The 114,873-nt window shown below is 65.3% G+C and carries 99 protein-coding genes and 4 tRNA genes (1 of these 103 running past the window's edge); 41 read left to right on the forward strand and 62 right to left on the reverse strand.

The features are described 5' to 3' along the window. Positions 1 to 328: the start of an ABC transporter ATP-binding protein gene (locus tag CAL12_RS17100; RefSeq protein ID WP_086065735.1), read on the reverse strand. The gene continues 347 nt to the left of window position 1, outside the view; 328 of the gene's 675 nt are visible here — the first part of the coding sequence; it begins with the start codon at positions 326 to 328; its stop codon lies off the left edge, out of view. After that, complete coding sequence (locus CAL12_RS17105) at positions 321 to 1,553, reverse strand: lipoprotein-releasing ABC transporter permease subunit (protein WP_232464912.1); 1,233 nt, start codon at positions 1,551 to 1,553, stop codon at positions 321 to 323. Before CAL12_RS17105 ends, CAL12_RS17100 begins: the two co-directional genes overlap by 8 nt. 101 nt (positions 1,554 to 1,654) lie before the next feature. Between CAL12_RS17105 and CAL12_RS17110 the strand changes: the two genes are divergently transcribed. Both CAL12_RS17110 and recJ read left to right on the forward strand, forming a co-directional pair. Continuing rightward, positions 1,655 to 2,680 (forward strand): hypothetical protein, encoded by a 1,026-nt coding sequence (locus CAL12_RS17110; protein ID WP_086065737.1) that lies wholly within the window; start codon positions 1,655 to 1,657, stop codon positions 2,678 to 2,680. Further along, positions 2,662 to 4,362 carry a single-stranded-DNA-specific exonuclease RecJ gene (gene recJ / locus CAL12_RS17115; protein WP_086065738.1) on the forward strand — a complete coding sequence of 567 codons (1,701 nt, stop codon included), beginning with the start codon at positions 2,662 to 2,664 and terminating at the stop codon, positions 4,360 to 4,362. The genes CAL12_RS17110 and recJ overlap by 19 nt, the downstream gene beginning before the upstream one ends. A 10-nt stretch (positions 4,363 to 4,372) precedes the next feature. Here recJ and CAL12_RS17120 read toward each other — a convergent pair whose 3' ends face one another. After that, entirely contained in the window at positions 4,373 to 5,680 is a 1,308-nt protein-coding gene (locus tag CAL12_RS17120) for an MFS transporter (protein ID WP_086065739.1), read from the reverse strand. Positions 5,681 to 5,906: 226 nt separating this feature from the next. Between CAL12_RS17120 and prfB the strand changes: the two genes are divergently transcribed. The 3 genes from prfB to lysS all read left to right on the forward strand — a co-directional run bounded on the left by prfB (position 5,907) and on the right by lysS (position 9,395). Further along, positions 5,907 to 7,011 (forward strand): peptide chain release factor 2 gene (gene prfB / locus CAL12_RS17125; RefSeq protein ID WP_157793021.1). Its coding sequence is split into 2 segments (ribosomal slippage): positions 5,907 to 5,987 and positions 5,989 to 7,011, totalling 1,104 coding nucleotides; the frame shifts between segments, so codons are not numbered across the junction. Positions 7,012 to 7,095: 84 nt separating this feature from the next. Then, positions 7,096 to 7,851: an SDR family oxidoreductase gene (locus CAL12_RS17130; RefSeq protein ID WP_086065740.1), complete on the forward strand. Its 756-nt coding sequence runs from the start codon at positions 7,096 to 7,098 to the stop codon at positions 7,849 to 7,851. Positions 7,852 to 7,859: 8 nt separating this feature from the next. Next, positions 7,860 to 9,395, forward strand: a complete 1,536-nt coding sequence (gene lysS, locus CAL12_RS17135) for a lysine--tRNA ligase (protein WP_086065741.1) — start codon at positions 7,860 to 7,862, stop codon at positions 9,393 to 9,395. Positions 9,396 to 9,471: 76 nt separating this feature from the next. On the opposite strand, the gene CAL12_RS17140 is transcribed toward lysS, so the two are convergent. The 11 genes from CAL12_RS17140 to uvrB form a co-directional block, all read right to left on the reverse strand. Beyond that, positions 9,472 to 10,371: a methylglyoxal synthase gene (locus tag CAL12_RS17140; protein ID WP_086065742.1), complete on the reverse strand. Its 900-nt coding sequence runs from the start codon at positions 10,369 to 10,371 to the stop codon at positions 9,472 to 9,474. 90 nt (positions 10,372 to 10,461) lie between these two features. Continuing rightward, positions 10,462 to 10,656 (reverse strand): Fe-S cluster assembly protein IscX, encoded by a 195-nt coding sequence (gene iscX / locus CAL12_RS17145; protein ID WP_086065743.1) that lies wholly within the window; start codon positions 10,654 to 10,656, stop codon positions 10,462 to 10,464. Next, the gene (gene fdx, locus CAL12_RS17150) at positions 10,656 to 10,997 is read right to left on the reverse strand and encodes an ISC system 2Fe-2S type ferredoxin (RefSeq protein WP_086067951.1); all 342 of its coding nucleotides are present in this window, start codon (positions 10,995 to 10,997) and stop codon (positions 10,656 to 10,658) included. The genes iscX and fdx overlap by 1 nt, the downstream gene beginning before the upstream one ends. 65 nt (positions 10,998 to 11,062) lie before the next feature. Next, on the reverse strand, positions 11,063 to 12,973 hold the full coding sequence (gene hscA / locus CAL12_RS17155; RefSeq protein ID WP_086065744.1) for a Fe-S protein assembly chaperone HscA: 1,911 nt from the start codon (positions 12,971 to 12,973) through the stop codon (positions 11,063 to 11,065). A gap of 162 nt (positions 12,974 to 13,135) precedes the next feature. Beyond that, positions 13,136 to 13,660, reverse strand: a complete 525-nt coding sequence (gene hscB, locus CAL12_RS17160; protein ID WP_232464554.1) for a Fe-S protein assembly co-chaperone HscB — start codon at positions 13,658 to 13,660, stop codon at positions 13,136 to 13,138. Next, positions 13,657 to 13,980, reverse strand: a complete 324-nt coding sequence (gene iscA, locus CAL12_RS17165; RefSeq protein ID WP_086065745.1) for an iron-sulfur cluster assembly protein IscA — start codon at positions 13,978 to 13,980, stop codon at positions 13,657 to 13,659. Before iscA ends, hscB begins: the two co-directional genes overlap by 4 nt. A 1-nt stretch (position 13,981) precedes the next feature. Then, entirely contained in the window at positions 13,982 to 14,368 is a 387-nt protein-coding gene (iscU, locus tag CAL12_RS17170; protein WP_086065746.1) for a Fe-S cluster assembly scaffold IscU, read from the reverse strand. 78 nt (positions 14,369 to 14,446) lie between these two features. After that, positions 14,447 to 15,658: an IscS subfamily cysteine desulfurase gene (locus CAL12_RS17175; RefSeq protein WP_086065747.1), complete on the reverse strand. Its 1,212-nt coding sequence runs from the start codon at positions 15,656 to 15,658 to the stop codon at positions 14,447 to 14,449. A gap of 21 nt (positions 15,659 to 15,679) precedes the next feature. After that, positions 15,680 to 16,234: a Fe-S cluster assembly transcriptional regulator IscR gene (gene iscR / locus CAL12_RS17180; RefSeq protein ID WP_086065748.1), complete on the reverse strand. Its 555-nt coding sequence runs from the start codon at positions 16,232 to 16,234 to the stop codon at positions 15,680 to 15,682. 291 nt (positions 16,235 to 16,525) lie between these two features. Beyond that, a complete protein-coding gene (locus CAL12_RS17185) occupies positions 16,526 to 17,017 on the reverse strand; it encodes a low molecular weight protein-tyrosine-phosphatase (RefSeq protein WP_066351875.1) in 492 nt (163 codons plus the stop codon). Between the two features lie 260 nt (positions 17,018 to 17,277). Further along, positions 17,278 to 19,305 carry an excinuclease ABC subunit UvrB gene (gene uvrB / locus CAL12_RS17190; RefSeq protein WP_086065749.1) on the reverse strand — a complete coding sequence of 676 codons (2,028 nt, stop codon included), beginning with the start codon at positions 19,303 to 19,305 and terminating at the stop codon, positions 17,278 to 17,280. A gap of 86 nt (positions 19,306 to 19,391) precedes the next feature. Between uvrB and CAL12_RS17195 the strand changes: the two genes are divergently transcribed. Then, a complete protein-coding gene (locus CAL12_RS17195) occupies positions 19,392 to 20,597 on the forward strand; it encodes an amino acid aminotransferase (protein ID WP_086065750.1) in 1,206 nt (401 codons plus the stop codon). A 196-nt stretch (positions 20,598 to 20,793) separates the two neighbouring features. Then, a complete protein-coding gene (gene lexA / locus CAL12_RS17200; RefSeq protein ID WP_086065751.1) occupies positions 20,794 to 21,444 on the forward strand; it encodes a transcriptional repressor LexA in 651 nt (216 codons plus the stop codon). A 95-nt stretch (positions 21,445 to 21,539) separates the two neighbouring features. On the opposite strand, the gene lon is transcribed toward lexA, so the two are convergent. The 4 genes from lon to tig form a co-directional block, all read right to left on the reverse strand. Next, entirely contained in the window at positions 21,540 to 23,993 is a 2,454-nt protein-coding gene (lon, locus tag CAL12_RS17205; protein ID WP_086065752.1) for an endopeptidase La, read from the reverse strand. A 165-nt stretch (positions 23,994 to 24,158) separates the two neighbouring features. Next, complete coding sequence (clpX, locus tag CAL12_RS17210) at positions 24,159 to 25,457, reverse strand: ATP-dependent Clp protease ATP-binding subunit ClpX (protein WP_086065753.1); 1,299 nt, start codon at positions 25,455 to 25,457, stop codon at positions 24,159 to 24,161. 97 nt (positions 25,458 to 25,554) lie between these two features. Next, positions 25,555 to 26,211, reverse strand: a complete 657-nt coding sequence (gene clpP / locus CAL12_RS17215) for an ATP-dependent Clp endopeptidase proteolytic subunit ClpP (RefSeq protein WP_086065754.1) — start codon at positions 26,209 to 26,211, stop codon at positions 25,555 to 25,557. Further along, entirely contained in the window at positions 26,211 to 27,521 is a 1,311-nt protein-coding gene (gene tig / locus CAL12_RS17220; protein WP_086065755.1) for a trigger factor, read from the reverse strand. The genes clpP and tig overlap by 1 nt, the downstream gene beginning before the upstream one ends. Before the next feature lie 230 nt (positions 27,522 to 27,751). Here tig and CAL12_RS17225 point away from each other — a divergent pair, with 230 nt between their 5' ends. Further along, positions 27,752 to 28,327: a TIGR00645 family protein gene (locus CAL12_RS17225; protein WP_086065756.1), complete on the forward strand. Its 576-nt coding sequence runs from the start codon at positions 27,752 to 27,754 to the stop codon at positions 28,325 to 28,327. 84 nt (positions 28,328 to 28,411) lie between these two features. Here the strand turns inward: CAL12_RS17225 and CAL12_RS17230 are convergent, their stop codons facing one another. Next, the gene (locus CAL12_RS17230; protein WP_086065757.1) at positions 28,412 to 28,618 is read right to left on the reverse strand and encodes a cold-shock protein; all 207 of its coding nucleotides are present in this window, start codon (positions 28,616 to 28,618) and stop codon (positions 28,412 to 28,414) included. A 273-nt stretch (positions 28,619 to 28,891) separates the two neighbouring features. Next, positions 28,892 to 28,978: transfer RNA gene (locus CAL12_RS17235), tRNA-Leu, on the reverse strand. Positions 28,979 to 29,022: 44 nt separating this feature from the next. On the opposite strand from CAL12_RS17235, the gene dapC reads away from it, so the two are divergent. From dapC to CAL12_RS17260, 5 genes are read left to right on the forward strand one after another with little or no spacing between them, the layout of a single operon-like run. After that, positions 29,023 to 30,222, forward strand: coding sequence for a succinyldiaminopimelate transaminase (gene dapC / locus CAL12_RS17240; RefSeq protein ID WP_086065758.1), 1,200 nt, complete (start codon positions 29,023 to 29,025; stop codon positions 30,220 to 30,222). Positions 30,223 to 30,242: 20 nt separating this feature from the next. Then, positions 30,243 to 31,064 carry a 2,3,4,5-tetrahydropyridine-2,6-dicarboxylate N-succinyltransferase gene (gene dapD / locus CAL12_RS17245; RefSeq protein WP_086065759.1) on the forward strand — a complete coding sequence of 274 codons (822 nt, stop codon included), beginning with the start codon at positions 30,243 to 30,245 and terminating at the stop codon, positions 31,062 to 31,064. After that, on the forward strand, positions 31,064 to 32,203 hold the full coding sequence (gene dapE, locus CAL12_RS17250) for a succinyl-diaminopimelate desuccinylase (RefSeq protein WP_086065760.1): 1,140 nt from the start codon (positions 31,064 to 31,066) through the stop codon (positions 32,201 to 32,203). Before dapD ends, dapE begins: the two co-directional genes overlap by 1 nt. Before the next feature lie 8 nt (positions 32,204 to 32,211). Beyond that, the gene (gene prmB, locus CAL12_RS17255) at positions 32,212 to 33,108 is read left to right on the forward strand and encodes a 50S ribosomal protein L3 N(5)-glutamine methyltransferase (RefSeq protein WP_086065761.1); all 897 of its coding nucleotides are present in this window, start codon (positions 32,212 to 32,214) and stop codon (positions 33,106 to 33,108) included. Next, a complete protein-coding gene (locus CAL12_RS17260) occupies positions 33,105 to 35,033 on the forward strand; it encodes an ATP-binding cassette domain-containing protein (RefSeq protein ID WP_086065762.1) in 1,929 nt (642 codons plus the stop codon). Before prmB ends, CAL12_RS17260 begins: the two co-directional genes overlap by 4 nt. Positions 35,034 to 35,082: 49 nt before the next feature. Here the strand turns inward: CAL12_RS17260 and CAL12_RS17265 are convergent, their stop codons facing one another. Continuing rightward, complete coding sequence (locus CAL12_RS17265; protein ID WP_086065763.1) at positions 35,083 to 37,380, reverse strand: UvrD-helicase domain-containing protein; 2,298 nt, start codon at positions 37,378 to 37,380, stop codon at positions 35,083 to 35,085. Next, a complete protein-coding gene (locus CAL12_RS17270) occupies positions 37,377 to 38,585 on the reverse strand; it encodes a DesA family fatty acid desaturase (RefSeq protein ID WP_086065764.1) in 1,209 nt (402 codons plus the stop codon). The genes CAL12_RS17265 and CAL12_RS17270 overlap by 4 nt, the downstream gene beginning before the upstream one ends. A gap of 90 nt (positions 38,586 to 38,675) precedes the next feature. Between CAL12_RS17270 and CAL12_RS17275 the strand changes: the two genes are divergently transcribed. Then, positions 38,676 to 39,245, forward strand: coding sequence for a hypothetical protein (locus CAL12_RS17275; RefSeq protein WP_157793022.1), 570 nt, complete (start codon positions 38,676 to 38,678; stop codon positions 39,243 to 39,245). Here CAL12_RS17275 and CAL12_RS17280 read toward each other — a convergent pair. Continuing rightward, a complete protein-coding gene (locus tag CAL12_RS17280) occupies positions 39,217 to 40,611 on the reverse strand; it encodes an RsmB/NOP family class I SAM-dependent RNA methyltransferase (RefSeq protein WP_086067953.1) in 1,395 nt (464 codons plus the stop codon). The two genes, CAL12_RS17275 and CAL12_RS17280, sit on opposite strands and share 29 nt — an antisense overlap. A 151-nt stretch (positions 40,612 to 40,762) precedes the next feature. Continuing rightward, positions 40,763 to 41,377 carry a phosphoribosylglycinamide formyltransferase gene (gene purN / locus CAL12_RS17285; RefSeq protein WP_232464914.1) on the reverse strand — a complete coding sequence of 205 codons (615 nt, stop codon included), beginning with the start codon at positions 41,375 to 41,377 and terminating at the stop codon, positions 40,763 to 40,765. A 119-nt stretch (positions 41,378 to 41,496) separates the two neighbouring features. Here purN and CAL12_RS17290 point away from each other — a divergent pair, with 119 nt between their 5' ends. The 4 genes from CAL12_RS17290 (at position 41,497) to coaBC (ending at position 47,156) form a co-directional block, all read left to right on the forward strand. Then, entirely contained in the window at positions 41,497 to 42,465 is a 969-nt protein-coding gene (locus tag CAL12_RS17290) for a bifunctional riboflavin kinase/FAD synthetase (RefSeq protein ID WP_086065767.1), read from the forward strand. Beyond that, positions 42,455 to 45,316 carry an isoleucine--tRNA ligase gene (ileS, locus tag CAL12_RS17295; protein WP_086065768.1) on the forward strand — a complete coding sequence of 954 codons (2,862 nt, stop codon included), beginning with the start codon at positions 42,455 to 42,457 and terminating at the stop codon, positions 45,314 to 45,316. The genes CAL12_RS17290 and ileS overlap by 11 nt, the downstream gene beginning before the upstream one ends. After that, entirely contained in the window at positions 45,309 to 45,842 is a 534-nt protein-coding gene (gene lspA, locus CAL12_RS17300; RefSeq protein ID WP_086065769.1) for a signal peptidase II, read from the forward strand. Before ileS ends, lspA begins: the two co-directional genes overlap by 8 nt. A 117-nt stretch (positions 45,843 to 45,959) precedes the next feature. Continuing rightward, the gene (coaBC, locus tag CAL12_RS17305) at positions 45,960 to 47,156 is read left to right on the forward strand and encodes a bifunctional phosphopantothenoylcysteine decarboxylase/phosphopantothenate--cysteine ligase CoaBC (RefSeq protein ID WP_086065770.1); all 1,197 of its coding nucleotides are present in this window, start codon (positions 45,960 to 45,962) and stop codon (positions 47,154 to 47,156) included. Between the two features lie 12 nt (positions 47,157 to 47,168). Here coaBC and CAL12_RS17310 read toward each other — a convergent pair whose 3' ends face one another. Then, positions 47,169 to 48,209: a metal-dependent hydrolase gene (locus tag CAL12_RS17310; RefSeq protein WP_086065771.1), complete on the reverse strand. Its 1,041-nt coding sequence runs from the start codon at positions 48,207 to 48,209 to the stop codon at positions 47,169 to 47,171. Between the two features lie 94 nt (positions 48,210 to 48,303). Between CAL12_RS17310 and CAL12_RS17315 the strand changes: the two genes are divergently transcribed. From CAL12_RS17315 to dut, 3 genes are read left to right on the forward strand one after another with little or no spacing between them, the layout of a single operon-like run. Next, entirely contained in the window at positions 48,304 to 48,945 is a 642-nt protein-coding gene (locus CAL12_RS17315) for a DedA family protein (RefSeq protein WP_086067954.1), read from the forward strand. Between the two features lie 8 nt (positions 48,946 to 48,953). Then, positions 48,954 to 49,445: a hypothetical protein gene (locus CAL12_RS17320; protein WP_086065772.1), complete on the forward strand. Its 492-nt coding sequence runs from the start codon at positions 48,954 to 48,956 to the stop codon at positions 49,443 to 49,445. 52 nt (positions 49,446 to 49,497) lie between these two features. Next, positions 49,498 to 49,947: a dUTP diphosphatase gene (gene dut, locus CAL12_RS17325; protein ID WP_086065773.1), complete on the forward strand. Its 450-nt coding sequence runs from the start codon at positions 49,498 to 49,500 to the stop codon at positions 49,945 to 49,947. 14 nt (positions 49,948 to 49,961) lie between these two features. Here dut and CAL12_RS17330 read toward each other — a convergent pair whose 3' ends face one another. Next, positions 49,962 to 51,074: an NADH:flavin oxidoreductase/NADH oxidase gene (locus CAL12_RS17330; RefSeq protein ID WP_086065774.1), complete on the reverse strand. Its 1,113-nt coding sequence runs from the start codon at positions 51,072 to 51,074 to the stop codon at positions 49,962 to 49,964. 224 nt (positions 51,075 to 51,298) lie between these two features. On the opposite strand from CAL12_RS17330, the gene CAL12_RS17335 reads away from it, so the two are divergent. Beyond that, positions 51,299 to 52,591 (forward strand): Nramp family divalent metal transporter, encoded by a 1,293-nt coding sequence (locus CAL12_RS17335; protein ID WP_086065775.1) that lies wholly within the window; start codon positions 51,299 to 51,301, stop codon positions 52,589 to 52,591. Positions 52,592 to 52,621: 30 nt separating this feature from the next. Here the strand turns inward: CAL12_RS17335 and CAL12_RS17340 are convergent, their stop codons facing one another. The 13 genes from CAL12_RS17340 to clpS all read right to left on the reverse strand — a co-directional run bounded on the left by CAL12_RS17340 (position 52,622) and on the right by clpS (position 75,787). Beyond that, a complete protein-coding gene (locus tag CAL12_RS17340; protein WP_086065776.1) occupies positions 52,622 to 53,353 on the reverse strand; it encodes an ABC transporter ATP-binding protein in 732 nt (243 codons plus the stop codon). After that, complete coding sequence (locus CAL12_RS17345) at positions 53,350 to 54,135, reverse strand: ABC transporter ATP-binding protein (RefSeq protein ID WP_086065777.1); 786 nt, start codon at positions 54,133 to 54,135, stop codon at positions 53,350 to 53,352. Before CAL12_RS17345 ends, CAL12_RS17340 begins: the two co-directional genes overlap by 4 nt. Continuing rightward, positions 54,132 to 55,175: an ABC transporter permease subunit gene (locus CAL12_RS17350; protein ID WP_420042793.1), complete on the reverse strand. Its 1,044-nt coding sequence runs from the start codon at positions 55,173 to 55,175 to the stop codon at positions 54,132 to 54,134. The genes CAL12_RS17345 and CAL12_RS17350 overlap by 4 nt, the downstream gene beginning before the upstream one ends. Positions 55,176 to 55,216: 41 nt before the next feature. After that, a complete protein-coding gene (locus CAL12_RS17355) occupies positions 55,217 to 56,146 on the reverse strand; it encodes a branched-chain amino acid ABC transporter permease (protein WP_086065779.1) in 930 nt (309 codons plus the stop codon). 102 nt (positions 56,147 to 56,248) lie between these two features. Continuing rightward, positions 56,249 to 57,403 carry a branched-chain amino acid ABC transporter substrate-binding protein gene (locus CAL12_RS17360; RefSeq protein WP_086065780.1) on the reverse strand — a complete coding sequence of 385 codons (1,155 nt, stop codon included), beginning with the start codon at positions 57,401 to 57,403 and terminating at the stop codon, positions 56,249 to 56,251. Between the two features lie 311 nt (positions 57,404 to 57,714). Further along, a complete protein-coding gene (gene putA, locus CAL12_RS17365; protein ID WP_086065781.1) occupies positions 57,715 to 61,527 on the reverse strand; it encodes a trifunctional transcriptional regulator/proline dehydrogenase/L-glutamate gamma-semialdehyde dehydrogenase in 3,813 nt (1,270 codons plus the stop codon). Positions 61,528 to 61,774: 247 nt separating this feature from the next. After that, positions 61,775 to 62,425, reverse strand: a complete 651-nt coding sequence (locus CAL12_RS17370) for a PqiC family protein (protein ID WP_086065782.1) — start codon at positions 62,423 to 62,425, stop codon at positions 61,775 to 61,777. After that, complete coding sequence (locus tag CAL12_RS17375) at positions 62,422 to 64,122, reverse strand: PqiB family protein (RefSeq protein ID WP_086065783.1); 1,701 nt, start codon at positions 64,120 to 64,122, stop codon at positions 62,422 to 62,424. Before CAL12_RS17375 ends, CAL12_RS17370 begins: the two co-directional genes overlap by 4 nt. Positions 64,123 to 64,134: 12 nt before the next feature. Beyond that, positions 64,135 to 65,487, reverse strand: a complete 1,353-nt coding sequence (locus CAL12_RS17380) for a paraquat-inducible protein A (RefSeq protein ID WP_086065784.1) — start codon at positions 65,485 to 65,487, stop codon at positions 64,135 to 64,137. Further along, the gene (gene clpA / locus CAL12_RS17385; RefSeq protein WP_179283382.1) at positions 65,487 to 67,790 is read right to left on the reverse strand and encodes an ATP-dependent Clp protease ATP-binding subunit ClpA; all 2,304 of its coding nucleotides are present in this window, start codon (positions 67,788 to 67,790) and stop codon (positions 65,487 to 65,489) included. The genes CAL12_RS17380 and clpA overlap by 1 nt, the downstream gene beginning before the upstream one ends. A 52-nt stretch (positions 67,791 to 67,842) precedes the next feature. Beyond that, positions 67,843 to 70,104 carry a penicillin-binding protein 1C gene (gene pbpC, locus CAL12_RS17390; RefSeq protein ID WP_232464916.1) on the reverse strand — a complete coding sequence of 754 codons (2,262 nt, stop codon included), beginning with the start codon at positions 70,102 to 70,104 and terminating at the stop codon, positions 67,843 to 67,845. A gap of 2 nt (positions 70,105 to 70,106) precedes the next feature. After that, complete coding sequence (locus CAL12_RS17395) at positions 70,107 to 75,332, reverse strand: alpha-2-macroglobulin family protein (protein ID WP_086065787.1); 5,226 nt, start codon at positions 75,330 to 75,332, stop codon at positions 70,107 to 70,109. 140 nt (positions 75,333 to 75,472) lie between these two features. Next, complete coding sequence (clpS, locus tag CAL12_RS17400) at positions 75,473 to 75,787, reverse strand: ATP-dependent Clp protease adapter ClpS (protein WP_066352023.1); 315 nt, start codon at positions 75,785 to 75,787, stop codon at positions 75,473 to 75,475. Between the two features lie 221 nt (positions 75,788 to 76,008). On the opposite strand from clpS, the gene CAL12_RS17405 reads away from it, so the two are divergent. Continuing rightward, a complete protein-coding gene (locus CAL12_RS17405; RefSeq protein WP_006220277.1) occupies positions 76,009 to 76,254 on the forward strand; it encodes a cold-shock protein in 246 nt (81 codons plus the stop codon). Between the two features lie 134 nt (positions 76,255 to 76,388). Then, the gene (locus CAL12_RS17410) at positions 76,389 to 76,856 is read left to right on the forward strand and encodes a DUF192 domain-containing protein (protein WP_086065788.1); all 468 of its coding nucleotides are present in this window, start codon (positions 76,389 to 76,391) and stop codon (positions 76,854 to 76,856) included. 136 nt (positions 76,857 to 76,992) lie between these two features. Here the strand turns inward: CAL12_RS17410 and pcaF are convergent, their stop codons facing one another. The 4 genes from pcaF to xseA form a co-directional block, all read right to left on the reverse strand. Then, positions 76,993 to 78,198 carry a 3-oxoadipyl-CoA thiolase gene (pcaF, locus tag CAL12_RS17415; protein WP_086065789.1) on the reverse strand — a complete coding sequence of 402 codons (1,206 nt, stop codon included), beginning with the start codon at positions 78,196 to 78,198 and terminating at the stop codon, positions 76,993 to 76,995. 94 nt (positions 78,199 to 78,292) lie between these two features. Beyond that, positions 78,293 to 79,642, reverse strand: a complete 1,350-nt coding sequence (locus CAL12_RS17420; RefSeq protein WP_232464556.1) for a chloride channel protein — start codon at positions 79,640 to 79,642, stop codon at positions 78,293 to 78,295. A gap of 222 nt (positions 79,643 to 79,864) precedes the next feature. Further along, entirely contained in the window at positions 79,865 to 80,443 is a 579-nt protein-coding gene (gene sodB / locus CAL12_RS17425; RefSeq protein WP_086065790.1) for a superoxide dismutase [Fe], read from the reverse strand. 142 nt (positions 80,444 to 80,585) lie between these two features. Further along, a complete protein-coding gene (xseA, locus tag CAL12_RS17430) occupies positions 80,586 to 81,947 on the reverse strand; it encodes an exodeoxyribonuclease VII large subunit (RefSeq protein ID WP_086065791.1) in 1,362 nt (453 codons plus the stop codon). 365 nt (positions 81,948 to 82,312) lie between these two features. Here xseA and CAL12_RS17435 point away from each other — a divergent pair, with 365 nt between their 5' ends. The 10 genes from CAL12_RS17435 to rpsT all read left to right on the forward strand — a co-directional run bounded on the left by CAL12_RS17435 (position 82,313) and on the right by rpsT (position 90,264). Beyond that, a complete protein-coding gene (locus tag CAL12_RS17435) occupies positions 82,313 to 82,996 on the forward strand; it encodes a MotA/TolQ/ExbB proton channel family protein (RefSeq protein WP_086065792.1) in 684 nt (227 codons plus the stop codon). Beyond that, entirely contained in the window at positions 82,993 to 83,403 is a 411-nt protein-coding gene (locus tag CAL12_RS17440; RefSeq protein WP_086065793.1) for an ExbD/TolR family protein, read from the forward strand. The genes CAL12_RS17435 and CAL12_RS17440 overlap by 4 nt, the downstream gene beginning before the upstream one ends. Then, on the forward strand, positions 83,400 to 84,464 hold the full coding sequence (gene lpxK / locus CAL12_RS17445; RefSeq protein WP_086065794.1) for a tetraacyldisaccharide 4'-kinase: 1,065 nt from the start codon (positions 83,400 to 83,402) through the stop codon (positions 84,462 to 84,464). The genes CAL12_RS17440 and lpxK overlap by 4 nt, the downstream gene beginning before the upstream one ends. A gap of 42 nt (positions 84,465 to 84,506) precedes the next feature. Continuing rightward, positions 84,507 to 84,695, forward strand: coding sequence for a Trm112 family protein (locus CAL12_RS17450; protein ID WP_086065795.1), 189 nt, complete (start codon positions 84,507 to 84,509; stop codon positions 84,693 to 84,695). 7 nt (positions 84,696 to 84,702) lie between these two features. Next, positions 84,703 to 85,467, forward strand: a complete 765-nt coding sequence (gene kdsB / locus CAL12_RS17455) for a 3-deoxy-manno-octulosonate cytidylyltransferase (protein WP_086065796.1) — start codon at positions 84,703 to 84,705, stop codon at positions 85,465 to 85,467. 92 nt (positions 85,468 to 85,559) lie between these two features. Then, complete coding sequence (adk, locus tag CAL12_RS17460) at positions 85,560 to 86,213, forward strand: adenylate kinase (RefSeq protein ID WP_086065797.1); 654 nt, start codon at positions 85,560 to 85,562, stop codon at positions 86,211 to 86,213. A gap of 24 nt (positions 86,214 to 86,237) precedes the next feature. Beyond that, complete coding sequence (locus tag CAL12_RS17465) at positions 86,238 to 86,996, forward strand: 3-hydroxyacyl-CoA dehydrogenase (RefSeq protein WP_086065798.1); 759 nt, start codon at positions 86,238 to 86,240, stop codon at positions 86,994 to 86,996. A 46-nt stretch (positions 86,997 to 87,042) separates the two neighbouring features. Further along, a complete protein-coding gene (gene murJ, locus CAL12_RS17470; RefSeq protein ID WP_086065799.1) occupies positions 87,043 to 88,620 on the forward strand; it encodes a murein biosynthesis integral membrane protein MurJ in 1,578 nt (525 codons plus the stop codon). A gap of 254 nt (positions 88,621 to 88,874) precedes the next feature. Beyond that, positions 88,875 to 89,912 (forward strand): FecR family protein, encoded by a 1,038-nt coding sequence (locus CAL12_RS17475; protein ID WP_086065800.1) that lies wholly within the window; start codon positions 88,875 to 88,877, stop codon positions 89,910 to 89,912. A gap of 88 nt (positions 89,913 to 90,000) precedes the next feature. Then, complete coding sequence (gene rpsT / locus CAL12_RS17480; protein ID WP_086065801.1) at positions 90,001 to 90,264, forward strand: 30S ribosomal protein S20; 264 nt, start codon at positions 90,001 to 90,003, stop codon at positions 90,262 to 90,264. Between the two features lie 140 nt (positions 90,265 to 90,404). Here rpsT and garL read toward each other — a convergent pair whose 3' ends face one another. The 4 genes from garL to CAL12_RS17500 all read right to left on the reverse strand — a co-directional run bounded on the left by garL (position 90,405) and on the right by CAL12_RS17500 (position 94,249). Further along, on the reverse strand, positions 90,405 to 91,169 hold the full coding sequence (gene garL / locus CAL12_RS17485; protein ID WP_086065802.1) for a 2-dehydro-3-deoxyglucarate aldolase: 765 nt from the start codon (positions 91,167 to 91,169) through the stop codon (positions 90,405 to 90,407). Between the two features lie 84 nt (positions 91,170 to 91,253). After that, complete coding sequence (locus tag CAL12_RS17490; protein WP_269768399.1) at positions 91,254 to 92,375, reverse strand: Ldh family oxidoreductase; 1,122 nt, start codon at positions 92,373 to 92,375, stop codon at positions 91,254 to 91,256. A gap of 88 nt (positions 92,376 to 92,463) precedes the next feature. Further along, on the reverse strand, positions 92,464 to 93,165 hold the full coding sequence (locus CAL12_RS17495; protein WP_086067957.1) for a FadR/GntR family transcriptional regulator: 702 nt from the start codon (positions 93,163 to 93,165) through the stop codon (positions 92,464 to 92,466). 154 nt (positions 93,166 to 93,319) lie between these two features. Continuing rightward, positions 93,320 to 94,249, reverse strand: coding sequence for a dihydrodipicolinate synthase family protein (locus tag CAL12_RS17500; protein WP_086065803.1), 930 nt, complete (start codon positions 94,247 to 94,249; stop codon positions 93,320 to 93,322). A gap of 204 nt (positions 94,250 to 94,453) precedes the next feature. Here CAL12_RS17500 and CAL12_RS17505 point away from each other — a divergent pair, with 204 nt between their 5' ends. Then, a complete protein-coding gene (locus CAL12_RS17505) occupies positions 94,454 to 95,425 on the forward strand; it encodes a Bug family tripartite tricarboxylate transporter substrate binding protein (protein ID WP_086065804.1) in 972 nt (323 codons plus the stop codon). A 66-nt stretch (positions 95,426 to 95,491) separates the two neighbouring features. Continuing rightward, positions 95,492 to 96,451 carry a 2-hydroxyacid dehydrogenase gene (locus CAL12_RS17510; RefSeq protein WP_086065805.1) on the forward strand — a complete coding sequence of 320 codons (960 nt, stop codon included), beginning with the start codon at positions 95,492 to 95,494 and terminating at the stop codon, positions 96,449 to 96,451. 23 nt (positions 96,452 to 96,474) lie between these two features. Here CAL12_RS17510 and CAL12_RS17515 read toward each other — a convergent pair whose 3' ends face one another. Continuing rightward, the gene (locus CAL12_RS17515) at positions 96,475 to 96,768 is read right to left on the reverse strand and encodes a DUF3579 domain-containing protein (protein ID WP_232464557.1); all 294 of its coding nucleotides are present in this window, start codon (positions 96,766 to 96,768) and stop codon (positions 96,475 to 96,477) included. Between the two features lie 271 nt (positions 96,769 to 97,039). On the opposite strand from CAL12_RS17515, the gene argF reads away from it, so the two are divergent. Beyond that, the gene (gene argF, locus CAL12_RS17520) at positions 97,040 to 97,981 is read left to right on the forward strand and encodes an ornithine carbamoyltransferase (RefSeq protein WP_086065807.1); all 942 of its coding nucleotides are present in this window, start codon (positions 97,040 to 97,042) and stop codon (positions 97,979 to 97,981) included. A gap of 31 nt (positions 97,982 to 98,012) precedes the next feature. Here the strand turns inward: argF and CAL12_RS17525 are convergent, their stop codons facing one another. Beyond that, positions 98,013 to 98,648 (reverse strand): DUF4286 family protein, encoded by a 636-nt coding sequence (locus CAL12_RS17525; RefSeq protein ID WP_232464558.1) that lies wholly within the window; start codon positions 98,646 to 98,648, stop codon positions 98,013 to 98,015. Between the two features lie 116 nt (positions 98,649 to 98,764). Between CAL12_RS17525 and argG the strand changes: the two genes are divergently transcribed. Next, positions 98,765 to 100,099 (forward strand): argininosuccinate synthase, encoded by a 1,335-nt coding sequence (argG, locus tag CAL12_RS17530; protein WP_086065808.1) that lies wholly within the window; start codon positions 98,765 to 98,767, stop codon positions 100,097 to 100,099. Between the two features lie 122 nt (positions 100,100 to 100,221). Here the strand turns inward: argG and CAL12_RS17535 are convergent, their stop codons facing one another. The 6 genes from CAL12_RS17535 to CAL12_RS17560 all read right to left on the reverse strand — a co-directional run bounded on the left by CAL12_RS17535 (position 100,222) and on the right by CAL12_RS17560 (position 106,254). After that, positions 100,222 to 102,132, reverse strand: a complete 1,911-nt coding sequence (locus CAL12_RS17535; RefSeq protein WP_086065809.1) for a potassium transporter Kup — start codon at positions 102,130 to 102,132, stop codon at positions 100,222 to 100,224. Beyond that, positions 102,129 to 103,154: a sensor histidine kinase gene (locus CAL12_RS17540; RefSeq protein ID WP_232464918.1), complete on the reverse strand. Its 1,026-nt coding sequence runs from the start codon at positions 103,152 to 103,154 to the stop codon at positions 102,129 to 102,131. Before CAL12_RS17540 ends, CAL12_RS17535 begins: the two co-directional genes overlap by 4 nt. 183 nt (positions 103,155 to 103,337) lie before the next feature. After that, a complete protein-coding gene (locus tag CAL12_RS17545; RefSeq protein ID WP_066637933.1) occupies positions 103,338 to 104,009 on the reverse strand; it encodes a response regulator transcription factor in 672 nt (223 codons plus the stop codon). A 72-nt stretch (positions 104,010 to 104,081) separates the two neighbouring features. Then, a complete protein-coding gene (locus tag CAL12_RS17550; protein ID WP_086065811.1) occupies positions 104,082 to 104,552 on the reverse strand; it encodes an ExbD/TolR family protein in 471 nt (156 codons plus the stop codon). Further along, a complete protein-coding gene (locus CAL12_RS17555) occupies positions 104,553 to 105,431 on the reverse strand; it encodes a MotA/TolQ/ExbB proton channel family protein (RefSeq protein ID WP_086065812.1) in 879 nt (292 codons plus the stop codon). Between the two features lies 1 nt (position 105,432). After that, positions 105,433 to 106,254 (reverse strand): energy transducer TonB, encoded by an 822-nt coding sequence (locus CAL12_RS17560; protein WP_086065813.1) that lies wholly within the window; start codon positions 106,252 to 106,254, stop codon positions 105,433 to 105,435. A 250-nt stretch (positions 106,255 to 106,504) separates the two neighbouring features. Here CAL12_RS17560 and CAL12_RS17565 point away from each other — a divergent pair, with 250 nt between their 5' ends. After that, a complete protein-coding gene (locus CAL12_RS17565; RefSeq protein WP_086065814.1) occupies positions 106,505 to 107,683 on the forward strand; it encodes an iron-containing alcohol dehydrogenase in 1,179 nt (392 codons plus the stop codon). A 16-nt stretch (positions 107,684 to 107,699) separates the two neighbouring features. On the opposite strand, the gene CAL12_RS17570 is transcribed toward CAL12_RS17565, so the two are convergent. The 6 genes from CAL12_RS17570 to rnr all read right to left on the reverse strand — a co-directional run bounded on the left by CAL12_RS17570 (position 107,700) and on the right by rnr (position 113,649). Beyond that, a tRNA-Val gene (locus CAL12_RS17570) sits at positions 107,700 to 107,775 on the reverse strand. Positions 107,776 to 107,947: 172 nt separating this feature from the next. Further along, complete coding sequence (locus CAL12_RS17575; RefSeq protein ID WP_066637942.1) at positions 107,948 to 108,220, reverse strand: HU family DNA-binding protein; 273 nt, start codon at positions 108,218 to 108,220, stop codon at positions 107,948 to 107,950. 251 nt (positions 108,221 to 108,471) lie between these two features. Further along, the gene (locus CAL12_RS17580) at positions 108,472 to 109,152 is read right to left on the reverse strand and encodes a Fe2+-dependent dioxygenase (protein ID WP_086065815.1); all 681 of its coding nucleotides are present in this window, start codon (positions 109,150 to 109,152) and stop codon (positions 108,472 to 108,474) included. Positions 109,153 to 109,167: 15 nt separating this feature from the next. Further along, positions 109,168 to 110,412 carry a cystathionine gamma-synthase family protein gene (locus tag CAL12_RS17585; protein WP_086065816.1) on the reverse strand — a complete coding sequence of 415 codons (1,245 nt, stop codon included), beginning with the start codon at positions 110,410 to 110,412 and terminating at the stop codon, positions 109,168 to 109,170. 36 nt (positions 110,413 to 110,448) lie between these two features. Continuing rightward, positions 110,449 to 111,186, reverse strand: coding sequence for a 23S rRNA (guanosine(2251)-2'-O)-methyltransferase RlmB (gene rlmB / locus CAL12_RS17590; protein WP_086065817.1), 738 nt, complete (start codon positions 111,184 to 111,186; stop codon positions 110,449 to 110,451). A 48-nt stretch (positions 111,187 to 111,234) separates the two neighbouring features. After that, entirely contained in the window at positions 111,235 to 113,649 is a 2,415-nt protein-coding gene (gene rnr, locus CAL12_RS17595) for a ribonuclease R (RefSeq protein ID WP_420042794.1), read from the reverse strand. A gap of 168 nt (positions 113,650 to 113,817) precedes the next feature. On the opposite strand from rnr, the gene CAL12_RS17600 reads away from it, so the two are divergent. Continuing rightward, positions 113,818 to 113,902 (forward strand) — tRNA-Leu (locus tag CAL12_RS17600). A gap of 147 nt (positions 113,903 to 114,049) precedes the next feature. Continuing rightward, positions 114,050 to 114,134: transfer RNA gene (locus CAL12_RS17605), tRNA-Leu, on the forward strand. Between the two features lie 190 nt (positions 114,135 to 114,324). Here the strand turns inward: CAL12_RS17605 and CAL12_RS17610 are convergent. After that, positions 114,325 to 114,762, reverse strand: coding sequence for a GNAT family N-acetyltransferase (locus tag CAL12_RS17610; RefSeq protein ID WP_086065819.1), 438 nt, complete (start codon positions 114,760 to 114,762; stop codon positions 114,325 to 114,327). Between the last annotated feature and the right edge of the window lie 111 nt (positions 114,763 to 114,873).

The raw sequence follows: 114,873 nt of genomic DNA on the forward strand, positions 1-114,873 counted from the left end.
TCGCCACGTTGTCGAGCGCGGAGAACTCCGCCAGCAGATGATGGAATTGATAGACGAAGCCGAGCGCGCGGTTGCGCAGCGCGCTCTTGGCGCCCTCCGCCAGCCCGGCGGCATCGACGCCGTCGACCATCACGGTGCCGTGGCTCGGCACGTCCAGCAGCCCGAGTATGTGCAGCAGCGTGCTCTTGCCCGAGCCCGACGCGCCGACGATGGCCAGCATTTCACCCCGCCGGATCGACACGCTGACGTCGCGCAGGACCTCGATGCGCGCGGGACCTTCGTCGTACACCTTGGTCAGGTTTTCGGCATGCAGCGCGTAATCAGTCATGGCGCAGCACCTGGGCAGGTTGCAGGCGCGACGCGCGCCAGCTCGGGTATAGCGTGGCCAGCAGGGACAGCACCAGCGATGTCACGCCGATGGTGACGATGTCGGCCATCTCGGGATCCGACGGCAGTTCGCTGATGAAGTAGATCTGCCGCGGCAGGAAATGGATGCCCAGCAGGCGTTCGATGAACGGCACGATGGTCTCGATGTTGTAGGCGATCAGCATGCCGCCGACCACGCCCAGCAGCGTGCCCACGATGCCGATCAGCGCCCCCTGCACCAGGAAGATACGCGCGACCTCGCCGGGACTGGCCCCGAGGGTACGCAGGATGGCGATATCCGATTGCTTGTCCTTCACCGCCATGACCAGCGACGACAGCAGGTTGAAGGCGGCCACCGCGACGATCAGCGCCAGGATCAGGAACATCATGCGCTTTTCGGTCTGCACCGCGGCGAACCACGTCCGGTTGTTGCGCGTCCAGTCGCTGGCGGTGACGTAGGGCGGCAACTGCCTGGCCAGCTCGGCGGCGACCTGCGGCGCGCGCTGCATATCGTCGATGCGCAGGCGCACGCCGGCGGTGCCGCTGTCGCGGAACACCTTGGCCGCATCCTGATCGTCGACGAAGGCCAGCGAGGAATCGTATTCGTAATGCCCGGAGGAAAACACCCCCACCACCGTGAACTGGCGCATGCGCGGCGCGAATCCGGCGGGACTGATGGAGGCCTGCGGCGCCAGCAGCAGCACCGTGTCGCCCACCTGCAGGCCCAGGTCGGAGGCCAGGTCGCGGCCCAACACCACGCCGAACGACCCCGGCTTGAGGTCATCGAGCTTGCCGGCCACCATCTGCCGCGGGATATCCGACACGTGGCCTTCGGTTTGCGGATCGATACCGCGCACCTGCACGCCGCGCAGCGCCTGCCCACGCACCAGCATGCCCTGGGCCGCGACGAAAGGCGCCGCCGCACGGACTTCCTTGTTGCTCTCGGCCGCCTTGGCCAGGGCCTGCCACTGGTTCAGGATGTTCTCGGGATTGCCGCCCGGCACGTACAGCTCGATGTGCGGCAGCACCGAAAGCATGCGGTCGCGCACGTCTTTCTGGAAGCCGTTCATCACCGAAAGCACGATGATCAGCGCGGCTACGCCCAGGGCGATGCCCGCCATCGAACTGGCGGCGATGAACGATATGAAGCGGTCGCGACGCCCGCGACGCTGACGGATGCGGGCCATGCCCGCATAGCGGGCGCCTATCCACAATTCGTAAGGTATTTTCAGCACCCGCGCATTATGGCATTAACGGCCCCGCGACCGGGCGCACTACAATCCCGGCCATGCAAATCGTCCTTCCCGGCGTGCTGCCCCCCAGCGCGCCCATCGCCGCGGAGCTGGCCAAGCGGCTGCCCACGGTGGCCCCGACCCTGTACGCCTGGATGCGCCTTGGCGCCGGCCGGCAGGCTTCCTTCGATCCCCACGACCACGGCTGCACTCCTTATGAAGCATGGCGGCTGGAGCAGGCGGGTTTCCGCCCGGCCGCCGGACAGCCCATGGGCGCCGGCCTGGGGCCGTTGCTGGCGACCGAAGGCGACGACCATCCGGCGTCGGGCGACGAAGGCGTGGGCGCTCCCGCATCCGCGACGGCTGCCGGATCTTCCGCCGGCGAGCCGGTCTGGATTGCCGACCTTGCCCACATCGCCCTGGGCACCGACCGCGCCAGCCTGGTGCCCGCGCAGGCGCTGGAAGTGACCGCCGCCGAAGGCGCGGCCCTGTTCGAGTCCGCGCGCCCGCTATTCGACGGCACGCCATTCGACGCCATCCCACTGCGCCCATATCGCTGGCGCGTCGCCATTCCGGCCGGCATGGCGCTGCCCAGCGCCAGCCCGGACGTCGTGGCGGGCCAGCCGCTCAATACCTGGTGGACCCAGGACGCCTCGGCCCGCCCCTGGCGCCGCCTGCTCAATGAAATACAGATGGCCTGGTACGACCATCCCGTCAACGAGCAGCGCATGGCGCGCGGCCAACTGCCGGTCAACGGCATCTGGCTCTACGGCGGCGCCCTGCCCTGGCCGGCAACGCCGGCGGCTTCGGCCCCCGCCGCCGTGCCACCCGCCGCGCGGACCCTGCTCGCGGCGTCCCAGGCCGAGGATTGGGCGGCGTGGTTGCAGGCCATCGAACGCCTGGATGCCGAAACACTGAAGCCGCTGGCCGACGCCCAGGGCCATCCGCTGGAAGCGTTGAACCTGACGCTGCTGGGACGCGACCGCCGCGCCACCCTGGCGCTGCGGCCACGCCATCCGCTGCTGCGCTGGCTGCCGGCGCGCGAACAATCCTGGAGGGCCTGGTGGTCTCCCCCCGTCTGACCGTACGCTCCGGCGATCCATCCATCTGCCGCATGCTGGAAGCCGCCGGCATCCATCCCTTGCTGGCGCGCCTGTGGGCCGCGCGCGGCGTCGCGCATCCCGACCAGACCCGCCTGGCCTGGCCCGCGCTGGTGCCGCCCGCCCACCTGACCTGTGCGGACCAGGCGGCGGTGATCCTGGCCGATGCGATCCAGCGGCGGCTGCGCCTGCTTATCGTGGCCGACTACGACTGCGACGGCGCCACTGCCTGCGCCGTGGGGCTGCGGGCGTTGCGCGCCATGGGCGCCATCGTCGACTTCCTGGTCCCGAACCGCTTCGAAACCGGCTATGGCCTGTCGCCCGCCGTGGTGGAGCTAGCCTGCCATCATCACGCCGGCAAGCCCGACCTCATCGTCACCGTGGACAACGGCATCGCCAGCGTGGACGGCGTGGCCAGCGCCAATGCCGCCGGCATAGGCGTGCTGATCACCGATCACCACCTGCCGGGCGAGCGGCTACCCGACGCGCTGGCCATCGTCAATCCCAACCAGCCGGGCTGCGGTTTCCCATCCAAGAACCTGGCCGGCGTGGGGGTCATCTTCTACCTGATGCTGGCGCTGCGCGCGGAACTGCGCCGCCGCGGCGTCTATCCGCCCGACGGCGGCCCACGCCTGGATGCCCTGTCCGACCTGGTGGCGCTGGGCACGGTGGCCGACGTGGTCAAGCTCGATGCCAACAACCGCCTGCTCGTGACGCAGGGCCTGCAGCGCATACGCAGCGGCCGCATGCAGGCGGGGCTGCGCGCCTTGTATGCCGTGGCCGGCCGTGAGCCGCGCGCGGCCAACGCCTTCGACATGGGCTTCGCGCTGGGGCCGCGCATCAACGCCGCAGGCCGCCTGTCCGACATGAGCCTGGGCATCGAATGCCTGACGACGGACGATGAAGCGCGCGCGCTGGAAATCGCCCGCGAACTGGATATCATCAACCGCGATCGGCGCACGATCGAAGCAACGATGCGCGAACAGGCGATGGCCGCCATGCAGGATGCGCAAGCGGCCGCCGGCGCCACGGTTTGCGTCTATGACGACAGCTGGCACCAGGGCGTGGTCGGCCTGGTGGCCTCACGCCTCAAGGAGCAATTCTGGCGCCCCACCCTGGCGTTCGCGCCCGCGGGCGAGGATGAACTGCGCGGTTCGGGCCGCTCCATCCCGGACGTCCATCTGCGCGACGTGCTGGATCTGGTGTCCAAGCGCGACCCCACGCTGATCCGCAAGTTCGGCGGCCATGCCATGGCGGCGGGGCTGACCGTGGGCCGGAGCGACTTCCCCCGCTTCGCGCCGGCCTTCGAAGCCGCGGTGCGCGAACTGACGGGGCGGGACAATTTCGAGCCGGTGCTGGAGACCGATGGTTCGCTGGAATCGGGCTATGCCAACGCCGACGTTGCCGGCTTGCTGCAACAGCAGGTCTGGGGCTCGGGCTTCGCCGCGCCGCTGTTCCTGGACACGTTCCAGATCCGCGCGCAGCGGCTGCTGGGCGACAAGCACCTGAAGCTGACGCTGGAACGCGGCCACCAGCGCTTCGACGCCATCTGGTTCGGCCAGACGCGCCTGTTGCCGGAAACGGTGGATGTGGCCTACCGGCTGGAACAGAACGTCTGGAACGGCCGCGTGTCCGTGCAACTGGTGGTCGAACACGCGGCTTGATGAAGGCCGCCTAACGGTTCACCAGCTTGGCGGGTTGGGCCAGGGCGATCAGCGCGCCCGCGCACAGGCAGGCGGCCAAAACGTAGATACCGCTGTTGGTCGAACCCGTCGTGTCCTTCAGCCAGCCCACCAGATACGGGCTGATGAAGCCCGCCAGGTTGCTCACCGAATTGATCAGCGCGATCCCCGCGGCGGCCGCCGTCCCGCCCAGCACGGCGGTGGGCAGGCTCCAGAACAGCGGCAACACCGTGCAGATGCCCACGTTCGCCACGGTCAGCGCCAGGATGGCGATCCAGGTATTGCCGCTATACATGGCGGATACCACCAGCCCCACCGCCCCGATCAGCGAAGGAATCGCCAGGTGCCAGCGGCGCTCGTGCTGGCGGTCCGAACTGCGTGCGATCAGGATCATGCCGATGACCGCGAACAGGTTAGGCACCGCGGTCAGCAGCCCGATCATCAGCGGGTCCTGCACGCCGGTATTGCGGATCAGCGTAGGCATCCAGAAACCCACGCCGTACAGCCCCATGACGAAGGAAAAGTAAATGCTGGCCATGGCCCAGACGCGCGGCTTGGTCATCGCTTCGCGGATCGGCGGATCCTGCTTGGTTTTCTCTTCCGCCTCGATATTGCGGGCCAGCGTCGCGCGCTCGCTCTCGGTCAGCCATTTCGCCTGGCTGATGCGGTCGTCCAGGTACCACAGCACGACCAGGCCGATGACGATCGACGGCAGCCCTTCCAGGATGAACAGCCATTGCCAGCCGGCCATGCCATGGTCGCCGTGGAAGGTATGCATGATCCAGCCGGAAATGGGACCGCCGATCAATCCCGACAAAGGCACCGCGGTCATGAAAAACGTGGTGATGCGGCCGCGGCGCGCGTGCGGGAACCAGTAGGTCAGGTACAGGATGATGCCCGGGAAGAATCCGGCTTCCGCCAGGCCGAGCAGGAAGCGCAGCAGATAGAACATGCCGGGCGTCGTCACGAAGATCATCGCGGACGAAATGATGCCCCAGGTGATCATGATGCGCGCGATCCAACGGCGCGCGCCGACGCGATGCAGGATGATGTTGCTGGGCACTTCGAAGAGGAAATAGCCCAGGAAGAAAATCCCCGCGCCCAGTCCGTAGACCGTATCGCTGAATTGCAGGTCCTGCAGCATCTGCAGCTTGGCGAAACCCACGTTCACGCGGTCCAGGTAGGCGACCACGTAGCAGAGCACCAGGAAAGGCACCAGCCGCAAGGTCACCTTACGGTAGAGCGGATCTTCTGCGCTGGTCGCGGGCGCCGAAGCGCCGGGTGTCATGACGGTTTCCATGTCTCCTCCATTGCGGATGGTTATGTAAAGGCCAGCTCGCTGATCGCCCGGGCGCGCGCGTCGCGTCGCGCCGGGCGTGGCCGGCTTGTAAACCCCCGCAGGCTAGTCGGCCTTGCTGACTAAAACCTGAATAAAACCGCTGCGCCCGGCCCCCAAGGCAGGCTAAAATGTTCGGTTTTCGAAATTCAGCCAGACTCTGTGTCCAGAGTCGCAGCCAGGACCCATCATGGAAGCCGAACGCCAGAACCAGATCGCCGCCCGCCTCGCCGACTACGCGGAGCGCGAAAAGGCGCTACGGAGGTATCTTTGACTACGATGCCAAGTCCGAACGCCTGCAAGTCGTAAACGCCGAACTCGAAAACCCCGACGTCTGGAACGATCCCAAGCACGCCCAGGATCTGGGCCGTGAAAAGAAAAGCCTGGAAGATGTCGTCCAGACGCTGTCCGCGCTGGGCAGCGGGCTGGCGGACGCCGCCGAACTGTTCGAACTGGCCGCCTCCGACGAAGACGACGCCACGCTGCTGTCCATCGAAACGGACGCCGACGCCTTCCAGGAAAAACTCGAAGGCCTGGAATTCCGCCGCATGTTCGCCAATCCGGCGGATCCGCTGAACTGCTTCCTGGACATCCAGGCCGGCGCCGGCGGCACCGAAGCCCAGGATTGGGCGTCGATGCTGCTGCGCCAGTACCTGAAGTACTGCGAACGCAAAGGCTTCAAGGCCGAAGTCCTGGAAGAATCGGAAGGCGAAGTCGCCGGCATCAAGTCGGCCACCATCAAGGTGGAAGGCGAATACGCCTTCGGCTACCTGCGCACCGAGACCGGCGTGCATCGCCTCGTGCGCAAAAGCCCCTTCGACTCCTCCGGCGGACGCCATACCTCCTTCGCCAGCGTTTTCGTCTATCCGGAGATCGACGATTCCTTCGAAATCGAGATCAATCCGGCCGACCTGCGCGTGGACACCTACCGCGCCAGCGGCGCCGGCGGCCAGCACATCAACAAGACCGACTCCGCGGTCCGCATCACGCACATGCCCACCGGCATCGTGGTGCAATGCCAGAATGACCGGTCGCAGCACCGCAACCGCGCGGAAGCCATGCAGATGCTGAAGTCGCGCCTGTACGAACTGGAAATGCGCAACCGGATGGCCGAACAGCAGAAGCTGGAAGACTCCAAGACGGACGTCGGCTGGGGCCACCAGATCCGCTCCTACGTGCTGGACCAGAGCCGCATCAAGGATCTGCGCACCAACGTGGAAATCTCCAATACGCAGAAAGTCCTGGACGGCGACCTGGATCCTTTCATCCAGGCCAGCCTGAAACAGGGCGTCTGACGTTTCTTCCGACGTTTCTTCCGATTTACCGTTTGACGATCAGCAAGCCCCCCAACATCGACGTTCGCGCATAAAGGCCATTCCATGACCCAATCCGTAGTCGTTCTGACCGGCGCTTCCCGCGGCATCGGCGCCGCACTGGCGCGTCAGCTGGCCCAGCCGGGCACGCGCCTGATCACCCTGGCGCGGCGCCAGGATCCCGAACTGGCGGCCCATGCCTCGGCCCAGGGCGTGGAATTGGAACAGATCGCCGTCGACCTCGCGGATACGGCTGCCGCGACCGCGGTCGCGGCACGCGTGGCCGCTGGCTTGCCGCGCGACGCCAAGCGCTATGCGCTGATCAACAACGCCGGTACCGTGAACCCCGTCGCCTCGGTGGATACCCTGGACGACGCGGCAGCCATCAACCAGGCCCTGAACCTGAACGTCGTGGCGGTCATGCTGCTGACCTCGCGCTTCCTGGCAGCGACGCGCGACCTGCAAGCCGACCGCCGCGTGCTGAACATTTCCTCCGGCGCCGGCCGCAATCCGACCGCCGGCTGGGGCGTCTACTGCGCCACCAAGGCCGCACTGGACATGTACACGCGCGTCGCCAAGCAGGAACACGACGCCCATGGCGCCCGCTTCGTCTCGCTGGCGCCGGGCGTGGTCGATACCGACATGCAGGGCGTCATCCGCGGCAGCAACCCAGGCGCCTTCCCTGCCCTGCCGCGCTTCCAGGACCTGCACGCCAGCGGCAAGCTAGCCGCCCCGGCCGACGTCGCCGCGCGCATTGCCGCCTATCTGGAACGCGACGATTTCGGCAACACCGAAATCGACGACATCCGCAATTACAACTGATCCGTACCATGACCGACTCTTCGACCGCTCCCACCGCGCAGGACCTGGCTGGCCGCGATGAAAACCGCCTGATCGCCGAACGGCGAGCCAAACTGGCCAAACTGCGCGAAAGCGGCCCCGCCTTTCCGAACGACTTCACGCCCGACGCCCGCGCCGCTGACCTGCACGCGGCCTACGACGACACCGACCAGGAAGCCCTGGCCGCGATGGGCAAGGTGGTCAAGGTCGCTGGCCGCATGATGCTCAAGCGCGTCATGGGCAAGGCCAGCTTCGCCACGGTGCAGGACGCCAGCGGCCGCATCCAGATCTACCTGGACCGCGGCGTACTGGGCGACGACAGCTACGCGGCCTTCAAGCAGTGGGATATCGGCGACGTCATCGCGGTCGAAGGCTCGGTCTTCAAGACGAACAAGGGCGAACTTTCCATCCACGCGTCGCAGGCCCGCCTGCTTTCCAAGTCGCTGCGCCCCCTGCCCGACAAGTTCCACGGCGTGGCCGACCAGGAGCTGCGCTATCGCCAGCGCTACGTCGATCTGATCATGACCGACGCCACGCGACGCACCTTCGAGGCGCGTAGCAAGACGATAGGCGCGATACGCCAGTACATGCTGAATGCCGGCTTCCACGAAGTCGAAACGCCCATGCTGCATCCCATTCCGGGCGGGGCGTCGGCCAAGCCCTTCGTCACGCATCACAACGCGCTGGACATGGAAATGTTCCTGCGCATCGCGCCCGAGCTCTACCTGAAGCGCCTGATCGTCGGCGGCTTCGACCGCGTGTTCGAGGTCAACCGCAACTTCCGCAACGAAGGGGTCAGCCCGCGCCACAACCCCGAGTTCACCATGATGGAGTTCTACGCGGCCTACACCGATTACCGGTGGTTGATGGACTTCACGGAACAACTGATCCGCCAGGCGGCGATTGCCGCCACCGGCAGCGCCGTGCTGACCTACCAGGATCGCGAACTGGACCTGTCCCGGCCCTTCGACCGGCTGACGATCTGCGAAGCCATCCTGAAGTACGCGCCGGGGTACACCCAGGCCCAGTTGGACGACGCGGACTTCGTACGCGCCGAACTCAGGAAACTGAAGGTCGACGTCGACGCGCCGCCGCTGGCGCGCGCCGGCCTGGGCGCAATGCAGTTGGCGCTGTTCGAGGAAACCGCCGAGTCCTTGCTGTGGAATCCGACCTACATCATCGACTACCCGGTGGAAGTTTCGCCGCTGGCGCGCGCCTCGGATACGCGTCCGGGCATCACCGAACGCTTCGAGCTGTTCATCACCGGGCGCGAGATCGCCAACGGCTTTTCGGAGCTGAACGATCCGGAAGACCAGGCGGAGCGCTTCCGCGCCCAGGTGGAAGCCAAGGATGCCGGCGATGAAGAAGCCATGTACTACGACGCGGACTACATTCGCGCCCTGGAATACGGCATGCCGCCCACCGGCGGCTGCGGCATCGGCATCGACCGCCTGGTCATGCTGCTGACCGACAGTCCCAGCATTCGCGACGTCATCCTGTTCCCGCACCTGCGCCGCGAGGATTAAGCGCGAGGATTAAGCGCGAGGATTAAGCGCGACGATCAGGCGCGAGGACCAGCCACGATGGCGCCGGGCCTCGCCGCTACGCGGCGCCGGCTGCGGCGTCGCGCACCAGCACCGCCTGCGCCCAGCGGCGCGCCACCGCTGGCGACGTGGCGCAGGACGCCACCCGCGAAACCACCCGCACCGCGCGTTCCAGCAGTTGGATATCGGCCTCGTGCTGCCGCGCCACGTGCGGGTCTTCAAAAAAGATGACCCGTTGGCATTGCCGCTCCAGGACCAGCTCGGCGATCTGGGCGTCGCCCCCCAGCGGGCCGCTCAGGTAGCGATGCGTCCAGGGTTTGTCCCGGGGCCAGCCCCGCGACCACGCCAGATCGTTCAGGCGTCCCCCGGTCGTGCCGGTGGCGACCCGCCGCCTGAAGCGTGACAGCAGGTCGAAGTGCTGGTCCGCGAAGGCCACCATTTCGTCCTTCAACGCGTCATGGGCGACCAGCGCCAGCGTCTGCGCCGAAAAATCGAACAGCTCCGCCGCCGCCGGATCTGGGGCCAGGCCCGCGTGCAGGCGCTCCACTTCCATCCATTCGCGCGCCCCGGCCAGGGTGGAAATGAAAGGTTTGCCGTGCGTCACGCACTGGCGTTTAAGCGCCTGCGCTTCCGGAAACACGGATGATGGATCCACCGGATCGATGAAGTAGATGGCGCCGTCGAAAGGCACCGTGCCATCGCGCCCTTCCGTCACGCGCGCCACCAGCTTCATCAGGCCGCCTTCGCGGCCGTAGGGATAACGTATCAATCCCGCATAGCCCTGCAGCATCCCTTCGCGCGTGATTGCGTCGTGGGTGCGGCCCACGGTGTAGAGATGCACGCCCATCTCCCGGATGCTGGCCGAACAGGCCCTCAGCCAATCGAACAGCACGGCATCGGGAGTCTCGTGATGCAGCCGGTTCGCGGCCAGGCCGAAGTGCAGGATGGGAGCGGTCATGGGCGGGTGGAGGCGAACGAACGCACAATGTAAACGGGGCAGCTACGGATCATACCGCCGCTGCCCCGCGATCGACGTGACGCCGTTCCGTCAGTCCTGCTCTTCGATCCAGGCCTGCTGGATGGCTTCCAGGATCTTCTCGCCGCAACGTCCCGGATCGTCGTTGAATCCCGGCAGCGCCATTACCATGTCGCGCAGCGCCGTGAACCGTACCTGATTGGGGTCGACGTCAGGATGCGCGTCGGCCAGCGCCGCGGCGATATCGAACACATCGGTCCACTTCATCAGTGGTTCTCCTTGGCGTGATTGATCGTGTAGCGTGGGATTTCCACGGTCAGATCCTGGTCCGCGATCCTGGCCTGGCAGGACAGGCGCGAGGTCGACGTCAGGCCCCAGGCCTTGTCGAGCAGGTCCTCTTCCGAGTCGCTCGCCTCTTCCAGCGATTGATAGCCCTGGCGGACGACGACGTGGCAGGTCGTGCATGCGCAGGACAGCTCGCAGGCGTGCTCGATTTCGACGTCATGATCCAGCAGGACCCGACAGATCGAAACCCCACTGGGCGCGTCCTCGATGACTTTTCCTTCGGGACAGACATCGGGATGCGGCAATACGGTCAGTTTCGGCATGATGGGATAGGAAAGGTGTCTTGCTGGGTCCGCCCCGCCGCCCGAAGGCCGCGGGTCGCGGACCATCAGCTCAGTTCATCCAGTTTGCGGCCCGACAAGGCCTTGCGGATACTGCGATCCATGCGGCGGGCGGCGAAGGCGTCTGTCGCTTCGGACAGCGCGCTGACGGCGGCGCGCACCTGCTCCAGGTCATCCCCGTCGCGCACCGAGTCGGCGCGCGCCAGGGCTTCGTCCACGTGTGCGCGTTCGCCATCGTCCAGCAAGTCGCCGTCGACGGCCAGGGCCGCGCGCACCGATTCCACCAGTTGGCGTGCTTCGACCTGCTGCTCGCGCAGCATGCGCGCGCGCGCATCCGCGTCGGCCTGGTCGATGCTGTCGGCCAGCATGCGGGTAATGTCGTCGTCGGACAGCCCGTACGACGGCTTCACCGTCACGGAGGCTTCGACCCCCGTGGTCTGCTCGCGGGCGGTGACGCCCAGCAGCCCGTCCGCATCGACCTGGAAGGTCACGCGGATGCGCGCGGCGCCCGCCACCATGGGAGGAATCCCGCGCAATTCGAACCGCGCCAGCGAACGGCATGCGGATACCAGTTCCCGCTCGCCCTGCACCACGTGGATGCTCATGGCGCCCTGACCGTCCTTGAACGTCGTGAACTCCTGGGCCCGCGCCACCGGTATCGTGCTGTTGCGGGGAATGATGCGCTCCACCAGCCCACCCATGGTTTCCAGGCCCAGCGACAGCGGAATGACGTCCAGCAGCAGCCAGTCTTCTCCCGCCATGCGGTTGCCCGCCAGCAGGTTGGCTTGCAAGGCAGCGCCCAGGGCCACGACCTGGTCAGGATCCAGATCGGTCAGCGGCGGCTGGCCGAACAGCTCGCCGACCGCGCGGCGCACGACCGGCGTGCGGGTGGCGCCGCCCACCATCACCACGCCCCGCACGTCCGCCGGCTGCAGGTTGGCGTCCCGCAAGGCGCGGCGCGCGCAATCCAGCGTGCGCTCGATCAGGGGCGCGGCCATGGTTTCGAACTGCCCGCGGGTGAGCGGCACATCCACGGCGGTGCCGTCCTGCAGCTGGAAGCTGACCAGCGTTTCATCGGCATCGGACAAGCGCTCGCGCGCCGCGCGCGCGGCCACCAGCAGCGCGCGGCGATCATGGCGGGACCAGCCAGCCGACCCCGCCACCGCCTCGGTGACCCGCTGCGCGATCAGGGCGTCGAAGTCATCGCCGCCCAGTGCGGTATCGCCCCCTGTGGCAACGACTTCGAACACACCCTTGGTCAGGCGAAGAATGGATACGTCGAAGGTACCGCCACCCAGGTCGTAGACGGCATAGACTCCTTCGGCGGCATTTTCCAGTCCGTAGGCGATGGCGGCGGCGGTCGGCTCGTTCAGCAGGCGCAGCACGTTCAGCCCGGCCAGCCTGGCGGCATCGCGCGTCGCCTGCCGTTGGGCATCGTCGAAATACGCGGGCACGGTGATGACCGCGCCCACCAGTTCATCGCCGAGCGCCGCTTCGGCGCGGCTGCGCAGTCGCGCCAGGATATGGGAAGACACTTCCACGGGCGTGAGGTCGCCATGCGCGGTGCGCAGCCGGACGGTGCCGGACGCTCCCGCGCCGGACGTTTCTGTGCCTGGCGTGCCCACGCCGGGCGCGTCCACGAAGTCATAGGCGCTGCCCGAGGCGCGCGCTTCCTCCGTGGTACGGCCCATGAAGCGCTTCACCGACACGATGGTATTGCTGGGATCTTCCGCCTGCGCACCCAGCGCATCGTGCCCCACGATCGGCTGGCGATCGCTGAAATAACGCACCGCCGATGGCAGCAGCGCACGCCCGGACTCATCGAGCAGAACCTCGGGCACGCTGCTGCGCACCGTCGCCACCAGCGAATTGGTCGTGCCCAGGTCTATCCCCACCGCCAGCTTGCGCTGATGCGGCGCGGGCGATTCACCCGGTTCTGAAATCTGCAATAAAGCCATGGTTGGGTTCTATCGATTTATGAGTTGCGGCGCGACCCCGGCCGACGGCGGCGATTGTAGGCGGAGAAAGCCCGGGAACGTGTAGTACGAGTCCAGGCCCTGTGACTTGGCCGGTCGCACCTAGCCGGCCGCACCTGGCCGGTCGCACCTGGCCGGCCACACCTAGCCGGCAGCCTGCGCCAGTTCCTGGCTGATCTTGCGCACGAACATCCATTCGCGCACCTTGAGCGCGGCCGCGGCGGCATCGCCCTGCTGGTCCAGCAGCCGGCCGACCTGCTGGTGCAAGGCGGCCTCCGCTTCACGCAGCTCGCTATCGAGCGCGGCGGCCGCCGCCCCCGCGCCACCCTGCTCGCGAACGTCATCCAGCATTTCGCGCCAGGCCATCTGCTGCATCAGGAACGCCGCGTCCATCGACGTATTGCTTTCCGTCTGCAGGTCGACACCGGCCCGTTCGCAAAGATAACGGGCCCGCAGCAAGGGATCGCGCAATTGCCGGTAAGCCTCGTTGGCCCGCGCCGCCCATTGCATGGCGACACGGCGTTCCGCAGGCGATGCGGTCGCATAGCGATCCGGATGCACGCGCGCGGCAACCTCGCGCCAGGCCTGTTCCAGTTGCGTGGTATCGATGTCGAAACGCGACGGCAGGCCGAACAGCGAGAAATGGTCGTCCACGGTCGCGGAATTCAAACCGTGAAAGACTCGCCGCAGCCGCAGGTCGCCTTTTCGTTGGGGTTGTGGAACTTGAACCCTTCGTTCAGCCCTTCACGCGCGTAGTCGAGTTCAGTGCCGTCGATATACGACAGGCTCTTGGGATCGACAAACACCTTCACGCCATGGCTTTCGAACACCTGGTCGGCGGCGTCGGGCTCATCCACATACTCCAGCTTGTAGGCCATGCCCGAACAGCCGGTTGTCCTGACGCCCAGGCGCAGGCCCAACCCTTTGCCGCGGCGCTGCAGATAACGGCTGATGTGGTTTGCCGCTTGGGGGGTCAGAGTGACAGCCATATCAGCTCCGCGTGTGCTTCTCTTTGTAGTCCTTGACGGCCGCCTTGATGGCGTCTTCCGCCAGGATGGAACAGTGGATCTTGACGGGCGGCAGCGCCAGTTCTTCGGCGATCTGGGTATTGCGGATGTTCATCGCTTCGTCCAGCGTCTTGCCCTTGACCCATTCGGTCACCAGCGAGCTCGACGCGATCGCCGAACCGCAGCCGTACGTCTTGAAGCGCGCATCTTCGATCACGCCGCTGGCGTTGACCTTGATCTGCAGCTTCATCACGTCGCCACAGGCGGGCGCACCCACCATCCCGGTACCCACGGACTCGTCGCCTTTCTCGAAAGAACCGACGTTGCGCGGGTTTTCGTAGTGATCCAGAACCTTTTCGCTATATGCCATGATGTTTCTCCCCTTCGCCAGGCGAAGGCAACTCGTACTGGTTCGTGCCGGAAGGCCGGCACCGGACTATCTTCGATATCAGTGCGCGGCCCACTGCACGCTGTTCAGGTCGACGCCATCCTTGGCCATCTCCCAAAGCGGCGACATATCGCGCAGCTTGCCAACCCGCTTCTTCAACAGGTCGACGGTGAAGTCGATTTCCTGCTCGGTGGTGAAACGGCCGATCGTAAAGCGGATCGAGCTATGGGCCAATTCGTCGTTGCGACCAAGCGCGCGCAGCACGTACGACGGCTCCAGGCTGGCGGAGGTACAGGCCGATCCACTGGAGACCGCCAGTTCCTTGACCGCCATGATCAAGGACTCGCCTTCGACATAGTTGAAGCTGACGTTCAGGTTGTGCGGCACGCGGCGATCCATGTCGCCGTTCAGGTAGACCTCTTCGATTTCCGACAGGCCAGACCACAGGCGATCGCGCAGCATGCGGATGCGCTCGTTTTCGGTACCCATTTCTTCCCGCGCCAGGCGGAAGGCTTCGCCCATGCCGACGATCTGGTGGGTAGGCAGCGTGCCCGAGCGGAATCCACGCTCGTGGCCGCCGCCGTGCATCTGCGCTTCGATGCGCACACGCGGCTTGCGACGCACGTACAGCGCGCCGATGCCCTTGGGACCGTAGGTCTTGTGCGCCGAGAACGACATGAGATCGACCTTCAGTTTTTGCAGGTCGATTTCCACCTTGCCGGTCGCCTGCGCGGCATCGACATGGAAAATGATGTTCCGCTCGCGGCAGATTTCACCCAGCGTTTCGATATCCTGGATGACGCCGATTTCGTTGTTCACCATCATCACGGATACCAGCACGGTATCCGGCCGCAGCGCGGCCTTGAACACGTCCAGGTCGATCAGGCCATTGTCCATCACGTCCAGATACGTGACTTCGAACCCCAGGCGTTCCAATTCGCGCGTCGTGTCCAGCACGGCCTTGTGCTCGGTCTTGACCGTGATGATGTGCTTGCCGCGTTCCTTGTAGAAGTTCGCCGCGCCCTTGATAGCCAGGTTATCGGATTCCGTGGCGCCCGACGTCCAGATGATTTCGCGGGGGTCGGCGTTCACCAGCTTGGCCACTTCTTCGCGGGCGCGTTCCACCGCGTCCTCCGCTTCCCAGCCGATCGAATGGCTGCGCGACGCGGGGTTGCCGAAGTTCTCGTACAGCCACGGCACCATTTTGTCCACTACACGCGGGTCGACCGGCGTCGTGGCGGAATAGTCGAGGTAAATGGGACGGGTAGTCATGTCGTACAGCTCCTGGTTTTCTTATACGGTGGCGGACGCGCCGGGCTGCGCCGCGGCGTTGCCGGAACATGCGGTGGCCACGCCGGCGCCGTTCGTCATGCGGTTGACGCGCACCGTGCCGTTCTGCGCCTGATTGTTGGCTTCCTGCAATTGGCGCACGCGCTGCTGATCCACCAGATCCTGCAGCGACACCGAATCCAGGTAATCCACCATTTTGCGATTCAGCGTGGCCCAGAGCTCGTGCGTCATGCACTTGCCGGACTTGCCGTCCTTGCCGCTGCTACAGTCCTGCTTGCCGCCACAGCTGGTGGCGTCCAGGGGTTCGTCGACAGCGAAAATGATGTCGGCCACCGTGACGTTGCGCGCCAGGCGCGCCAGCGAGTAACCGCCGCCCGGTCCGCGCACGCTATCCACGAGTTCGTGGCGGCGCAGCTTGCCGAACAGCTGTTCGAGGTAGGAAAGGGAAATGTTTTGGCGCTGGCTGATGGCCGCCAGCGTGACCGGCCCGCTATGCTGACGCATCGCAAGATCGATCATGGCGGTCACGGCGAAACGTCCTTTGGTAGTCAGCCGCATATCAAGGTTTCCTGTATAGCCAGAGGCCCGGCACGGCCGGGGGCGCAATACCTGAGTAATTGCCTCAAGTATAGCCTATTCCCGACTAATTTGCTATGAAACCCTGCCGCCGGTAGGGATGAGCAGCCCCCAGGAGGAAACGATGCGGTGGCGAAGAAACGCAAAACCCAATGCAAAACCGCACGCGGCGTTCGCGTGCGGTTCAGCTGGACGGGTCGACAGAGTGACCCGAAGAACCCGAGCCGCCCGTAGACGGGCAGGAGCGGCCGAATTAACAGCGCCGCCCGGAGGCTATGCAGCCTGGTATTGGGTAGCGCGCTTGCGCACCAATTCCAGGACGCCCTGACAGGCGTCTTCCAGATAATCCAGCACTTTGCCAAACCCTTCGGGGCCGCCATAGTACGGATCCGGCACCGTGGCTTCTTCGAATTCGTTGGCGAACCGCATGAGCAACATCAGCTTGTGCTGATATGCCTTGGGGCACTGCTGCTGCAGCGCGGACAGGTTTTCCCAGTCCATCGCGAGGATGAGATCGAATTCACGGAAATCGTCGGGCGTGACCTGACGCGCCTCGCAATGCGTGATCTCGTAGCCGCGCTTTCGGGCGGCGGCTTGGGCCCGGGCGTCGGGCGCTTCACCAATGTGAAAGGCATGTGTACCGGCGGAATCGATCCGCACGACATCGCCCAGACCGGCATCATTCACCAGCCGGCGGAACACGCCTTCTGCGCTCGGCGAGCGACAGATGTTGCCCATGCAAACGAAAAGTACCTTGGTCATCATGCTTAACAGTCTGCGGGAAAACCCGCAATTAGGCAAGCTTTTTTTCTGGGAAACCCATAGGCTTCGCAGCCGTCTGGGCAGCGAAAAAATCCATTCGAATTAGGGTCTTATAGCGGAAATCTAATAAACCGATTGATATTACCTAAGCCAGTATTCGGCCCCAATTCAATGCCCGCCGACGCGGCGCCGCAACACGCAAAGATGTCAGACTTATTGCCACGGCGTGACTGTGGTACGACACCTGGCGCCGAGCGCCAGGCTTAACGCGCGCCATCCAGCAACACCCGTTCCTTGAGCGCGTTCAGGGCATCTCGCGCCGCCGCGGCCTGTTCGAATTCCAGGTTGCGCGCATGGTCCATCATCGACTTTTCCAAGCGCCGGATTTCGCGCGCCAGCGCCTTTTCGTCCGTCAACAGCTCCGCCGGCAACGCATCCTCGATCGTGGGGTGCTGGATCGGAGCCACCACGCCGTCGATCAGTTCGCGGACGGCCTTCTGCACGCCTCGGGCGGTAATGCCGTGGGCCAGGTTGAATTCCTCCTGCTTCTTGCGCCGGCGCTCCGTTTCGCCGATGGCGCGATGCATGGAATCCGTGACCCGGTCGGCGTAGAGAATGGCCCTGCCGTTGATATTGCGCGCCGCCCGGCCTATGGTCTGGATCAGGCTGCGCTCGGACCGCAGGAAGCCTTCCTTGTCGGCGTCCAGGATGGCGACCAGGGACACTTCCGGTATATCCAGGCCTTCCCGCAGCAGGTTGATGCCGACCAGGACGTCGAAGGTGCCCAGGCGCAGGTCGCGGATGATTTCCACCCGTTCCACCGTATCGATATCCGAATGCAGATACCGCACCCGCACTCCGTGCTCGGCCAGGAAGTCCGTCAGGTCTTCGGCCATGCGCTTGGTGAGCGTGGTCACCAGGACGCGCTCGGACTGGGCCACGCGCAGCTTGATTTCGCCCAGGAGATCGTCCACCTGGGTACGCGCGGGGCGTACCTCCACGATGGGGTCGACCAATCCGGTGGGCCGGACGACCTGCTCGACCACGTTGTCGGCGTGCTCCTGTTCATAATTCGACGGCGTCGCGGATACGAATACGCACTGGCGCATGCGGGCTTCGAATTCCTGCAGCTGCAGCGGCCGGTTATCCAGGGCGGAAGGCAGGCGGAACCCATATTGCACCAGGGTTTCCTTGCGCGCGCGGTCGCCACGGTACATCCCGCCCAGCTGGCCGATCGTCACGTGGCTTTCGTCGATGAACATGAGCGCATCGGCGGGCAGGTAATCGATCAATGTGGGCGGCGGCTCGCCCGGGGCGGCGCCGGACAAATGACGGGAATAGTTTTCGATGCCCTTGCAGAACCCCAGCTCCTGCAGCATTTCCAGATCGAACCGCGTGCGCTGTTCCAGCCGCTGGGCTTCCACCAGCTTGCTCTGCGAGGTGAAAAACTGGAGCCGCTCGCGCAGCTCTTCCTTGATGGTTTCGATCGCCCGCAGCACGGTATCGCGCGGCGTAACGTAGTGCGATCCGGGATAGACCGTAAAGCGCGGCACCTTTTGCCGCACCTTGCCCGTCAATGGATCGAACAATTCCAGCGTTTCGACTTCATCGTCGAACAGCGTCGCGCGCAAGGCGAGTTCAGGGCTTTCCGCCGGGAAGATGTCGATGGTTTCGCCGCGCACCCGAAACACCCCGCGCGTGAAGTCCGCATCGTTGCGCGTGTACTGCATCGCCACCAGGCGCGCCAGGATCTCGCGCCGCGATATGCGATCGCCCGCGCGCAGGATGAGTACCATGGCGTGGTAATCGCCAGGATTGCCGATACCGTAAATACACGACACGGTGCCGACGATGACCGTATCGCGGCGCTCCAGCAGGCTTTTCGTGGCCGACAGCCGCATCTGCTCGATATGCTCGTTGATGGACGAGTCCTTTTCGATAAACAGATCGCGCGTCGGCACGTAGGCCTCAGGCTGATAGTAGTCGTAGTACGAAACAAAATACTCGACCGCGTTCTTGGGAAAGAACTCGCGCATTTCGGCATACAACTGCGCCGCCAGTGTCTTGTTCGGCGCGAGCACAAGCGCCGGCCGCCCCAGGCGGGCGATGACGTTGGCCATCGTGTAGGTCTTGCCGGAGCCGGTGACGCCCAGCAGAGTCTGGTACATCAGGCCGTCCCGCACGCCATCCACCAGGGCTCCTATGGCGCCAGGCTGGTCGCCAGCCGGCGGATACGGCTGATAGAGCTGAAAAGGACTATCCGGAAATTCGACGAATCCAGTGTCGGTCATGCTAGACTGTCTCAGGGTAAACCCCCCATTATCCGCCGCATATCCGGCTGCGTCCACCTACCCTTTTGCGTACCCTTTGCGATCCGATGAGCACCCTTTTCAAGAACGTCGAATTGGCCCCGCGCGACCCCATACTCGGGCTGAATGAGCAGTACAACGCTGACACCCGGCCGGGCAAGGTCAACCTGGGCGTCGGGGTGTATTACGACGATAACGGGCGCATCCCGCTGCTGGCCGCGGTTCGCAAGGCCGAAATCGCCCGCATCGAAGCGGCTGCCGCGCGCGGATACCTGCCCATCGAAGGCATCGCCGCCTACAACAAGGGTGCGCAGGCCATGCTCCTGGGCGCCGATTCGCCCCTGACGGCGGAAGGGCGCGTACTGACGGCGCAGGCGTTGGGTGGCACCGGCGCGCTCAAGATCGGTGCGGACTTCCTGCGTCAGTTGCTGCCGCAATCCAAGGCATATATCAGCGATCCCAGCTGGGAAAACCACCGTGCCCTGTTCGAACGGGCCGGTTTCCAGGTCGAAAGCTATCCTTATTACGATCCGGCCACGCATGGCCTGAACTTCGAAGGCATGCTCGCCGGCCTGAAATCCATGCCCGCGGGCAGCGTGGTCGTCCTGCACGCCTGCTGCCATAACCCCACGGGCGTGGACCCCACCGCCGAGCAGTGGCAGCAGATCGCCAATGTCGTCAAGGAACGCGATCTCGTGCCCTTCCTGGACATCGCCTACCAGGGCTTCGGCGCTGGCCTGCAGGAAGATGCCGCGGTCGTGCGTCTGTTTGCCGGCATGGACATGACGATGTTCATCAGTTCGTCGTTCTCCAAGTCCTTCTCGCTGTACGGCGAGCGCGTCGGCGCGCTGACGGTGGTCGCCGGCAGCAAGGACGAAGCCACCCGCGTGCTCAGCCAGCTCAAGCGCGTCATCCGCACCAATTACTCGAATCCGCCCACCCATGGCGGCACGATCGTGTCGACGGTGCTGAATACGCCGGAACTGTTTGCCCTGTGGGAACAGGAACTGGCCGGCATGCGCGATCGCATCCGCCTTGTGCGCCGTCAATTGGTCGACAAGATCAAGGAACAGGGCGCCAAGCAGAATTTCGACTTCGTCCTGCAGCAGCGCGGCATGTTCTCCTATTCGGGCCTGACCTCGGCCCAGGTGGACCGGCTGCGCGAAGAACACGGCATCTATGCCGTTTCCAGCGGCCGGATCTGCGTTGCCGCGCTGAACAGCCAGAACATCGACACCGTGGCCAAGGGCATCGCCGAGGTGCTGAAGGGCTGAGGCCCCCAAGCGGACCCCGAGCCTGAATTTCTCGCTTCCCGGTTTACGGCATTGCAGGGCCCCTACGGGGGCCCTTGTCTTTTTGTGCGCCTATTGCCAGCCAATTGCCCACGATTGGGCCGGCCCCCCTTGCGTTTTCAAGCTGCGTCCCCCAAAATTCGAACCTGTATATCCATACAGGGAACAGGAACGCCCAATGGCCAGCAAACTTACCGAACGCCAGCAGCAGATACTTGACCTGATCCGCCAGGCGGTCGCCAGCACGGGGTTCCCCCCCACCCGCGCCGAGATCGCGCAGGCCCTGGGGTTTCGTTCGCCCAACGCGGCGGAAGACCATCTGAAAGCCCTGGCCCGCAAGGGCGCGATCGAGCTTACCGCCGGCGCCTCGCGCGGCATCCGCCTGAAAGACGCCCGCGCCGAAGGCAGCCAGGCCATGCTCCCCATCCCTTCGCTGTCGCAGCTCATGCTGCCACTGGTCGGTCGGGTGGCGGCGGGCAGCCCTATCCTGGCGGCCGAACACGTCGAACGCGATGTCGGCGTCGACCCGGCCCTGTTCGCCCAACGCCCGGACTACCTGCTCAAGGTCCGCGGCATGAGCATGCGCGACGTCGGCATCCTGGACGGCGACCTCCTGGCGGTCAAGAAAGCCAGCGAAGCCCGTGACGGCCAGATCGTGGTCGCCCGTATCGACGAGGACGTTACGGTCAAGCGTCTGCACCGCCAGGGTGGCCGTATCGAGCTGCTGCCGGAAAACCCCGAGTTCGAACCGATCCTGGTGCGCCCTGGGCAAGAATTCGCGTTGGAAGGTATCGCGGTCGGATTGATCCGCACGCAAGCGTTGCAGTGACCCGCTGCAGTAAGGCGCCGCAGTAAGGCGCGCCGACAGCAAAAAGGCCTGGAGCTCACGCTCCAGGCCTTTTCTTCGAGCTTTTGCGACCGCGCTCAGTGCTTGATCACGGGATCGACCGACTCCGGCGACGACGCCGCGGGCGTCACCATCGGCTTGTCCTTCGCGTCTTCTTCCGAGATCGGCTCGGGCATGCGCTCCAGCGCGCGCTCCAACACCTTGTCGATCCAGCGAACCGGCACAACTTCGAGCTGGTTCTTGACGTTATCCGGGATCTCGGCCAGATCCTTGACGTTTTCCTCCGGGATCAACACGGTCTTGATGCCACCACGGTGCGCGGCCAACAGCTTTTCCTTCAAGCCGCCGATCGCAAGCACTTCGCCACGCAACGTGATTTCGCCCGTCATCGCGACATCTGCACGCACCGGAATACCGGAAAGCGCGGATACCATCGCGGTGGTGATCGCGATACCCGCGGACGGACCGTCCTTGGGCGTCGCGCCTTCGGGCACATGCACGTGCATGTCGCGCTTTTCAAACACGCTGTCGGCGAACCCCAGGCGACGCGCCCGCGAACGCACGACCGTGCGAGCCGCTTCGACCGATTCCTTCATCACGTCGCCCAGCGAGCCGGTACGCTGGATGGCGCCCTTGCCGGGCATGTCGGCGACTTCGATGGTCAGCAGATCGCCGCCCACTTCCGTCCACGCCAGACCGGTTACCTGCCCGACCTGGTTTTCCTTTTCCGCCATACCGAAGTTGTAGCGGCGCACGCCCAGGTAATCGTTCAGGTTCTCCGACGTCACCGCGATGGCGCTGGCGGTGCCATTGCCATCCGCGGCAGGCTTGCCCTCGCGCTCAGTCAGCAATTGCTTGACGACCTTGCGGCAGACCTTGCCGATCTCGCGTTCCAGCGCCCGGACGCCCGCTTCCCGCGTGTAATACCGCACGATGTCGCGCAGGGCCGATTCGTCTATCGTCAGCTCCGTTTCCTTCAGGCCGTTGTTCTTCAACAGCTTGGGGATCAAGTGGTCGCTGGCGATATGGACCTTTTCGTCTTCCGTGTAGCCGGACAGGCGTATGACTTCCATCCGGTCCAACAGGGCCGGCGGAATATTCAGCGTGTTGCTGGTCGCGACGAACATCACGTCCGACAGATCGAAGTCGACTTCGACGTAGTGATCCTGGAACGTGTGATTCTGCTCGGGATCGAGCACTTCCAGCAGCGCCGACGACGGATCGCCACGGAAATCCATGCCCAGCTTGTCGATTTCGTCCAGCAGGAACAAGGGGTTGCGCACGCCGACCTTGTTCATGTTCTGCAGGATCTTGCCCGGCATGGAGCCGATGTATGTACGACGGTGACCGCGGATTTCGGCTTCGTCCCGCACCCCGCCCAGGGCCATCCGCACGAACTTGCGGTTGGTGGCCTTGGCGATCGACTGCCCCAGCGAGGTCTTGCCTACGCCCGGAGGGCCGACCAGGCAGAGGATCGGCGCCTTGACCTTGTCGACGCGTTGCTGCACGGCCAGATATTCGAGTATGCGTTCCTTGACCTTTTCGAGACCGTAGTGGTCATCGTCCAGGACGGTTTCGGCATTGCCGATGGAATTGTTGACCTTGCTCTTCTTGCGCCATGGCAGATTGATCAAGGTATCGATGTAATTGCGCACCACCGTCGCTTCGGCGGACATGGGCGACATCAGCTTGAGCTTCTTGAGCTCGGCATCGGCCTTTTTGCGCGCTTCCTTGGGCATGTGCGCGGCGACGATCTTCTTTTCCAGCTCTTCGATGTCGGCGCCTTCTTCGCCTTCACCCAATTCCTTCTGGATGGCCTTCACCTGTTCGTTCAGGTAGTAGTCGCGCTGGCTCTTCTCCATCTGCTTTTTCACGCGACCGCGGATCCGCTTCTCGACCTGCAGGATGTCGATTTCGGTTTCCAGCTGCGTGAGCAGGCCTTCCAGGCGTTCGGCCGTACCGAAGATCTCGAGCATCTTCTGCTTTTGCTCGAGCTTCAGCGGCAGGTGCGCCGCGATGGTGTCGGCCAGCCGGCCGGCATCGTCGATTCCCGCCAGGGACGTCAGGATCTCGGGCGGGATCTTCTTATTGAGCTTCACGTACTGCTCGAACTGGGCCACGATGGCGCGGCGCAGGGCTTCCGTCTCGGATCCCTGGATGGGGTCGAGCTGGATGGGCACGACTTCGCAGGTGAAGTGCGTTTCGACGTCGTCCACGCGCGTGATGCGAGCGCGCTGCGCGCCTTCGACCAGCACCTTCACGGTGCCGTCGGGCAGCTTCAGCATCTGCAGGATGCCCGCCACGCAACCGATCTCGTAGACGTCTTCAGGCGACGGATCATCCTTGCCGGCCGACTTCTGCGCGACCAGCATGATGCTTTTACCGGCTTCCATGGCGACCTCGAGGGCGCGTATGGAGCGGGGGCGTCCGACAAAAAGCGGGATGACCATGTGCGGGAACACCACGACGTCGCGCAGCGGCAGCAACGGCAGGTCGATGGGTTCGGAAGGCAGGGTCTGAGTGCCAGACATAAAGATTCCTTGGGATGATCTACGTAGCGGCGATGCGGCGGAGTCAGTGAGCAATCCCGTCTATCGTCAGTTACGTCTGATATGGGAACAATAGCCGAAAAATCAAGTTTCCGGCCGGCGACCGCAAAAACGGTAAAAACCCGTCACGCGTGACGGGTTTTCCGATTACGCGGCGGCGTCCCTGACCTCGCCCCGTTCCGGCTTGGATGCCTGGGCGGCATCGTCCGCATAGATGAGCAAAGGCTGACCGTCGCCTTCGATTACGTTGTCCTCGAGCACGACGCGGCTGACATTGCCCAGGGAAGGCAGTTCGTACATCGTGTCCAGCAAGGCGGATTCCAGGATGGACCGAAGGCCGCGCGCACCGGTCTTGCGCTTGAGCGCCTTGCGGGCGACGGCGCGCAAGGCGCCCGGCCGAACGTCCAGTTCCGCCCCTTCCATCGCGAACAGTTTCTGGAACTGCTTGACCAGGGCGTTCTTGGGTTCGGTCAGGATCTGCACGAGCGCGGCTTCGTCCAGCTCGTCCAGCGTGGCGACCACGGGCAGGCGGCCGACCAATTCCGGAATCAGGCCGAACTTGATCAGGTCTTCCGGCTCGGCTTCGCTGAACAGCTCGCCGACGCCGCGCTCGGATTTTGCCCGAACCGCGGCCGAGAACCCGATACCCGATTTTTCCGTCCGGTCCCGTATGACCTTTTCCAGCCCGTCGAAGGCACCGCCCACGATGAACAGGATGTTGGTGGTATCGACCTGGACGAAGTCCTGGTTCGGATGCTTGCGGCCGCCCTGCGGAGGCACCGACGCCACCGTGCCTTCGATCAGCTTGAGCAAGGCCTGCTGCACCCCTTCCCCGGACACGTCGCGTGTGATGGAGGGGTTATCCGACTTGCGCGAAATCTTGTCGATTTCGTCGATGTAGATGATCGCGCGCTGCGCCTTCTCAACCTCGTAGTTGCAGTTCTGCAGCAGCTTCTGGATGATGTTTTCGACGTCTTCGCCGACGTAGCCCGCTTCGGTCAGCGTGGTGGCGTCGGCCATGACGAAGGGCACGTTCAACATGCGCGCCAGGGTCTGGGCGAGCAGCGTCTTGCCGGAACCGGTCGGTCCCACGAGCAGGATATTGCTCTTGGAAAGCTCGACCTCATCGCCCTTGAGTTCGCCGTGGCGGATGCGCTTGTAGTGGTTGTACACAGCGACCGCCAGCGTACGCTTGGGCGTGTCCTGGCCGATGACGTACTGATCCAGGAATTTTTTGATTTCAGTCGGGGTAGGCAGTTCCGAGCGAATAGCGGCGCGCGCCGTCGCCTGCGCTTCTTCCCGAATGATATCGTTGCAAAGATCGATGCATTCGTCGCAGATGAACACGGAAGGCCCCGCGATCAATTTGCGGACTTCGTGCTGGCTCTTGTTGCAGAAAGAGCAATGCAGCACCTTCGCGTCTGCCGATCCCTTTTTTTCAGGCATATATATCTCTGGTGACGATGGATGCCGCGCCTGCGCGCGCCACCCATCCTACGCTGGCTCGAAATAGCGGCGGTTCGGAACCAGGCCCGCGGACGCCTCAGCGATCCTCGGAGCGCGAGGCCAGGACCTTGTCCACCAAGCCATACGATACAGCATCTTCCGCGGACATGAAGTTGTCGCGCTCCGTGTCCAGGGCGATGCGTTCGACGGGCTGGCCGGTGTTCTCCGCCAGAATGCGATTCAGGCGTTCGCGCAGGTCCAGGATCTCGCGAGCCTGGATCTGGATGTCGCTGGCCTGGCCTTGCGCGCCGCCCGACGGCTGGTGAATCATGATCCGGGAATTGGGCAAGGAGTAACGCTTGCCCTTCTTGCCCGCCGCCAATAGGAATGCGCCCATGCTGGCCGCCAGGCCGGTGCACAGCGTGGAGACATCCGGCTTCACGAAATTCATCGTGTCGTAGATGGCCATGCCGGCATAGACCGAACCGCCCGGCGAGTTGATATAGAAGGAAATGTCCTTGTCCGGATTTTCCGATTCCAGGAACAACAGCTGAGCCACCACGAGATTGGCGGAGTTGTCGTTCACCGGTCCGACCAGGAACACCACTCGCTCGCGCAACAACCTGGAATAAATGTCGTACGCACGCTCGCCGCGCCCGGACTGCTCGATCACCATGGGGATATACCCCAGGGCGGTCGGCGTCACGGACTCGCCGCCGTACATGGAGGCATAGAAATCCGTAAATCTATTCATCAAGCCATCCCCATCAACTGATCGAAAGGCACTTGCTCGTCCGTGACCTTGGCCTTGTCGAGCACATAGGAAACCACATTGTCTTCCACCACGAGGGCCTCGATTTCAGCGCGGCGCTGGCGGTCGGAAAGATAATAGCTGACCACCTGGGCCGGCTCTTCGTAATTCTGCGCGAACTCTTCGATGCGCGCGCGAACCTGCTCAGGCTTGGCCTGGAGTTGCGCTTCCTTGACCAGTTCGGACACCAACAGGCCCAGGCGCACGCGGCGTTCGGACTCGCTGCTGAAGGCTTCCGGCGGGATCGGCACCGAGTCGGCGTTGGGCAGGCCACGCTGCTTCAGTTCTTCGCGCGCGGCGGCGACGCGGCTGCTGACATCGCTGTCGACCAGCGCGGCCGGCACGTCGAACTTGGCCGCTTCGGCCAGCGCGTCCATCACGCTGTTCTTGGTACGCACCAGCAGGCGGGTCTTGGCTTCGCGCTCGACATTCTTGCGGATGTCGGCCTTCAGCTTATCGACGTCGCCTTCGGCCTGGCCCAGCGATTTGGCGAATTCGCTATCCACGGTCGGCAGCAAGGCTTCGGCCACTTCCTTGATGGTGATGGTGAATTCCGCGGTCTTGCCCGCGACTTCCTTGCCTTGGTAGTCGGCCGGGAAGCTCAGCGGGAAAACCTTGGTTTCGCCAGCCTTCATGCCCTGCGCGGCGGCTTCGAATTCGGGCAGCATGCGGCCCTGGCCCAGCACGAAGGGGAAGTCTTCCGCCTTGCCGCCGTCGAACGGCACGCCGTCGATCGTGCCGGCGAAATCCAGGGTGACGCGGTCGCCATCCTGGGCGGCGCGGCCTTCGCGCGCTTCGTAATTGGCGCGCTGCTTGCGCAGGACGTCGATGGTCTGGTCGACTTCGGCGTCAGTGACCGGCGCGTCGTAGCGCGTGACGGACAGGCTGGCGAGGTCGGGGACGGCCACTTCGGGATAGACCTCGAAATCGGCGGTGAACACGAGCGCGTCTTCACCCACGCCTTCGGTCTTCGGCTCGATGGAGGGCGCGCCGGCGACGCGCAGCTTCGCGGAATCGATGGCCTGTTCGAATGCACGACCCACCTGCGTATTGATCACGTCGTAGCGGATGCCAGGCCCGTGGCTGCGCTCCAGCATGGCCATGGGCACTTTGCCGGGACGGAAGCCGGGCACCTTGGCGGTGCGCGCGACGCGCTTCAGCTGCGCCTGGACTTCTTTTTCGATGTCCGCGACGGACACGGACAGATCGACGCGGCGCTTCAGGCCGGAGAGGGTTTCAACCACAGGCTGCATTAGAAAAGACCTATTTTGCGAGTGAAGGGAAGATGGGAATCAACCGGTCATTTTACCGGAAACTCATTTGTGCCCGCCAAGCCGGCCCGCGGGGTCGGGGACGGATAAGCGTGGGCGTTGATCCGATCGCCAATAATGCAACTCGAGCCCCCGCGCGCAGGTCGGAAAGCTTAATGTCAGCTTGATAGAATTCCCACTCTGTCATTACCTGGGCTTCCCCGCCTTTTCCTATGCAAGCACGCGCCCCTGGCGATACCCGTCCCCGCCTGAGCACCATGGCCGCCCTGATCTTCAGTTCCCGGTGGCTGCAGTTGCCGCTTTACCTGGGCCTGATCGTGGCGCAAGGCGTCTATGTATTGCTGTTCGTCAAGGAACTGTGGCACCTGGTCAGCCACGCGACCACGTTCGGCGAGCAGCAGATCATGTTGATCGTGCTCGGCCTGATCGACGTCGTCATGATCTCGAACCTGCTGGTCATGGTGATCGTCGGCGGTTACGAGACTTTCGTTTCCCGCCTCAGGCTGGAAGGACACCCCGACCAACCAGAATGGCTAAGCCATGTGAACGCCAGCGTGCTGAAGGTGAAGCTGGCGATGGCGATCATCGGCATTTCGTCCATCCACCTGCTGCGCACCTTCATCGAAGCCGGGGGACTGGGCAAGCCTGAAGTCACCTTCACCGAAACCGGCGTGATGTGGCAGACCATCATCCACTGCGTCTTCATTCTTTCGGCGATCGGGATCGCCTATGTGGACCGGCTGCTGGTCCCGCCCCACGCCGAGGCCAAGGATCGCGGCGCACACTGACGCGTGACCGCCACGCGGCGCCGCCCGCGCTGGGCGGCCCGCCATAAAAAAACGGCGTGCCCTGGGCACGCCGTTTTGTTCATCTCACTTGAGAATCTGTATATTCATGGCGGCGGGGCCTTTGGCGCCCTGCCCGACCTCATAGGTGACGCGCTGGTTCTCCTGCAGCGTCTTGTAGCCTTCGGTGCGGATCTGCGAGAAGTGCACGAAAAGATCCTTGCTGCCATCGTCGGGCACGATGAAACCGTATCCCTTTTCCGCGTTGAACCACTTGACAATGCCCGTTGCCATATTTGCACCACCTGTGCTGATGAATAAAGGAGAGGCGCCAGATTATCAAGGATGGGAAATCGGCAACTACAGTACCTTTGGCGTACCTTTGACGGCGACAGAGAACTTAGACCGCGTCGCTTGAATATCTCGCCGAGCGAGTGTAATCGGGATATTTTTACCCGGTCAACCGCGCTTGCCCCCAAAATCAGCAATTGGCGCTAAGCCACGCTGAACCCACCATGTGACCTGCCCTGTGACCCGCCATGGGTGGCTACCCATGGCGGAGCGTTCTGGTGCGAAGGAGGGGACTCGAACCCCTACACCTGTTACGGCGTCAGGACCTAAACCTGGTGCGTCTACCAATTTCGCCACCTTCGCAAGCGGAGCCCGGTATTGTAGCTTGCTTGTTAAAATCGCGCCCCATGAACCCCCGCCTCGACGCTCTACACCCCTATCCTTTCGAAAAGCTGCGCCGCCTGATGGCCGACGCCGGCCCGCCTCCCAGCGGGCTCGCACCGATCAATCTGTCCATCGGCGAGCCCAAGCACGACACCCCTGCCCGGGTGGCCCAAGCCATGGTGCAGGCCCTGCCGGGCGGCCTGGCCTCGTATCCGACCACCAAGGGCGAAGCCCGCCTGCGCGAGGTCATCGCGCAGTGGCTGGCCAAGCGTTACGGCATACCGGCGCCGGATCACGAGACCCAGGTCCTGCCCGTGCTCGGATCGCGAGAAGCGCTGTTCGCCTTCGCGCAGACCGTGATCGACCCGACGGGCGACGATATCGTCGTCTGCCCCAACCCGTTCTACCAGATATACGAAGGCGCGACGCTGCTGGCCGGCGCCCGGCCCTATTTCGTCAATGCCGATCCGGCGCGCAACTTCAGCCCGGACTGGAGCCAGGTGCCGGCGGACGTATGGCGCAAGACGCGCATGGTGTACGTGTGCTCGCCCGGGAACCCGGCGGGCAATGTGATGTCCATGGAAGACTGGCGCGAGATCCTCGAACTGAGCGACCGCCATGGCTTCATCATCGCGTCCGACGAGTGCTATTCCGAGATCTACCTGAACGAAACCCAACCGCCCCTGGGCGGCCTGCAGGCCGCGCATGCGCTGGGACGCACGGATTTCCGCAATCTGATCGCGTTTTCCAGCCTGTCCAAGCGCTCGAACGTGCCCGGCATGCGCTCCGGTTTCGTCGCGGGCGACGCCGCGCTGGTCGCCCGCTTCCTGCTTTATCGCACTTACCACGGCAGCGCGATGAGCCCCGTCGTGACCGCTGCCAGCATCGCGGCCTGGACCGATGAAACGCATGTGCGGGAAAACCGCCGTCTCTACCGCGAAAAATTCGACGCAGTGGTGCCCATCCTGCAGCGCGCCATGGACGTGACGCGCCCCGCGGCGTCGTTCTACCTATGGGTGGCGACACCCATTCCGGATACCGATTTTGCCCGCGATCTCTACGCCCGCACGGGCGTCACGGTACTGCCGGGCAGCTATCTGGCGCGCGATGCCCACGGCCGCAATCCCGGCGTGAACCGCGTCCGCATGGCACTGGTCGCCCCGCAGGGGCAATGCGTGGATGCCGCCGAACGCATCGCCGATTTCGTCAAATCTTCCGTTTAACCCCACAACAGCCAAGAACCATGACTCTCGACCTACAAACCACCATCGAACAAGCCTGGGAAGCCAGGGCATCCCTGACGGCCACCGATGCCAGCGCCGAAGTCCGCGAAGCGGTCGAACACACCATCGATGCACTGGACACCGGACGCCTGCGGGTGGCGGACAAAGCGACGGGTGAATGGATCGTGCACCAGTGGATCAAGAAGGCCGTGCTGCTTTCGTTCCGCCTGCAGGACAACGCCGTCATGGGCCAGTCCCCGCTGCAGTTCTACGACAAGGTGCCGTTGAAGTTTTCCGAATACGGCAACGCCGCCTTCCAGCACGGCGGCTACCGCGTGGTGCCGCCGGCCGTGGCGCGCCGCGGCGCCTTCATCGGCCGCAATGTGGTGCTGATGCCGTCGTACGTCAACCTGGGCGCCTATGTGGACGAAGGCACCATGGTGGATACCTGGGCCACGGTGGGTTCCTGCGCCCAGATCGGCAAGAACGTCCATTTGTCCGGCGGCGTCGGCATCGGCGGCGTGCTGGAGCCGTTGCAGGCCAACCCGACCATCGTCGAGGACAACTGCTTCATCGGCGCGCGCTCCGAGATCGTGGAAGGCGTGATCGTCGAGGAAAACTCGGTGCTGTCGATGGGCGTGTACCTGTCGCAAAGCACCAAGATCTTCGATCGTGCCACGGGCAAGATCACCTACGGCCGGATTCCCTCGGGTTCGGTCGTCGTGCCCGGTTCGCTGCCGTCCGCCGACGGCTCGCACAGCCTGTACTGCGCCGTGATCGTCAAGCGTGTCGACGCGCAGACGCGCGCCAAGACCAGCATCAACGATCTGCTGAGGGCGTAATGGCCGCGACCGCCGTACTCGATCTGGTCAAGGACCTGATCGCTCGCCCCTCGGTCACGCCGGCGGACTTCGACTGCCAGCAGATGCTGGCGCAGCGCCTCGAGCGCGCCGGCTTCCGCTGCGAGACCATCGTCTGCAATGACGTGACCAACCTTTGGGCACGGCGCGGCAGCGCCGGGCCGTTGGTGGTGTTCGCCGGACACACCGACGTGGTGCCGCCCGGACCTCGCGAGAAGTGGGACAGCGATCCTTTCCTGCCGATCGAGCGCGACGGTTTCCTGTATGGCCGCGGCGCGGCCGACATGAAAAGCTCCATCGCCGCCTTCGTGGTGGCGGTGGAGGAATTCGTGGCCGCGCATCCGCAACATGATGGCTCCATCGCCCTGCTGCTGACTTCCGATGAAGAAGGCCCGTCGGTGGACGGCACCGTGCGCGTCTGCGAATGGCTGCAGCAGCGCGGCGAAACCCTGGACTACTGCATCGTCGGCGAACCGACGTCGGTCGAGCGCCTGGGCGACATGTGCAAGAACGGCCGCCGCGGCTCGCTGTCGGGCCGGCTGACGGTCAAGGGCATCCAGGGGCATGTGGCCTATCCGCACCTGGCCCGCAACGCCGTGCATGACGTCGCCCCTGCGCTGGCCGAACTGGTGTCCATCGTATGGGACCAGGGCAACGAATACTTCCCGCCGACCACGTTCCAGGTCTCGAATATGTCGGCCGGCACCGGCGCGACGAATATCGTGCCCGGCGAAGCCGTGCTGCTGTTCAACTTCCGCTTTTCGACCGCCAGCACGCCGGAAAGCCTGCAATCGCGCGTGAAGGCGGTGCTGGACAAGCATGGCGTGGATCACCACATCGACTGGCAGCTGGGCGGCGAACCCTTCCTGACGCCCCGGGGCGCGCTGAGTACCGCGCTCACCGACGCCATCCGCGCCGAAACCGGCCTGGAAACCGAGCTGTCGACCACCGGCGGCACCTCCGATGGCCGATTCCTGGCCAAGATCTGCCCGCAGGTCATCGAGTTCGGTCCGTGCAACGCCACCATCCATAAAGTCAACGAACGCGTCGAGCTCGACTCGCTCACCCCCTTGAAGAATATCTACCGCCGCACGGTTGAAAACCTGCTGCTGCGGGCCTAACGGATCCAATGCCCTCTTCCAATCGTTCCGAATTGCAGACCGTGCGCGACCTGATCCGCTACGGCGTCTCGCGGCTGAATGCCGGGCAGGTGAGCTACGGCCATGGCAGCGACAATGCCTGGGACGAAGCCGTCTACCTGGTCCTGCACACCCTGCACCTTCCGCTCGACACGCTGGAACCCTTCCTGGAAGCCCGCGTGCTGCCCGACGAGCGTGAACAGGTCCTGGCCTTGCTGGACAAGCGCGTGGCCGAGCGCCTGCCCGCGCCCTACCTGACCAACGAGGCATGGCTGCGTGGACGCCGCTTCTATGTGGACAACCGCGTGATCGTGCCCCGCTCGCCGATCGCCGAACTGCTGGACGACAGCCTGTCGCCGTGGGTCGCCGACCCCGAGACCGTGGCCTATGTGCTGGACATGTGCACGGGCTCCGGATGCCTGGCGGTGTTATCGGCGCTCGCATTCCCCTTCGCGCATGTCGATGGCGTGGACATTTCGGCCAGCGCGCTGGAAGTCGCCATGCAGAACGTGAGCGCCTATAACCTGCATGACCGCATCTCCCTGCATTGCAGCGATCTGTTCCAGAAACTGCCGGCGCGACAGTACGACGTCATCATCTGCAATCCGCCCTATGTGAACGCGGATTCCATGGACGCGCTGCCGCCGGAATATCGGCACGAACCGCATATGGCACTGGCCGGCGGCCACGATGGCATGGATCTGGTGAAGCGCATCATCGCCGAAGCGCCGTCGCATCTGGCGCCCAAGGGCATCCTGGTGCTGGAGATCGGCCACGAGCGCGAGTATTTCGAAGCGGCGTTCCCGGATCTGGACCCGGTGTGGCTGGATTCGTCGGAAGCCTCCGACCAGATCATGCTGCTGACGCGCGAGCAGTTGGCGCCGTGATACGCGGATCCGGAATCACCCTGCGCCGCGGGACGAAAATCCTGCTGGACGGCGCGGACTTCGTCGTCAATCCCGGGGAGCGTGTCGGCATCGTCGGCAAGAACGGCGCCGGCAAATCCACATTATTCGCCTTGTTGACAGGCGCGCTGGACCTGGACGCCGGCAACCTGACCATGCCGCCCGACTGGCACATCGCCAGCGTGCAACAGGAATTGCACGCCGATGACCGGCCCGCGCGCGAATTCGTCATCGACGGGGACGTGCCGCTGCGCGCCCTGCAGGCCAGGCGTGCGGCGCTGGACGATAACCAGGGCACGGAAATCGCCGAGACGGAGGCGGCGCTGATCGAGGCCGGCGCCTGGACTGCGCCGTCGCGCGCCGAGCAGTTGCTGGCCGGCCTGGGCTTCAAGCCCGCCGAATGGATGCAGCCGGTCGCCAGTTTTTCCGGTGGCTGGCGCATGCGGCTGGCGCTGGCCCGCGCGTTGATGGCGCCATCGGACCTGCTGTTGCTGGACGAGCCGACCAATCACCTGGACCTGGACGCCATGCTGTGGCTGGAAAAGTGGCTGACGGCGTATCCAGGCACGGTGCTGCTGATTTCGCACGATACCGAATTCCTGGACGCCGCCGCCAAGGCCATCCTGCACTTCGACCACGGCAAGCTGGTCCGCTACCGCGGTGGCTACCAGGATTTCCTGGAACAGCGCGCGGAACGCCTGCGCCAAACCCGCATCGCCCATGAAAGGCAGACCCGGGAAGCGGCGCGCCTGCAGGGCTTCATCGACCGTTTCAAGGCCAAGGCTTCCAAGGCCAAGCAGGCCCAGAGCCGCGTCAAGGCGCTGGCGCGCATGCAGACGCTGGCGCCCTTGCACGCGGAAGCGGGCATCGATATCCGCATTCCTTCGCCGGACCACATGCCGGATCCCCTGCTGATCCTTGAAAAGCTCAGTGCCGGGTATACCGACGCGGCAGGCAACCCTGTCGACATCCTGCGCGATGTGACGCTGATGGTGCGCGCCGGCAGCCGCGTCGGGATACTGGGCGCGAATGGCGCGGGCAAGAGCACGCTGGTCAAGACGATCGCCGAAACCCTGCCCGTGCAGGCCGGCGAGCGCCGCGCATCGCGCGGCTTGTCCATCGGCTATTTCGCCCAGCATCAACTCGACATGCTAGACCTGAACGCCACGCCGCTATTGCACCTGGCCCGCATCGCGCCGGAAGCGCGCGAACAGGAGCTGCGCAATTATCTGGGCGGGTTCGGATTCTCCGGCGATGCGGTCACGGGACCGGTCGGTCCGATGTCGGGCGGCGAAAAAGCGCGGCTGGCCCTGTCGCTGATCGTCTGGCAGAAGCCGAATCTGCTGTTGCTGGACGAACCCAGCAACCACCTGGACGTCGAAACGCGCGAAGCGCTCGCCGCCGCGCTGGCGGAGTTCGCCGGCAGCATGCTGCTGGTCTCGCATGACCGGCATTTGCTGCGCACCACCGTGGACGACTTCTGGATCGTGGCCGACGGCACGGTGCGCGAATTCGACGGCGACCTGGAGGATTACCGCGACTGGCTGGCGTCACGCGGCGCCCAGGAAAAAGCCGAAGCCTCTCGTACATCCACGGACGCCGCGGCGCCCGCCGACCGCAAACAACAGCGCCGGCAGGAAGCCGAGGCACGCCAACGCATCGCGGCCGCGCGCAAGCCGCTGGAAGGCAGGGTGGCCAAGGTGGATGCCGAGATGGCGACCCTGCGCAAGCGCCTGGACACGCTGGACGCCCTGATCGCCGACGCGGATCTGTATTCCGACGCCCGCCGCGGCGAGCGCCAGAAGGTCATGAGCGAACATGGCGAACTGGCCAAGCGCATGGACGAACTGGAAGAGCAGTGGCTGGAGCTGCAGGAGGCCATCGAGGCCGTCGAGAAATCGGCCTGAGGAACGCCGGCTGAAGAAAACCGGCTGAGGAACGCCGGCTGAGGCCGACTCAGCCGGCGATCACGTCCAGCTTGGCAATGCCGAGCGCGAGCGTCTTGGGACCTACATCGCGGAACTGGATCTGGGCTTGCGCGTCCTGGCCATTGCCGCTTAGGCCGATGATGGTCCCGTCGCCGAAACGCGCGTGCCGCACACCCTGCCCGATCCGGTACTGACGATCGCCAACCGTCACGCCCGACGCCACCCCGCGCGGCTGGCGTGGCGCAATGGTGCCGGTGGGCTTGCGGCCGAAGGCATCACGGTCGGCGCCGCGCCAATCCCTGTTGGCGGCGCCATACTCGTCGCCCATGGTGGCGCGGGGGGTCAGCCATTTCAGATGCTGTTCGGGGATTTCACCCAGGAAGCGCGAACGCATGGCGTAGCGTGTCTGTCCGTGCAGCATCCGGCTTTGCGCCAGGCTCAGGTACAGGCGTTCGCGCGCCCGGGTGATCGCCACGTACATCAGCCGGCGTTCTTCTTCCAGGCCGGCTTGTTCCAGCACGCTGTTTTCGTGCGGGAACAGGCCTTCTTCGAGCCCGGTAATGAAAACCGCGTCGAATTCCAGGCCCTTGGCCGCGTGCACGGTCATCATCTGGACGGCGTCCTGGCCGGCCTGGGCCTGGTTGTCGCCCGCCTCCAGCGCGGCGTGGGACAGGAAGGCCGCCAACGGCGTCAGGTTTTCCGCCGGCGCGGCAAACGCGGGATCCGTCGCCCCCGCGGCGTCAGGCCCCGGGATCGGTTCGCGTTGAGCAGCCACGCCCGCCGGCAAGCCGTCGAAATTTTCCTCGGTCGAAAACACCGCCGCGGCGTTGACCAGTTCGTTCAGGTTCTCGATGCGCTCCGTGCCTTCTTTTTCGCCACGGTAATGCTCGATGAGCCCGCTGGCTTCCAGCACGTGCTCGACCATTTCCGGCAAGGGCAGTTCGCGCGTGTCGTCCGCCATGCGGCCGATCAGCGCGGCGAACTGCGCCAGATTGGCGCCGCCCTTGCCCGCCACGCGGGCGACCGCGCCGTACAGGCTCGTGTCGTGCGCGCGTGCGGCATCCGCCAACTGTTCGAGCGTGCGAGCGCCGATGCCGCGTGCCGGGAAATTCACTACCCGCATCCACGACGTATCGTCATGCGGGTTGGCGATCAGGCGCAGGTAGGCCAACGCATGCTTGATTTCCTGGCGCTCGAAAAAGCGCAGGCCGCCATAGACCTTGTAGGGGATGGCAGCGGAAAACAGCGCATGTTCCAGCACGCGCGATTGCGCGTTGCTTCGATACAGCACGGCGATTTCGCGGCGCGCCCGCCCGTCGTTGACCAGGGCGCGGATTTCGTCCACGACCCACTGTGCTTCCATGCCGTCGGACGGCTGCTCGATGACGCGCACGGGCTCGCCTTCGCCCTGCTCCGTCCATAGGTTCTTGCCCAGTCGCCCGCTGTTATGGTCGATCAGCGCGTTGGCGGCGTCCAGGATATGGCCGTAGGAACGATAGTTCTGTTCCAGGCGGATGACCGTGCCATGCGCATAGTCGCGTTCGAAGTCGGCCATGTTGCCGACGTTCGCGCCGCGGAAAGCGTAGATGGACTGGTCGTCGTCGCCGACGGCGAAGATATGCGCGCCGCCGCCGGCCAGCAGCCGCAGCCACTTGTACTGCAGTGTGTTGGTGTCCTGGAATTCGTCGACCAGGATGTGGCGAAACCGGCGCTGGTAGTGCTCACGCACTGGCGCGTTGCGCGACAGCAGTTCGTAGGCACGCAACAGCAGTTCGGGGAAATCGACCACGCCTTCGCGCTGGCACTGCGCTTCGTACAGCTGATAGATCTCGATCAGGCGGCGCCGATGGCTGTCCCAGGCTTCGAGTTCGCCGGGGCGCTGGCCTTCTTCCTTGGCACCGTTGATGAAACGCTGCACGTCGCGCGGCGGGTATTTTTCATCGTCGATACCGTTGGCCTTGAGCAGGCGCTTGATCGCCGCCAGTTGGTCGGCGGTGTCCAGGATCTGGAAGGCCTGAGGCAGGCCCGCGTCGCGATGATGCGCGCGCAGCAAGCGATTGCACAGGCCGTGAAAGGTGCCTACCCACAGCCCGCGCGTATCGATGGGCAGGATCGCGGTGATCCGTGCCAGCATTTCGCGCGCCGCCTTGTTGGTGAAGGTGACAGCCAACAGCGCATAAGGGCTGGCCAGGCCATTCTGGATCAGCCACGCCATGCGCGTGGTCAATACACGCGTTTTGCCGCTGCCTGCCCCGGCCAGGACCAGGGCATGCTGCGGCTCGAGCGTAACGGCGGCGCGTTGTTCGGGATTTAACTTATCGATCATGCCGCATAGCGGCGGAGTCGGTCGGCGAACTGCTCCAGCCCTTCAATTCCGCTCTGCTGCGCGCGCTGGCACCAGGCCTGCAGGTGATGCAACAACTGTTCGCTGCTGGCGCTGGAGCTTTCCCACAGACGGCCCAGCTCGCGGCGCATCTGCACCAGCGTGGAGAGCGACTGGCTGCCGGCGATGGCCTGATCCACCTGCGCGACCTGTTCAGGCTGCAAGGCGTCTTCCGAGCGGTGCAACCACCGACGAACGCGACGCAGCGTGGTCCAGCGGCATTCGGCGCTGTCCGGCGAACGCGAGGTCTTGAGCTTGGCCAGTTCCTGGCGCGCGGCGCTCTTGATGATGTCGCCGTAGCGCGCCATGACTTCGTAGCGGTGCGTGATCACGCCCTGCAGCGTGCTGAGATCCACCATGGGCTTGTCGGATTCCAGCTTGAGCTTGGGGGCGACCTTCTTGACCTTGGCGAGGCCGACGAACTGCAGGATGCGGATATAGCCCCAGCCGATGTCGAACTCGTACCACTTGGCCGAGAACTTGGCGGACGTGCCGTAGGCGTGGTGATTGTTGTGCAGCTCTTCGCCACCGATGACGATGCCCCAGGGGAAGACGTTGGTGCTGGTGTCCGGACTGGCGTAGTTGCGATAGCCCCAGTAATGGCCGATGCCGTTGACGACGCCCGCCGCCCAGAAGGGAATCCAGGCCATCTGCACCGCCCACACCGTCACGCCGACGGCGCCGAACATGGCGATGTCCAGGGCCAGCATGATCATGACGCCCAGCAGGCTGTGGCGCGCGTAGATGTTGCGTTCGAGCCAATCGTCCGGCGTACCGTGGCCGAACTTGGCCATGGTTTCGGCGTTGGTGGCTTCTTCGCGATACAGCTCGGCCCCGCGGAACAACACCTTCCAGATGCCGAACAGCATGGGCGAGTGCGGATCGCCTTCGCGCTCGCATTTCGCGTGATGCTTGCGATGGATGGCGACCCATTCCTTGGTCACCATGCCGGTGGTCATCCACAGCCAGAAGCGGAAGAAATGCATGACCGCCGGATGCAGGTCCAGCCCGCGGTGGGCCTGGCTACGGTGCAGGAAAACCGTGACTGCTACGATAGTGACGTGCGTGGCCACCAGCGTGAATACAACGATCTGCCACCACGAAGCTTGCAGGAAACCGCCTGCGGCGAAGGAAAGAAGGTGATCCATATAGGTCGTAAATACCTCGGGTTAAAGCTACACAGCGAGTTTAGCGTACCTTGCGCCCTTATGACAGCATCCTGATTTGACCAAACACACTTGAAATTCCTGCAAAGTCGTTGTTTCCACCCATCTTCTGTGCTCATCTTGACCGCTTTTTCAACGACCAGGCCGATCCGCGGCCTCCGGACCGCCTTGATTGCCACCCTCGCCGCCCTTGGGCAATCCCGGAGCGCAGGGGCGTGCGGGCCGCTGCCACGTTACTTTTCCGCCACATCCCTTGCTCTGCTGTGCTGCCTGCCCGGGGTGCTCCACGCCGAAGGCGCCCAGCGCGGTAGCTGGACGGTCGGCGCGGGCAGCACCACCGTGCTCGCGGAATACTATGAAATCCAGGGATCGGACTGCCGCGCCCTGCGTGCGCCGCCCGTAGTAATCAAGACGCGCCCCACGCAGGGCAAGCTGGTCATCAATACGACGACCGGCCAGGCCGACAAGCCGGCCAAGTGCCGGAACGTCGAGGTACCCGTCACCCGCGTGCTCTACCATGCAGGGCCGCAACTGGGGAGTGAGACCGTGGGCTGGGAGATATTCTTCCAGTCGCGCGAGCTGGGCACCCGGTCGGTTCAGGGAACCGTGACGGTCACGGCGCGTCAGCCGTCCCGTCGTTGACGGCGGACTGCCCCGCCTCGGGTTCCAGGTCCGCCTGGACCGGATCGTCCGCAAGGGCACCGGCGCCCTCGGGCTCCGCCGCTTGCCCGGCAGCGGTGGCATCCGCCTCGGCCGCGGCGCCGGCTTGCGCGGCGGCGGCAGGCCCCTTCCGGCGCTCGAACACGGCGGCGAAGAACCCGTCCGTGCCGTGCACGTCCGGCCGCAGCTGCATATATGGCCCCTTCAGGTCCAGGCCTTCGCAGCGCGCATTGATCAACGCGGCGGCATCCAGTTGCTCGAATTCCGGATGGGTCGCCAGGAAGACCTCTGCCTGCGCCTCGTTTTCTTCCGGCAGCAGGCTGCAGGTGGCATACACCAGCCGCCCGCCCGGCGCGACGCAGCGGGCCGCGGCGTTCAGGATGCGCGACTGCAGCACGCCCAGTTCCTGCAGCGCCTCGGGATGCTGGCGCCATTTCAGGTCGGGATTGCGCCGCAGGGTGCCGATGCCGCTGCATGGCGCGTCCACCAGTACGCGCTGGGCCTTGCCGGCCAGGCGCTTGACCCGGGTATCGTTTTCGCTGTCGATGACGACCGGCACCACATTCGACAGGCCGCTGCGGGCGAAGCGCGGCTTGGCGCGCGCCAGGCGCGCCGCCGACACGTCGAAGGCGTACAGGCGACCCGTCGAGCGCATCAAGGCGCCCAGCAGCAGGGTCTTGCCCCCTGCCCCGGCGCAGAAATCGATGATCATCTCGCCGCGGCGCGGCGCCACGAGCAGCGCCAGCAGCTGGCTGCCTTCGTCCTGGACTTCGATGTCGCCCGCCTCGAACTGCGGCCAGCGGTTCACCGGCGGACGCCCCTGCAGCCTGATGCCCCAGGGCGAAAACGGCATGGCACTGGGCTGGTAACGCGCGGCGGGGCCGTCGTTCAAACTGCGCAGGACGGCATCCCGATCGGCCTTCAAGGGGTTCACGCGGAGGTCCAGCGGCGCCGGGCGGTTCAAGGCATCGGCCAGGGCGTCGGCATTCTCGTAGGCGCCCAGGCGCTCGTCGAGCCAATCGGGCAGGCTCGCACGCACCGCGCGCGGCAGGGTGGCCGGGTCTATCCGCAGCACATGATCCAGCCAGTCGTTTTCTTCCGGCGCCAGCGCTTCGCGCAGGTATTCGCGCCCCAGCGTGGCCGCCAGTCCCAGTATCGCCAGGCGCCGCGCGGCGGCGCCCACGCCGGTCTCGGACAGCCGACGATAGCGCCGCAGATTGCGCAGTACGTCATAGGCGGCCTCGGACACTTCCGCCCTGTCGCGACCGCCCAGGGCGGGATGCGCCCGTAGCCAATGCGTCAGCACGCCATCCGCGGGGTGCGCCCACTGCAGCATTTCGCCGAGCACCTGCTGGACCTGGCCCAAGCGGACGGCGGCGAACGATGGGCGCGGGCGATCCGCCCCACCCGCACGCTGCGCCGGGGGTTTCGCGCCTGCGCGCTGCGGTTTCTTCATGTTGTTTCCCTGGCGGGCCCTGGGCCCGTCGATAAAAGTTGCTTCAATCCGCCGGCGCGTTGCCGGCCGACCACATGTAAAGGCGCTGCGGGTCGCCCTGCACGACCACGCGATGATCCGCCGTCTGGCTGACGCGGCCTTCCGCCAGCCAGCGCACGGCGGCGGGGAACACCCGATGCTCGATGGCCAGCACGCGTTCGGCCAGGCTCTCCGGGCTATCCCCGCCGAGCACCGGCACGCAGCCCTGCGCGATGATGGGGCCGTGGTCCAGCAGCGGCGTGACGAAGTGCACCGTGCAGCCATGCACCTGCACGCCGGTGGCCAGCGCCTGCCCGTGGGTATGCAGTCCGGGAAACGCCGGCAGCAGAGAGGGGTGGATATTGACCAGCCGGTCCGCGTAGCGGTTGACGAAGCCCGGCGTCAGCACCCGCATGAAACCTGCAAGGATCACATAGTCGGGCCGGTGCCGATCGATCTCTTCCGCCAGCGCGGCATCGAACGCTTCGCGGCCGGCGTAGTCGCGATGGTAAACCGAGGCGATCGGGATGCCGGCCTCGCCGGCCCAGCGCAGGCCGGCCGCATCGGGCCGGCTGGCGATGACCGCGACGATATCCGCCGGCCAGTTTTCCTGGCGGCAGGCCTGGACCAGGGCTTGCATATTGCTGCCGCGGCCCGAAATGAGTATGACGAGCCGCCGCCGGCCCGGAGATGAAGCTGCCAAGATAGAGGTTCCACAGGAAAAAGAGCAAGCTTGGGCAAAATTGTAAACTCTCGTCCGTGAAACCCGCGCTGCATATCTTCCGTTCCCTTCCCCCGCCCGGCGCCCGTCGTCCCTGCGCCCTGACCATCGGCAACTTCGACGGGGTCCACCGCGGACATCAGGCCATGCTGGCGCGCGTGCGCGCCGCCGCCCGCGGCCGCGGCCTGGTGCCGGCGGTCATGACCTTCGAACCCCATCCGCGCGAATATTTCGCCGCGCTGAACCAGCGTCCGGAACTGGCGCCGACCAGGATTACCGGCCTGCGCGACAAGCTGGACGCGCTGGCGCGCTGCGGCATCGAGCAGGTCGTCGTCGAACGCTTCAATGCGCGGCTGGCCGATATGGCGCCCGACGCCTTCATCGAGCGCCTGCTGGTGGGCGGGCTGGGCGCGCGCTGGATCCTGGTCGGCCCCGACTTCCGGTTCGGCCGCAAGCGCAGCGGCGATATCGAATTGCTGCGGCAGGCCGGCAAGGCCCATGGCTTTGAGGTGGAAACGCTGGAAGACATCACCGACGCCCACGGCCACCGCATTTCCAGCTCGGAAGTGCGCACCGCGCTGGCGGTGGGCGACCTGACGCGCGCGCAGCATCTGCTGGGCCACCCGTATCACCTGAGCGGGCATGTGGTGCACGGCCGCAAGCTCGGCCGCACGCTGGGCTATCCGACCTTGAACGTGCGGGTGACGCCACGCTGCGCGGCCCGTTCCGGCATCTACGTGGTACGCGTGCATGGCCTGGCCGATTCCCCCCTGCCGGCGGTGGCCAGCCTGGGGGTCAGGCCCACCGTGGAAAACCATGGCCGCGTGCTGCTGGAAGCCCATGTGCTGGACGTCCCCGCCCTGGATGCATACGGTAAACTCGTACGGATCGAGTTCCTGCAACAGCTGCGGGACGAAGAAAAGTTCCCCGACCTCCCCACCCTGACAGCCGCCATCGCCGAAGACGCGCGAAACGCGCGCGCCTATTTTGCCGTTCATGGACTATAAAAAGACGCTCAACCTGCCCGATACCTCCTTTCCGATGCGGGGCGACCTTGCGAAGCGCGAGCCCGCATGGATTGCCGAATGGGAGGAAAACCACGTCTATCAGGCCATCCGAGCCGCCAGCAAAGGCCGGCCGCGCTTCGTGCTGCATGACGGCCCGCCCTATGCGAACGGCGACATACACATCGGCCACGCGGTCAACAAGATCCTGAAGGACATGATCGTCAAGAGCCGCAACATGGCCGGCTACGACGCGCACTATGTGCCGGGCTGGGACTGCCACGGCATGCCGATCGAAATCCAGATCGAAAAGAAATACGGCAAGAACCTGCCCGTGGTGGAAATGCAGTCCAAGGCACGCGCCTATGCCCTGGAACAGATCGAGCGGCAGAAAAAGGACTTCAAGCGGCTGGGTGTGCTGGGCCAGTGGGACCGTCCCTACATGACCATGGCCTATCGCAACGAGGCCAACGAGATCCGCGCCCTGGCGCGCATCATGGAAAAGGGCTATGTGTTCCGCGGCCTGAAGCCGGTGAACTGGTGCTTCGACTGCGGCTCGGCGCTGGCCGAGGCGGAAGTCGAATATGCCGATCGCGTCGACCCGGCGGTGGACGTGGCTTTCCCCTTCGCCGACAAGGCCGGCCTGGCCCGCGCCTTCGGCCTGCCGTCGGTGGACGACGGCGCCATCGTCATCTGGACGACGACGCCCTGGACGATCCCGTCCAACCAGGCGCTGAACCTGCATCCCGATATTGAATACGCGCTGGTGCGGCTGTCCGCGCCACGGGCCACCGGCTCGCTGCTGCTGCTGGCGACGGAACGCGTCGAAAGCTGCCTCAAGCACTGGGAGCTGGAAGGCGAGATCATCGCCACCACCCGCGGCGAAGCCCTGGCGGGCCTGAGCTTCCATCATCCGCTGGCGCGTGTGGATGCGGGCTACGATCGCCTGTCGCCCATCTACCTGGGCGACTACGTCACGCTGGATACCGGCACCGGTGTCGTGCATTCGGCGCCGGCCTACGGTATCGAGGACTTCGTCTCCTGCAAGGCGCACGGCATGACCGATGACGCCATGCTCAGTCCGGTAATGGGCGATGGACGCTACGCATCCACCCTGCCGCTGTTCGGCGGCCTGAGCATCTGGGACGCCAATCCGAAAATCGTCGAAACCCTGCGCGAAGCCGGCACGCTGCTGCATAGCGAAAAGCACAAGCACAGCTACATGCATTGCTGGCGCCACAAGACGCCCATCATCTATCGCGCCACCAACCAGTGGTTCGCCGGCATGGACATCACGCCGCGCGAAGGCGGACCTACCTTGCGCGAATCCGCGCTGGCCGGCGTCGACGCCACGCGCTTCTACCCCGCCTGGGGTCGGGCCCGGCTGCACGCGATGATCGCGAACCGACCGGACTGGACCCTGTCGCGCCAGCGCCAATGGGGCGTGCCGATGGCGTTCTTCGTGCACAAGGAAACGGGGCAGCTGCACCCGCGCACGGTGGAATTGCTCGAAGAAGTCGCGCGGCGCGTCGAACAGGGCGGCATCGAGACCTGGCAATCGCTGGATCCGCGCGAGCTGCTCGGCGACGAGGCGGACCTCTACGAAAAGAGCCGCGATACCCTGGACGTATGGTTCGATTCCGGCACCACGCACTTCACCGTGCTGGGCGGCAAGGACGCCACGCAATCCGGATCGCACGGCGAAGAACTCGCGTGGCCGGCCGACCTCTACCTGGAAGGTTCGGACCAGCATCGCGGCTGGTTCCACTCTTCCCTGCTGACCGGCTGCATGCTGTATGGCCGGCCGCCCTACAACGCGCTGCTCACCCACGGTTTCGTGGTCGACGGCCAGGGCCGCAAGATGAGCAAGTCGGTGGGCAACGTCATCGCCCCGCAGAAGGTGTCCGATTCCCTCGGGGCGGAAATCCTGCGCCTGTGGGTGGCGTCTACCGACTATTCGGGCGAGCTGTCGATTTCCGATGAAATCCTCAAGCGTGTGGTCGAAAGCTATCGCCGCATCCGCAATACGCTGCGCTTCCTGTTGGCCAATCTGGCCGACTTCGATGCGGTTTCCATGACGGTGCCCTATGCGCAACGCCTGGAGATCGACCGCTACGCGCTGGCGATGACGGCGCGCATGCAGCAGGAAGTCGTCGACTGCTACGAGAAATACGATTTCCATCCCGCGGTCTCGCGGCTGCAGAACTTCTGCTCCGAAGACCTGGGCGCCTTCTATCTGGACGTGCTGAAAGACCGCCTGTACACCACAGGCGCCACCAGCCTGGCGCGCCGGTCGGCGCAAAGCACCCTGCTGGAGATCACCCAGACCCTGGTGAAGCTGATGGCCCCGGTGCTGTCCTTCACCGCTGAGGAAGCCTGGAAGGAACTGACCGCCAGCGCGCTCAAGCATCAGGCCGATGTATCGCGCGCGACGGTGTTCACGGAAGTATTCCAGTCCCTGCCGCCGCTGGCGGAAGGCGACGCGTTGCCGGCGAAATGGGACCGCCTGCGCACGATACGCGCGGAAGTCATGCGCAAGCTGGAAGAAGTGCGCAGCGGCGGCGGGATCGGTTCCTCGCTGCAGGCGGAAATCGACATTACCGCTTCCGGCGATGACCTGGCCGCGCTGCAAAGCCTGGGTGACGACCTGCGCTTCGTCCTGATCGTGTCGCGCGCCACCGTGCATGCGGGTACGGGCGAACTGCAGATCGCCATCGTGCCGTCGTCCCACAGGAAGTGCGAGCGCTGCTGGCATTGGCGCGCCGACGTCGGCACGGATCCGGAGCATCCGGAAATCTGCGGACGCTGCGTGAGCAACCTGTTCGGCTCCGGCGAGGCACGCGACCATGCTTGACGCCGGGAATCGCGTGGCGGCGGCTCCCACGGCACAACCCGCCCAGGGCCGCGGGCTGGCGTTCTGGCTCGTGCTGGCGGCCGTCATCGTGGTCCTGGACCAGGCGGCCAAGCTGTATTTCAACACCAGCTACACGTACGGGCAGCGCGTCAACATATTGCCCGTGTTCGACTTCACGCTGGTGTACAACCGCGGCGCCGCCTTCAGTTTCCTGGCGACGGAAGCCGGCTGGCAACGCTGGTTCTTTACCGTGCTGGGCGTAGGCGCGGCCATCGTCATTACCTGGATCCTGGCGCGCCAGGGCCGCCGGGCCCAACCCCGCTTCGCGCTGGCGCTGGCCATGATCATGGGCGGTGCGATCGGCAACGTCATCGACCGGGTGGCCTACGGCCATGTGGTCGATTTCCTGTTGTTCTACTGGAAAGATTGGTACTACCCGGCCTTCAACCTGGCCGACGTCGCCATCACCTGCGGCGCTATCCTGCTGGTCCTGGACGAACTGCTGCGGATGCGCAAACCCGGTTAAGGCCGGGCCCCCGAACCGCCCGCAGACCGCGCTGGCACGCGACATCCCTGCCCGTCCTGGCGTTAACAGGCCCTGGTCGCGCATAATGGGCCGATCATTCCCAACCGCGGTTTACCCATGCTCGATCTCGCCCGCAAACGTATCGTCCTAGGCATGTCGGGTGGCATCGCCTGCTACAAGATCGCCGAGCTGGTGCGCCGGCTGGCGGAACAAGGCGCCGCCATCGACGTGGTCATGACCGAGGCGGCCACGCATTTCATTACCCCGGTCACCATGCAGGCCCTGTCCGGCCGGCCCGTTTACGTCAGCGAATGGGATGCGCGCATGGACAACAACATGGCGCACATCAACCTGACGCGCGGCGCCGACGCCGTGCTGGTGGCGCCGGCCAGCGCCGATTTCATCGCCAAGCTGGCCCATGGCATGGCCAACGACCTGCTGTCCACGCTGTGCCTGGCGCGTAGCTGTCCGCTGCTGATCGTCCCCGCGATGAACCGCGAAATGTGGGCCAACCGCGCCACGCAGCGCAACGCCCAGCAGTTACGCGAGGACGGTATCGAGATCCTGGGCCCCGCCGCGGGCGACCAGGCCTGCGGGGAGATCGGCGACGGCCGCATGCTGGAACCGCATGAAATCCTGGCCGACGTCATCGCCTTCTTCCAGCCCAAGACGCTGGCGGGCAAACACGTGCTGGTGACCGCCGGCCCCACCGTGGAGCCCATCGACCCGGTGCGCGTGATCAGCAATCGTTCGTCGGGCAAGACCGGCTATGCCATCGCCCGCGCCGCGCGCGAAGCCGGCGCCCGCGTCACCCTGGTCTCGGGACCGACATCGCTGCCCGCGCCACGCGGGGTGGACGTCCATCCCGTACAGACCGCGCGGCAGATGCATGCAGCCGTCATGGCGCAAGCGCGACAGGCGGACGTGTTCATCGCGGTGGCTGCGGTCGCCGACTGGCACGTGAAGAATGCCAGCGACCAGAAACTGAAGAAAAACGATACGGGGGGTGGTGCGCCATCGCTCGAATTCGAGCCGAATCCCGACATCCTGGCCGAAGTCGCCGCCTTGGCCGACGGCCCCTGGTGCGTGGGCTTCGCGGCGGAAACCCAGGATCTGGAACGCCATGCGGAGGCCAAGCGCCTGCGCAAGGGTATCCCGCTGCTGGTCGGCAACCTGGCGCATCGCGTGATGGACCTGGACGATACCGAGCTCGTGCTGTTCGACGATAAAGGCGCCCATCCCCTGCCCCCCGCCGCCAAGCTGGACGCCGCCCGGCGTCTCGTCGCCGAAATCGCGGCTCGCCTGCCGGGCTGACCCGGCGGCCGGTCATTCGGGCTGGACCGTCCGGCGCGCCCAGGCATCCAGCGGCAAGGGGGGATGAGGCTCGACGATGCGGGCCAGGATCTGCCGCAGTTCCGGCCAACCGCCTCGGCTGCTGGGCCAACGGCTGGGCAGCACCGCGCGCCATCCCGATTGCGGCGCCCCCTGCGCCATGACGAAACGGAAGGTGTAATAACCGGGCATCCCCATGCGCAGGTCCGTGACGACCAGGTTTTCACCGATCGCGTCGTAGCGCAGCCATCCGCCGGTGAACCACTCCAGCCTGGCCAGCAAGGGGTCTGCCGGGACTTCGCGGCGCAGGCCCAGGTTGAGCGGCTGGCGCAGTTGCTCCGGCTCTCCACGATCGAAGACGCTGGCCACGGTTTCGTAATACGTGTCGTCCGGGCCACGGGCAATGACGCGCCACAGCAGGCTGTTCAAAGGCATGGGCGCGGAGAACAGCGCGACAGCCTGCTCGCCTCGCGCCGCCAGGGCGGTGCGGACATGTTGCTCCACCAGGTTCTTGGCGGCCAGCGTCCACGCCAGGTAGGCCGCGGCAAATCCCAGCGCCCCGCCCCGCAGGCGACTGATACGCTCGCCCCAGGCCAGGTTCGCCAGGAAGGCGATCAGCAGGGGAAGCGTGAAGACCGGGTCGATGATGAAGATGCTGGAAATGCTGACCGGTTGCAGCGGCAAGGGCCAGAACAGCTGGGTCCCGTAGGTCGTCATGGCATCCAGCAGCGGATGCGTGATCAGTACCAGCCATAGGGTCAGGAATAGACGTCCCGCGCTGTATGGCGCGTCTGGCCAGCGGCGCCGCACCAGCCAGGCGAGCAAGCCCGCCAAGCCGGTCAATACGAAGACCGAATGGGAGAATCCCCGATGGTATGTCATCAGCGAGACGGGATCGGGGTACGGCACGAAGACGTCCAGGTCTGGCAAGGTGGCCAGCACGGCGCCATACAGCAAGGCCTTGCGTCCCTGGACGCGGCCCAGCAGCGCGGCCTGGATACTGCCCCCCATTACGACGTGCGTCAATGAATCCATGCTTGCTTATCATTCCTTTGGACGGATGCCGGCGCCGCCCCGCGCGGTCACCGATGCACAAGGTAAGATACCGCATCCAAATGGCGGGGCGCGCATGGACCAATTCGTCGACCAGATTCGAAGCTTCATCGAGACCAACCAGGAATGGGCGGGACCCGTCACCGCCCTGCTGACCATGGCGGAATCGGTGGTCATCCTCGGTTTGTTCGTGCCCGCCACGGCGCTGATGCTGATCACCGGCGGGCTGGTCGGCAGCGGCTCGCTGGATGGTGCCACCATATTGATCTGGGGCATCGCGGGAGCCATCGTCGGCGATGCCTTCTCGTATTGGCTGGGGCGCGGCGTGGGCCCGCGCGTCTTGCGCCGCTGGCCGCTCAGCAACCATCGGCCCGCCGTGGCGCGCGCGCGGCTGTTCTTCTCGCGCTATGGCTTTGCGTCCGTGCTGGCCGGTCGTTTCATGGGTCCCATACGCAGCACCATTCCCACCGTCGCGGGCGTCATGGGCATGAGCCACGCCCGGTTCCAGACGGCCAACATCCTGTCCGCCGCGCTATGGGTGCCGGCCATGCTGGCGCCTGGCTACCTGACGATGCGCAACGTCGATGACATTTCGGGCGCCAGCCACATCGGCATGGCGATAGGCACGGGCATCTCGATCCTGCTGGGCGTCTGGCTGCTGTGCATGGTGCTGCGCAAGCGTCGCGTGCCGGCCGCGGGCCGTCGGGCGCGCCGTTAGGAGTTCGCATGGCGATCGATGGCGAGCCCAAGGACGGCGACTACGTTCGTTATGTCGAACAGCTGATCAACCGCGGCCAGGCGGCGCCCGGCCAGGTGGTGGCGAAGACGCGCGATCCCTTGTCCGGCACGCCCACAGGCGCCGCACCCCGAGTGCCGCCCGTGCCCCCCTCGGGCGCCGCGCCCCCAGTGCCGCCCGCAGGCGCCGCGCAGGAGCGCAATGCCACGCTGGCAACGCGCGCATCCACACGTCGCGGCGCTTTCGCCGTGACCATCGTCGCGCTGGCGATTGGATGGCAGGCGGTGCGCATGCTGTTCGAGGCCCTGCGCCGGCCGGGATTCGATCCGCATGAGCTGGTGCCCGTCGCTTTCCTGGTCATTTTCGCCGGCCTGCTCTGGCGCGCGGCGCGCAGCCAGCGCAAACGCGCCGGGCAGCCGCTGGCGTCCCTGCCGCCCCTGACCACCATCTCCAAGAACGGCCCGGGTAATACGGGCCGCTGATCCCCCTGCCGCCGCTACGCGCGAACGGCGCTGTCTTTCCGCATCCTATCCAATGAAATCCGTCGCCCTGAAAATCCTCGATGAACGCATGCGTGAATTCCTGCCCGCCTACGCCACGCCAGGCGCGGCCGGCCTGGACCTGCGCGCCTGCCTGGAAAGCCCGCTGACACTGGAGCCCGGCGCCACCGCGCTGGTGCCGACCGGGCTGGCCATCCATATCGGCGACCCGGGCTATGCGGCGATGATCCTGCCGCGCTCCGGACTGGGCCACAAAAACGGGATCGTGCTGGGCAATCTGGTGGGTTTGATCGACTCCGATTACCAGGGCCAGCTGATGGTATCCACCTGGAATCGCGGCGGCACGGTTTTCACCTTGCAGCCGATGGACCGGCTGGCGCAGATGGTGATCGTGCCCGTGGCGCAGGTGGCGTTCGAGGTCGTGGAAGATTTCCAGGCCTCCGACCGCGGCGCCGGCGGCTTCGGCAGCACAGGGCGCGGCTAGCGCGCCCGGCGCCCTTATCGCTGGCCGAAGTTGGCGTCGACGAACAGGTCTTTCAATTCGCGCGGCTGGGAACGCCAGTACTGCTTGGGCGCATGCACATGCTGTCCAAGTTCCGCGGCCGCGTGCCAAGGCCAGCGGGGGTTGTAAAGCATGCCCCTGGCCAGCGATACCATATCCGCCTGCCCCTGCTCGATGATCTCGTTCGCCTGCTCCGGCTCGGTGATCAATCCCACGGCCATGGTCGGCAGGCCGGTCTCGCGCTTGACGCGTTCGGCGAACGGCACCTGGTAGCCCGGCCCCAGCGCGATCTTCTGGGCCGGCGACATGCCGCCGGACGAAACGTCGATGTAGTCGCAGCCGCGCGCCTTCAAGGCCTGCGCGAACGCGACCGTCTGTTCGATATCCCATCCGCCATCCACCCAATCGGTGGCCGACACGCGTACGCCGACGGGCTTGTCGGCGCTGAAGGCTTGGCGCACGACATCGTAGACTTCCAGCGGAAAGCGCATGCGGTTTTCCAGGCTGCCGCCGTATTCATCCGTCCGATGGTTGGCGAGCGGCGACAGGAATTGATGCAGTAGGTAGCCATGGGCGGCATGCAATTGCACCGTGTCGAATCCCAGCCGGTCGGCGCGGCGAGCGGCCTGGGCGAAGGCGTCCTTGACCCGCTGCAAACCGGCGCGATCCAAGGCATGCGGCGGCTCTTCGCCTTCCTTGTAGGCCACCGCGGAAGGCGCATCGCATATCCATCCGCCCTGCGTCGACGGAACCTGGTTGCCGCCCTCCCAGGGCACGCGGCTGGAGGCCTTGCGGCCGGCGTGCGCCAACTGCATTCCCATATGGATGGTCGAGTAGCGACGTATGGCGTTCATCACCTTGGCAATGGAGGCCTCGGTGTCGTCATCCCACAATCCCAGGTCCGAAGCCGTGATGCGGCCGCCCGGCTCCACCGCGGTGGCTTCGGTGAACAGCAGCCCGGCGCCTGACAAGGCCAGATGGCCCAGGTGAATCATGTGCCAGTCCGTCGCCCTGCCGTCCTCGGCGGAGTATTCGCACATGGGGGCGATGATGATGCGGTTCGCGAGCTGAAGCCGTCCCAGCGAGACGGGCGAAAAAAGCGTGGTCATGCGGGCTCCGAGCGGAAAGTGTCCGACCGTTATACCGCACGGTCTTCGGTGGTTTCCTGAAACCCCTACAACGCTCCCGGTGTAGGCCGGGCATAAGTTCTGCGATAGCCCCGATCATTGGTTCGTCACCGATAGGCAATCGCTAACGGAGTTCTAGTATCAATTTATTTGACCAGCAGGCCAGCAGTCTAGACAATAAGAACCATTCTCACAAAGGAAGCACCATGACCGAGCTGATTTACGCGATTGCGGGCGGCAAGGCTGCCCTGCAGCAAGGCGGCAAGGTGCCGGCCGGGCTGCGGCGGCTGGTCGGCTCCGGGCTGCTGGTGGCCGTGGGATATATCGACCCGGGCAACTGGGCCACGGATATCGCGGGCGGCAGCCGCTTCGGCTATCACCTGCTGATGGTCGTCTTCGTGGCCGCCTTCCTGGCCTTGGGTTTCCAGATTCTCGTTTCCCGCCTGGCGCTGGCCACCGGCCAGGACCTGGCCGCGCTGACCGTACGCTACCTGCCGCGTCCGCTGGCGCGAGCCGCCTGGCTGGCCGGTGAAGCCGCCATCCTGGCCACGGCGCTGGCCGAGCTGATCGGGGGCGCCATCGCGTTGCGCCTGCTTCTTGGCGTTCCGCTGATGGCAGGTGTTGCCATGACAGGCGCCGGCACCTACGCGGTGTTGCTGTTCGCCCGCAACAACGCGGAGCGCCATGAGCGGATCATCGCCATTTTGCTGGCCATCGTATCGGTGTCGTTCGTGTACCTGCTCTTCCGTGCCAATCCGGAGTGGACCGCCGTTGCGCAAGGCGCGGCGCAACCGGGCAGCGCCTTGCGGGCGCCGGAAGGCTTCCTGATCGCCCTGGGCATCGTGGGCGCCACTTTGATGCCGCATAACCTGTATCTGCACTCCGGCGAACTGGCCGAGCGCGGCCGCGGCCTGCCTTCCGCGCTGCGCGACGCGGCGATGCGTGTCGCCCGCAGCGACACCGTGATCTCGCTGGGCATCGCGACCTTGATCAACGCGGCGATCATGATCGTCGCGGCGGCGTCCCTGTCCGGGAACGGCCTTGAAGTGACCAGCCTGGACCAGGCCCATGCCGTGATCGGCAAAACCCTGGGCATCGGCGCCGCGATCGTATTCGCCGTGGCCTTGTATGCCGCAGGACAAAGCTCCACGATCACTGGCGTGCTGGCGGGCAAGGTGTTGTCCAACGGATTCAGCACCGGCGGCTGGTCGGACCGGAAGCGGGCCCTGGTGACCCGGGCCATCGCGGGAACCGTGGCGCTGGGCATGCTTGCCTATACCGGCGGACAGAACCCCGACCAGTTGCTGGTGATCAGCCAGGTGATCCTGAGCCTGGCCCTGCCCTTCGCGCTGGTGCCCCTGGTCATGCTGGCGGTGCGGCGCGACGTGATGGGAGCGTATGCCCTGCGCGGCATCTGGTGCGTGCTGGCGGTGACCGCAACCGCCGGGATCATCGTCCTGGATGGCTATCTGCTGGTGATCCAGGCGGTGCAGGGCTGAGGCCGCGCCGCCGTCGCGGCGGGCCGGGCGTCAGGCGTTTTCCAGCTCGCCCAGGTATGCCGCGCGCACCTTGGGATCGTTCAGCAGCGATCTCGCGACGCCGGACAGCGTCAGTTCACCCGACTCCATGACGTAGCCCCGCTGGCTGTATTCCAGCGCAAGCCGGGCATTCTGCTCGATGAGCAGGATTGTCACGCCTTCGGCAGCGATGGCGGAAACGACTTCGAACACCTTTTCGACCATGAGCGGCGCCAACCCCATGGACGGCTCGTCCAACAGCAGCAGTTTGGGACGGGCGATCATTGCCCGTCCCATGGCGACCATCTGCTGCTCGCCGCCCGACAAAGTGCCGGCGGCCTGCTTGCGCCTTTCGGCCAAGCGCGGGAACTGCTCGAAGACCCTGTCGAGGTCGGCACGTACGCCGGCCGCATCGCGGCGCACGTATGCCCCCATCGCCAGGTTTTCCTCTATGGTCAACTGGCCGAAAATGCCGCGCCCTTCGGGCACCATCACTAGGCCTTCGCGCACCAGTTCGTGAGAACGTCTTCCCTGGATCGGCGCACCTTGATACAGCACCTGTCCGCCGGCCACCGGTATCAAGCCGCAGATGGCACGCAAGGTCGAGCTTTTGCCCGCGCCGTTCGCGCCGATCAGGCAGACGAGTTCGCCCGGATTCACCACCAGGTTGACGCCGCGTACCGCGCGAATACCGCCGTAGGCCACTTGCAGGTCACGCAGTTCCAGCAAAGGAGTCTGGGTCATGCCGCCGCCTCCTGCGCCGCGCCGACGCCCAGGTACGCTTCGATCACCTTGGGATTGCGCTGGACATCCGCCGGTTTGCCCATCGCCAGGACTTTCCCGTATTCCAGGACCAGCACCCTATCGCACAGCCCCATCACCAGTTTCATATCGTGTTCTATCAACAGCACGGTTACGCCATCGGCGCGGATCTTTTCGATGAGCCGGCGCAGCACGACGGTTTCCGACGCGTTCATGCCGGCCGCGGGTTCGTCCAAGGCCAGCAACCGGGGTTCCGTAGCGAGCGCGCGAGCGATCTCCAGACGGCGCTGGTCGCCGTACGACAACGACTTGGCGATGTCGTTGGCGCGCGCCGCGATGCCGGTGTATTCCAGCAACGCGTGGGCACGTGCTTCGATATCGGCTTCTTCGCGGCGCGTGCGACGATTGCGCAACACGGCGCCGAGCAGACCGGCGCGGGTGCGCACGTGGCGGCCGATCATGACGTTCTCCAGCGCCGTCAGGTTCGCGAACAGGCGTATGTTCTGGAAGGTGCGCGCCAGCCCCAGCGCGGCGATCTCATGCGGTTTCGCGCCCACCAGGTTTTCGCCGGCGAACACGCACTGCCCGTCTTCCGGCACATATAGGCCCGTCAGCACATTGAACAAGGTCGTCTTGCCGGCGCCGTTGGGGCCGATCAATCCGTAGATCTCGCCGCTGAGGATGTCGAAACTGACGTCCGACAGCGCCTGCAGCCCGCCAAAGCGCTTGCCCAATCCACGGGCTTCGAGCAAGGTAGCATTCATGCCTGGCCTCCCTGTGCCTGACGGCTGAGTTCACGCTTGCGCACCGAAGACGGCCACAAGCCAGCGGGCCGGAACAGCATCACGCAAACCATGGCCAGGCCGAACAGGAGCATGCGTATGGCTTCCGGATCGACGACCACGCCGCCGAAAATCGCCTGCTGTGCCGGCACGATGACGGCGCGCAGGAATTCCGGAAATACGGCCAGGATGACCGAGCCCAGGATGACGCCGGGGATATGGCCCATCCCGCCGAGCACAACCATGCAAAGCACCGAAATCGACTCGGTCAGGCTGAAGCTCTCGGGGCTGACGAAACCCTGCATCGACGCAAACAAGGCGCCCGCCACACCGCCGAACGAAGCGCCCATGGCAAAGGCCAGCAGCTTGATGTTCCGCGTATTGATCCCCATGGCCTTGGCCGCGACCTCGTCTTCGCGTATGGCTTCCCATGCGCGGCCGATGCGCGAGTTCTGCAAGCGCAGGCATACGAAAACGATCAACAGGGTTAGCAGAAGCAGCAGGTAATAGTACTTTTCCGGCCCGGTCACACGTATGCCGAACAAGGTTTCGGTACGGTTGAAGGCAAAGCCCGCCACACGGAAAGGATCGATGCGGTTGACCCCTTGCGGACCGTTGGTGATATTGATCGGCGCGTTCAGGTTGTTCAGGAACACGCGGATGATTTCACCGAACCCCAGCGTGACGATGGCGAGGTAATCGCCCCTCAACCTGAGGGTGGGTGCGCCGAGCATCACGCCGAACAGGCAGGCCAGTGCGACGCCCAGCGGCAGGATCGCCCAGAACGGCAGATGCAGGCCGAAGTGCGGCGACGCCAGCAAGGCCCAGGTATAGGCGCCCACGGCATAGAAGGCGATGTAACCCAGGTCCAGCAGGCCCGCGAAGCCGACCACGATGTTCAGGCCCAGCGAAAGCATTACATACAGCAACGCGAAGTTCAGTATGCGCACCCAGCTCTGGCCGGCCATGCCCAATACGAAGGGCAGCACGGCCAACGCGATCGCGACGAACGCCATACCCATCCATGCGGCCGGCGATATGCGGCCGCGTGTAGCGATACTTGTCATGCGCGATCTCCCACGCGTTCGCCCAACAAACCGGAGGGACGGAAAATCAGCACCAGCACCAGCACCAGGAAGGCAAAAACGTCCTGGTAGTTGCTGCCCATGAAGCCGCCGGTCAGGTCGCCGATGTATCCGGCGCCCAGCGCTTCTATCACGCCCAGCAATATGCCGCCGAACATCGCGCCCGCGAGATTGCCGATGCCACCCAGCACCGCGGCGGTAAAAGCCTTCAGGCCCAGCATGAAGCCCATCGTATAGTGCGCCACGCCGTAGTAGGTGGTGACCATCATGCCGGCCACTGCCGCCAGCGCGGACCCGATCAGGAAAGCCGCGGATATGACCGTGTTGATGTTCACGCCCATCAGGCCCGCGACTTCTCGGTTCTGCGCGGTGGCGCGCATGGCGGTGCCCAGCCGGGTCTTGTGCACGAGGAGCAACAGCCCCGCCATCATCAGCGCCGCGATGACGATGATGGCGATCTGCAGCGTGCTGATGCGCGCGCCGTCGATCTGGAAGACACGCGGCTCGAGTATCTGGGGGAAATGCGCGTAGTCGCGGCCCCACACCATCATGGCCACGTTCTGCAGGATGATCGATATGCCGATGGCGGTGATCAAGGCCGCCAGCCGCGGCGCCCGTCGCAAGGGGCGGTAGGCGACTCTTTCCGCCAGCCAGCCCAGGGCCATGCAGATCGGTACCGCGCAGACCACGCCCGCGCCCAACACGAGCCAGGGGGACATCGCGGGATTCGCGCCCACGAGCGCCAGGGCCACGGAAGTCGCCACCATGGCGCCCACCATGACCACGTCGCCGTGAGCGAAATTGATCAGGCCGACAATGCCATACACCATGGTATAGCCCAGCGCGACCAGGGCATAGACGCTACCCTGGGTCAGGCCGTTGATAAGTTGCTGTATGAAGATATCCATGGAATGCCAGGTGAAACATGAATCGCGCGGACAGGAGAAGCCGCGCCGGATACGCCCCGCGAAGGCGGGGACGGGCCCGGCGTCGCGCCGGGCCTGGGCGCGTTATTGCGCCTGACTCACCATGGTCTTGACCATTTCCCACTTGCCGTCCTTGACCTGGTAGACGGTCACGGACACTTCCTTGAGGTCGCCCTTGGCGTCGTAGGCAATGTTCTGGCTGGTGGCGCCGCTGCGGTGCAGCTTGCGCAACATGGGCAGATACTTCTGCGGCTCGGCGGAGTTGGCTTGCTCCATGGCCGTGATCATGTTCCACGCGCCGTCGTAGGCGTACGGCGCGTAGACGCCGGGATCTTCCTTGAAGCGAGCCTTGTAGGCCGCGGCGAAGGCCTTGCCGGCAGCCATCTGTTCGAGCGGTACGCCCGCCAGGGACGCGTAGGTACCTTCCGCCGCATCGCCGGCGAGCTTCAGGAAGGTTTCGCTGCGCGTCATTTCACCGGACACGAAGGGCATCTTCATGCCCAGGGTCGCCATCTGGCGCTTCATCGGGCCGGACTGGGCATCCAGCCCGCCGAAAAAGATCGCATCCGGCGCGACGCCCTTGATATTGGTCAGGATGGACGTGAAGTCGTTGGCCTTGTCCGTCGTGTATTCGCGGCGTATGACCTGGCCTCCCGCGGCTTTCACGGCCTTGTCGACCTGGTCCGCCAGGCCCTGCCCATACGACGTGCGGTCGTCGATGATGGCGATCTTCTTGGCATGCAGATCCTTGACCATGAATTCGCCGACAGCAGCACCCTGTTGCGTGTCGCTGGTCATCATGCGGAAGGTGTTGTCGTAGCCCTGGTTGGTGTATTCCGGGGCGGTGCCCATGGCGATCTGCACCAGGCCGGCATCATGGTAGACCTGCGATGCGGGAATGGTGGTGCCGGAATTGAAATGTCCGAGCACGCCATCGACGCCTTCGTCGACCAGTTGCTGGGCCACCGTGACGGCGGTGCGCGGGTCGGCCTGGTCATCCTTGGAAATAAGCACGAACCTGGCGGTCTTGCCGTCGAGCTTGATGCCCTTTTTGTTGGCTTCCTCGATGGCCAGCACCAGGCCATTCTGCATGTCCTGGCCGTAGTGCGCCTGCGGGCCCGTCAGCGGGCCGGCATAGCCCAGCTTGACCTCCTGGTCCGCCGCGTGCGCGGCGCCGGCCACGCAGAATCCGGCGGCGACAGCCACGGTGAGCGAACGTATCGTTGTCTTGAAGCCCATCATTTCCTCCTCGTAGGATAAGGCTCAGAGATCGGGCGGGAGGATTTCCCGCCGTCCTTGCAGGCATGATTCGCGGATGACGCGACCCGTGCCTTTTAATATTTATTTGCCCATGGCAGGGAATTTTCGATGGCACCACGTATGGCAGGTATTGGCGATTACCCTCCCCGTGCTTGCCGGCATTCCCCGCCGTGGATCATCCGGAAGCATATGCCAAGTAAAGCGCCGGTGTGTCTCATCGATACACTGATGAAACACACCGGCGCTTTCGCTTTTTCAACGCGACGCCCGGCCTGGGCGTGGAAATTACGTCACCCTATGGTCATCAGGCTGGCGTTTCCGCCCGCGGCGGCCGTGTTGACGCTGATGGAGCGCTCGGCCAGCAGGCGGTCCAGCACATAGGATTGCCCTTGCGCCACCGCGTCGGACGACAGGCCTTGCACGGAGACGATGGGCCCTGGCCGCGTCGCCACGCGCGCGGCAAGGACGCGCAACGCGTCGCTATCGCCTTCGAAAAGCACCGACTGATAATCCGCGCTTTCGACCTCCTCGTCACGCATGAAAGCCACACCGTCACGCTGTGCGGGCGGCAGGCTCTGGGCGTGCTGGCGCGCGACGTCGTTGTCGGCGTACAGGACGCGATTGCCGGTGGCCTGCGCCGCTGCCCACTGCGCGCGCGCGCCCTGCTCCGAGGCCGCGACGCACAGCACGGTGCCGCGGGGCTCCAGGCGATAGGTATTCGCTTCGCCGGTGGGTCCGGGCAGCGTCAGCACCACGGGCATCGCCGACGCGCTGCCCGCCACGGGTAGCCCGGCCGGCCGCACGGACAGCAGACGGTACAGGTACAGCGGTCCGCCGGCCTTGGGCCCGGTGCCGGACAAGCCTTCTCCACCGAAAGGCTGCACGCCGACCACGGCGCCCACGATGTTGCGGTTCACGTACATATTGCCCGCATGGACGCGGGAGGTCACATGGCCGATCGTTTCGTCGATGCGGGTATGCACGCCAAAGGTCAGTCCGTAGCCGGTGGCGTTGATATCGTCCAGCAGCCGGTCCAGCTGATCGCGCTTGTAGCGCACCACATGCAGCACCGGCCCGAAGACTTCGCGCTTGAGCTCGCGGACACTGCCGATCTCGATCAGTGTCGGCGCGACGAAAGTACCGTTGCGGCACGTCGCCGGCAGCGGCAGCTGGGTAATCGTCTTGCCCGCGTTGCGCATGGTGTCGATATGGCGCTGTATGCCTTCGCGCGCCTCGCCGTCGATGACCGGGCCGATATCCGTCGACAGATGGTCGGGATTGCCGACCCGCAATTCGGCCATCGCCCCGCGCAGCATTTCCAGCACGCGGTCGGCGCTGTCCTCCTGCACGCACAGTACGCGCAGGGCCGAGCAGCGCTGGCCCGCCGAGTCGAAAGCGGAGCTCAGGACGTCGTACACGACCTGTTCGGTCAAGGCGGACGAATCCACCACCATGGCGTTCTGGCCACCGGTTTCCGCGATCAGCGGGATGGTGTTGCCGGCGTCATCCAGGCGGTCGGCCAGGCTGCGCGAAATCAGTCGCGCGACGTCGGTGGAACCGGTGAACAGCACGCCGCGGATGTCCGGGCTGGCGACCAGCGCCGCGCCCACGGTTTCGCCGCGACCGGGCAATAGCTGCACGGCGTCTTCATGCACGCCGGCGGCGCGCAGGATGGCGATGGCCTGCGCCGCGATCAACGGCGTCTGTTCCGCAGGCTTCGCGATGACCGCATTGCCCGCCGCCAGCGCCGCGGCAACCTGGCCGGTGAAGATGGCGAGCGGGAAATTCCACGGACTGATGCACAGGACCGGGCCGAGCGGTCGATGGGTCGCATTGTCGAATTCGCGCTCGGCCTGTTCGGCGTAATAGCGCAGGAAGTCGACCGCCTCGCGCACTTCCGCGATGGCATTGGGCAGGGATTTGCCGGCTTCGCGCACGATCAATCCCAGCAGCATCTGCATCTGCTCTTCCAGCATCTGCGCGGCGCGGCGCAGGCATAGCGCACGTTCCGCGACCGGCGTGGACTGCCAGATGGAAGCGCCCTGCCCCGCACGACGCAGGGCTTCCTGCGTTTCCGCTTCGGATGCCTCGATGACGTGCCCCACGACGTCGCGGTGGTCCGCCGGGTTGCGCACGGGCATGGCGCGTGCCTCGTCCCAGGCGATGGCGCCCACGGTCGGATGCGCCCGCCACGCGGTCGCGGTGCTCGACAGCAAGGCCGCGGACAAGGATGCCAGGCGGTGCTCGTTGCTCAGGTCCAGCCCTTGGGAATTGGCGCGGGCGCCGCCGCGCACGCTGCCATAGAGTTCACGCGGCAGCGGGATCTTTTCGTGCGGGGCGCCCAGCGGGACGATGGCCGATGCGGCCGCCACCGGGTCCTCGATCAGTTCGTCGATGGAGATGCTTTCATCGCCTATGCGGTTCACGAAAGACGTATTGGCGCCGTTTTCCAGCAGCCGTCGCACCAGATAGGCCAGCAGGGTTTCGTGGGTTCCGACCGGCGCATAGATGCGGCACGGACGGTTCAACTTGCCTTGCGCCACCGGACCGACGACTTCTTCGTAAAGCGATTCGCCCATGCCATGCAGGCACTGGAACTCGTATTGGCCGGGATAGTAGTTCTGGCCGGCGAGCTGATAGATCGCCGCCAGCGTATACGCGTTGTGCGTGGCGAACTGCGGGAATACCGCTTCCGGCGCGGCCAGCAGCTTGCGCGCGCATGCCAGGTAGGCGACGTCCGTATAGACCTTGCGCGTATAGACGGGATAGCCTTCCAGGCCATCGACCTGTGCCCGCTTGATTTCGCTATCCCAGTAGGCGCCCTTCACCAGTCGCACCATCAGGCGATGCCGGCTGCGGCGCGCCAGGTCGACCACATAATCGATCACGAAAGGCGCGCGCTTTTGATAGGCCTGGATCACGAAGCCGATGCCGTTCCAGCCTTCCAGTTCCGCGTCGAAGCAAAGCGCTTCCAGCAGGTCCAGCGAGATCTCCAGGCGATCGGCTTCCTCGGCGTCGATGTTCAGGCCGATGTCGTAGCTCCTGGCCAGGCGCGTCAGCGAGCGCACCCGCGGCAACAGTTCGGCCATGACCCGATCGCGCTGCGCCCGCGAATAGCGCGGGTGCAAGGCGGACAGCTTGATCGATATGCCAGGGCCCTGGTAGATCCCGCGTCCCGCGGCGGCCTTGCCGATGGCATGTATGGCCTGCTCGTACGACGCGTAGTAGCGGTCGGCGTCGGCCGACGTGGTGGCCGCCTCGCCCAGCATGTCGTAGGAGTAGCTGAAGCCCTTGGCTTCCATCTTGCGATTGTTGGCCAGGGCTTCCGAAATGGTCTGGCCGGAAACGAATTGCTCGCCCATCATGCGCATGGCGATATTCACGCCCTTGCGGATCAGGGGCTCGCCCCCCTTGCCGATGAGGCGCGTCAATGCGCGCGACAGCGACTGTTCGCTGTTGACGGCCACCAGCTTGCCGGTCAGCATCAATCCCCAGGTCGCCGCGTTGACGAACAGGGACGGCGATTCGCCCACATGGGACCGCCAATCCCCCCGAGCCACCTTGTCGCGTATCAACGCGTCGCGGGTGGCACGGTCGGGAATACGCAGCAGGGCTTCGGCCAGGCACATCAGCGCCACGCCTTCCTGGCTGGAAAGCGAGAATTCCTGGATCAGCCCTTCCACCCCACCGCCCGTGCGCTTGTCGCGCAGGGACTGCACCAGGCCGGCGGCCATCGCGTGGATTTTTTCGGGGTGCGGCATACGAGCCTGCCCCAGCAACAGCGGGACGCATTCCGGCTCGGGACGGCGATAAGCGGCAGTGATGGCGGCGCGCAGCACCGACTGCGATTGCACGTCCTGCCCGAATTCGAAAAACGGCGGTACCTGGGCAAGCGGTTGCAGCTCCGCTTCTTCGACGGTGGTGTCGGCGCCGGTGAAATGCGCGATTTCGGCGGGAAGCTGGCCGCGCTCGATTCTCTCGAGGTAAGCCACGATGGCCTGCTTGTGCAGCCAATGGGGCGTGCATTTCAATTTGGAGGCGGCGTCTTTCAGACGGTCGCGCAATGCTTCGTCTACCTTGACGCCCAGAGTGGTGGTGCCCATGCTGCTTCGGTACTCGCTGTTGGAACGCTGTTGGAATATAGGGAGCTGCCCGCCGCCCCGCTGGACGGAACGCGGCTTGCCGGGGCAGGATGGCCGCCCGGGTTCACCGCGATGATAGGCGGGTTATACCCTGGTAAATATTAAGGTTAACCCCTAGATTCTACTCGCTTTCCTGCATCTACCGAGGACGCGTGCACACGCCGTGTCGCACCCTGCCTGGCCCCCCACGCGGTGGCCCGGCGGCGTCTCAGGCGTTCGTGCAGCCCTGCAGCTGCACGGCCGTATCGGCGGCGGTCGCCTGCGCGCCGCCGGAACGGATCGCGCTGGCGATAGTGGCTGCCAGCGCCACGGTCGCCCTTTGCTGCGCGGCCACGGCGCTGCCGGGCGACGACCCGCCTAGCGGCATGCGGATCACACTGCGACACAGCAGCCCGCGGCCCTGCAGGTTGACGGGGCGCACCCGCCAGGTGGCGTCGAGCACCGCGGACCCACCAGCGGCGGCGTCGAAGCGCTGCACATCCACCTGGACCCGCCATACGGCGGCATCGCTGGGGGCGCTGAGGGTCTGCACGTCCAGCACGCCCAGGTCCCGTACCAGGTTGTACGCCAACGCACCACGGATTTCGTCCGGCAAGGGCGCCGTCCAACGATCCGAGTAATACGCCGACACCGCGCCATCCGACTGCCGCATCATGATCTGCGGCTGGTCCGCCTGCGACGGCACCGTCACGGGCAGGACCTCCAACAGGTACGCCGGCCGGCCATCGCGCGGCGCGGACGGGGCCGCGGTTTCGGGCGTCAGCAGCGTGTAGTAGTTGACCGGCGGCGAAGCGGCACACCCGGCCAGCGCCGCCGCGATCAGGGCGGGTGCGAGCAAAAGTCCAAAGGCGCGATTCATCGTGGGCTCCTGGTGGCACCGTAATTAGGCAGCGGATCCGGCCCGCGGCCGCGCAGCAGCGCCTCGGGATTGGTCTGCAGATAATCCGCCAGCGCGCGCAGCGACCGTGCCGCCCGCGACAGTTCTTCCATCGCGCGCTGGGCGTTGACCGGCAAGGCCGAGTCGGGCGCCAATAGATTGCCCAGATCCGCCAGCGACTTGTTGGCCTGCTTCAACAGGGCTTCGGCCTGTGGCGCCACCTGCTTGTCCAACTTGGTCATCAGGCGCGCCGAGCCTTCCAGCGTGCGCTGCAGATCCATCCCTATCCTGTCGAAGGGGATCTTATCCAGCTTGGTGGCGATGTTCGATATCTGCTGCTGCAGCTGGTCGAGATTGCCAGGCTGCGTCGGAATATCGGCCGGCGTCTGCATCTGGAAGTTGACCGGCTTGGCATTGGAGAACACGTCCAGCGCCACGTACAGCTGGCCCGTCAGCAGGTTCGAGCTACGCAATTGCGCGCGCAAGCCATGCTGCACCATCGCCCCCAGCAGGCGGCCGCCAGGGTGGATCACCTTGGTGCCATCCACTTCCTTGTCTTCCTGCTCGGAGAACTCCTTCACCCTTTCGTAAACGGGCCCCAGGCGCTGCGGAAACAGATTGGCATGGACCAGCGCGAAGAAGCGCTTGGAATTCCTGTCGAAGTCCATCGTGATGGAATCGACCTGACCCAGCTGGATCCCGTTGAAGTCGATGGGCGCGCCGACGCTCAGCCCGCGTATGGACTGATCGAAACGCATGACCACGGGGAAAGGATCGCCATCCGGCGTCGCTTCCGCGGCGGCCTGCGTGCCATAAAGCGTAAACACGCTGTCGGCCTTGGCCGGCGTGGCGCTGGGATTGTCGTCCGATTGCGCGAAGGCGATGCCGCCCACGGCCACCGAAAGCAGCGACTGCGTGCGGACTTTCAAGCCGTCGGCATTCAGCGTGAAGTCCACCCCGCTGGCATTCCAGAAATGCGAATCGGCCATCACGAACTTGTCGTACGGCGCGTCGACGAAAACCTGGATGTTGACGAAGTGCCCGGTCGGGTCCAGTTGATAGCCGATCACCTGCCCCACGCTGATGCGGCGGTAATACACGGGGGATCCGACGTCCAGCGACCCCAGGTCCGTGGTCCGCACCGTGAATCGTTTGCCGGGACGGTCGTGCGTCACTTCGGGCGGCGTCTCCAGGCCGACGAACTCGGTTTTTTCCTCGTCCGGCAGCGGCTTGCCGCTGGCATCCTTGCCGGTGGTGGCATCCACCCCGATATACGCGCCGGACAGCAGCGTGCCCAGGCCGGAAACCCCGCTGACGCCCAGGCGCGGCCGCACGACCCAGAACTGCGTGCCTTCGCGGGCAATACTGGCCGCGTCCTTGACCAATTCGGCCTTCACGATGACATTCGCCCGGTCTTCGCTGAGCCGTATGCTGCGGACCGTACCGATGTTGACGTCCTTGTAGCGCACCTGCGTCTTGCCGACTTCCAGGCCTTCCGCCGTCTTGAAGGTGATGGTCACCGTCGGTCCGGTTTCGAACCAGGTGCGTGCCACCAGTGACAAGCCCGCGATGGCGGCAACGAAGGGGACTAGCCAGATCCACGAAATTCGGCGCTTGCGCCGGTTGACCACCGGAGTCCGGATCTGCTGATTGTCTCCGGACGATGCTGGGTCGGACATGCTGCTGCTTCCTTATTCCTCTTGTTTTCGAATGGCATGGTCCACGGCGGGCCCGCGCGTCGCACTTCCCGTAACCTGCACAGCCTGCGTCGGCGCCGATCCCGCGTCCGCCGCCGTGCCACGGCCCCGCGGCGCGCGATCCCATCCGCGCCTGGGGTCGAAGCTCATCGCCGCCAGCATGGTCAATATGACGACCATGCCGAAGGCGCCAGCACCGGGTCCGGCGCTGATCGTCATCAGACCCTGGAATTGCGCGAGCGCAGCCAGCAGGATCACGACGAATACATCCAGCATCGACCACTGGCCGATGAATTCGACCATCCCATACAGGCGCGTGCGCTGGACCAGGCTGTTGCCACTGCCCCGCTGCACTTGCCATGCCAGCACGCCGAGTGCCAGCAGCTTGGTCAGGGGAACCATCACGCTGGCCACGAAGACGATCAGGGCGATATCCCAGGACCCCGTCTGCCAGAGCTCGATCACACCGCCCAGGATGGTGTGCGCACTATCGCCCAGGAGGGAATCGATATTCATGACAGGCAGCACATTGGCGGGGATGTAAAGAATCGCCGCGGCAATCAGCAATGCCCAGGTGCGCGCCAGATGGTCCGGCTTGCGCAGATGCACCGGGTTCTCGCAACGCAGGCAGTGATGGATGTGCTCGGCCTGCGCCACGGGTAGCGCCTGGACCTGCCCGCAAACATGGCATCCCGCCAGCGCTTCATCCGCCGTCGGACGGGGGTTATGCGATTCAACGACACCCGCCCGTTCCGCGTAGTGCCACAAGGACTGCGCCGATAGCCGTCCCAGCATGGTGAGCAGCACCGTCAGCAACGCGAAGCCCAGCATGCCGAGGCCGGGCGTAACCGACGCCATGCCGGCCAGTTTGACCACGGCCACCAGCACACCCAGGACGAACACGGGGACCATGCTCCAGGGCGCCAGCATGCCAAGCAATCGGGTGGTAAAGCCGAACGCCCGCGGCCGCGCGCCCATGGACAGCGGATACAGCACCCATAGCAGCAGCATCAACTGCAGCAGCGGCAGCACCACGCCTGCGAGCCCGGTCATGATGGCGACGACCTCATGGCCCTGTTCCCAGGTCACGAAGACGGCATCCGGCAAGGAAGCGGATTGGACCATGCCCTGTACCCGCATGATGGCCACGGGATAGGCATTGGCAATGATGAAAGTAATCAGGGCGGCGAGCGCAAGCGCCAGCCACCCTGAAGGTTGCAAGCCGCTGTAGCGCCACAACACGGTGCCACAGCGGCCGCAGCTCGCCACTTCACCCTGGCCCAACTCCTGGCGGCGATAAACACTGCCGCAGTTTTCGCAGGAGATGAGCGGGTGTTCCGAGGCCATTAATCCGCCAACGCAACTTCCTGCGCATCAGGCGCGTCCGAGGCCGGCTTGTCGCCAAAGGTCAGCGCGACCTTGCCGTCCTGATCCAGGTCGACCGTGACCGTGCCGCCGTCGACCAGCTTGCCGAACAGCAGCTCGTCCGCCAGGGCCCGGCGTATCGTGTCCTGGATCAACCGCTGCATGGGACGGGCGCCCATGAGCGGATCGAAGCCTTCCTTGGCCAGGTGTTCGCGCAACGCATCCGTGAACACCGCGTCGACACGCCGTTCGTGCAACTGGTCTTCCAGTTGCATGAGGAACTTGTCGACCACCCGCAGGATGATCTCGCGGGACAGCGGCGCGAACGGGATGATGGCGTCCAGGCGGTTGCGGAACTCGGGCGTGAATATGCGCCGGATTTCCGCCATTTCATCCCCGACCACACGCGCGTTCGCGAAGCCTATCGACGGCCGGTTCAAGGTTTCCGCGCCCGCGTTGGTCGTCATGATCAGGATGACGTTGCGGAAATCGGCCTTGCGTCCGTTGTTGTCGGTCAACGTGCCATGGTCCATGACCTGCAGCAGGATGTTGAAGACGTCCGGATGGGCCTTTTCAATTTCATCCAGCAGCAGCACGCAATGCGGTTGCTTGGTGATGGCTTCAGTCAGCAGGCCGCCCTGGTCGAAACCGACATATCCAGGCGGCGCGCCGATCAGGCGCGACACGGCATGTCGTTCCATGTATTCCGACATATCGAAGCGGAGCAACTCGACGCCCATCGTGAAGGCCAGCTGCCGTGCGACTTCGGTCTTGCCGACACCGGTCGGACCGGAGAACAGGAAGGCGCCAATCGGCTTTTCGGGCTTACCCAAGCCGGAACGTGCCATCTTGATGGAAGCGGACAGCGCTTCGATCGCGGCATCCTGGCCGAAGACGACCGTTTTCAGGTCGCGGTCCAGCGTGGCGAGCTTGCTGCGATCGTCGTTCGACACCGACTGCGGCGGAATGCGCGCGATCTTCGACACGATGTTTTCGATATCCACCTTGCCGATGACCTTCTTCTGCCGCGAACGCGGCAGCAGCCGCTGGGCGGCGCCGGCCTCGTCGATGACATCGATGGCCTTGTCCGGCAGATGGCGGTCATTGATATGGCGCGCCGACAATTCGGCCGCGGCCAGCAAGGCCGCCGCCGAATAGCGTACGTTGTGGTGTTCTTCGAAGCGCGTCTTCAGCCCGCGCAGGATCTGCACCGTCTGTTCGACGCTGGGTTCGCTGACGTCGATCTTCTGGAACCGGCGCGACAGCGCATGGTCCTTTTCGAACACGCCACGGTATTCCGTGTAGGTGGTCGCGCCTATGCACTTGAGCTGGCCGGAAGACAGGGCTGGCTTGAGCAGGTTGGACGCGTCCAGCGTACCGCCCGACGCGGAGCCCGCGCCGATCAGGGTGTGGATTTCGTCGATGAACAGGATCGCGTCGGGATTGCCGCGCAACTGTTTGAGCACGCCCTTGAGGCGCTGTTCGAAATCGCCGCGGTACTTCGTACCGGCCAGCAAGGCGCCCATGTCCAGCGCATAAACCTGCGCGGATTGCAGGATTTCGGGGACTTCGCCGCGCGTGATCCGCCATGCGAGCCCTTCCGCGATCGCGGTTTTGCCCACACCGGCCTCGCCCACCAGCAAGGGATTGTTCTTGCGGCGGCGGCAAAGCACCTGGATGACGCGCTCGACTTCCGATTCCCGCCCGATAAGCGGATCGATGCGGCCCGCCAGGGCGGCCGCGTTCAAGTCGGTCGCATACTGATCCAGCGGGGATTGGCGCGATTCGCCTTGTTCCTCGGGATTCGGCTGTTGCTCCTTCTGCGACGCCGCCGATTCGACCTGGGGCTGCTTGGTGATGCCATGCGACAGGAAATTCACCACGTCCAGGCGGGTGACGCCCTGCTGTTGCAGGTAATAGACCGCGTGCGAATCCTTTTCGCCGAAGATGGCGACCAGCACATTGGCGCCGGTCACGGGCTTCTTGCCGCTGCCACCGGCGGAAACATGCATGATCGCGCGCTGTATCACGCGCTGGAAGCCCAGCGTGGGCTGGGTATCCACTTCGGCACCGCTCGGAATCACCGGAGTGTTCTCGTTGACGAACTGGCGCAGGTTGCGACGCAGGTCATCCAGATTGGCGGCGCACGCGCGCAGCACTTCCACCGCGGAAGCGTTGTCGAGCAGCGATAACAGTAGATGCTCTACTGTGATGAATTCGTGCCGGGCCGAACGGGCCTCGACAAAAGCCATATGCAGGCTGACTTCAAGCTCTTGGGAAATCACGCTTCCTCCATAACGCATCGAAGCGGACAAAAACACAATTCATATTCTATGCCTATCGGGGCGTAACGCCAGCGATTTCAAATTCGATCCGATCGTAACGGCCGTGGCTGTCCATTGCCGTAAGCGTATACCGACCGTCGCGCCCCAACGACACCTTGAAAGGATGACCGGCCTGGCCCTGTCCCAGGACCTGGCCGTCCAGCATCCACCATACATCACCTTGCGCCCCCGCCGTGTCCACATCGACGTCGATCAGACGTCGACCGGGAATCGGCCGTAATACCGAGCCATCCGCCAGACCCAGCACCCGTAGTGGGGCCTGATCGGGATTCGCATATCCCGCGAACGAGGGAGGAACGGTGTTGTTCAAAGCCCACGCCAGGCGTTGTTCGGGACAATTCCTGGCGCCCATATTCTCAAAACGACTACCTAGCGGCCAACAAATAACGACCGCCTGCACGCTGGAAGGCCTGACGCGCACGCGCGGCGGGCCCTCGGGCAATGCGGATACAACGTCCCGCAGCAACGGCGCCGCCACGTTGGCGCCGAAAAATCCAGGATTGGGGGTACCGTCAGGCCTGCCAACCCACACACCGATGGTCCAGCTGTCCGTGACGCCTACCGCCCAGGCATCGCGAAACCCGAAGCTGGTGCCGGTTTTCCAGGCCAAGGCCTTACCCGGCGCACCACCCTGGTGAAACGGACGGTCCGGGTGGCCGCCGCCTTCCAGGATATCCCGCACGATCCATGCAGCCCCCGCACTGATCATGCGCGTTTCCTGCACGGGTTGCCGCGCCTCCAGGCGCGGTCGCCCGGCCAGGCCGTCACGCGCCAACGCACGGTAAGCGCCCACCAGTTCTTCCAAGGTGGTGCCACCACCGCCCAAAATCAAGCTCAAATTAGGCGACGCACCGGCCGGCATCCGCAAACGGACGCCGCCACTAAGCATAACCGAAGCAAAATGCGTGGGGCCGACACGGTCCAGCAGATCGACCGCCGGCACGTTCAGCGAACGCTGCAATGCCTGCGCAACACTGACGGGGCCGGAAAATGCAGCCTGAAAATTGCCCGGCGCATAACCGCCGAAGGACATGGGCACGTCCAGCAGCAGGCTTTCGGAATGGATAAGGCCATCATCCAGCGCGATGGCATACAGGAAGGGTTTCAGGGTCGAGCCGGGGGACCGCACGGCGCTGACCATATCCACGTGCGCGTATCGGGTATTGTCGCTGTAGTCCGCCGAGCCCGCGTAGGCACGCACTGCCAGGCTGTCGTTGTCCATGACCAGCACCGCCATGGAAACCTTGGGGGGCAGCGCGTCGACGCGATCCAGCAGCATTTGTTCGACGCGGGCCTGCAATTCGGCATCGATGGTGGAAGCGATGACCTGTCCGGAGTGACGCGCTTGCGTGCCGGCCGCCCCGGCCTCGCACGTGGCGCATGCCGGCCCGCCTGTCGCGGCGGCTTCGCGCAGCAGGCGCTGCGCCGCCAGCGGCGCGAGCCAGTGCGCGCGCAGCGGCGGCGCCATGACCGGCTCCATCCGGGCGTCCGCCACCTGGGCCGGGCTCCAGTATCCCAGCGCGGCCATGCGATCGAGCACCTTGTCGCGGGCGGCGCGCGCCAGCTCGGGATGCCGATCGGGCCGCAAGAGCGAAGGCGACTGCGGCAAGGCCGTCAACAAGGCCGACTCGCCCGCGCTCAGGTCGCGCGCCGACTTTCCCAGCCACAGGCGGGCGGCCATCTCGGCCCCCTGGACGATGCCGCCCATGGGCGCGCGGCTCAAATACATCGCAAGGATCTCATCCTTGCTGTAGTGCATTTCCAGTTGGAGCGCACGAAAACCCTGGCGCAGCTTGGCGCCTATATTGCGCGAGGGACGTCCCGCCAGCGCCGGATCGATCAGCCTGGCCACCTGCATCGTCAGCGTCGAGCCGCCGGACACGATATGTCCATGCGCCAGCCATTGCCATCCGGCGCGCGCCATGGCGACGGGATTGACGCCGGGGTGCCAATAGAACCAGCGATCCTCATACGCCAGCAGCGTCTGCAGATAGATCGGGGAAACGTCGCCCGACCGCACCGGATAGCGCCAGATCCCGTCGCGGCTGGGATAGTTGCGCAGCGGCGTGCCGTCGGCGGCTGCCACCACGACAGCGCCATCTGCGTACGGCGGCGGCAAGGGATATTTGCGATCGAGCGCGAGCACCGCGACGCCAACGAGGATGGCAAGCACCGTGGCGACAGCCACGGCACGCCGCCAGCGAGTGCGCCCGCCCCTGGCCCCGCCACGGCCGGGGCGCGCGCCATCCGGCATGGTCATGGACCCGCTGCGCCGCGGTCGCGGATCTCGATGTTGCCCCATGACTCGCCCACGCCACGGACTTCGGGTCGATACATGTCCTCGGCCACGATCGATGGCACCGCGTACTTGCCCGGCGTCACGACCCTCAGCAGATAGAAGATGTCGACCGGTCCCTGGCCCAGCGCGACGGCCGCGACATAGCGGTCATCGCGGAACTCCGTGTGCTTGACGCGCGGATCCGACAACGCGTCCGCCACTCGGTGTCGCGCGATGGTCCAATCGTTCATGTCCGGATTCTGCGACAGGTTCAGGTTCTCGACTTCCAGTCCGGCCGGCACCCGGTCGGTGACCAGGGCATCCGGGATGGCGCGGCCCGCATCGGCCCGTATCCAGGCGACCAGCATGTCGCCGGTACGCAGGACGCCGCCGTCCCACGGCGTGCCATCGGGGCGGTACCACTTGCGCTGCAGACGGATGACGTTGGCGCGCGGCGCCGGCGGCTGCGTGGCGCTGCCCTGGATATCGAATTCCGCGAACACCGGGCGGCTGCCGCTGTTGGCAAGCTGCATGGTGGCGAGATCGGCGGCGGCCAGGGGTATGGTGCGGTCGTCGGCGCCTTGCAGCACCGTACGCTCGGTGCCCCTGGACAACGTTGCCTCCCAGGAACCGGAGCTTGCCACGCCGCTGGCGCGCGCCGCCAGCAGCAGGGCCATTCCTTCCTGCGTCGAGAAATACGACCGTCCGTTCAGGCGCGCGGCCAGGTCGGTAAGCAGCACTTCGCGGCGCTCGTGGCGCAGGTCGTACTGCTGCATCAAGGCATAGGACAAGGCCAGGTCGCGCACCGCGCTGCCGTAGTCCCCCATCCACTCGTCCACGCCGCCGAACGCCGTGCCGACGCCGTAGGGACGGCTCATCGCGGCGTCCAGCGCCGCGCGTTCGCGATCGGCGTCGCCCATCAGCTTGAAGGCCGCGGCCAGCTGCACCAGCGGCAGTGGCGAGCGGGCGCGCACCTGGTAGTTGTCGAACAGCTGGCGCACGGTCGCAAGGGGTGCCTTGCCGTCGCGAGCCAGTACCAGGGATGCCGCGGCCAGTCCGGCGAAGCGGCGATGATCGTCGCGCAGCACGCTTTGCGCGTCGGCCGGGATACGGCCGCTCTGCACCGCGGCGCGCAGTACCGCCGACCAGGTGCCGAAGCCCGAAGGCGCCTGCTGCACCTGCTGCAGCAGCCAGTTGCGCGAGCGATCGAGTGTGGCATCGGGCACGCTGAAGCCACGTTCGCGTACATCCTGCAGGAAGCCGACGGCATATGCGGTCAGCCAGACGTCGCGGCTGCCGGAAGGCCCGCCCCACAGGGAATACGCGCCGCTGCTGCCGCGCATGCCCGACAGGCGCTGCAGCGCCCTGTCGACGCGATCCTGGCGCGCGGCGGGCGAGAAATCCTTGACGCCGTAGGTGCGCGCCGTATCGGCGTCCATCAACAGCCATGGCATGGCGGCGCTGATGGTTTGCTCCGTGCAGCCATACGGATACGTCAACAGATTGGCGACGATGCGTTCGACATTGAAGGGCGGCCGGTCGGAAACGGTCAGGCTGACCGTGGCGGAATCCGGGTAGTACCCGGCAACCCAGGCCGGATCGGGGCGCACCGTTTCGCCCGGCATGAGGCGCAGCCGGCGCACCTGGCGTTCGGGCGCCTGAGCGGGCTCGATCTGCAAAACGGACTCGCGCACGATATTGACCGCATCCGCCCCGCCCTGGCTGGACACCGACAGCCGCATCAGCCCCAGCCCATAGGAGCCAGTGGTCGTGGCGGTATAGCGCAGGGTCGTGCGCTGCTTGTTCTTCAACGTGACGTTGCGCGGCTGTCCGTCGGCGATCGCCAGCGGATCGAGCGCCTGCAGGGTGACCGCGAAGGTCTGCGTGCGGCCGGTCAGGTTGGTGACGTCCAGCGCGATGGCGGCCTGGTCGCCCGGCGTGATGAAGCGCGGCGTGCTCAATTCGGCCACCACAGGCGCGGCAACGATCATCTCGGCGTCCGAGTTGCCATAGGTGTCACCGGTGAACGCCACCGCCATCAGCCGCAGCGTCCCGTTGAAGTCGGGGATGTCCAGCGGGATTTCCGCCTCGCCCTTGGCATCCAGCTTCACCGGACCGGAGAACAGATCGACCAGTTTCACCTTCTTGGGCAGGTTGCGGCTATCCCCGCGCATCGCGGCGTCGCCGCCCCATTTCAAGCGGCCCTTGGTGCCGTCCATTTTCTCGATCAGCTTGCCGTACATATCGAGCAGATCCGGCGCGTAACGGTGCTTGCCGAAGAAGAACCCATAGGGGTCGGGCGTCGCATAATTGTCGATGTTCAGGATGCCGACATCGACCGCCGACAAGGTCACGGTGGCTTGCGTATTGGACGCGCCATCCACCTTGACCCGCACGGTGGCGCGTGTTTCGGGGCGGACCTTCGCCGGCGCCTGCAACGATACGTTCAGCTTGCGCGCCGATGTGTCCAGTGGCAGCGGCGCCAGGCCCACCGCCCGCGCGGGCGTCACGCGGTCGCCCTGGCTGCCTGGCCGGAAGACCACGGCGCCGACGTACAGGTCGTGGCGCTTCCATGACGGATCCACGGGGATGTCCACCTCCGTTCCCGTGGCCTTGGCGTCGACCCATTTGGACCAAAGCATGCGGTCGCCTTCGACGGTGATCAGGGCATGGCCGTCATGCGGCGGCGTCAGGGTCAGCTTGACGGTATCGCCAGGCTTGGCGGGCAGGCCTTCCATCTTCATGCGCACGCGATCCGGGCGATTGCCCGCGGCCTCGTCGCCCTGGGCACCCCAACCCGCATAGAAGCGATAACGCAAGGTCTGACCGGTATCGGGGTCGGTAATTTCCAGGCGGTAGCGGCCATAGCCGACCGGCACGTTGAAGGTTTCGCGGCCGGCCAGCGACAGCAGGCGCGAATCGGCGAGTTCCTCGGTTTCGGTATAGCCGCTGTTCCAGCCTCGCTGCTCGTCGTAGCGCCAGTAGTATTGGCGCTCTTCGCGATACAACCGCATCTGCGCCTGCGCCAGCGGCTGGACCTTGCCGTTGGCGTCCACGCGTATAGCCTCGAAGCCCGCAGGCGTATTTTCCGCCGCCACATCGCCGTCGAAGAGCGGACGCACGGCGATCAGCACGGGCGCGGGCCAGATGGAGCGCGTGATCGAGCGGACGACAGGCCGCCCGCCCGACTCCAGCAGACTGGCCGACACCCGCACCTGCAGCGGGGAATTGGCTTTCTGGCCCGAGAGATCGACGTCGATCGCGCCCTTGCCCTCATCGTCCAGCTGCGATTCCGGCAGCTCTTCGTAGTGCCGCAGCTTGTCGTCGGCCACGTCGCCGAAGATGAAGCCCGGCCATTGGGCCGCCAGGGCATAACGGTCCCGGCGCACGGTGAAATTCGCGAGCAGGCGATTGCCGGCGGCCGGCGCGCCGTACAGATAATCGCCCTGCACATCCACATGCAGCGACTCTCCGGCCGGCAGCGCGCCGTCCGGCGCGGTCAAGACCAGCTTCATGCGTTCCGGCAGGAATTCCTCGACATGGAATGCCCACGTCGCATCCGCGTTGCGCGCGCCAGGGTCCACGCGCATTTCCAGCAGCCACGTGCCGGTCTGAGCGTCGGCCGGCAATTCGATGGCATGCTGGATATAGCCCTGCACCGATGGATCGGGGCGCCAGAGCGCCGTCTGCACCACCCGGCCGTCCGGGCGCTTCAGCGTGGCGGTCAATGGCGCGGCCTTCGGCATGCGCCCGTCGGCGTCCCGCGCCAATACCGAGACCTGCAGCGTTTCACCCGGACGATACAGGTCCCGGCCGGCGTACACGAACAAGCTGTTTTCCACGGAAGGCAGCCCGCCGATATCGAACTCCGACAGGTCGAGCGCGGGCTCGGCCAGCGACAATACTGTCATCTCCTTGCCGCGCGTCGCGCGCAGCACGCTGGCGCGCGCATAATCCCCATCGAAGCGCACATGCCCCTGGGCATCGGCATTCGCCTTGGCCAGCACCTTGCCGGCGCCATCGATCAACTCGACGGTATCGTTCGAGATGGGTTCGCCCGATCGCAGCGATACCGAAAACGCTTCAATGCGGTCCGCGTAGCGACGCGCATGCAGGCCGATGTCGCTGACGTAGAAATAGGTGGTCTGGTATTCGCCGCGGAACCGTCCCGGTTCGCTCATCACCGCCACATAAATGCCGGCCTCCTGCAGTTCCTTGATGTTCTCGACCGGCAGGAAGGTCACGTGACGTCGATTGGGCTTGTCATCGGTCAGGAAGCGGCCCTGGTACACGCTGGATGCAATGGTGTTCAGGCGATCCAGGTCCCAGCTACTGACGGCACCCTTCATGGATACGGAATTGTTGTAGCCCCCATCCTGGTCGTCGTCATCCGCCTGATCGCCATCGCCACGGCGGCTGCCCAGCAGGATGTCGAAGAAGGCGGGCACATGTTCGGGCGCGATACGCAGGAACTGCACGTCGACTTCCGGCATGTTCACCGTGGCGACGGGCAAGCCGCCGTTCTGCCCCGCCGGCAGCACGACGCCCCGGCTGGCGAAGTAGAAGGCCGGCGGCATCGCGTCCGTGTCCAGTTGACAATGCGCGCTCTGCCCCAGGGTGGCGCCGTCGGCGGCGGGCAGTTCGGCCGCCAGTTTGACGGTGTAGCGACGCTGCGGCTGGACGTAGGGAAAGTAGACGACGCGCGGGTTATCGCCCACGACCCAGCTGCCCTGCACCGGCTTGCCGGATACGCTGCTGTCGCCCTTCTCGATGGCGCGGGACGGCGCCGACGCGCCTTTCGCCGCACTATCGTCGGACGACTGGTCCGCGGATGGCGCGGCGCCGCTGTCGATCACCTGCAGGTATCGGCCCAGGTCTTTCTTGCGGTCGACAGGCTGGGTGAGTGTGATGGATAGCGCCAGGCTGCCCTGGTACTGGCGGGCGCCGCAATTCAAGCCGGCAAAGGGATCGGCGCCAACCGTCGCGGTGGCGGGAGCCTGGGAGCTGGCGGTATTGCTGGCGGTATTGCTTGCGGGGCCGGCATTTCCGGCGGGTGCCGATCCGCCTGCGGTCGAACCGGCGGCGGCGCTTGCGCCCGCCTGGGCGGCGCTGTCAGGGGGCGGCGCACTCCCTGTAGAGAAATGATGAACCAGCCATACGGCGGCCAGAATAATGACGACGGCCACAATGGCCACGCCCGCCATACGGCGGGCGCGCGTGCGCTGCTCCACGATACCCCTCTCCCAAGTGTCGACTACGTGCCGGGGCGCCGTTTATGCCACGGTCGGCCGCCGGTCTGGCACTGCTTATTGATTTATCAGCCCGGACCTGCCGGGCACTTCACTCAAAGAGGCTCCATCACGCATTGCAAGGGGTGCTGCTTGGCACGCGCATATTGGGCTACCTGGGCCACGCGGGTGGCGGCGATATCGCGGGGGTATACACCGCAGACGCCGCGACCTTCGTTATGGACCTGCAGCATGATGCGGGTCGCTTCTTCCTCGCTTTTGCCGAAAAACTTCTGCAGGACGCCGACGACGAATTCCATCGGCGTGTAGTCATCATTGAGCAATACCACCTGGTACATGGGGGGCGGCGCCGTACGCGCGCTCTCTTTCTCCACGACCAGATCATGCTGAGTATCCGTACTTGTGCTCATAGCGGCGGCTATTTTATTTAACGGTAGAAATGCCGGTATCGAAAACCGGGTATTTTTACATGTCGAAATGCGTAGTTTCCATACTTGACGTGCTAAAGAAAAGCAGCGCATTATCCGAGGATTCTAAGTGCTTTCAACTGTTTGTTAGCCTTGGAAAAAGGGGGGGAGACGGCCCTGCCGGGGAGCCCTTCTGTCAACATATGATTCAAGAGGCAGTCCGCATGTCTGATACGACCGCAACCGCTGTCCAAGGGGACAACCCAAAATCCACGGGTACCGTGAAGTGGTTCAACGACGCCAAGGGATTCGGTTTCATCACTCCCGACGACGGCGGTGAAGACTTGTTCGCGCACTTCTCGTCCATCCAGATGAATGGGTTCAAGACCCTGAAAGAGGGCCAAAAGGTGGCATTCGAGATCATCCAGGGACCCAAGGGCAAGCAGGCCTTGAACATTACCGCGGCCTGAGCGATCAGTCGTGGGCTTGTAGGCGTCTTCGAGTACCATACGAAGGCGGGGCGGCTGACGCCCCGCCTTTTTTGCGTACTCCTTTCGTAGCCATCATGCATAACGGTGCTGTCTTGCTGCAAGCAAAATACCAAATGAAGGGGCGTCAGGCCGCCCTCGCCGCCTTCCTCGCCATCGCCGCGCTGGTCTCCAGCGCCCTCCCAGGCCCGGCCTGGGCCCAGCAGTTCTCCGAAGCGCAACCGGTACTTCCCAAGACCCAGCTGTCGGCGGGCATACACGTTATCCAAGCCGAGGTCGCCAACACCGACGAGACCCGCGAACGGGGACTGATGTTCCGCAAGCAGCTCGAGGGCAATGACGGCATGCTGTTCGTGTTCGAGCGGCCTGACCGGCAATGCTTCTGGATGCACAACACGCCCCTGCCCCTGTCCATCGCTTTCATCGCCGATGATGGCACCATCGCCAATATCGAGGACATGGCACCCGAAACCGACGATACCCATTGTTCCCGGAAACCGGTCCGCTATGCCTTGGAAATGGCGCAAGGTTGGTTTGCCAGCCATGGAATCAGTACCGGACAGAAAATCGATGGCCTGCCTTAAATGTACCGAGAAGAATACATAATAAAAAAGCGAGCAGCCATTGCTCGCTTTTTTTCTGCCGATAATCGGGCTTGGTCGGCCCGATAATACCGGCGGAATCGAAAAGCGGGCGGGTAAAACCCGCCGGCCGCCCTTTTTACACCCGTTCCAGGATCACCGCGATACCCTGACCGACGCCGATGCACATGGTGCAGAGGGCGTAGCGGCCACCGGTGCGGGCCAGCTGGTTGATGGCCGTGGTAGCCAGGCGGGCACCGCTGGCGCCCAGCGGATGGCCCAGGGCGATTGCGCCACCATTCGGATTCACCCGGGGATCGCTATCGCCGATGCCCAGTTCGCGCAGCACCGCCAGCCCCTGGGCAGCGAAGGCCTCGTTCAGTTCGATCACGTCCATCTGGTCCAGCTTCAGCCCCGTCAGGGCGAGGACCTTGCGGGTGGCGGGGACCGGACCGATCCCCATGATACGGGGCGGCACGCCGGCCGTGGCCATCCCGACGACCCGGGCGCGCGGCGTCAGGCCGTGGCGGCGCAGCGCGCCTTCACCCGCCAGCAGAAGCGCCGCCGCGCCGTCATTGACGCCTGAGGCGTTGCCCGCCGTCACGGTGCCGCCTTCCCGGACCACGCCCTTGAGGCGAGCCAGGGCTTCCATGCTGGTTTCGCGCGGATGCTCGTCCTTGCCGACCGGGATAGGGTCGCCCTTCTTCTGGGCAACCGAAACAGGCGTCAGCTCGGCGTCGAAGTAGCCGGCCTGCTGTGCCTTCACGGCCTTTTCCTGGCTCGCCAGGGCAAAACGATCCTGATCTTCGCGGCCGATCTTGAATTCGGTGGCGACGTTCTCCGCCGTTTCGGGCATGGAATCGACACCGTATTGAGCCTTCATCAGCTTGTTGACGAAGCGCCAGCCTATGGTGGTGTCGTAGATCGCGGCATTGCGCGAGAACGCGCTCTCTGCCTTGCCCATGACGAACGGCGCGCGGCTCATGCTTTCGACCCCGCCCGCCAGCATCAGACCGGCCTCGCCGGCACGGATCGCGCGCGCGGCGCTACCGAGGGCGTCCAGCCCCGATCCGCACAGGCGGTTGACCGTGGCGCCCGGCACCTCGACCGGCAGGCCCGCCAACAGCAGCCCCATGCGGGCCACGTTGCGGTTGTCCTCGCCCGCCTGGTTGGCGCAGCCGAAGATGACGTCGTCGAGTTCCTGCCATTGCACGCCCGGATTGCGCGCCATCAAGGCCTTGATGGGTACGGCGGCCAGATCGTCCGCTCGCACGGAAGACAACGCGCCACCGTAGCGACCGAAGGGGGTGCGGATGGCATCACAGATAAAGGCTTGCTCGGTCATGTCTCGCTCTCTGGAAGTTAGAAGCGAAATGGTAGCCCAGGCGCCTGAGGCGACCGGGAACCATGCGGCGGGATGTCCATGCCATGGACGGCGTCTAAGGGCTGGACGAACCGGTCGGCGCGGAGGCCTGCTGGGCGGCCCGGCCCGCCTCCACGATGGCCTGGCGGCGGAAACGTCCGGCAGCCAGGTGATAGAAGGCATGCGGGCAGAATTGCCGCGACACCAGCGAACCCGTCAGGGAACCCAGAAGCAGCCAGAACAGCATGGGCTGGCTGCCCGTCATTTCCATCACCACGACGCTGGCGGTGAGCGGCGCCTGCGTGGCGGCGGCCAGGAAAGCCGCCATCGAGATGAGCACCAGCACACGCTGGTCGACGGCGCCGTCCATCAGGCGCCAGATCGATTCGCCCATTCCGGCGCCCACGGTGAGCGCCGGCGTGAAGATGCCGCCTGGGATCCCGGCCCAGTATGACGCCAGCGTTGCCGCCACCTTGGCGATTCCGAAACCATGCTGCTCCAGTTCGTGCCCGGCGAGCAATTGCGCGGCGGCCCCGTAGCCCGTGCCATAGGTCGCTCCGCCCATGAGAGCGCCCAGCGCGGCCACCCCCAGACCCAGCACGAAGGCTGTCACGACGGGATGCGCCCGCACGGCCGCGCGCCATCTGGCGGGGACCAGGACAGTGGGACCCTTGCCCAGCAGCCGGCCGAATATGCCGCCGACGATGCCATTGACCACACCGCATGCCAACACCCAACCCACCATGTTGGCGACGGTGCTGCCGGTGAACACGCCAAAATAGGGATTGTTCCCGGACAGCGCGACCACGATGAAGCCCGAGGCCAGCACGCCGATCAACACCACCCGCTGCCAACGCAGCGCGGTGCCTCGGCCCAATTCCTCGATCGCGAAAATCACGCCAGCCAGGGGCGCATTGAATGCCGCCGCCAGTCCGCCGGCGGCGCCGGCCGCGATCAGTTCGTTATTGTGGAAGCCGCGCAGAGGCAAGCGTCGGTTCTTCCAGAAGCGGCCCCAGGCCAGCATCAGCGCGGCCCCCACTTGCACCGATGGCCCCTCTCGGCCGATGGAAGCGCCGGCGAGCAGCCCGAGGAACGTCAGGGGAATCTTCCAGACGGTCTGCTTTATCGACACCAGGCTGTACTGGCTGGGGCCCGCCGGCAAGGACAGCGCGCCTATCACCTGCGGGATGCCGCTGCCCGAGGCATTGGGCGCCAGGCGCAAGGTCAGCCAGCGTATCGCCGCCAGCCCGAAGGGCAAGAGGATGAAAGCCAGCCAGCCGGACCGTTCGATCCAGGCCGCGTTCCAGCGCAAGGCGAGGTCGGCCATCTGGGCAAAGCCCAGCGATACCAGGGCCACCAGCGCGGCCCCGCCCAGCAGCAATCCCATTTCCACCGACTTGCGTGAAAGACGGAGGACCTGATGCATCTTGCGGCGCATGACGCGCCGAAAACGCGCGTACATGCCCCGCAGGCGGGAAGGCGAAGATTCGGACATCAAAGAGACGGGCGTGGGCGGGACAAGGGCGTAACCATACCACCATCCCGGTCGGCACCCGGTCGCGTCGGTTCACCTTTTCCTACACAGATTCAACTCCCACCAAAAAAAAACCGCTGCGGCAGGCAGCGGCTTTTCCGGTCACCGGGCAATTCAGCCCAGGTTCTTGGCGGCAAAGTCCCAATTCACCAGATTCCAGAAATTCTCCAGGTACTTGGGACGGGCGTTGCGGTAGTCGATGTAGTAGGCGTGTTCCCACACGTCACAGGTCAGCAGGGGCTTGTCCGCGGTGGTCAGCGGCGTGGCGGCGTTGCTGGTGTTGACGATATCCACCGAGCCGTCCGCCTTCTTCACGAGCCAGGTCCAGCCCGAACCGAAGTTGCCGGCGGCCGACTTGTTGAATGCTTCCTTGAACGCATCGAAGCTGCCCCATTTGGCATTGATGGCGTCCGCCAGCTTGCCGCTGGGCGCGCCGCCGCCTTGGGGCTTCAGCGAGTTCCAGTAGAAGGTGTGGTTCCAGACCTGGGCGGCGTTGTTGAAGATCCCGCCCGAGGACTTCTTGACGATTTCTTCCAGCGGCGCGTTTTCGAATTCCGTGCCGGGGATGAGGTTGTTCAGGTTCGTGACGTAGGTCTGATGGTGCTTGCCGTAGTGGAACTCCAGCGTTTCCTTGGAGATGTGCGGTTGCAGGGCATCCATCGGGTACGGCAGGGGGGGAAGCGTGTGCGCCATATTCGGGTTCCTTCTTCGTTGAGAGCACGATCGAGCCAATGATTGTATCGGCACTTTCCTCACTGGCGCATTAACCCGGGTGAATCGGCGGGTTAATGGCCGATGCCGCGGCGCCGCATCGCGCCGGCCAGCAAGGCGATGCTCAGGCGTCCGTCCGGCGCGCCCGCAGCACGGTGACGTCGGCGCTGCCCTGGCTGAACCGGACCTGCAGGGACTGTCCCGACACCAGCGCGGCGGCGTCGCGCACGACATTGCCGCGCTCGTCCCGAACCAACGAATAGCCCCGCGCCAGGACATTCTGGGGATCGAAAGCCCTGAGCTGGGTCGCCAACGACTCCAGGCGCGCGCGACGCTGCTCAAGCAGTCGGCCCTGCGCGCTTTGCAGCCGCCGCATGCGATCGCGCAAGCGATCACGAGCCCGCTCCAGATCGGGGCCCCGATGCAAGACCTTCGCCAGCAGCAGGTCGATGCGGGCGCGCCGCCTGGCTTGCGGCGCGGCCCAGGCGCTCATCAGGCGATGCCGCAACGTCGCCAGGCGTTCGCGCTGGTGCGCCAGCCGCTGGCCGGGCGACGTGAGTTGCCCCGTCGCCCTGTCCAGGCGCTGTGCCAGCCGTTCCAGGCGCCTTTCCTGCGCGCGGACCAGGTAGCCCGCCAGCCGCATCACCTGGTTGTAGAGGTCCAGACGCGGTACGCAGGCCAGCTCGGCCGCCGCCGTGGGGGTCGGCGCGCGCACGTCCGCCACGAAATCGACGATGGTGAAGTCGGTTTCGTGCCCCACCCCGCTGATCACCGGGATGGCGCTGTCCGCGACCGCGCGCGCCAGGCCTTCATCGTTGAAGCTCCACAGATCCTCGATGCTGCCGCCGCCTCTCACCAGCAGCACGGTATCCACTTCCGCGCGTCGATTGGCCGCGGCCAGGGCGGCGATCAGCCGTGGCGCCGCGTCGGCGCCCTGCACCGGCGCCGGATAAAGCACGACAGGGACGTGCGGCGCGCGGCGCGCCAACGCCGAGAGGACATCGCGCAACGCGGCCGCGCGCAGCGAAGTGATCACGCCGATGGCACGTGGCCGCGCGACCGGCGTGCGCTTGCGTTCCGGCAGGAACAGTCCTTCCGATTCGAGTTTCTGTTTCAAGCGCAGGAATGCCTCGAACAGGTCGCCCAGCCCGGCGCGCCGCATGGCGTCGACCTGCAGTTGGTAGTCGCCGCGCGGCTCATACAGGCCGACCCGGGCGCGGAGTTCGACGCGATCGCCCGCGCGGGGCACGAAGCCCACCGCCATCGCCCGGCTGCGGAACATGACGGCGCGCACCGCGGCCCGGCTGTCCTTCAAGGTGAAATACCAATGGCCCGACGCAGCCTGGGTGAAATTGGAAATCTCGCCCCGCACCCACAGCATCGGGATCCCGCGCTCCAGCAGCTGGCCGACCGCCTGATTGAGCTGGCCGACCGTCACGATTTCCCCGGAAAACACAGGCTCTTTAACTTGAAATTCAATTGTCATAAGGGTTTCCGGGCAAAACCTGTCCACAGGCCGCATAAATACGTGGGAGGCGCCCTTTGGGCGTCGATTTTTTACACCACGTCGGCCTCAGCTTTAACACCCGCTCGCAACCTATTGAAAAATATGGAAAAATGGCCAATCCCCGACTTCTGGCCCTTGTGCACGCCCCGGGCGATGCCGAAGCAAAGCCCGGCAATCCGGGCCGTCCGCCGGGGTTTTGCACAGAATTATCCACAAAAATTGTGGATAGTTCGGCCCGTCGCCGGCTATTGCCAGGGTCGGTCCCGGCCCGTTACAGTGCGCTGATTCGGCGCGGGCCATCCGCCCCTCTTCCGCGCTGGCGCGGCGACCTCTGGAGTTCCTTCTTGCTGTCCGTCCTTCGTGATGCGGGCTGGCCGATCTGGCCCCTGCTTGCCACTTCCGTACTCTGCCTGGCGCTGATCATCGAGCGGCTGTTTTCGCTGCGGCGCAGCCAGATTGCGCCCGCCGGCCTCGTCACGCAGGTGCTGGAGATGGTTCGCAACCGGCAGGATACGCCCGAGGCGGTCGCCCGGCTGGAGCGCAACTCACCCCTGGGACGGGTGCTGGCGGAAGTCCTGCGCCAGCGCAACCTGCCGCGCGAAGAAATGCGCGGCGCCGTGGAAGACACCGGCCGCGCGGTCGCGCACGACCTGAATCGCTACATCGGCGCAATCGGCACCATCGCCGTCGTCGCCCCGCTGCTGGGACTGTTCGGTACCGTGGTCGGGATGATCGATATTTTCGGCTCCTATTCACCGACCGGTGGCGATCCCGCGCAACTGGCCCATGGCATATCGGTGGCCTTGTACAACACCGGGTTCGGCATCCTGATCGCCATTCCGGCCATGATTTTCCATCGGTACCTGCGGGGACGCGTCGACGATTACATGCACCAGCTGGAGAACGCGGCGTCGCGCACCGCGCGCGTCCTGACGGCACCGGCGACGGTGCCGGCGCGCCGGCGCGTCGATGAGGACGAAAACCTGTTCAGTCCGCGCGGCGCCGCGCTGCAGGACCCGCTCGCATGAATTTCGGCAATCAGCGCCGGCAGGACGAGCTGGAGATCAACCTGATCCCCTTGATCGACGTCCTGCTCGTCATCCTGATCTTCCTGGCCGCGACGACGTCTTTCGCCCGGTTCAGCCAGTTGAAGGTCACCCTCCCCCAGGCCACCGCGGACCAGCGCGCCGCCGCGCCGATCGAAGTCGCCATCAGCCAGGACGGCCATTACGCCCTGGACGGCACGCTGCTGGAAGCCACCGGCACCGACGATATCGCCGACGCGCTGCGCCGCGCGGCCGCCGGCAAGGCCGACCCTGTACTGGTGATCAACGCCGATGCGCTGGCCACCCACCAGACCGTCGTGAACGTGATGGAAGCCGCCCGCCTGGCCGGCATCGCCAGGGTGAATTTCGCCACGCAGCTCGCACGATGAGCCAGGGGCTTCGAGAAGTACTGCAATCGCAATGGCAGCATGGCGGCTGGTTGGCGCGGCTGCTCGGCCCGCTTTCCTTCCTGACCCTGCTCGCCGTCCAGGCCAAGCGCGCCTGCTACCGGCGCGGCTGGCTGAAATCGTACCGCCCCCCGGTGCCCGTCATCGTGGTCGGCAACATCTATGTGGGAGGCACGGGGAAAACCCCGGTCGTCATCGCGCTCGTCCAGGCCCTGCGCGAACGCGGCTGGACGCCGGGCGTGGTCAGCCGCGGGTACGGCGTGAAGATCGGCAACCATCCCCGTACCGGCCAGGGCGAGCTGGCGGCGGAGCGCTTCGGCGACGAGCCCGCGCTGATATCGCATGCGACCAACGCGCCCGTCAGCATCCATCCCGACCGGCCACGCGCGGTACGCACGCTACTGAGCGCCTTCCCCAATGTCGACGTCATCGTATCCGACGATGGACTGCAGCACCTGGCGCTGGCGCGCGACGTCGAAATCGTGGTCCAGGACGGACGCGGCGTGGGCAATGGCCGCCTGCTGCCCGCCGGCCCCCTGCGCGAACCGGCGACCAGGCTGCGCGAAGTGCATACCGTGGTGACGAACGTGGATGGCCCGGTGGCCATGGCCCCGGCGCCGGCCGGGAAGCCTTACCGGGTCAGCATGTGGATGGAGCCAGGCGCGGCCTGGAACCTGCGCGAGGGCACCTTGCGCACCTTGTGGGAGCTGCAGGCGGAGTATGGGCGCGCCGGCATCGCGGCGGCGGCCGGCATCGGCAATCCGGAGCGCTTTTTCGCCACGCTCAGGTCCGCGGGCGTATCGCTGAACACCACGGTCCCCCTGCCCGATCACTACAGCTATGCCAGATCGCCCTTCGCATCCGTCAAGACGGGCCTTATCCTGGTCACCGCGAAGGACGCCGTGAAATGCAGCGGATTGGGCGACAACCGGCTGTGGGCGGTGCCCGTCACACCGCACTTTTCCGACCCCGCCTTCTTCGACCGCATCGCCGAACGGCTGCCGGCGCCCGGCGCCAAGGCCGCGTCCGCGCCACGCCAGTAACCCGCTTGCCGCCCGGCGGCAAAACTCCACTAAAATCCGCCCATGGAATCCCGCCTGCTCGACATACTCGTCTGCCCGATCTGCAAGGGCCCGCTCCGCCACGACCGCCAGGAGGCGGAACTGGTCTGCCAGGCCGATCACCTGGCCTATCCCGTGCGCGACGGGATTCCGGTCATGCTGGAAAGCGAAGCGCGGCCGCTCGAGGCCGAGCGCGCCGCCGATCCCAGCTAACGGCATCGTGGACTTCATCGCATTGATCCCGGCGCGCGCCGCGTCCACGCGCCTGCCGGACAAACCCCTGGCCGATATCGGCGGCAAACCCATGGTTGTCCGCACGGCCGAACGCGCCGCCTTGTCCGGTGCCAGCCGCGTCCTCGTGGCGACGGACGACAGCCGCGTGGCCGACGCCGTGCGCCAGCACGGACATGAGGCCTTGATCACCCGTGGCGATCACGCCACCGGCACCGATCGCCTGGCCGAAGCCGTCGACCTGCTGGCCCTGCCCGACGACGCCATCGTCGTCAACGTGCAAGGCGACGAGCCGCTCATCGAACCGGAGCTGATCGACGCCGTCGCGCGCCTGCTGGCGCAGCGTCCGGACGCCGCCATCGCCACCTGCGCATCGCCCGTGGCGAATGCCGCGTCCCTGTTCAACCCGAACATCGTCAAGGCCGTCTGCGCGGCCGATGGACGCGCGCTGTATTTCTCCCGCGCGCCGATTCCCTGGGCGCGCGATGCGCTCGCGGACGGCGAAAGGCGTATGGCGGAGGGGCTACCGGCATGGCACCATGTAGGCCTCTATGCGTATCGTGCCGAGTTCCTGCGCCGCTTCCCCCACCTGCCGCAAGGCACGCTGGAACGCTACGAAGCGCTCGAACAGCTACGCGCGCTCGAGCATGGCTACACCATCCTGATCCACCAGGCGGCGCAGGCGCCGGCGGCCGGCGTCGATACCCCGGCCGACCTGGAACGGGTGCGTGCGGTATACGCAAATCGGTTATAAGGGTTCGACCTTTGTCCCACCCGTGGGCAGGCCCCGCGGGTGATACGGCATAATCGGGCCCAGCACAAAAATGACACTCATCAGGAGCTTCTATGCGTCTCATCCTGCTCGGCCCTCCTGGCGCCGGTAAAGGCACCCAAGCGGGTTTCATCACCCAGCATTTCGGCATACCGCAGATTTCCACGGGCGACATGCTGAGAGCGGCCGTCAAGGCCGGCACCCCGCTGGGACTCGAGGCCAAGAAGATCATGGACGCGGGCGGCCTGGTTTCCGACGAAATCATCATCGGACTGGTGCGCGACCGCCTGCAGCAGCCCGACTGCGCCAACGGCTATCTGTTCGACGGCTTCCCGCGCACGATCCCGCAGGCCGACGCGCTGAAGGATGCCGGCGTCAAGCTGGACTACGTCGTCGAAATCGAAGTCCCGGAAGAAGACATCATCGAGCGCATGAGCGGACGCCGCGTGCATCCTGCCAGCGGCCGCAGCTATCACGTGCGCTTCAACCCGCCCAAGGCCGAAGGCAAGGACGACGTCACCGGCGAAGCGCTGGTCCAGCGCGACGACGATCGCGAGGAAACCGTGCGCAAGCGCCTTTCCGTCTACCGGGAGCAGACCCGTCCGCTGGTGGATTACTACGCCGGTTGGGCGAAGACCGACGCCAGCGCCCCGCGCTACCGCAAGATCTCCGGCGTCGGCGCCGTCGAGGAAATCCGCGCGCGACTGTTCGCCGCTCTCCAGAACTGAGCTCACCAGGCAGCCTAGCGAATCATGGAAATCGCCAATAAGGTCTTCATCGTCACCGGCGGCGCCTCGGGCCTGGGCGCGGGCACGGCCCGCATGCTGGTGTCCAACGGGGCGCGCGTGGTCATCGCCGACGTCCAGGACGAAGCAGGCGGCAAGCTGGCCGCCGAACTCGGCCAGCGCTACGTGCACTGCGACGTCACCCAGGAAGCCGACGCCCAGGCCGCGGTGAACGCGGCCACCGAACTCGGCCCGCTGTTCGGCCTGGTCAACTGCGCCGGCATCGCGCCGGCGGGCCGCATCGTCGGCAAGAACGGTCCGCACGCCCTGGACCTGTTCCAGAAGGTGATCGGGATCAACCTGATCGGCAGCTTCAACATGATGCGCCTCTGCGCGCAGGCCATGACGGCCAACGAGCCGGAACCCACCGGCGAGCGCGGCGTCTTGATCAACACCGCATCCGTCGCGGCTTTCGACGGCCAGATCGGCCAGGCCGCATACGCGGCATCCAAAGCGGGAGTGGCGGGCATGACGCTGCCCATCGCCCGCGACCTGGCCAAGGTGGGCATACGCTGCATGACCATCGCGCCCGGCATTTTCGGCACGCCCATGATTTTCGGCATGCCGCAGGAAGTGCAGGATTCGCTGGCCGCCAGCATTCCCTTCCCCGCCCGCCTGGGCCGGCCGGAAGACTACGCCAGGCTGGTGCACAGCATCATCACCAACGACATGCTGAATGGCGAGACCATCCGTCTGGACGGCGCCATCCGCATGCCGCCCAAGTGATACCGGGCCAGATCCGCAACGCCCGTCCGTCCTCACCGTCCGCACCATGAGCCTGTTGCGATCGGCCGCCACGGTCAGCAGCTTCACCTTGCTGTCCCGTATCGCCGGCCTGATTCGCGACGTGCTCATAGCCCGCGCCTTTGGCGCCGGGCCACTGACCGACGCGTTCTGGGTGGCCTTCCGCATTCCCAACCTGCTGCGGCGGCTGTTCGCCGAAGGCGCGTTCGCGCAGGCCTTCGTGCCCATCCTGGGCACGGTGCGCACGCAGCACGGGGACGTACACGTCCGCACCCTGCTGGACCGGGTCGCCCTGCTGCTTACCTGCGCGCTGATGCTGCTGACCCTGGTCGGCATCGCACTGGCGCCGTGGGTAGTCACCGCGATGGCCAGCGGCCTGCGCGGCGAAGCCGGCACGCAGGCCTTCGACGCGGCGGTCTGGATGACGCGGATGATGTTCCCGTACATCCTTTGCATGTCCCTGGTGGCGTTCGCGTCCGGGGTATTGAACACCTGGCGTCGCTTCGCGGTGCCGGCTTTCACGCCGGTGCTGCTGAACCTGTCCATGATCGCGGCCTGCCTGTGGCTGGCGCCCCGCTACCACCCGCCGGTATATGCGCTGGCCATAGGCGTGATGGCGGGCGGCGTGCTGCAACTGGCTATCCAGTGGGTGGCACTGGCGCGCCTGGGCCTGGTGCCCCGCTATAGCCTGCGCGTGCGGGAGGCCTGGTCGGATCCCACGGTCCGGCGGATCCTGAAGCAGATGCTGCCGGCCATCGTTGGCGTGTCCGTAGCGCAGATCTCGCTCCTGATCAATACCAACATCGCCACCTGGCTGCCACCGGGCAGCGTGACGTGGCTGTCCTACGCGGATCGGCTGATGGAGTTTCCCACCGCACTGCTGGGCGTTGCGCTGGGCACCGTGCTGCTGCCCAGCCTTTCCGCCGCCAACGCGCGCAACGACGCCGTCGCCTACAGCGCGCTGCTGGATTGGGGCCTGCGCTTGACGCTGCTGCTGGGATTGCCCGGCGCGCTCGGCCTGGCGCTGCTTTCCGACGGCGTCGTGGCGACCCTGTTCCACTATGGGGCGTTCGGGGCGCACGACGTCCTGCAAACCCGCATGGCCGTGATGGCCTATTCCGTCGGATTGATCGGCCTGCTCGCGGTGAAAATCCTGGCCCCGGGGTTCTACGCCCGCCAGGACATCCGCACCCCGGTCAAGATCGCCGTCGTAGCGTTGATCGCCACGCAGGCGCTGAACCTGCTGCTGGTGCCCCGCCTGGCGCACGCGGGCCTGGCCCTGGCCATCGGCCTGGGCGCGTGCCTGAACGCCCTGCTGCTGCTGGCGGTGTTGCACCGGCGCGCCGTCTACCGGCCCAGTCCCGGCTGGCTGCCGTTCCTGCTGCGCCTGCTGCCCGCGCTGGCCGCCCTGGGCGTCGTGCTGCTGTACGCCGACGCCCGCCTCGACTGGATTGCCCTGCAGGGGCGCAGCTGGACGCGCGTCGCCCTGCTGGCCACCGTGTTGGCCGCGAGCGGCGCTGCCTACTTCGGCGTGCTGTTCCTGTGCGGTTTCCGCCCGCGCGACTTCAGCCGGCGCCCGGCCAACGCGTCCGCCAAGGCCGCCTGAGCATCGATGTTGTATCCACAAGACATCGGCGGGAATTCGCATGCGGCGGCAGAGCAAGGCTTAACTCGCTTGATGGACGCGCGGGTGTAGTCCATGCAGGTCACCAAAGGCCCGAGCGCCCTCTGGACGCCGCGCGCTCGCCGGATTTTTTGCTTACTTCACTGGCAAATTGCCCCTCTTCTTGATAAAACGCTTTAATATTTACAATTCGACACCCTCGCCGGCTACCGGACGCCGGTTCTTTGGAAGCCACTTTGGATCAGGACGCCACCCCGGACAAATCGACGCCCGTCGCAGACCAGGTCGTAAACTGGCTGCTGCTGCTGCGTTCGGGCCGCGCGTCGCAGTCCGACTACGCTGATTTCCTGGCATGGCGCGCGCAGAACCCCATGCACGAAAGCGCCTGGCAGCAATTGACGTCGGCGCTTGGTTCGTCCTTCGGGCGCCTCAGCGACTTCTATCCCATCGGATTTTCCACGTCGAACAGCCGGCCGCCCCTGACGCCCGCGATGGCGGCGTACCGTTCGACGCCACGTCCGGCGCTGCCACCCACGCCCGTCAACCCGGCGCGCCGCCGCTTCGTCGCCAGCGGCGCCGCCGCGGTGACCGCCGTGGTGGTGGGCTCCGCGGTGCTGAACGAAATCTATCCACTGCACAACCTGACGGCGGACGCCGCCACGGCCACGGGCGAACGACGCCTCTATATGCTCTCCGACGGCAGCCAGATGCTGCTGGATGCGCGTTCACGCGTGCAACTGGATTTCGCGGGCACCCAACGCAATGTGCGCCTGCTCGAAGGCGCGATCACCGTCTCGGTCGCCCGCGATCCCAACCGCCCCTTCGTCGTCACCACGGACCAGGGCACGGTGCGGGCGCTGGGCACGCGTTTCATGGTGCGCCAGCAGGCCAGGCGTTCGCTGGTGGTCGTGCATGAGCACGAAGTCGAAATCCAGACATTGGAAAAAACGCGCGGCGTCATCGGCGCCGGCATGGGCGCGCGCTTCGACGACGCGCGCGTGGACTCGCCCAGGGCCGAGCTGCTGGCCGACGCGGCCTGGGAAACCGGCTGGATCGCGGTTCGCAACCGCCCGCTGGCGGACGTCATTGCGGCGCTACGCCCCTACCGGGGGGGCATCCTGAGAGTATCGATGGCGGCGGGTGGCCTGCCCGTCACGGGCCAGTTCCCGCTGGATGACACCGACGCCACCCTGGACACGCTGGAACAGAACGTGCCGATCAATGTACGGCGCTACACGCCGTGGCTGGTCACCATAGACGTCGTGCAGACGTAACGCTAGGCTCGAAACCACGCGTCAGGCTTGCTTTTCGGCGCGAGCTTGCTAAAATGTTGAGCTTTGCCGAATTTCTAACTGACTCTACATGGCCAATACTGCCCAAGCCCGCAAGCGCGCCCGCCAATCGGTGGAGCGCAACAAGCACAATTCCAGCCTGCGTTCCATGCTGCGCACCGCTATCAAGCGCGTTCGCCAGGCCGTGGAAGCCGGCGACAAGACGGCTGCTGCCGCTGTGCTGCAAAAGGCGACCAGCGTGATTGACCGCGTCGCCGACAAGAACATCATCCACAAGAACAAGGCTGCTCGCCACAAGAGCCGTCTGGCTGCCGCCGTCAAGGCGCTGGCCTGATACGCCTGTTCTGATCGGATAGCCGCCCCTTCGTTGGGGTGGTGCCGGCCTACGCGCAAGATCCGCAGCGCCGCCGGTCTCCATCGGCAAAAAGAAAAGGACGCCAGCAAGGCGTCCTTTTTTGTTCCAGCCACGCCGCCCTATCGAAACGCGTCCCGCAACGCGAAGGTCGCCTGCTTGAACACGCCCAGGTCGGTACCGACGGCCACGAAGTGCATCCCCATGTCCAGATACCGTTTCGCGTCCGCCGGGACCGGGGCGAGTATGCCGACGGCCTTGCCGTGGGCGCTGGCGCGTTCGTACAGATGGCGAATGGCGGCCTGGACTTCGGGATGCGATGGATTGCCGATATGCCCCAACGCCGCCGCCAGATCCGAAGGGCCGATGAAAATCCCATCCACACCTTCGACGGCGGCAATATCGTCGACCGCTTCGATGCCCGGGCGGCTTTCTATCTGCAGCAGCACGCAGATATTCTCGTTGATCGATTGCAGATAGTCCGGCACCGTGCCGAATCGGTTGCTGCGTTGCAGGCCGGCTACGCCGCGCATGCCGGCCGGCGGGTAGCGAGTAGCGGCCACCGCGCGGCGCGCCTCGTCCGCGGATTCGATGAAGGGAATCAGCAGGTTGTAGAAGCCTATGTCCAGCAGCCGCTTGATCTCCACGGGATCGTTGATCGTCGGCCGCCCCACGGGCGCCGATTCGCTGCCCTGCAAGGCTTGCAACTGCTGCAGGAACATGGGCACGTCATTGGGCGAATGCTCGCCGTCCAGCAGCAGCCAATCATAGCCGGCCAGCCCGGCCAGTTCGGCGGTGATGTGGCTGGCCATGCTCATCCAGAAACCGATGACGGTCTCGCGGGCAAGGATGCGCTGGCGAAAGCGATTGGGTATGGGTGAGGTCATCCTGGTCTTCCTGATAGTGCCGGCCGCGCGAGCGCTACGCCGTGGATACCGGCGCGCGCCGCCGGCGGAGAGGGTCTTCCTTCATCAGCCTTGTACCGACGGCTCCAGCACGTAGCCGACGCCGCACCGCTGGCAGATGTCGCGCAGCCGCGTGTCCAGGGCCGGTGGGATCGGTATGCCGTGCGCTTCGCGATGGATACGTGCCTGCGCTTCCGGTTCGCCGGCCACCAGCACCGGCACGTCGGGCCGAGCCCGCGGCGTGTCATGCATCGCGTCGATCATGTCATCCAGGTCCGCCTCGAAGGATCCGGCATCGCGGAACGCATCCGGATTCAAGGCCAGGAAAAAATGCCCGATGTTGTCCGGATCGCGCGGGCCGCGGCGCCTGGCATGCAGCGCCGCGAAGCCGCTGCCGCTCAGCGTCGAGCCCAGGATCTGCGCCATCATCGCCAGGCCATATCCCTTGTGGCTGCTCATGGCCGGCGTGCCGCCCAACGGCGTGAGCCCGCCTTCCGGGTGCGTGAAAATATAGGCCATGGCCTGCGCCGCATCCGTGACCGGCTCGCCGCGCCCGTCGATCGCCCAGCCTGGCGGCAGCGCCTTGCCATTGAAGTCGTACACCTTGACCTTGTTGGCGGCCACCGTGGTCGTCGCCATATCGAGCACGAAGGGCTCGTTCTGCGCCGCCGGCGCGGCGAAGGCGATGGGGTTGGTGCCCAACATGGGCATGGCGCCGCCGGTCGGCACCATGATGATGCCGTTGGCGCTGCTGGTCACCAGTCCCACGACGCCACGCCGCACGGCGATGCGGGCGTAGACGCCGGCCGCGCCGAAGTGGTGGGAGTTGCGCACGGCCACCGCGCCCACGCCATGGCTCAACGCCTTGTCGACCGCCAGGTGCATGGCCTGCGCGGCCACGGGATAACCCAGTCCGCCCATGCCATCCAGCAAGGCGGACGCCACGCCATCGCGCACAAGCCTTGGACGCGCGTCGATCGCCAGCGTGCCCGCTCGCACTTTGTCCTCATAACTGGGCAGCATGGAAATACCGTGCGAATCGATACCCAGAACATCGGTTTCGGCCATCAGCGCCGCGGCGGTATCCGCCAGGTCGGGCTGCATGCCCCAGGCTGTCAGCACCAGCACGATCTGCTCGCGTACCGATCGCGGCGAGGCACGGAAGCCTGCCGTTTGTTCGCTTGCCACTCCTTGTCTCCTCTCTTATGGTGCAGCGTTCGCAAGGACCGCCGCCGATTCCGCTGGCCGCTGGCCGCGGGCCCCGGGCCCCGGGCCTTCAATCGCGTTCGCGATCCACCAGGCGATGGCGCGCCTGTCCCAGGTGAAACTGCATGGCGGTGCGCGCGCGCTCGCCGTCCTGCTCGCGTATGGCGGCGAGGATGCTCGCGTGTTCGTCCATCACGCGCTCCGCGCGCTGCCGTGAACCGGTGCGCGTCAGGTTCAGCGACAAGCGCATGAAGCCCTGGATGGATTCATGGATCGTTTCCAGCACGCCAGGGAAGAAATCGTTGCCGCTGGCTTCGGCGATGCTGGCATGGAAGGCCAGGTCGAGCTGCGCGGACACCTGGCCTTGTGCCAAGCCGTCGGCGAAAGCCTTGTGTGCCTCGACGATCCTCTTCAACTGTTCGTCGGTGCGGCGCAGCGCCGCCAGGCGCGCGGCGTCGCCTTCCAGCGCGACCCGTACCTCCTGCGCGCGCAGGTAAGCGCCGACGTTCTGTACGTCGCCAAAGGTCTTGAGGCGCGGCGCGGGCTGATGGATGACGAAGGTGCCCAGGCCCTGATACGCGCTGACCAGTCCGTCGGCCCGCAACCTGAGCAGCGCTTCGCGCACGACCGGGCGCGACACGCCGAACTGTTCGCAGATTTCATGCTCGGACGGCAGCTTGTCGCCAACATTGAGATCGCCCGATGCGATGCGATCGAATATCTGTCCGTACAGCTGGTCGCCCAGGCGCACGCGTTGGCCGCGATCCAGCATACGCGCGCTATCGATACCCACGACGACATCGACCTGACGAGCGCCGTCCGCATCGTGCGGACGTTGTTTGATGGACACGTCGCTCTCCTTTTGATCCAGAACCCATCGTACGCCATCGCCCGTGCCGGCGGCCGTGGAATCCTCGGCCGATCGATCAGGCCGCGAGCGCATCGCGATCGCGGGCCAGCAAGGCGCGCGCGACAGGCGCCACGCGTTCGCGCTCGGCCGGGGTCAGGCCGGTCAGCAAGGGCAACATCGGGCCCATATCGGCAACGCCCGCGAGCGTGACCGCATCGTGCAGGACACGGATGGGGCTGATGGCATCGCGGCAATCCTCCAGCGGCATATAGGCGGCCCGCACCCGTTCGGCTTCCGGCAAGCGGCCCTGCTGCAGCAGCCGCAGCAGTTGCATGGAGCCGCGTGGGGCGATGCACACCGAACCCGACGTGAAGCTTTGCAGTCCGAAGTCACGGCAGTGAACGATGGCCGGCCGCTCGCCAATGCCGCTGACCACGAGTCTTCGATCGACCGCCTTCAGCAAGGCGGACAGATAGGGATCCTGCAGCGGGTCCTGCCGCACCACCGCGTACTTGACGGCCGCGATGCGGCCTTCTTCGACCAGGCGTCCCAGCGTCGACGGCGCAATGTAGTCGGACGCCTTGATATACACCACCACCGGGCGCGATATGGTGTCGCTGAAGCGGCGCACACCATCTGCCAGGCCCGCGTCCGTATAGGGAAAGGACATGGGCAGCAGCATAGCCGTCGGAAAGTCGCGCGCCTTCAGGATGGCGGCCTGGTCCATCAACTTGCCATAGTCGGGGCCCGCCGAAGGCAGGATCCAGGTGTCCGGGCCAGCCTGTTCCGCCAGGAAATCCAGGATGCGCGCGTACTCGCTGACCGCCACGTTATAGAAGTTCGCATTACCGCCGTACATGATGCTGCGTACGCCGCCGTCTTCCAGATGCCGCAGCAGGGCCTTGTTCGCATGCGCATTCAGGCTGAGATCGGCGTCGCGGGCAAGCGGGGGTACCGCGATCACCGAACGACGCAGGTCGTCCACCGTTACTGGCGTGGTCTTCATGGTGCTACTCCTCTGGCGTAGAAATAGGCGGGTACGGCAACGCAATGGCGCCCGGGCCTCCGCTGTGCGGGCAGTATACTTGGTTGACATATAGCGGTCCAATACATATAGTTGTTTTACAAGCAGGTAGTCGGACAACTGACAAAAGTGAAGCCGCGGCTCGCTGCGGACATCGACGACTTCACCATAAACCGGAGACAACCCATGACCTCGCCCTTGCGCGCCATCGCGGCGGCCGCCGCCCTTGCGCTTGCCGCTGCCCTTCCCGCCGCCGCCAAGTATCCCGACAAACCGGTCACCGTCATCGTCCCCTTCGTCCCAGGCGGATCCTCGGACATCACGGCGCGCGCCGTCCTGCCGGGCATGAACAAGCTGCTCGGCCAGACCTTCCTGGTCGAAAACAAGCCCGGCGCCAATGGCTCGATCGGCGCCCAGGCGCTGGCGCGCGCAACGCCGGACGGCTACACGATGATGGTCGGTTCCATCGGCACCTTCGCGATCAACCAGGCGCTGTACAAAGACTTGTCGTACAACCCAAGCAAGGACTTCAAATTCCTGACGATGGCGGTGCGCAATCCCAACGTGCTGGTGGCATCGCCCAACTTTCCCGCCGCGAGCGTGGCCGAGCTGATCGCTTACGCCAGGAAGAATCCGGGCGCGGTGTCCTACGCGTCGTCCGGCACCGGCTCGTCGGATCACCTGTCGGCGGTGCTGTTCCGCCAGAAAACCGATACTTCGGGGGTCGACGTCCCTTACCGAGGCGGCGGCGCGGCCATCAGCGACCTGATGGGCAATCAGGTGAATGTCTCGTTCCAGAACCTGGGCGCCGTGCTCAATCACATCAAGGCCGGCAAGCTCAAGGCCCTGGCGACGACAGGCGACCAGCGTATCCCGGACCTGCCCGACGTCCCGACGATGGCGCAGGCAGGCGTGAAGGACATGATCGTGTACTCCTGGCAGGGTTTCGCGGTGCCCGCCGCGACGCCGGCCGACATCGTGAGCCAGTTGTCCGACAGCCTGCGCAAAACGCTGCGGGATCCCGGGGTGGAAAAAACACTGCATGGCCTGGGCTTCGAAGTCGTCGCCGACAGCCCCGAGGCCTTCACGAAATTCCAGCAGGCCGAGGTCAAGCGCTGGCAGGACGTGATCGCCAAGAGCAATATCAAGTTGGAGTAAATTAGCCGCTCCCGCTTCCAGGCGCCCGGCGACTAGCGGACCGGGCGTCCCCATCGGACGTACTCAATGACCACCAAGCATCGCATCATCCAGGTCGGCTCGTATGCCGGCTCTCCCACCGCGAACGCACGGCTCGCGCAGGATTACGACGTCGTCGAGCTGTGGAAGTATCCGGACAGGAAGGCCGCCCTGGCCGAACACGGCAAGGGTGTGGATGTGCTGGTCACCTCCGCCAATTTCGGCTGCACGGCGGAGATGATCGACGCCCTGCCGGACCTGAAGGCGATATGCAGCTGGGGGGTCGGCTACGAAACGATAGACATCCAGGCCGCGCAACGCCGCGGCGTGCAGGTCAGCAATACGCCTGACGTACTGACCGACTGCGTTGCCGATCTGGCCTGGGGCCTGATGATCGCCTCCGCCCGCCGCATCGCCTACGGCGATCGCTTCGTACGCACCGGGGGATGGGGCCAGGTACATGGAAGCATTCCGCTGGGCAGCCGGGTCAGCGGCAAAAAACTGGGCATCGTCGGCCTGGGCCGCATCGGCCAGGCCATCGCCAGGCGCGGTGCCGGCTTCGACATGGACGTGCGGTATCACAGCCGCAACAAACGCGACGACGTCCCCTACGCGTACGAAGCCTCGCTGGTGGAGCTGGCGCGATGGGCCGATTTCCTGGTCGTGGCCACGGTGGGCGGCCCCGGCACGCGCCACCTGATTTCGCGGGAAGTCCTGGAAGCGCTGGGTCCGCAAGGCACCATCATCAATATCGCGCGGGGCCCGGTCATCGATGAAACCGCGCTGGTCGAAGCGCTTCAATCCGGCAAGCTCGGCAGCGCGGCGCTCGACGTGTTCGAGCATGAGCCCAAGGTCCCGGATGCGCTGAAGGCAAACGACAACGTGGTGCTGCTACCTCATATCGGCAGTGCGACGTACGAGACGCGCCGGGAGATGGAGAACCTGATGATCGAGAATCTGCAGGCTTACCTGCGGACCGGCAAGGTGATCACGCCCGTGACGGAATAAGCATCGGGACGGCGGAATCCCCATCACGACGGATGGGCGATTTCGCGTTCCTCGGTTTTCAGCCGGTTGTCCTTGGCAAAGTCCATGACGAACTTCCAGGCCAGGGGTTCGAGATCGCGCAGGCGTTCGTCCACGACGACGCTGCTGTGGCCATCGATGATGACGGGCAACACGTAGGGCGAATAATAAAGCGGGCTGGCGGGCGCACTGCCCGGGGGCCGGAATTGCGCCATGACGCCGGCCAGCCGCTCGGCCCAATCACTGGGTCGAAAGCGCTGGCCTTCTTCCGTAACACCGAGGATAACGATTTGTCGCACGCGGAATACCGTTGGTTCTGCTGTCGGCGACGGGCGCGGCGCGCCGTCAGGTGACCAGCCGCGACACCCGGGTCGCGATGCCGATTGTATATGATTGATGCTTGGCAGCATTGTATTCGGCCAATCGCCTCGCGGTCGAACAGCTGGCATTCTTGCGGTTTTCCCGCGCTTTTCCACGCATCTCCGCCGTGACCGTCGTTTTTTAAAAAAGAACGGGCATAATGAGGCGCCCCGCCGCCAGTGGGCGGGACCAACGATGTGCAGACCGACCATGACAACAGCAAGCACCCAGAACGGCCCCCTGCGCCACTTCCTGCAGTTCCGTGATTTTTCCGCCGCTGAAATCGACTACGTGCTGGATCGCGCTCGCCTGATCAAGGACAAGTTCAAGCGCTACGAACCGCACATGACGCTGCACGATCGCACGCTCGCCATGGTGTTCGAAAAGGCCAGCACGCGCACGCGCGTGTCCTTCGAGGCCGGCATGTACCAACTGGGCGGATCGGTCATCAACCTGACGTCCAACGATTCCCAGCTCGGGCGCGCGGAACCGATCGAGGACACCGCGCGCGTCATTTCGCGCATGGTCGACATCGTCATGATCCGCACCTTCGAGCAGACCCGCATCGAACGGTTCGCCTCGCATTCCCGCGTACCGGTCATCAATGGCCTGACCAACGAATATCATCCCTGCCAGATCCTGGCCGACATCTTCACCTATGTGGAACACCGCGGCCCCATCCGCGGCAAGACCGTGGCCTGGGTGGGCGATGCCAACAATATGTCGTACACGTGGCTGCAGGCCGCGGAAATGCTGGGCTTCACGCTGCATGTGTCGACGCCTTCGGGATACGAACTCGACCCCGTGCGCATCGGCACCCCGCCGGCGACGGTGCTGCGGCAGTTCAAGGACCCCATGGAAGCCTGCCGCGGCGCTCACCTGGTCACGACCGATGTCTGGACCAGCATGGGCTATGAGGCTGAAAACGAACAGCGCCGCGCGGCCTTCGCCGACTGGTGCGTGGACGCCGACATGATGGCCGTGGCCGCGTCCGATGCGGTCTTCATGCACTGCCTGCCGGCGCACCGGGGCGAGGAAGTCACCGGCGACGTCATCGACGGCCCGCAAAGCGTGGTCTGGGACGAGGCGGAAAACCGACTGCACGTGCAGAAGGCCCTGATGGAATTCCTGCTGCTGGGCCGCCTGTCCTGATGCGGCGGCCCAGGCTGCCCGCCCAGCCGGCCTAGCTTGCGATCGCCCTGAACATGGTTCGCTTGGTATTGCGAAACGAGGGCCGCACGCGGTCGCTCCACGCGCTGGCCCGGACCGCCAGCCAAGGCGGACTTCCGAAGGTTTCACGCGTTTCCAGGTCATAGCAGGCGTGGTAGCGGGGCGAGCCCTCGTCGCACGCGAAGCGCTCCGCGCGCACCGTGCCGGGGACGCCGGCCAGGCCGGGCAGGTGCTCCTTGTCGTACCAATCGTTCAGATCCTGGTCCGCCTCGGGCAGCACGTCGGTCTCCACGATGTAGTGCCACGGCGCGGCCTTGCCCGCCGACGCGCCCGGGATATCCGACACCCTGCGCAGCCACTGAGCCGCGGCGTCCGGAAATGCACGCCGCGCGCGGGCCAGCAACGCCGCGCCAGGCCCGCGTCCCTGCGCGGACAAACGGCAGTACACGTAGGTTTCTTCGGTATCCACGCCTGCGTAGCCCTGCACGGCGAGCGGCCCATCGGCGGCACCCGCCCCCAGTTCGCCCGCCAGCGCGGCCAGTTGCGCGCCGGTCAGGCGGCGGCCGGCCAGCTTCAGCAGCAACACATCGGTCGATGTCCCCGGAATCGCCGTCGATCCGTCCGGTGCGCCCTGCGATAGATGTTCCATGCCTTCCTCGCGGAAAAAGTGCCATGTTGGCGCAAGACCGGCCTGACGGCAACGCCCGTCTCGCCGGCGCCAAAAGCGGTAAAATCACGGGTTTTCTCCACCCAGGCGACACCGTAATGGCAACCATCCTTCAGCACATCCCCGTCGGCCAGAAGGTCGGCATCGCGTTTTCAGGCGGGCTGGACACCAGCGCCGCGCTTCACTGGATGCGCGAAAAAGGCGCGGTGCCCTTTGCCTATACCGCCAACCTGGGCCAGCCGGACGAACCCGACTACGACGAAATCCCGCGCCGGGCCATGCAGTACGGCGCCGAAAAGGCCCGCCTGGTGGATTGCCGCAGCCAGCTCGTGGCCGAAGGCATCGCCGCGCTGCAAAGCGGCGCCTTCCACATTTCCACCGCCGGCATCACGTATTTCAATACGACCCCGATCGGCCGCGCCGTCACGGGCACCATGCTGGTGGCCGCGATGAAGGAAGACAACGTCAATATCTGGGGCGACGGCAGCACGTTCAAGGGCAACGACATCGAGCGCTTCTATCGCTACGGCCTGCTCACCAATCCCGAACTCAAGATCTACAAGCCCTGGCTGGACCAGGCCTTCATCGATGAGCTGGGCGGCCGCGCCGAGATGTCGGAGTACATGCGCCAGTCCGGCTTCGAATACCGCATGTCGGCGGAAAAGGCGTATTCCACCGACTCGAACATGCTGGGCGCCACGCACGAAGCCAAGGACCTGGAACACCTGAATTCGGGCATCCGCATCGTGCAGCCCATCATGGGTGTCGCCTTCTGGCGCGACGACGTCGACGTCAAGCGCGAGGAAGTCAGCGTGCGTTTCGTCGAAGGCCGCCCGGTGGCGCTGAACGGCGTGGAGTACAACGACCCGGTTGCGCTGATGCTGGAAGCCAACCGCATCGGCGGGCGCCATGGCCTGGGCATGAGCGACCAGATCGAGAACCGCATCATCGAAGCCAAGAGCCGCGGCATCTACGAAGCCCCGGGCATGGCCTTGCTGTTCATCGCCTACGAGCGCCTGGTCACCGGCATCCACAACGAAGACACCATCGAGCAGTATCGCGAAAATGGCCGCAAGCTCGGCCGCCTGCTGTACCAGGGCCGCTGGTTCGACCCGCAGGCCATCATGCTGCGCGAAACGGCCCAGCGCTGGGTGGCTCGCGCCGTCACCGGCGAAGTCACGATCGAGCTGCGCCGTGGGAACGACTACTCCATCGTCAATACCGAATCGGAAAACCTGACCTACAAGCCCGAGCGCCTGACCATGGAAAAAGGCGAATCCGTGTTCTCGCCGCAGGATCGCATCGGCCAGCTGACCATGCGCAACCTGGATATCGTCGATACGCGCGACAAGCTGTTTACCTACGTCAAGGCCGGCCTGCTGGCTCCGTCCCCGGGCGCCGCACTGCCGCAGCTGAAAGACGAAAAAAAATAAGCCCACCTCCGAAGCGCTGCGCGCTTCCCCCTCAAGGGGGCGACACCGGCGGACCGGCGAAGGGCTGGCCGCCCGCCCGGATCCGCGGGTGTCCCGATCCGAGGACACCCGTATCCTCGACGCTAGAGTTCTACCTGCATGCCCATTTCCACCACGCGGTTCGGCGGAATCTTGAAGAACTTGGTGCTGCGGGTGGAGTTGCGCGCCATGAAGGCGAACACCGCGCGGCGCCAGCCACGCATGGCCGGCCGCTTGGCGGCCACCACGGTCTGCCGCGAAAGATAATAGGACGTGCGCATCGGCTCCAGGTCGACTTCCGGATACGCCTCGGCCACTTCCCGCAACGCGTCCGGAACGTCGGGCTCTTCCTTGAAGCCGTAGGTCAACACTGCCTGCCAGCTGGAAGCGCTGAGCTTGGTCAGCGAGAACCGTTCTTCCGGCGACACATAAGGCACGTCCGCACTGCGTATCGTCAGGAACACGACATGGTCGTGCAGCACCTTGTTGTGCTTCAGGTTGTGCAGCAGCGCGGGAGGCACATTGCCCGGATTCATCGTCATGAATATGGCGGTGCCATGCACACGCGCGGGCGGGAACTGCTCCAGCTGCTCCATGAATTCGCCGAGCGGCTGCCGGTCGCGCTTTTGCTGCTGGCTGAGCAGATAACGGCCGCGCCGCCACGTCATCATCAGCATAAACACGACGATACCGACCAGCAGCGGCAGCCAGCCGCCTTCGTGCACTTTCAGCGCATTGGCCGAAAACAGCAGCAGGTCGAACACCAGAAGGAAACCCAGTATGGCCCACCACATCGCGCGGCGCGGTCCGCTGACGGCGGCGCGCGACATCAGCGACAGCAGCAACACGGACGTGGTCAGCATGGTGCCCGTCACGGCGAAGCCATATGCCGCCGCCAGGTTGTCGGAGCTGCGGAACACCACCACCAGCACCAGCACCGCGACCAGCAGCAGCGCGTTGACCTGCGGCAGGTAGATCTGGCCTTTTTCGATCGCGGAGGTGTGCAGGATTTCCATGCGCGGCCAGTAGCCCAGCTGGACGGCCTGGCGCGTCATCGAATAGGCGCCGGAAATGACTGCCTGCGATGCGATGATCGTGGCCACGGTCGCCAGGCACACCAGTGGCACGACACCCCACTCCGGCGCGAGCAGGAAGAAAGGATTGGCGATCGCCTTGGGATCGCGCAGCAGCAGCGCGCCCTGGCCGAAATAGCACAGCGTCAGTGCGGGCGCGACCATCCAGAACCAGGCGCGGCGGATGGCGCCGCGGCCGAAATGCCCCATATCGGCATACAGCGCTTCCGCGCCGGTCAAGGCCAGCACCACCGATCCCAGCAGCACGAAACTGGCGCGCGGCGATTCGATCACGAAGTTCAGGCCCCACATCGGGTTCAAGGCGTGCAGGATGGCCGGCGTCTGGATGATCTGCCATGCCCCCAGCACCGCCAGCGTGGCGAACCACAATCCCATGATGGGGCCGAACAATTTACCCATCACGCCCGTGCCGTGCGACTGGACCATGAACAGGCCGATCAGCACGACCAGCGACAAGGGCACCACCCAATGTTCGAAGCGGTGCGAGACGACGCTGATGCCTTCCAGCGCGGACAGCACCGAAATCGCCGGTGTGATCATGCTGTCGCCGTAGAACAAGGCCGCGCCGAAAATCGCCAGGGCGATCAATAGCACCCTCACCTTCCCCTGCCTGCCGCGTATGGCCAGCTCCAGCAGGGCCAGCGTGCCGCCTTCGCCCCGGTTGTCGGCCCGCAACACCAACGTGACGTACTTGAACGACACCACCAGCATCAGCATCCAGAACAGGATGGAGAGCACGCCCAGCACGTGGGCGGGCTGCAGGTCGCCATACCCCACCAGGCACTGGCGTAGGGTATAGAGCGGGCTGGTGCCGATATCGCCGTAGACGACCCCCAGCGCCCCTATCATCAAGGCGGCCTTGGAGGAAGGCACGGTGTGCGGCGCCGCCAGGTTGGGCGCGCTTGCGGTTCCGGTCGTCATACGTGAATGTCGTGTCGGGTCAATTGAGCGCCTTTGCGAGGACCGGGAAACACCACGGTCAGGCGCGTGCCCGGAAATTCGGGGCGGCTGGAAAGCTTCCACCACGCGCCGTGCGCGTGTGCGATTTCGCGGACGATGGCCAGGCCCAGGCCGGAACCGCCCGCGGTCGCGGCGGGCGATCGGTAGAACGCTTCGAACACCCGGTCCTGGTCCTCGACCGGGATGCCCGGCCCGTCGTCCATGACGGTCAGGCTGGGCGGGTTGCTGCCCACAGTCAGCGTGATTCGCCCGCCGGGCGGGCCGTAACGCAGGGCATTGTCGATGAGATTGCCCAGCAGTTCATCCAGCAGCAGCGGATCGGCGTCGACCCAGACCGGCACCTCCGGCGCATTCAGGTCCAGTTCAAATTGGGCGGCGCGTACCCGCGGTATCCATTCCGCCCCGCTGGCGCGCACCCATTCGCACAGGTCGATCCGCACGAAGCTGTCCTGCGGACGGGCATTGGGATCGGCACGGGCCAGTACCAGCAACTGTTGTCCCAGGCGGATCATGCGATCGCTGACGGCCTTGATACGTTCGGCGCGGGCGCGCACGTCGTCCGGCAACGGCCGGGCGAGCATCAATTCCGATTCCAGGCGCAGCCCGCTCAAGGGCGTGCGCAGCTGATGCGCGGCGTGGCCGATGAAGCGGCGCTGCGCCGCCAGGGACGAATCCAGGCGCGCGAGCAGATCGTTGGTATGCAGTACCAAGGGCTCCATTTCGGCCGGGACGCCGGCGACCTCCAGCGGCTGCATATCGTCGATCGAGCGCTGCCGGATCTCTTCCGACAGCAGGTTGACGGACCGCAGCCCGGACCGCACACCATGGACGACCACCCAGGCAAACAGCGACATCAGGATGATCTGGCCGACGACCATCAGCAGGAAGAAATCTTCCAGCTCCCAGAGGGTCATGTCGATCTTGTGCGTCATGACCCATGTCAGGGCCAGGTCCAGCAAGACGAGCAGCAGGATGGCGGGCAGCAGCCGCACGACCAAGTAACGCGCGAGCGATCCCCGGGGAAGAAGCAGACCAGACTGGAACGAGCGCTGGATTTGCGGGCTGCTACGGGTACGGTCGGACGGGATATCCACGGTCATGTTCGTAGGCAAACCCGGCCGGAAGACCCCGCCCGGGCTTCTTGGTCACCGCGCGGAAGCCGGCTTTCAGGCCGCTTCCACATCCAGCAGGTAGCCGAAGCCGCGCACGGTTTGAATACTGGCGCCCGTGCCTTCCAGCCGCTTGCGCAGGCGGTACACGTAGACTTCCACCGCGTTTTCGCTGAAATCGGCGTCCCAGGCGGACAAGGAATTGACGATCTGCCGCTTGGTGACGACGCGACCGACACGCGCCATCAGCATTTCCAGGACGGAAAGTTCACGCACGGAAAGCGACAGGCGTTCGCCGTGGACGCGGACTTCGCGCCCGACGGTATCGAAAACCAGGGGGCCGACTTCGATCAGCGGCTGCGCCTGCCCGCTGCGCCGTCGGAAGAAGGCTCGCACCCGGGCGGCCAGTTCGGGCAGTTCGAAGGGCTTGGTGACGTAGTCGTCCGCCCCCGCGTCCAGCCCGGCCACGCGGTCTTCCAGACCGTCACGCGCCGTGAGTATAAGCACCGGTACCTGGTTGCCGTCCGCCCGCAGTTGGCGCAGGACGTCCAGGCCACTCATGCCGGGAAGGTTGAGATCGAGCAGAAGCAGATCGTAAGGTTGGCCCGCCAGGGCGCCCAGAACCTTGTCGCCGTCGGTGAGCCAATCGACCGCATACCCCTGGTCGGCCAGAAACTCCTGCAGCGCATGGCCCAGGGTTGTGTCGTCTTCGATTACGAGTACTCGCATGGCGCGATTCTAGCGCGATCCGACCCGCAACGCGTCAAGGTTCCGGGCCGGCGATACGAAAAATTTCGTCAATCAACGGGCGGGCGCCGCCGCCGCGCCCTGGGCGGGGGCGCCTGCCGGCGTGGCCGGCGCGGGGGTGGTCACGAAACCGATACGGCCCAAGCCGGAACGGCGCGCCGCGCCCATGACCTTCGCCAGGGTTTCGTAGCGGGTATTCAGGTCGGCCCGGATGCGAAGCTCAGGCTGAGGCTGCCCGCCGGCAGCCGCCGCGAAGCGATTCGCCAGCTCCGCTTCCAGGACCGGCTGATCGTCCCAGAACAGCTGACCATTGGCGTCGATCGCCAGATCGATGGTCTTGGGCTCTTCCTTGACCGGTTCTGCGCTGACCTGCGGCATATTGATCCGGATCGAATGGGCCAGCAGCGGCGCGGTAATGATGAAGATCACCAGCAGCACCAGCATCACGTCGATCAGCGGCACCATGTTGATTTCCGACATCGCGTGCCCGCCGGAACCCTTGTTGTCGAATCCGCCGAAAGCCATTTACTCGCTCCCACGCACGGGATGCGCGCCGGTGCGGCGCATCGCCCGAACCTTGCCGTCCGACAGGGCCACCTGCTGACCCGTGGTCAGGAAGGCGAACAGATCGTGCGCGAAGGCGTCAAGCCGGGACAGGAAAACGCGGTTCTTGCGCACGAAAGCGTTATAGGCCAGCACCGCCGGAATCGCCACCGCCAGGCCCAGGCCGGTCATGATCAGCGCCTCGCCCACCGGGCCGGCGATACGGTTGATGGTGACCCCATCGGCCATGCCGATGCCCACCAGGGCGTGGTAGACGCCCCACACCGTGCCGAACAGGCCGACGAAAGGCGCGGTGGACCCTACCGAAGCCAGTACCGTCAGGCCGTTTTCGAGCTTGGCGGTTTCTTCGTCGATCACCTTGCGCATCGTGCGCGTCACGAACTCGCCGTTGGAACCCGCCTCGGAAAGCGTCACGGCGCCGTACTTCGCATGGTGCGCCTGCGCGTGCATGGCGTGGGAGGCCAGGTGCGAGAACGGGTCGCGCGCACCGTGCGTGGCGATTTCGTTTTCGACCTGCTCCAGCGAACTGGAGCTCCAGAACTTGTTCAGGAAATCTCGCGAACGCCTGCGGATCATGGCGCTGTTGATCGCCTTGACGACGATCAGGTACCAGGTGATCAAGGACATCAGCAGCAGGATGACGAACAGCGTCTTGCCGACGACATCGCTCTGCGCGACGAAATGCATGATGCCCATGTCGGGCGTCGGCAGCGGCGCGGCCGCCCCCTGCATGGCCGGCGCCTGCAGCGCCGTCCCGGCGGCCTGCCCGGCGCCGGGGGCAGCCGGCGCGGCGGGCGTGGCCTGCGCCAGCACCATGGCGATGTGGTGTGCGATGGACATCTCAGTTCCTTATATTGAAATCGAACGGAATACGTGCCTGGACCGTATAGGCGACGCCGTTGCGCGTGTAGGGCTTGAATCGGACGCGGCGTACGGCGTCGAGCGCGGCTTCGTCCAATCGGGGGAAACCGGAAGACGACACGACCGTCGCTCTTTCGATCACGCCCTGGGGATTGACGACCACCAGCACCGTCACCCGGCCTTCTTCCCGGCGCCGCTTCGACGCCATGGGATAGACCGCGGACGGCCCCGCTCCCAGGTACTCGATATTGGAGACGGTCTCGGGCTGATCGCGCGGCGGCCCCTGGCGCGGGGCCTGGGTCGTCGTGGCCCCATCGGGCGCGCCGGTGGGCGGCACAGGCGGTGCCGGCGGCTGCTCCACGGGCTTGGGCGGCGGCGTCTCCTTTACCGGCTGAGGCTTCGGCTTGGGCTGTGGCTTGGGCTTGGGTTTGGGCTTGGGCGCGGGCTCGACCGGCTTTTCGATAACGGGCTCGGGCTCCGGTTCGGGCTCGGCTTTTTCCGGTGGGGTCGGGTCCGGTTCGGGTTGGGGCTGGACCTGCGGCTCCGGCGGCGTGGGTGGCTGGACCTCGGGCTTGGGCGGTTCGGGGGTCTCGGGCGCCTTCGCAACCTGCGGGATAGGCGCTTCCACCACGCTGACCATGATGGGCTGGCTTTCCGGCGGAAGCGGCACCACTTCCTGGGTCGACAGCATGGCTCCCGCGACCACGGCATGCACGGCCACCACGACGATTCCCGCTCCCAGCCTGACGCCCAGGGAAGAATTCGACGATGTGGACCAACTGCTTCGTTTGTTGCTAGGCATGAACCAGCCCGATGCCCTGTCTTGAGTTGAACCGCGAGCCGCCGACGGCATGCGCGGCTCGGAATGAGTCCGACATGCTATCTCAAATAGGAATTATTCGCAAAATCATTCGAGCCTGTGGGACCAGGCTTAGGGAGGGCCTCTGGATCGGCACGTTCCGAAGACCTGCGATAAATTGAGGCCGGCATGGTGAAGCAGACACGGGCTAGCGCGCATACCGACGCGTCGCACCCACCGGCCGGAGACAATGATGATGACCTTCACTTTCAACACGGTGCCCAGCATCCATGCGGAATACGGCGCCGCGCGGCGCCTGGGCCAGATCCTGCGCGAGCGCTTCCCGGCCGCCGCGCGCATCGCCGTGATCACCGACGCGTTCCTGCATCGCAGCGGCCTGCTGCGGCCGGCGCTGGACAGCCTGGCCGCGCATGGCTGGGAGGTGACGGTGGTGGACGACGTGGTGGCGGATCCGCCCGAACACGTGGTGCTGGCCAGCGCACGACGCGTACGCGACAGTAGTGCCCAGGTCGTGCTGGGATTGGGCGGTGGCTCGTCGATGGATGTGGCCAAGCTGATCGCGGTGCTGAACGGCAGCGAGCAGCCGCTGCAAGCAATGTATGGCGTGGGCAACGTGCAAGGCCCCCGCCTGCCGCTGGTGCTGATGCCAACGACGGCGGGAACCGGCTCGGAAGCCACGGCCGTATCCATCGTGACCACCGGCGAAACCACGAAGAGCGGTGTGGTCTCGCCCGTGCTGTATCCGGATCTGGCGCTGCTGGATGCCGAACTGACCATCGGCCTGCCCGCCGCCATCACGGCGGCCACCGGCATAGACGCCATGGTGCACGCCATCGAGGCCTATACGTCGGCGCGCCTGAAGAACCCGCTGTCGGACATGCTGGCCGCCCAGGCGCTGCGACTGCTGAGCGAAAACCTGATCACGGCTTGCGAACAGCCGGACAATGGCGCGGCGCGTGAGGCCATGCTGCTGGGCGCCACGCTGGCCGGCCAGGCGTTCTCGAACGCGCCCGTTGCCGCCGTGCATGCGCTGGCCTACCCGCTGGGCGGCCATTTCCACGTGCCGCACGGCCATTCCAATGCGCTGGTGCTGATACCGGTGCTGCGCTTCAATGCGCAGGCCGCGACGCCGCTGTACGCGGAGCTGGCCGACATGGTGACGCCGGGTGCGGCCGTGGCATCCGGAACGCCCGCGGACATCGCGAAGGCGAAGACCGAAGCCTTTATCACGCACCTGGATGGATTGATCGACCGTACAGGCATCGAGCGCCGCCTGCGCGACGTCGGCGTCACCGCCGCCGACCTGCCTCGCCTGGCCTCCGACGCGATGCTGCAACAGCGCCTGCTGGTGAACAACCCGCGGCCGCTGCAAGAGGCGGACGCATTGGCGATCTATGAGGCGACGCTGTAGGGGGACTGGCTTGAAGTGGTGGGTGCTGAGGGGTTCGAACCCCCGACCTACGCCTTGTAAGGGCGCCGCTCTACCAGCTGAGCTAAGCACCCCGTATCGAGTGGGGCCACTCTTGATGCCATCGCGGAGCCAGCCGCGAAGCGCAAATTATAGCGATCGCCCGGCAAGGCCGCAAACGAGTCATCCGCAACAACGCACGCGGCCGCTGCCTGCCATGCGTTCAGTGATATCCGTGCCGCCGGGCGATCATGATCGAGTAATCGATCAGTTGACTGCGTCCTTCAGGGCCTTGCCGGCGCGGAACTTCGGCACCTTGGCCTTTTTGATTTTGATGCTTTCGCCGGTGCGCGGATTGCGACCGGTACGTGCTGCACGGGACGACACGGCAAACGTGCCGAAACCAACCAATGTTACGGTGCCGCCCTTCTTCAACGTCGACTTCACTGCGCCGATCAAGGCGTCGAGCGAACGGCCCGCGGCCGCCTTCGAAATATCGGCCTTGCTGGCGATGTGGTCGATGAGCTCAGTTTTGTTCATGCAGGATTACCCCTCACAGGTATGGTGCCTTGGGGACCGCGCGGCGGCCGGCAAGACATTCGAACGACTTCTTCTTGAACGGTTTGCATGACAAACCGCGACGCTTAAATTGCTACGCCGCCCATGATCCTGCCGGCGTTGACGCGGGCAAACCAGGAGCGACGTAGAGGCGTATTAGGCACCGGCGACACAAGGCTGTCAAGAAAAAATCGGCCGAAAACCCGCGTAGTTACTTGCTTTGCGTCGCGATGCTACACGTCGACCCAGCGACGCAGCAGATTGTGATAAACGCCAGTCAATTGCACCAGCGAAGGATGTTCCTTGACGTCCTGCGTCAGCCTTTGAATGGCGACATCCAGCTCAAGCAACAGCGACCGCTGCGCGTCCTCGCGCACCAGGCTCTGCAGCCAGAAGAAGGAACTGATGCGCGCGCCACGCGTCACCGCGTTGACGCGATGCAGGCTGGTGCCTGGATAAAGCACCATATGGCCCGCCGGCAGCTTGACGCTGCGCGGGCCGTAGACGTCATCGACGACCAGCTCGCCACCGTCGTAACTATCGGGCTCGGACAGGAACAGCGTCGCCGACAGATCGGTGCGCACGCGATCCGCGCTGCCCGGAATCGGCCGCACCGCATTATCGACGTGATAGCCGAAATTCTCGCCGCCTTCATAACGGTTGAACAACGGTGGGAAGATCTTGCGTGGCAAGGCGGCCGCCATGAACAGCGGGTTGCGCGCCAGCCGCTGCAGGACCAGATTGCCCATCTCCTGCGCCAGCGGATCGTTCTCCGGCAACTGGCGGTTCTGCTTGACCTGCGCCGACTGGTGGCCGGCGGTGACCTTGCCATCGACCCAACTGGCGGCTTCGAGCCGCCGCCGCATTTCCGCGGCCTCGGCACTGGTGAAGACTTCGGAGATTTGAATCAGCATTGCGGAGCTCCTGGCTCAGGTGTTCATACAGGCTCGCAGCGCCTGATCGAAATCACCCAGCAGGTCTTCTTCGTCCTCGATGCCAACCGATACGCGTATGAAGCTGTCGGCGATGCCCATCTGGGCGCGCCGCTGCGCGCCCATTTCGTAATAGATGGTGTGAGCAGCGGGCAAGGCCAGGGTCCGGGTATCGCCCAGGTGCGTCGCCAGGATGACGACCCGCAGGCGATTGAGGAATTCGAAGCAATCGATGCCGTCCACCAGCTCCACGCCCATCAAGGCACCGAAGCAGCCATCGAACAGCTCCGCCGCGCGCGCATGCTGCGGGTGCGACGGCAAGCCCGGATAGAACACCTTGGCCACGCCGGGATGAGCCTCCAGCATGCGCGCCAGCGCCAGCGCGTTGTCGCAGTGCTTGCGCATACGCAGGGCCAATGTTTCGGAACCGACCGCGATGCGATGCGCGGCGTCGGCCGCCAAGGTGCCGCCCATGTCGCGCAGCCCTTTTTTCTTGATCTGCAGCAATCCCCAGCCGGTCGGCGGGCCCTTGCGATAGGATTCGAAGATATTCGGATAGCCGGACCAGTCGAACAGGCCCGTGTCGGTGATCGTGCCGCCCAGCGCATTGCCATGGCCACCGATGTACTTCGACAGCGAATTCATGACCAGCGATGCCTGCACGTCCATGCCGCGCAGCATCCATGGCGACGTCAAGGTATTGTCGAGCAGATAGACCAGCCCGCGCTCGCGGCACAGCGTGCCGATGGCGACCAGGTCGGCGACCTGCGTGCCCGGGTTGGCGATGGTCTCGACGAACACCATGCGCGTATTGGGACGCAACGCCGCCTTCACCTGCTCGGCGTCGGTGGCGTCGACGAAGGTAATCTCCACGCCGAGCTCGACCAGCGTTCCGAACAGGCTGTTGGTATTGCCGAAGATGAATTGGCTGGACACCAGATGGTCGCCCGCGCGCAGCAACGTCGTGAAGACCGCCGCCAGCGCCGCCATGCCGGTGGCGAAACTGACGCTCGCCACGCCTTTTTCCATCTTGGTGACGCGGGACTCGAGCGCCGCCGTGGTGGGCGTGCCCTGCCGCGCATACGTATAGCCGGCCTTGCCCTGGAACACCGCCGCCAGCTCACGCGCATCGGCATAGCCGTACTCCGAAGACACATGGATAGGCTTGTGGACGGCCCCGTGCTCGACGTCATCGCGCCGATCGGAATGAAGAATGGTGGTGGTGAAGCCGGATTTATCCATGATCGCGCGCGCCGAATTCGGGGAAGACCGGGGATTTTACCCCTGGCGCTGGCGCACGGTTTCGTACAGGCAGACGGCGCTTGCCACGCTGACGTTCAAGCTTTCCACCGAGCCCAGCATCGGTATGTGCACGAGCTCGTCGCAGGTTTCGCGCGTCAGCCGACGCATGCCCTCGCCTTCCGCGCCCATCACCCAGGCCATGGGCCGGCGCGCATCCACGCCGTGCATGGGCGTGGTGGCCTGGTCGTCGGTACCGACCAGCCACACGTCACGATCCTTCAAGGCCCGCATGGAGCGCGCCAGGTTGGTGACCATGATGTACGGCACCGTATCCGCCGCGCCGCAGGCGACACGCTGCACGGTCGCGTTCAGGCCGACCGCGCGGTCGCGCGGCGCGAGGACGGCATGCACGCCGGCGGCGTCCGCCGTACGCAGGCAGGCGCCCAGATTGTGGGGGTCCGTCACGCCATCCAGCACCAGCAGGAATGCGGGCTCTTCAATGACGTCCAGCACGTCGTCGATGTCCGCGGCCAACTGGGCAGGCTCGGCCAGGGCGACGACGCCCTGGTGCCGGGTGCCGCGCGCCAGGCCTTCCAGCCGCTCCACCGGCACCGGGTGGACCTTGCAGCCAGCCTGTCCGGCCTGCTCCACCAGCGACGCCATGCGTTTATCGCGCCGCGAGGCTTCGACGTAAATTTCCTTGATCGAGGACGGCGCGTGGCGCAGGCGCGCCACCACCGCGTGGAACCCTGCCAGAACCTGGGTCGACGCCATGAAAATACCTCTCTTGTAACTACCCGCCCGGCTCGGGCGGGACCATGCTCAGCGGCGCTTGCGGGCGGCCGATTGGGTGGAAGCCTGCGCCTGCCGCGCAGCGACGCGGTCGGCTTTCTTGGCTTCCGCGCGCCGCACCTTGGCGGTCTGGCCCTTCAGGGCCTTGGGCTTGGCGCCCGCGGCCTTCTTGATGCGGCGAGGCGGTTCTTCCGGCCCGCGTTGCGCGGCCTTGCGCAGCGACTCGAAGCTGGTGCCCTTGACCAGCCGGAACTCGATACGGCGGGCTTCCAGGTCGACGCGCGCCACCTGCACCTGGACCTTGTCGGTCAGGCGGTAGCGCATGCCGGTACGTTCGCCGCGCAGCTCGTGCAGCGCGTCGTTGAACTGGAAGTACTCGCCGCCCAGTTCCGATACGTGGACCAGGCCTTCCACATGGAGCGTATCCAGCGTGACGAAGATGCCGAAGCTGGCCACGCCCGTGACCGTGCCGCTGAAGTCTTCGCCGACGCGTTCCTTGACGAACCAGCATTTCAGCCAGGCTTCCACGTCGCGCGAGGCATCGTCGGCGCGGCGCTCGCTGGACGAAAGCAACAAGCCGAGCTTTTCCCAGATGGCATGCTCGTGTTCCTTGTGGGCACGGCCGATCACCACGGGCTCGTCGTGCAGCGATGGCACGTAGCGCTGGCCCGCCAGCAAGGCCTTGATGACGCGATGGGTCAGCAGGTCCGGATAACGCCGGATGGGCGAGGTGAAATGCGTATACGCCGGATAGGCCAATCCGAAATGGCCGACGTTCTCCGGGCTGTACATGGCCTGCTGCATCGAGCGCAGGCACATGGTCTGCAGCAGCGGATAATCGGGACGCCCTCGCACGCTGTCGAGGAATTCGCCGTAGTCCTTGGCCGTCGGCGTGTCGCCGCCGCCCAGCGTCAATCCCAGCGTGCGCAGGAATTCGCGCAGCGATTGCAAGCGATCGGGCGTGGGACCTTCATGGATGCGGTACAGGCCGGGATGCTTGCTCCGTTCCATGAAATCCGCGGCGCAGGTGTTCGCCGCCAGCATGCATTCTTCGATGAGCTTGTGCGCATCGTTGCGCACGACGCCGACGATCTGCTCGATGCGGCCCAGCTCGTTGCATACGATCTTGGTTTCCACCGTATCGAAATCGATGGCGCCGCGCTTGCGCCGCGCCTGCGCCAGCAACTGGTACAACTCGTACAGGTTCTGGACCTGCGGCATGACGCCCGCCATCGCGGCCGCCGTCGGGCCGCCGGGCTGCTGCAGCGCGGACCAGATATTGGTATAGGTGGTGCGCGCATGCGAATGCATGACGGCGTTGTAGAACTGATAGGCGGTAACCGTGCCGGCCTTGGCGCCGCTGGCGGGGATGACCATGTCGCAGACCAGCACCAGCCGGTCGACCTGCGGATTCAGCGAACAGAGGCCGTTGGACAGGGTCTCCGGCAGCATGGGAATGACACGCCGGGGGAAATACACGCTGGTGCCGCGTTCGAGCGCGTCGTCGTCCAGCGCGTCGTTGGGGCGTACGTAATGGCTGACGTCGGCAATGGCCACCAGCAGGCGCCAGGCCGGCCGCTTGCGCTGCCCCGAACCGAGCTCGACGGCTTCGCAATACACCGCGTCGTCGAAATCGCGCGCGTCCTCGCCGTCGATCGTGATGAGCGGGACGTCGCGCAGATCCACGCGGTCTTTCAGATCCGTTTTGCGTACGGCATCCGGCAGGCGGGCCGCCTGCTTGCGCGCGGCTTCGGTGAATTCGACCGGCACGTCGAACTTGCGCACCGCGATTTCGATTTCCATGCCGGGATCGTCGATCTCGCCCAGGACTTCGGCGACGCGCCCCAGGGGCTGCGTGTGCCGCGTCGGCTGCTCGATGATCTCGACCGACACCACCTGGCCATGTTGCGCGCCATTGGTATCGCTCGGCGGGATCAGGATGTCGTGCTTGATGCGCTGGTCTTCCGGCACGACGATGGACAGGCCATGCTCATGCAGAAAACGACCCACCAGCTTGTTGGTGCGGCGTTCGATGACTTCGACGATGGTGCCATCGGGCTTGCCGCGATACTCGCCACTGGGCTTGACCAGCACGCGATCGCCGTGCAGCACCTTGAGCATTTCGCGCGGTGAAAGGAAGATATCCGGTCCGCCATCGTCGCGGACCAGGAAGCCGAAGCCGTCCCGGTGCCCCTGCACCCTGCCCGCCACGAAGTCCAGCTTGGTGGCCAGCAACAGCACGCCCTTGCGATTCGGCAGCAGCTGGCCGTCGCGCTCCATGGCGGCCAGGCGGCGATCGAAACCGACGGCGGTCTCAGGCCGGGTGACACCCATGCGCTCCGCGAGTTCCGCCGGCGATAAGGGCGCACCGGCGGAGCGCAAGGCGCGCAGTATGGCTTCGCGGCTAGGGACGTCGGGATCGAAATCGGGTGGCGCCTCTGGCACGACCGTGGGTCTGTTCTTGTTAGCGGCGTCGTCGCTCGATCGTTTTGCCAAAGTCGAAATTCCTGTTTATAATGCGCAGCTTCTGTGTTTCACAGATACGGTTTTTGCAAAGCGCTTCGGCTTCCAGCCTGGTACTGTGCAAAAGCGGTATTCTAACGAAAATACAGTGCCCAGGTGGCGGAATTGGTAGACGCGCATGGTTCAGGTCCATGTGCCGCAAGGTGTGGAGGTTCGAGTCCTCTCCTGGGCACCACGAATTCGCAAACCCCCGATGTGGAAACGCATCGGGGGTTTTGTTTTTCCGCCCAGGCTTTTCCCGTCGACTTGCGGCGCATGGAAAAAGTGTGCATAATCGCGCCTCTTCGTTGCCACGGTGTTTGATTGGCAGCGTATGAATCGGGCCCAGGTGGCGGAATTGGTAGACGCGCATGGTTCAGGTCCATGTGCCGCAAGGTGTGGAGGTTCGAGTCCTCTCCTGGGCACCACCCCGATCTCGAGTAGTCACGGCGGAAACGTCGTGATGATCGGATCAAGGATCGACAGCGATCGATTCGGAAAGTCAGAAAGACCAGAAGTTCGAATATTTGAGTATTCGAATGGCAGTCCGAGAACCCCGTAGACATATGTTCACGGGGTTTTTTGTTGCCTGCCGCACCCTGGCGGGTGCAAGCCTGCTCAGGCGGAAAGCGTCCTGACCATGGCCACGTGCGGAATACCTGCCTCCATGAACTCGTCGCCCTCCACCACGAAGCCCTGGCCTTCATAGAAGCCCCGTGCATGGGTCTGCGCGTTCAGCATCAGTTTGCGGTGGCCGCCTGCTCGCGCCGCCTCCACCAGGGCCTGCAACAGGCGCGCGCCCACGCCCATGCCTCGCGCACGGCGGTGCACCGCCATGCGGCCGATATGGCCATCGGGCAGCAGCCGGCCTGTACCGAGCGCCGCCCCGTCCGCGTCGTAGGCCAGCGCGTGCACGCAAACCGCGTCGTATTCGTCCATCTCTATTTCCGGCGGCACATTCTGCTCGACGACGAATACCGCGTGGCGCACCGCGCCGGCATCGTCCCGCAGACGCGTCCAATCGCCGACGACGACGGTGATCGATGGCTGGCTCATACTGCTTTCCTTCCTGCAAACAAAACCCTGATTTTCGCCAGCGCCGGGCGTCGAGGCAAATCGCACGACGGTGCCAGACCGCCCGGTGGCTTTAGAATGGGCTCCTTTTTT

Source organism: Bordetella genomosp. 8 (assembly GCF_002119685.1).
Classification (GTDB): Bacteria; Pseudomonadota; Gammaproteobacteria; order Burkholderiales; family Burkholderiaceae_B; genus Bordetella_C.

What these genes read in the sequence shown, in the direction of transcription:
- rpsT (WP_086065801.1), top strand. Translation starts at nt 90,001, where the DNA reads ATGGCCAATACTGCCCAAGCCCGCAAGCGCGCCCGCCAATCGGTGGAG.
- CAL12_RS17175 (WP_086065747.1), bottom strand. Translation starts at nt 15,658, where the DNA reads ATGACTACCCGTCCCATTTACCTCGACTATTCCGCCACGACGCCGGTC.
- lpxK (WP_086065794.1), top strand. Translation starts at nt 83,400, where the DNA reads ATGAGCCAGGGGCTTCGAGAAGTACTGCAATCGCAATGGCAGCATGGC.
- CAL12_RS17440 (WP_086065793.1), top strand. Translation starts at nt 82,993, where the DNA reads ATGAATTTCGGCAATCAGCGCCGGCAGGACGAGCTGGAGATCAACCTG.
- ileS (WP_086065768.1), top strand. Translation starts at nt 42,455, where the DNA reads ATGGACTATAAAAAGACGCTCAACCTGCCCGATACCTCCTTTCCGATG.
- CAL12_RS17405 (WP_006220277.1), top strand. Translation starts at nt 76,009, where the DNA reads ATGTCTGATACGACCGCAACCGCTGTCCAAGGGGACAACCCAAAATCC.
- CAL12_RS17610 (WP_086065819.1), bottom strand. Translation starts at nt 114,762, where the DNA reads ATGAGCCAGCCATCGATCACCGTCGTCGTCGGCGATTGGACGCGTCTG.
- CAL12_RS17370 (WP_086065782.1), bottom strand. Translation starts at nt 62,425, where the DNA reads ATGAATCGCGCCTTTGGACTTTTGCTCGCACCCGCCCTGATCGCGGCG.
- CAL12_RS17105 (WP_232464912.1), bottom strand. Translation starts at nt 1,553, where the DNA reads ATGGCCCGCATCCGTCAGCGTCGCGGGCGTCGCGACCGCTTCATATCG.
- CAL12_RS17560 (WP_086065813.1), bottom strand. Translation starts at nt 106,254, where the DNA reads ATGCCTAGCAACAAACGAAGCAGTTGGTCCACATCGTCGAATTCTTCC.
- iscR (WP_086065748.1), bottom strand. Translation starts at nt 16,234, where the DNA reads ATGCGGCTGACTACCAAAGGACGTTTCGCCGTGACCGCCATGATCGAT.
- CAL12_RS17110 (WP_086065737.1), top strand. Translation starts at nt 1,655, where the DNA reads ATGCAAATCGTCCTTCCCGGCGTGCTGCCCCCCAGCGCGCCCATCGCC.
- CAL12_RS17185 (WP_066351875.1), bottom strand. Translation starts at nt 17,017, where the DNA reads ATGATGACCAAGGTACTTTTCGTTTGCATGGGCAACATCTGTCGCTCG.
- hscA (WP_086065744.1), bottom strand. Translation starts at nt 12,973, where the DNA reads ATGGCTTTATTGCAGATTTCAGAACCGGGTGAATCGCCCGCGCCGCAT.
- CAL12_RS17525 (WP_232464558.1), bottom strand. Translation starts at nt 98,648, where the DNA reads ATGGAACATCTATCGCAGGGCGCACCGGACGGATCGACGGCGATTCCG.
- CAL12_RS17310 (WP_086065771.1), bottom strand. Translation starts at nt 48,209, where the DNA reads ATGGATTCATTGACGCACGTCGTAATGGGGGGCAGTATCCAGGCCGCG.
- purN (WP_232464914.1), bottom strand. Translation starts at nt 41,377, where the DNA reads ATGCAAGCCCTGGTCCAGGCCTGCCGCCAGGAAAACTGGCCGGCGGAT.
- dut (WP_086065773.1), top strand. Translation starts at nt 49,498, where the DNA reads ATGAAATCCGTCGCCCTGAAAATCCTCGATGAACGCATGCGTGAATTC.
- CAL12_RS17265 (WP_086065763.1), bottom strand. Translation starts at nt 37,380, where the DNA reads ATGATCGATAAGTTAAATCCCGAACAACGCGCCGCCGTTACGCTCGAG.
- dapE (WP_086065760.1), top strand. Translation starts at nt 31,064, where the DNA reads ATGGCCGCGACCGCCGTACTCGATCTGGTCAAGGACCTGATCGCTCGC.
- clpS (WP_066352023.1), bottom strand. Translation starts at nt 75,787, where the DNA reads ATGAGCACAAGTACGGATACTCAGCATGATCTGGTCGTGGAGAAAGAG.
- CAL12_RS17575 (WP_066637942.1), bottom strand. Translation starts at nt 108,220, where the DNA reads ATGAACAAAACTGAGCTCATCGACCACATCGCCAGCAAGGCCGATATT.
- CAL12_RS17395 (WP_086065787.1), bottom strand. Translation starts at nt 75,332, where the DNA reads ATGGCGGGCGTGGCCATTGTGGCCGTCGTCATTATTCTGGCCGCCGTA.
- rlmB (WP_086065817.1), bottom strand. Translation starts at nt 111,186, where the DNA reads ATGGCGTCGACCCAGGTTCTGGCAGGGTTCCACGCGGTGGTGGCGCGC.
- CAL12_RS17130 (WP_086065740.1), top strand. Translation starts at nt 7,096, where the DNA reads ATGACCCAATCCGTAGTCGTTCTGACCGGCGCTTCCCGCGGCATCGGC.
- CAL12_RS17505 (WP_086065804.1), top strand. Translation starts at nt 94,454, where the DNA reads ATGACCTCGCCCTTGCGCGCCATCGCGGCGGCCGCCGCCCTTGCGCTT.
- tig (WP_086065755.1), bottom strand. Translation starts at nt 27,521, where the DNA reads ATGCAGCCTGTGGTTGAAACCCTCTCCGGCCTGAAGCGCCGCGTCGAT.
- CAL12_RS17350 (WP_420042793.1), bottom strand. Translation starts at nt 55,175, where the DNA reads ATGGGTATGGCGTTCGTCGCGATCGCGTTGGCCGTGCTGCCCTTCGTA.
- CAL12_RS17330 (WP_086065774.1), bottom strand. Translation starts at nt 51,074, where the DNA reads ATGACCACGCTTTTTTCGCCCGTCTCGCTGGGACGGCTTCAGCTCGCG.
- lspA (WP_086065769.1), top strand. Translation starts at nt 45,309, where the DNA reads ATGCTTGACGCCGGGAATCGCGTGGCGGCGGCTCCCACGGCACAACCC.
- garL (WP_086065802.1), bottom strand. Translation starts at nt 91,169, where the DNA reads ATGACCTCACCCATACCCAATCGCTTTCGCCAGCGCATCCTTGCCCGC.
- clpP (WP_086065754.1), bottom strand. Translation starts at nt 26,211, where the DNA reads ATGAATAGATTTACGGATTTCTATGCCTCCATGTACGGCGGCGAGTCC.
- coaBC (WP_086065770.1), top strand. Translation starts at nt 45,960, where the DNA reads ATGCTCGATCTCGCCCGCAAACGTATCGTCCTAGGCATGTCGGGTGGC.
- xseA (WP_086065791.1), bottom strand. Translation starts at nt 81,947, where the DNA reads ATGACAATTGAATTTCAAGTTAAAGAGCCTGTGTTTTCCGGGGAAATC.
- lysS (WP_086065741.1), top strand. Translation starts at nt 7,860, where the DNA reads ATGACCGACTCTTCGACCGCTCCCACCGCGCAGGACCTGGCTGGCCGC.
- CAL12_RS17315 (WP_086067954.1), top strand. Translation starts at nt 48,304, where the DNA reads ATGGACCAATTCGTCGACCAGATTCGAAGCTTCATCGAGACCAACCAG.
- CAL12_RS17320 (WP_086065772.1), top strand. Translation starts at nt 48,954, where the DNA reads ATGGCGATCGATGGCGAGCCCAAGGACGGCGACTACGTTCGTTATGTC.
- CAL12_RS17465 (WP_086065798.1), top strand. Translation starts at nt 86,238, where the DNA reads ATGGAAATCGCCAATAAGGTCTTCATCGTCACCGGCGGCGCCTCGGGC.
- CAL12_RS17535 (WP_086065809.1), bottom strand. Translation starts at nt 102,132, where the DNA reads ATGACGACCGGAACCGCAAGCGCGCCCAACCTGGCGGCGCCGCACACC.
- lon (WP_086065752.1), bottom strand. Translation starts at nt 23,993, where the DNA reads ATGTCTGGCACTCAGACCCTGCCTTCCGAACCCATCGACCTGCCGTTG.
- CAL12_RS17495 (WP_086067957.1), bottom strand. Translation starts at nt 93,165, where the DNA reads ATGCTGGATCGCGGCCAACGCGTGCGCCTGGGCGACCAGCTGTACGGA.
- CAL12_RS17360 (WP_086065780.1), bottom strand. Translation starts at nt 57,403, where the DNA reads ATGGGCTTCAAGACAACGATACGTTCGCTCACCGTGGCTGTCGCCGCC.
- dapC (WP_086065758.1), top strand. Translation starts at nt 29,023, where the DNA reads ATGAACCCCCGCCTCGACGCTCTACACCCCTATCCTTTCGAAAAGCTG.
- CAL12_RS17340 (WP_086065776.1), bottom strand. Translation starts at nt 53,353, where the DNA reads ATGACCCAGACTCCTTTGCTGGAACTGCGTGACCTGCAAGTGGCCTAC.
- clpX (WP_086065753.1), bottom strand. Translation starts at nt 25,457, where the DNA reads ATGCCTGAAAAAAAGGGATCGGCAGACGCGAAGGTGCTGCATTGCTCT.
- CAL12_RS17580 (WP_086065815.1), bottom strand. Translation starts at nt 109,152, where the DNA reads ATGCTGATTCAAATCTCCGAAGTCTTCACCAGTGCCGAGGCCGCGGAA.
- CAL12_RS17550 (WP_086065811.1), bottom strand. Translation starts at nt 104,552, where the DNA reads ATGGCTTTCGGCGGATTCGACAACAAGGGTTCCGGCGGGCACGCGATG.
- pcaF (WP_086065789.1), bottom strand. Translation starts at nt 78,198, where the DNA reads ATGACCGAGCAAGCCTTTATCTGTGATGCCATCCGCACCCCCTTCGGT.
- iscU (WP_086065746.1), bottom strand. Translation starts at nt 14,368, where the DNA reads ATGGCATATAGCGAAAAGGTTCTGGATCACTACGAAAACCCGCGCAAC.
- CAL12_RS17225 (WP_086065756.1), top strand. Translation starts at nt 27,752, where the DNA reads ATGCAAGCACGCGCCCCTGGCGATACCCGTCCCCGCCTGAGCACCATG.
- prmB (WP_086065761.1), top strand. Translation starts at nt 32,212, where the DNA reads ATGCCCTCTTCCAATCGTTCCGAATTGCAGACCGTGCGCGACCTGATC.
- CAL12_RS17410 (WP_086065788.1), top strand. Translation starts at nt 76,389, where the DNA reads ATGAAGGGGCGTCAGGCCGCCCTCGCCGCCTTCCTCGCCATCGCCGCG.
- iscA (WP_086065745.1), bottom strand. Translation starts at nt 13,980, where the DNA reads ATGGCTGTCACTCTGACCCCCCAAGCGGCAAACCACATCAGCCGTTAT.
- CAL12_RS17140 (WP_086065742.1), bottom strand. Translation starts at nt 10,371, where the DNA reads ATGACCGCTCCCATCCTGCACTTCGGCCTGGCCGCGAACCGGCTGCAT.
- CAL12_RS17230 (WP_086065757.1), bottom strand. Translation starts at nt 28,618, where the DNA reads ATGGCAACGGGCATTGTCAAGTGGTTCAACGCGGAAAAGGGATACGGT.
- CAL12_RS17510 (WP_086065805.1), top strand. Translation starts at nt 95,492, where the DNA reads ATGACCACCAAGCATCGCATCATCCAGGTCGGCTCGTATGCCGGCTCT.
- CAL12_RS17555 (WP_086065812.1), bottom strand. Translation starts at nt 105,431, where the DNA reads ATGTCCATCGCACACCACATCGCCATGGTGCTGGCGCAGGCCACGCCC.
- dapD (WP_086065759.1), top strand. Translation starts at nt 30,243, where the DNA reads ATGACTCTCGACCTACAAACCACCATCGAACAAGCCTGGGAAGCCAGG.
- CAL12_RS17120 (WP_086065739.1), bottom strand. Translation starts at nt 5,680, where the DNA reads ATGGAAACCGTCATGACACCCGGCGCTTCGGCGCCCGCGACCAGCGCA.
- iscX (WP_086065743.1), bottom strand. Translation starts at nt 10,656, where the DNA reads ATGAAGTGGACCGATGTGTTCGATATCGCCGCGGCGCTGGCCGACGCG.
- CAL12_RS17420 (WP_232464556.1), bottom strand. Translation starts at nt 79,642, where the DNA reads ATGCATCAGGTCCTCCGTCTTTCACGCAAGTCGGTGGAAATGGGATTG.
- CAL12_RS17335 (WP_086065775.1), top strand. Translation starts at nt 51,299, where the DNA reads ATGACCGAGCTGATTTACGCGATTGCGGGCGGCAAGGCTGCCCTGCAG.
- fdx (WP_086067951.1), bottom strand. Translation starts at nt 10,997, where the DNA reads ATGCCGAAACTGACCGTATTGCCGCATCCCGATGTCTGTCCCGAAGGA.
- CAL12_RS17380 (WP_086065784.1), bottom strand. Translation starts at nt 65,487, where the DNA reads ATGGCCTCGGAACACCCGCTCATCTCCTGCGAAAACTGCGGCAGTGTT.
- putA (WP_086065781.1), bottom strand. Translation starts at nt 61,527, where the DNA reads ATGGGCACCACCACTCTGGGCGTCAAGGTAGACGAAGCATTGCGCGAC.
- pbpC (WP_232464916.1), bottom strand. Translation starts at nt 70,104, where the DNA reads ATGCCGGATGGCGCGCGCCCCGGCCGTGGCGGGGCCAGGGGCGGGCGC.
- argG (WP_086065808.1), top strand. Translation starts at nt 98,765, where the DNA reads ATGGCAACCATCCTTCAGCACATCCCCGTCGGCCAGAAGGTCGGCATC.
- sodB (WP_086065790.1), bottom strand. Translation starts at nt 80,443, where the DNA reads ATGGCGCACACGCTTCCCCCCCTGCCGTACCCGATGGATGCCCTGCAA.
- CAL12_RS17545 (WP_066637933.1), bottom strand. Translation starts at nt 104,009, where the DNA reads ATGCGAGTACTCGTAATCGAAGACGACACAACCCTGGGCCATGCGCTG.
- CAL12_RS17195 (WP_086065750.1), top strand. Translation starts at nt 19,392, where the DNA reads ATGAGCACCCTTTTCAAGAACGTCGAATTGGCCCCGCGCGACCCCATA.
- uvrB (WP_086065749.1), bottom strand. Translation starts at nt 19,305, where the DNA reads ATGACCGACACTGGATTCGTCGAATTTCCGGATAGTCCTTTTCAGCTC.
- adk (WP_086065797.1), top strand. Translation starts at nt 85,560, where the DNA reads ATGCGTCTCATCCTGCTCGGCCCTCCTGGCGCCGGTAAAGGCACCCAA.
- CAL12_RS17375 (WP_086065783.1), bottom strand. Translation starts at nt 64,122, where the DNA reads ATGTCCGACCCAGCATCGTCCGGAGACAATCAGCAGATCCGGACTCCG.
- CAL12_RS17270 (WP_086065764.1), bottom strand. Translation starts at nt 38,585, where the DNA reads ATGGATCACCTTCTTTCCTTCGCCGCAGGCGGTTTCCTGCAAGCTTCG.
- lexA (WP_086065751.1), top strand. Translation starts at nt 20,794, where the DNA reads ATGGCCAGCAAACTTACCGAACGCCAGCAGCAGATACTTGACCTGATC.
- CAL12_RS17585 (WP_086065816.1), bottom strand. Translation starts at nt 110,412, where the DNA reads ATGGATAAATCCGGCTTCACCACCACCATTCTTCATTCCGATCGGCGC.
- CAL12_RS17500 (WP_086065803.1), bottom strand. Translation starts at nt 94,249, where the DNA reads ATGAAGACCACGCCAGTAACGGTGGACGACCTGCGTCGTTCGGTGATC.
- argF (WP_086065807.1), top strand. Translation starts at nt 97,040, where the DNA reads ATGACAACAGCAAGCACCCAGAACGGCCCCCTGCGCCACTTCCTGCAG.
- murJ (WP_086065799.1), top strand. Translation starts at nt 87,043, where the DNA reads ATGAGCCTGTTGCGATCGGCCGCCACGGTCAGCAGCTTCACCTTGCTG.
- CAL12_RS17450 (WP_086065795.1), top strand. Translation starts at nt 84,507, where the DNA reads ATGGAATCCCGCCTGCTCGACATACTCGTCTGCCCGATCTGCAAGGGC.
- CAL12_RS17355 (WP_086065779.1), bottom strand. Translation starts at nt 56,146, where the DNA reads ATGGATATCTTCATACAGCAACTTATCAACGGCCTGACCCAGGGTAGC.
- CAL12_RS17345 (WP_086065777.1), bottom strand. Translation starts at nt 54,135, where the DNA reads ATGAATGCTACCTTGCTCGAAGCCCGTGGATTGGGCAAGCGCTTTGGC.
- CAL12_RS17565 (WP_086065814.1), top strand. Translation starts at nt 106,505, where the DNA reads ATGATGACCTTCACTTTCAACACGGTGCCCAGCATCCATGCGGAATAC.